Origin of the sequence: Microbacterium sp. ZW T5_45, from assembly GCF_044987415.1 — a bacterium.
Lineage (GTDB): Bacteria > Actinomycetota > Actinomycetes > Actinomycetales > Microbacteriaceae > Microbacterium.
The window spans coordinates 114,729-229,133 of sequence record NZ_JBJDRJ010000001.1; the positions used below are offsets into that span (position 1 = coordinate 114,729).

At 69.3% G+C, this 114,405-nt stretch carries 95 protein-coding genes (2 of these 95 running past the window's edge); 45 read left to right on the forward strand and 50 right to left on the reverse strand.

The genetic code is table 11. The annotated features are described in order from the left end of the window. The 4 genes from ACI3KS_RS00545 to ACI3KS_RS00560 form a co-directional block, all read left to right on the forward strand. Window positions 1-2,188, forward strand: the 3' portion of a protein-coding gene (locus tag ACI3KS_RS00545; RefSeq protein WP_404914094.1) for a hypothetical protein. It extends 875 nt beyond the left edge of the window; the window shows 2,188 of its 3,063 coding nt (coding positions 876-3,063); the start codon falls outside the window, past its left edge; its stop codon occupies window positions 2,186-2,188. A gap of 12 nt (window positions 2,189-2,200) precedes the next feature. After that, window positions 2,201-4,639: an ATP-dependent helicase gene (locus ACI3KS_RS00550; RefSeq protein WP_404914096.1), complete on the forward strand. Its 2,439-nt coding sequence runs from the start codon at window positions 2,201-2,203 to the stop codon at window positions 4,637-4,639. 104 nt (window positions 4,640-4,743) lie between these two features. Further along, the gene (locus tag ACI3KS_RS00555) at window positions 4,744-5,895 is read left to right on the forward strand and encodes an SseB family protein (protein WP_404914098.1); all 1,152 of its coding nucleotides are present in this window, start codon (window positions 4,744-4,746) and stop codon (window positions 5,893-5,895) included. A 41-nt stretch (window positions 5,896-5,936) separates the two neighbouring features. After that, on the forward strand, window positions 5,937-7,022 hold the full coding sequence (locus tag ACI3KS_RS00560; protein ID WP_404914100.1) for a DNA polymerase domain-containing protein: 1,086 nt from the start codon (window positions 5,937-5,939) through the stop codon (window positions 7,020-7,022). 3 nt (window positions 7,023-7,025) lie between these two features. On the opposite strand, the gene ACI3KS_RS00565 is transcribed toward ACI3KS_RS00560, so the two are convergent. Both ACI3KS_RS00565 and ACI3KS_RS00570 read right to left on the reverse strand, forming a co-directional pair. After that, window positions 7,026-8,069 (reverse strand): ATP-dependent DNA ligase, encoded by a 1,044-nt coding sequence (locus ACI3KS_RS00565; protein WP_404914102.1) that lies wholly within the window; start codon window positions 8,067-8,069, stop codon window positions 7,026-7,028. Window positions 8,070-8,134: 65 nt separating this feature from the next. Further along, the gene (locus tag ACI3KS_RS00570) at window positions 8,135-9,586 is read right to left on the reverse strand and encodes a phytoene desaturase family protein (RefSeq protein ID WP_404914104.1); all 1,452 of its coding nucleotides are present in this window, start codon (window positions 9,584-9,586) and stop codon (window positions 8,135-8,137) included. 68 nt (window positions 9,587-9,654) lie between these two features. Between ACI3KS_RS00570 and ACI3KS_RS00575 the strand changes: the two genes are divergently transcribed. Further along, complete coding sequence (locus ACI3KS_RS00575) at window positions 9,655-10,185, forward strand: hypothetical protein (protein WP_404914106.1); 531 nt, start codon at window positions 9,655-9,657, stop codon at window positions 10,183-10,185. 12 nt (window positions 10,186-10,197) lie between these two features. Here ACI3KS_RS00575 and ACI3KS_RS00580 read toward each other — a convergent pair whose 3' ends face one another. Continuing rightward, the gene (locus ACI3KS_RS00580; protein WP_404914108.1) at window positions 10,198-11,433 is read right to left on the reverse strand and encodes an acyl-CoA dehydrogenase family protein; all 1,236 of its coding nucleotides are present in this window, start codon (window positions 11,431-11,433) and stop codon (window positions 10,198-10,200) included. 245 nt (window positions 11,434-11,678) lie between these two features. Next, window positions 11,679-12,341: a TetR/AcrR family transcriptional regulator gene (locus ACI3KS_RS00585; RefSeq protein ID WP_404914110.1), complete on the reverse strand. Its 663-nt coding sequence runs from the start codon at window positions 12,339-12,341 to the stop codon at window positions 11,679-11,681. A gap of 155 nt (window positions 12,342-12,496) precedes the next feature. On the opposite strand from ACI3KS_RS00585, the gene sucC reads away from it, so the two are divergent. After that, window positions 12,497-13,663, forward strand: coding sequence for an ADP-forming succinate--CoA ligase subunit beta (gene sucC / locus ACI3KS_RS00590; RefSeq protein ID WP_404914112.1), 1,167 nt, complete (start codon window positions 12,497-12,499; stop codon window positions 13,661-13,663). 31 nt (window positions 13,664-13,694) lie between these two features. Beyond that, window positions 13,695-14,597 carry a succinate--CoA ligase subunit alpha gene (sucD, locus tag ACI3KS_RS00595; protein ID WP_404914114.1) on the forward strand — a complete coding sequence of 301 codons (903 nt, stop codon included), beginning with the start codon at window positions 13,695-13,697 and terminating at the stop codon, window positions 14,595-14,597. 257 nt (window positions 14,598-14,854) lie between these two features. Here the strand turns inward: sucD and ACI3KS_RS00600 are convergent, their stop codons facing one another. Further along, window positions 14,855-16,273, reverse strand: coding sequence for an NCS2 family permease (locus ACI3KS_RS00600; protein WP_404914116.1), 1,419 nt, complete (start codon window positions 16,271-16,273; stop codon window positions 14,855-14,857). A gap of 90 nt (window positions 16,274-16,363) precedes the next feature. Here ACI3KS_RS00600 and ACI3KS_RS00605 point away from each other — a divergent pair, with 90 nt between their 5' ends. The 3 genes from ACI3KS_RS00605 to purH all read left to right on the forward strand — a co-directional run bounded on the left by ACI3KS_RS00605 (window position 16,364) and on the right by purH (window position 20,111). Further along, window positions 16,364-17,797: a DUF6350 family protein gene (locus tag ACI3KS_RS00605; RefSeq protein WP_404914118.1), complete on the forward strand. Its 1,434-nt coding sequence runs from the start codon at window positions 16,364-16,366 to the stop codon at window positions 17,795-17,797. A 95-nt stretch (window positions 17,798-17,892) separates the two neighbouring features. Beyond that, window positions 17,893-18,477, forward strand: coding sequence for a phosphoribosylglycinamide formyltransferase (gene purN / locus ACI3KS_RS00610; RefSeq protein ID WP_404914120.1), 585 nt, complete (start codon window positions 17,893-17,895; stop codon window positions 18,475-18,477). Between the two features lie 26 nt (window positions 18,478-18,503). Beyond that, entirely contained in the window at window positions 18,504-20,111 is a 1,608-nt protein-coding gene (gene purH / locus ACI3KS_RS00615) for a bifunctional phosphoribosylaminoimidazolecarboxamide formyltransferase/IMP cyclohydrolase (protein ID WP_404914122.1), read from the forward strand. A gap of 110 nt (window positions 20,112-20,221) precedes the next feature. On the opposite strand, the gene ACI3KS_RS00620 is transcribed toward purH, so the two are convergent. Genes ACI3KS_RS00620 through ACI3KS_RS00665 form a run of 10 tightly spaced genes read right to left on the reverse strand, consistent with a single transcriptional unit; the run spans window position 20,222 to window position 30,812 of the window. Continuing rightward, entirely contained in the window at window positions 20,222-20,758 is a 537-nt protein-coding gene (locus ACI3KS_RS00620) for a hypothetical protein (protein ID WP_404914124.1), read from the reverse strand. Further along, window positions 20,755-21,855 carry a C45 family autoproteolytic acyltransferase/hydolase gene (locus ACI3KS_RS00625; protein WP_404914126.1) on the reverse strand — a complete coding sequence of 367 codons (1,101 nt, stop codon included), beginning with the start codon at window positions 21,853-21,855 and terminating at the stop codon, window positions 20,755-20,757. The genes ACI3KS_RS00620 and ACI3KS_RS00625 overlap by 4 nt, the downstream gene beginning before the upstream one ends. Then, complete coding sequence (locus ACI3KS_RS00630; RefSeq protein WP_404914128.1) at window positions 21,852-22,496, reverse strand: FMN-binding negative transcriptional regulator; 645 nt, start codon at window positions 22,494-22,496, stop codon at window positions 21,852-21,854. The genes ACI3KS_RS00625 and ACI3KS_RS00630 overlap by 4 nt, the downstream gene beginning before the upstream one ends. 2 nt (window positions 22,497-22,498) lie before the next feature. Continuing rightward, entirely contained in the window at window positions 22,499-23,518 is a 1,020-nt protein-coding gene (locus tag ACI3KS_RS00635; RefSeq protein ID WP_404914130.1) for a P1 family peptidase, read from the reverse strand. Next, window positions 23,515-24,300, reverse strand: a complete 786-nt coding sequence (locus ACI3KS_RS00640; protein ID WP_404914132.1) for an ATP-binding cassette domain-containing protein — start codon at window positions 24,298-24,300, stop codon at window positions 23,515-23,517. The genes ACI3KS_RS00635 and ACI3KS_RS00640 overlap by 4 nt, the downstream gene beginning before the upstream one ends. Next, entirely contained in the window at window positions 24,297-25,292 is a 996-nt protein-coding gene (locus ACI3KS_RS00645) for an ABC transporter ATP-binding protein (protein ID WP_404914135.1), read from the reverse strand. Before ACI3KS_RS00645 ends, ACI3KS_RS00640 begins: the two co-directional genes overlap by 4 nt. Continuing rightward, window positions 25,289-26,173 carry an ABC transporter permease gene (locus tag ACI3KS_RS00650; protein WP_404914137.1) on the reverse strand — a complete coding sequence of 295 codons (885 nt, stop codon included), beginning with the start codon at window positions 26,171-26,173 and terminating at the stop codon, window positions 25,289-25,291. The genes ACI3KS_RS00645 and ACI3KS_RS00650 overlap by 4 nt, the downstream gene beginning before the upstream one ends. Further along, window positions 26,170-27,135, reverse strand: a complete 966-nt coding sequence (locus ACI3KS_RS00655; RefSeq protein ID WP_404914140.1) for an ABC transporter permease — start codon at window positions 27,133-27,135, stop codon at window positions 26,170-26,172. The genes ACI3KS_RS00650 and ACI3KS_RS00655 overlap by 4 nt, the downstream gene beginning before the upstream one ends. A gap of 1 nt (window position 27,136) precedes the next feature. Continuing rightward, window positions 27,137-28,747 (reverse strand): ABC transporter substrate-binding protein, encoded by a 1,611-nt coding sequence (locus tag ACI3KS_RS00660; protein WP_404914142.1) that lies wholly within the window; start codon window positions 28,745-28,747, stop codon window positions 27,137-27,139. 37 nt (window positions 28,748-28,784) lie between these two features. Beyond that, the gene (locus tag ACI3KS_RS00665; RefSeq protein ID WP_404914145.1) at window positions 28,785-30,812 is read right to left on the reverse strand and encodes a primary-amine oxidase; all 2,028 of its coding nucleotides are present in this window, start codon (window positions 30,810-30,812) and stop codon (window positions 28,785-28,787) included. Between the two features lie 142 nt (window positions 30,813-30,954). Between ACI3KS_RS00665 and ACI3KS_RS00670 the strand changes: the two genes are divergently transcribed. Next, window positions 30,955-31,974 carry a LacI family DNA-binding transcriptional regulator gene (locus tag ACI3KS_RS00670; RefSeq protein WP_404914147.1) on the forward strand — a complete coding sequence of 340 codons (1,020 nt, stop codon included), beginning with the start codon at window positions 30,955-30,957 and terminating at the stop codon, window positions 31,972-31,974. After that, on the forward strand, window positions 31,971-33,122 hold the full coding sequence (locus tag ACI3KS_RS00675; RefSeq protein WP_404914149.1) for a CaiB/BaiF CoA transferase family protein: 1,152 nt from the start codon (window positions 31,971-31,973) through the stop codon (window positions 33,120-33,122). The genes ACI3KS_RS00670 and ACI3KS_RS00675 overlap by 4 nt, the downstream gene beginning before the upstream one ends. A gap of 3 nt (window positions 33,123-33,125) precedes the next feature. Here ACI3KS_RS00675 and ACI3KS_RS00680 read toward each other — a convergent pair whose 3' ends face one another. Continuing rightward, a complete protein-coding gene (locus ACI3KS_RS00680) occupies window positions 33,126-34,475 on the reverse strand; it encodes a PucR family transcriptional regulator (RefSeq protein ID WP_404914151.1) in 1,350 nt (449 codons plus the stop codon). A gap of 89 nt (window positions 34,476-34,564) precedes the next feature. Between ACI3KS_RS00680 and gabT the strand changes: the two genes are divergently transcribed. From gabT to ACI3KS_RS00715, 7 genes are all read left to right on the forward strand, one after another. Continuing rightward, complete coding sequence (gabT, locus tag ACI3KS_RS00685) at window positions 34,565-35,890, forward strand: 4-aminobutyrate--2-oxoglutarate transaminase (RefSeq protein ID WP_404914153.1); 1,326 nt, start codon at window positions 34,565-34,567, stop codon at window positions 35,888-35,890. Further along, window positions 35,887-37,071: an acyl-CoA dehydrogenase family protein gene (locus ACI3KS_RS00690; protein WP_404914155.1), complete on the forward strand. Its 1,185-nt coding sequence runs from the start codon at window positions 35,887-35,889 to the stop codon at window positions 37,069-37,071. Before gabT ends, ACI3KS_RS00690 begins: the two co-directional genes overlap by 4 nt. After that, on the forward strand, window positions 37,068-38,516 hold the full coding sequence (locus tag ACI3KS_RS00695) for an aldehyde dehydrogenase family protein (RefSeq protein ID WP_404914157.1): 1,449 nt from the start codon (window positions 37,068-37,070) through the stop codon (window positions 38,514-38,516). Before ACI3KS_RS00690 ends, ACI3KS_RS00695 begins: the two co-directional genes overlap by 4 nt. 78 nt (window positions 38,517-38,594) lie before the next feature. Continuing rightward, window positions 38,595-40,109, forward strand: coding sequence for a DNA-3-methyladenine glycosylase 2 family protein (locus tag ACI3KS_RS00700; protein WP_404914159.1), 1,515 nt, complete (start codon window positions 38,595-38,597; stop codon window positions 40,107-40,109). Continuing rightward, window positions 40,106-40,657: a methylated-DNA--[protein]-cysteine S-methyltransferase gene (locus ACI3KS_RS00705; protein ID WP_404914161.1), complete on the forward strand. Its 552-nt coding sequence runs from the start codon at window positions 40,106-40,108 to the stop codon at window positions 40,655-40,657. Before ACI3KS_RS00700 ends, ACI3KS_RS00705 begins: the two co-directional genes overlap by 4 nt. Before the next feature lie 300 nt (window positions 40,658-40,957). Then, on the forward strand, window positions 40,958-42,886 hold the full coding sequence (locus tag ACI3KS_RS00710; protein ID WP_404914163.1) for an ABC transporter ATP-binding protein: 1,929 nt from the start codon (window positions 40,958-40,960) through the stop codon (window positions 42,884-42,886). Then, a complete protein-coding gene (locus ACI3KS_RS00715) occupies window positions 42,883-44,697 on the forward strand; it encodes an ABC transporter ATP-binding protein (protein ID WP_404914165.1) in 1,815 nt (604 codons plus the stop codon). The genes ACI3KS_RS00710 and ACI3KS_RS00715 overlap by 4 nt, the downstream gene beginning before the upstream one ends. 104 nt (window positions 44,698-44,801) lie before the next feature. Here ACI3KS_RS00715 and ACI3KS_RS00720 read toward each other — a convergent pair whose 3' ends face one another. Then, window positions 44,802-45,641 (reverse strand): endonuclease domain-containing protein, encoded by an 840-nt coding sequence (locus ACI3KS_RS00720; RefSeq protein WP_404914167.1) that lies wholly within the window; start codon window positions 45,639-45,641, stop codon window positions 44,802-44,804. A gap of 220 nt (window positions 45,642-45,861) precedes the next feature. On the opposite strand from ACI3KS_RS00720, the gene ACI3KS_RS00725 reads away from it, so the two are divergent. Next, window positions 45,862-46,665 (forward strand): hypothetical protein, encoded by an 804-nt coding sequence (locus ACI3KS_RS00725; protein ID WP_404914169.1) that lies wholly within the window; start codon window positions 45,862-45,864, stop codon window positions 46,663-46,665. Window positions 46,666-46,745: 80 nt separating this feature from the next. Here ACI3KS_RS00725 and ACI3KS_RS00730 read toward each other — a convergent pair whose 3' ends face one another. From ACI3KS_RS00730 to ACI3KS_RS00760, 7 genes are all read right to left on the reverse strand, one after another. Further along, window positions 46,746-48,167: a GH1 family beta-glucosidase gene (locus ACI3KS_RS00730; RefSeq protein WP_404914171.1), complete on the reverse strand. Its 1,422-nt coding sequence runs from the start codon at window positions 48,165-48,167 to the stop codon at window positions 46,746-46,748. Then, the gene (yicI, locus tag ACI3KS_RS00735; RefSeq protein WP_404914173.1) at window positions 48,164-50,398 is read right to left on the reverse strand and encodes an alpha-xylosidase; all 2,235 of its coding nucleotides are present in this window, start codon (window positions 50,396-50,398) and stop codon (window positions 48,164-48,166) included. Before yicI ends, ACI3KS_RS00730 begins: the two co-directional genes overlap by 4 nt. Next, window positions 50,398-51,285 (reverse strand): carbohydrate ABC transporter permease, encoded by an 888-nt coding sequence (locus tag ACI3KS_RS00740; RefSeq protein WP_404914175.1) that lies wholly within the window; start codon window positions 51,283-51,285, stop codon window positions 50,398-50,400. The genes yicI and ACI3KS_RS00740 overlap by 1 nt, the downstream gene beginning before the upstream one ends. After that, complete coding sequence (locus ACI3KS_RS00745) at window positions 51,285-52,250, reverse strand: carbohydrate ABC transporter permease (RefSeq protein WP_404914177.1); 966 nt, start codon at window positions 52,248-52,250, stop codon at window positions 51,285-51,287. The genes ACI3KS_RS00740 and ACI3KS_RS00745 overlap by 1 nt, the downstream gene beginning before the upstream one ends. A gap of 58 nt (window positions 52,251-52,308) precedes the next feature. After that, window positions 52,309-53,616 (reverse strand): ABC transporter substrate-binding protein, encoded by a 1,308-nt coding sequence (locus tag ACI3KS_RS00750; RefSeq protein ID WP_404914179.1) that lies wholly within the window; start codon window positions 53,614-53,616, stop codon window positions 52,309-52,311. A gap of 123 nt (window positions 53,617-53,739) precedes the next feature. Further along, entirely contained in the window at window positions 53,740-54,753 is a 1,014-nt protein-coding gene (locus ACI3KS_RS00755) for a LacI family DNA-binding transcriptional regulator (protein WP_404914181.1), read from the reverse strand. 217 nt (window positions 54,754-54,970) lie between these two features. Continuing rightward, window positions 54,971-55,429 (reverse strand): GNAT family N-acetyltransferase, encoded by a 459-nt coding sequence (locus tag ACI3KS_RS00760; RefSeq protein ID WP_404914183.1) that lies wholly within the window; start codon window positions 55,427-55,429, stop codon window positions 54,971-54,973. Window positions 55,430-55,623: 194 nt separating this feature from the next. Between ACI3KS_RS00760 and ACI3KS_RS00765 the strand changes: the two genes are divergently transcribed. Further along, window positions 55,624-57,843: an NADP-dependent isocitrate dehydrogenase gene (locus ACI3KS_RS00765; protein ID WP_404914185.1), complete on the forward strand. Its 2,220-nt coding sequence runs from the start codon at window positions 55,624-55,626 to the stop codon at window positions 57,841-57,843. A gap of 364 nt (window positions 57,844-58,207) precedes the next feature. Here the strand turns inward: ACI3KS_RS00765 and ACI3KS_RS00770 are convergent, their stop codons facing one another. Then, window positions 58,208-59,704 (reverse strand): L,D-transpeptidase family protein, encoded by a 1,497-nt coding sequence (locus ACI3KS_RS00770; protein ID WP_404914187.1) that lies wholly within the window; start codon window positions 59,702-59,704, stop codon window positions 58,208-58,210. A 186-nt stretch (window positions 59,705-59,890) separates the two neighbouring features. Between ACI3KS_RS00770 and ACI3KS_RS00775 the strand changes: the two genes are divergently transcribed. The 3 genes from ACI3KS_RS00775 to ACI3KS_RS00785 are packed head-to-tail and all read left to right on the forward strand — an operon-like array spanning window position 59,891 to window position 62,788. Beyond that, window positions 59,891-61,078: an ROK family protein gene (locus ACI3KS_RS00775; protein WP_404914189.1), complete on the forward strand. Its 1,188-nt coding sequence runs from the start codon at window positions 59,891-59,893 to the stop codon at window positions 61,076-61,078. Further along, window positions 61,075-62,016 carry an ROK family protein gene (locus ACI3KS_RS00780; protein ID WP_404914191.1) on the forward strand — a complete coding sequence of 314 codons (942 nt, stop codon included), beginning with the start codon at window positions 61,075-61,077 and terminating at the stop codon, window positions 62,014-62,016. Before ACI3KS_RS00775 ends, ACI3KS_RS00780 begins: the two co-directional genes overlap by 4 nt. Beyond that, window positions 62,009-62,788 (forward strand): glucosamine-6-phosphate deaminase, encoded by a 780-nt coding sequence (locus ACI3KS_RS00785; RefSeq protein ID WP_404914193.1) that lies wholly within the window; start codon window positions 62,009-62,011, stop codon window positions 62,786-62,788. The genes ACI3KS_RS00780 and ACI3KS_RS00785 overlap by 8 nt, the downstream gene beginning before the upstream one ends. Window positions 62,789-62,800: 12 nt before the next feature. On the opposite strand, the gene ACI3KS_RS00790 is transcribed toward ACI3KS_RS00785, so the two are convergent. The 6 genes from ACI3KS_RS00790 to ACI3KS_RS00815 all read right to left on the reverse strand — a co-directional run bounded on the left by ACI3KS_RS00790 (window position 62,801) and on the right by ACI3KS_RS00815 (window position 70,475). Next, a complete protein-coding gene (locus ACI3KS_RS00790) occupies window positions 62,801-63,208 on the reverse strand; it encodes an NUDIX domain-containing protein (RefSeq protein WP_404914195.1) in 408 nt (135 codons plus the stop codon). Further along, window positions 63,201-64,559 (reverse strand): FAD-binding oxidoreductase, encoded by a 1,359-nt coding sequence (locus ACI3KS_RS00795; protein WP_404914197.1) that lies wholly within the window; start codon window positions 64,557-64,559, stop codon window positions 63,201-63,203. The genes ACI3KS_RS00790 and ACI3KS_RS00795 overlap by 8 nt, the downstream gene beginning before the upstream one ends. Next, on the reverse strand, window positions 64,556-64,927 hold the full coding sequence (locus ACI3KS_RS00800) for a YrdB family protein (RefSeq protein WP_404914199.1): 372 nt from the start codon (window positions 64,925-64,927) through the stop codon (window positions 64,556-64,558). Before ACI3KS_RS00800 ends, ACI3KS_RS00795 begins: the two co-directional genes overlap by 4 nt. A gap of 9 nt (window positions 64,928-64,936) precedes the next feature. Beyond that, complete coding sequence (locus tag ACI3KS_RS00805) at window positions 64,937-67,336, reverse strand: sigma-70 family RNA polymerase sigma factor (RefSeq protein WP_404914200.1); 2,400 nt, start codon at window positions 67,334-67,336, stop codon at window positions 64,937-64,939. 479 nt (window positions 67,337-67,815) lie between these two features. Continuing rightward, on the reverse strand, window positions 67,816-68,973 hold the full coding sequence (gene nagA / locus ACI3KS_RS00810; protein ID WP_404914202.1) for an N-acetylglucosamine-6-phosphate deacetylase: 1,158 nt from the start codon (window positions 68,971-68,973) through the stop codon (window positions 67,816-67,818). After that, window positions 68,970-70,475 (reverse strand): family 20 glycosylhydrolase, encoded by a 1,506-nt coding sequence (locus tag ACI3KS_RS00815; RefSeq protein ID WP_404914204.1) that lies wholly within the window; start codon window positions 70,473-70,475, stop codon window positions 68,970-68,972. Before ACI3KS_RS00815 ends, nagA begins: the two co-directional genes overlap by 4 nt. A gap of 176 nt (window positions 70,476-70,651) precedes the next feature. On the opposite strand from ACI3KS_RS00815, the gene glyA reads away from it, so the two are divergent. Next, a complete protein-coding gene (glyA, locus tag ACI3KS_RS00820; protein ID WP_404914206.1) occupies window positions 70,652-71,926 on the forward strand; it encodes a serine hydroxymethyltransferase in 1,275 nt (424 codons plus the stop codon). A 156-nt stretch (window positions 71,927-72,082) separates the two neighbouring features. Next, window positions 72,083-72,961 (forward strand): bifunctional methylenetetrahydrofolate dehydrogenase/methenyltetrahydrofolate cyclohydrolase, encoded by an 879-nt coding sequence (locus ACI3KS_RS00825; protein WP_404914208.1) that lies wholly within the window; start codon window positions 72,083-72,085, stop codon window positions 72,959-72,961. Window positions 72,962-73,014: 53 nt separating this feature from the next. On the opposite strand, the gene ACI3KS_RS00830 is transcribed toward ACI3KS_RS00825, so the two are convergent. Genes ACI3KS_RS00830 through ACI3KS_RS00840 form a run of 3 tightly spaced genes read right to left on the reverse strand, consistent with a single transcriptional unit; the run spans window position 73,015 to window position 75,364 of the window. After that, window positions 73,015-73,572 carry a hypothetical protein gene (locus ACI3KS_RS00830; RefSeq protein ID WP_404914210.1) on the reverse strand — a complete coding sequence of 186 codons (558 nt, stop codon included), beginning with the start codon at window positions 73,570-73,572 and terminating at the stop codon, window positions 73,015-73,017. Between the two features lie 36 nt (window positions 73,573-73,608). After that, the gene (locus tag ACI3KS_RS00835; RefSeq protein ID WP_404914212.1) at window positions 73,609-74,328 is read right to left on the reverse strand and encodes a DUF6882 domain-containing protein; all 720 of its coding nucleotides are present in this window, start codon (window positions 74,326-74,328) and stop codon (window positions 73,609-73,611) included. Window positions 74,329-74,350: 22 nt separating this feature from the next. Further along, window positions 74,351-75,364, reverse strand: coding sequence for a LacI family DNA-binding transcriptional regulator (locus tag ACI3KS_RS00840; RefSeq protein ID WP_404914214.1), 1,014 nt, complete (start codon window positions 75,362-75,364; stop codon window positions 74,351-74,353). Window positions 75,365-75,512: 148 nt separating this feature from the next. On the opposite strand from ACI3KS_RS00840, the gene ACI3KS_RS00845 reads away from it, so the two are divergent. The 4 genes from ACI3KS_RS00845 to ACI3KS_RS00860 are packed head-to-tail and all read left to right on the forward strand — an operon-like array spanning window position 75,513 to window position 81,129. Beyond that, window positions 75,513-76,805 carry an ABC transporter substrate-binding protein gene (locus ACI3KS_RS00845; RefSeq protein WP_404914216.1) on the forward strand — a complete coding sequence of 431 codons (1,293 nt, stop codon included), beginning with the start codon at window positions 75,513-75,515 and terminating at the stop codon, window positions 76,803-76,805. A gap of 8 nt (window positions 76,806-76,813) precedes the next feature. Next, the gene (locus tag ACI3KS_RS00850; RefSeq protein WP_404914218.1) at window positions 76,814-77,827 is read left to right on the forward strand and encodes a carbohydrate ABC transporter permease; all 1,014 of its coding nucleotides are present in this window, start codon (window positions 76,814-76,816) and stop codon (window positions 77,825-77,827) included. Beyond that, a complete protein-coding gene (locus ACI3KS_RS00855; RefSeq protein WP_404914220.1) occupies window positions 77,824-78,711 on the forward strand; it encodes a carbohydrate ABC transporter permease in 888 nt (295 codons plus the stop codon). The genes ACI3KS_RS00850 and ACI3KS_RS00855 overlap by 4 nt, the downstream gene beginning before the upstream one ends. A 24-nt stretch (window positions 78,712-78,735) precedes the next feature. Beyond that, window positions 78,736-81,129 carry a glycoside hydrolase family 3 N-terminal domain-containing protein gene (locus ACI3KS_RS00860; RefSeq protein ID WP_404914222.1) on the forward strand — a complete coding sequence of 798 codons (2,394 nt, stop codon included), beginning with the start codon at window positions 78,736-78,738 and terminating at the stop codon, window positions 81,127-81,129. A gap of 85 nt (window positions 81,130-81,214) precedes the next feature. Here the strand turns inward: ACI3KS_RS00860 and ACI3KS_RS00865 are convergent, their stop codons facing one another. The 6 genes from ACI3KS_RS00865 to ACI3KS_RS00890 form a co-directional block, all read right to left on the reverse strand. After that, window positions 81,215-82,015, reverse strand: a complete 801-nt coding sequence (locus ACI3KS_RS00865) for an HpcH/HpaI aldolase/citrate lyase family protein (RefSeq protein WP_404914224.1) — start codon at window positions 82,013-82,015, stop codon at window positions 81,215-81,217. Continuing rightward, window positions 82,000-82,785: a fumarylacetoacetate hydrolase family protein gene (locus ACI3KS_RS00870; RefSeq protein ID WP_404914226.1), complete on the reverse strand. Its 786-nt coding sequence runs from the start codon at window positions 82,783-82,785 to the stop codon at window positions 82,000-82,002. Before ACI3KS_RS00870 ends, ACI3KS_RS00865 begins: the two co-directional genes overlap by 16 nt. Window positions 82,786-82,951: 166 nt before the next feature. Continuing rightward, the gene (hpaD, locus tag ACI3KS_RS00875; protein ID WP_404914228.1) at window positions 82,952-84,088 is read right to left on the reverse strand and encodes a 3,4-dihydroxyphenylacetate 2,3-dioxygenase; all 1,137 of its coding nucleotides are present in this window, start codon (window positions 84,086-84,088) and stop codon (window positions 82,952-82,954) included. Window positions 84,089-84,219: 131 nt separating this feature from the next. After that, window positions 84,220-85,713 carry a 5-carboxymethyl-2-hydroxymuconate semialdehyde dehydrogenase gene (gene hpaE, locus ACI3KS_RS00880; protein WP_404914230.1) on the reverse strand — a complete coding sequence of 498 codons (1,494 nt, stop codon included), beginning with the start codon at window positions 85,711-85,713 and terminating at the stop codon, window positions 84,220-84,222. Beyond that, the gene (locus ACI3KS_RS00885; RefSeq protein ID WP_404914232.1) at window positions 85,710-86,396 is read right to left on the reverse strand and encodes a GntR family transcriptional regulator; all 687 of its coding nucleotides are present in this window, start codon (window positions 86,394-86,396) and stop codon (window positions 85,710-85,712) included. Before ACI3KS_RS00885 ends, hpaE begins: the two co-directional genes overlap by 4 nt. After that, entirely contained in the window at window positions 86,393-87,985 is a 1,593-nt protein-coding gene (locus ACI3KS_RS00890) for a fumarylacetoacetate hydrolase family protein (RefSeq protein WP_404914234.1), read from the reverse strand. Before ACI3KS_RS00890 ends, ACI3KS_RS00885 begins: the two co-directional genes overlap by 4 nt. A gap of 158 nt (window positions 87,986-88,143) precedes the next feature. Here ACI3KS_RS00890 and ACI3KS_RS00895 point away from each other — a divergent pair, with 158 nt between their 5' ends. The 10 genes from ACI3KS_RS00895 (at window position 88,144) to ACI3KS_RS00940 (ending at window position 98,306) form a co-directional block, all read left to right on the forward strand. Further along, on the forward strand, window positions 88,144-89,523 hold the full coding sequence (locus ACI3KS_RS00895; protein ID WP_404914236.1) for an MFS transporter: 1,380 nt from the start codon (window positions 88,144-88,146) through the stop codon (window positions 89,521-89,523). A gap of 51 nt (window positions 89,524-89,574) precedes the next feature. Then, entirely contained in the window at window positions 89,575-91,413 is a 1,839-nt protein-coding gene (locus ACI3KS_RS00900) for an FAD-dependent monooxygenase (RefSeq protein ID WP_404914238.1), read from the forward strand. 81 nt (window positions 91,414-91,494) lie between these two features. Beyond that, entirely contained in the window at window positions 91,495-92,463 is a 969-nt protein-coding gene (locus ACI3KS_RS00905; protein WP_404914240.1) for a methionine ABC transporter ATP-binding protein, read from the forward strand. Beyond that, entirely contained in the window at window positions 92,460-93,152 is a 693-nt protein-coding gene (locus ACI3KS_RS00910; RefSeq protein ID WP_404914242.1) for a methionine ABC transporter permease, read from the forward strand. The genes ACI3KS_RS00905 and ACI3KS_RS00910 overlap by 4 nt, the downstream gene beginning before the upstream one ends. Window positions 93,153-93,201: 49 nt before the next feature. Further along, on the forward strand, window positions 93,202-94,107 hold the full coding sequence (locus tag ACI3KS_RS00915; RefSeq protein ID WP_404914244.1) for a MetQ/NlpA family ABC transporter substrate-binding protein: 906 nt from the start codon (window positions 93,202-93,204) through the stop codon (window positions 94,105-94,107). A gap of 229 nt (window positions 94,108-94,336) precedes the next feature. Next, window positions 94,337-95,260 (forward strand): ABC transporter ATP-binding protein, encoded by a 924-nt coding sequence (locus tag ACI3KS_RS00920; protein WP_404914246.1) that lies wholly within the window; start codon window positions 94,337-94,339, stop codon window positions 95,258-95,260. Window positions 95,261-95,263: 3 nt separating this feature from the next. Further along, entirely contained in the window at window positions 95,264-96,019 is a 756-nt protein-coding gene (locus ACI3KS_RS00925; RefSeq protein WP_404914248.1) for an ABC transporter permease, read from the forward strand. A 9-nt stretch (window positions 96,020-96,028) separates the two neighbouring features. Continuing rightward, on the forward strand, window positions 96,029-97,192 hold the full coding sequence (locus ACI3KS_RS00930; protein ID WP_404914250.1) for a histidine kinase: 1,164 nt from the start codon (window positions 96,029-96,031) through the stop codon (window positions 97,190-97,192). After that, entirely contained in the window at window positions 97,189-97,803 is a 615-nt protein-coding gene (locus tag ACI3KS_RS00935; RefSeq protein WP_404914252.1) for a response regulator, read from the forward strand. Before ACI3KS_RS00930 ends, ACI3KS_RS00935 begins: the two co-directional genes overlap by 4 nt. A 116-nt stretch (window positions 97,804-97,919) precedes the next feature. Then, the gene (locus tag ACI3KS_RS00940; protein ID WP_404914254.1) at window positions 97,920-98,306 is read left to right on the forward strand and encodes a VOC family protein; all 387 of its coding nucleotides are present in this window, start codon (window positions 97,920-97,922) and stop codon (window positions 98,304-98,306) included. Window positions 98,307-98,337: 31 nt separating this feature from the next. Here the strand turns inward: ACI3KS_RS00940 and ACI3KS_RS00945 are convergent, their stop codons facing one another. Beyond that, entirely contained in the window at window positions 98,338-99,183 is an 846-nt protein-coding gene (locus ACI3KS_RS00945; RefSeq protein WP_404914256.1) for a PhzF family phenazine biosynthesis protein, read from the reverse strand. 67 nt (window positions 99,184-99,250) lie between these two features. Further along, window positions 99,251-100,978 carry a thiamine pyrophosphate-binding protein gene (locus ACI3KS_RS00950; protein WP_404914258.1) on the reverse strand — a complete coding sequence of 576 codons (1,728 nt, stop codon included), beginning with the start codon at window positions 100,976-100,978 and terminating at the stop codon, window positions 99,251-99,253. 180 nt (window positions 100,979-101,158) lie between these two features. Here ACI3KS_RS00950 and ACI3KS_RS00955 point away from each other — a divergent pair, with 180 nt between their 5' ends. Genes ACI3KS_RS00955 through ACI3KS_RS00970 form a run of 4 tightly spaced genes read left to right on the forward strand, consistent with a single transcriptional unit; the run spans window position 101,159 to window position 105,154 of the window. Further along, complete coding sequence (locus ACI3KS_RS00955) at window positions 101,159-102,856, forward strand: circularly permuted type 2 ATP-grasp protein (RefSeq protein ID WP_404914260.1); 1,698 nt, start codon at window positions 101,159-101,161, stop codon at window positions 102,854-102,856. Continuing rightward, window positions 102,850-103,776, forward strand: a complete 927-nt coding sequence (locus ACI3KS_RS00960; RefSeq protein WP_404914262.1) for an alpha-E domain-containing protein — start codon at window positions 102,850-102,852, stop codon at window positions 103,774-103,776. The genes ACI3KS_RS00955 and ACI3KS_RS00960 overlap by 7 nt, the downstream gene beginning before the upstream one ends. Beyond that, window positions 103,773-104,624, forward strand: coding sequence for a transglutaminase N-terminal domain-containing protein (locus ACI3KS_RS00965; RefSeq protein WP_404914264.1), 852 nt, complete (start codon window positions 103,773-103,775; stop codon window positions 104,622-104,624). Before ACI3KS_RS00960 ends, ACI3KS_RS00965 begins: the two co-directional genes overlap by 4 nt. 20 nt (window positions 104,625-104,644) lie before the next feature. Continuing rightward, window positions 104,645-105,154, forward strand: a complete 510-nt coding sequence (locus ACI3KS_RS00970) for a phosphoribosyltransferase (RefSeq protein ID WP_404914266.1) — start codon at window positions 104,645-104,647, stop codon at window positions 105,152-105,154. Between the two features lie 66 nt (window positions 105,155-105,220). On the opposite strand, the gene ACI3KS_RS00975 is transcribed toward ACI3KS_RS00970, so the two are convergent. The 7 genes from ACI3KS_RS00975 to paaA all read right to left on the reverse strand — a co-directional run bounded on the left by ACI3KS_RS00975 (window position 105,221) and on the right by paaA (window position 111,425). Next, window positions 105,221-106,744 carry an ATP-dependent DNA ligase gene (locus ACI3KS_RS00975; RefSeq protein ID WP_404914268.1) on the reverse strand — a complete coding sequence of 508 codons (1,524 nt, stop codon included), beginning with the start codon at window positions 106,742-106,744 and terminating at the stop codon, window positions 105,221-105,223. A gap of 89 nt (window positions 106,745-106,833) precedes the next feature. Next, window positions 106,834-107,604, reverse strand: a complete 771-nt coding sequence (locus ACI3KS_RS00980) for an enoyl-CoA hydratase/isomerase family protein (RefSeq protein WP_404914270.1) — start codon at window positions 107,602-107,604, stop codon at window positions 106,834-106,836. Between the two features lie 18 nt (window positions 107,605-107,622). Continuing rightward, a complete protein-coding gene (gene paaE / locus ACI3KS_RS00985) occupies window positions 107,623-108,792 on the reverse strand; it encodes a 1,2-phenylacetyl-CoA epoxidase subunit PaaE (protein ID WP_404914272.1) in 1,170 nt (389 codons plus the stop codon). Next, the gene (gene paaD, locus ACI3KS_RS00990; RefSeq protein WP_404914274.1) at window positions 108,792-109,271 is read right to left on the reverse strand and encodes a 1,2-phenylacetyl-CoA epoxidase subunit PaaD; all 480 of its coding nucleotides are present in this window, start codon (window positions 109,269-109,271) and stop codon (window positions 108,792-108,794) included. Before paaD ends, paaE begins: the two co-directional genes overlap by 1 nt. Before the next feature lie 23 nt (window positions 109,272-109,294). Then, window positions 109,295-110,158, reverse strand: a complete 864-nt coding sequence (gene paaC, locus ACI3KS_RS00995; protein ID WP_404914276.1) for a 1,2-phenylacetyl-CoA epoxidase subunit PaaC — start codon at window positions 110,156-110,158, stop codon at window positions 109,295-109,297. Continuing rightward, window positions 110,155-110,460, reverse strand: coding sequence for a 1,2-phenylacetyl-CoA epoxidase subunit PaaB (gene paaB / locus ACI3KS_RS01000; protein WP_404914278.1), 306 nt, complete (start codon window positions 110,458-110,460; stop codon window positions 110,155-110,157). Before paaB ends, paaC begins: the two co-directional genes overlap by 4 nt. Continuing rightward, on the reverse strand, window positions 110,460-111,425 hold the full coding sequence (gene paaA / locus ACI3KS_RS01005) for a 1,2-phenylacetyl-CoA epoxidase subunit PaaA (RefSeq protein ID WP_404914280.1): 966 nt from the start codon (window positions 111,423-111,425) through the stop codon (window positions 110,460-110,462). Before paaA ends, paaB begins: the two co-directional genes overlap by 1 nt. Before the next feature lie 118 nt (window positions 111,426-111,543). Between paaA and ACI3KS_RS01010 the strand changes: the two genes are divergently transcribed. Beyond that, a complete protein-coding gene (locus ACI3KS_RS01010) occupies window positions 111,544-113,652 on the forward strand; it encodes a RecQ family ATP-dependent DNA helicase (RefSeq protein WP_404914282.1) in 2,109 nt (702 codons plus the stop codon). 10 nt (window positions 113,653-113,662) lie between these two features. On the opposite strand, the gene paaZ is transcribed toward ACI3KS_RS01010, so the two are convergent. Then, window positions 113,663-114,405 carry the end of a phenylacetic acid degradation bifunctional protein PaaZ gene (paaZ, locus tag ACI3KS_RS01015; protein ID WP_404914284.1) on the reverse strand. The gene runs 1,333 nt beyond the window's last position, so 743 of the gene's 2,076 nt are visible here — the last part of the coding sequence; its start codon lies off the right edge, out of view; it ends in the stop codon at window positions 113,663-113,665.

Below are 114,405 nucleotides of genomic sequence, written 5' to 3' on the forward strand. Positions count from 1 at the left end.
CGAGCCGCTGGAGGCCTACCTCACCGAGCGCTTCGGGTCGCTCGACACCGAGAACCCCGAGCTGTGGGACGTGTACGCCGCCGCGATCGATGAGCTGTACGCCGCAGCGCCCGCGCTCGACGGCGTGCTCATCCGCATCGGCGAGGCCGGGCGCGTCTACGACGTCGAGGGCTGGGACTATTACTCCTCGCTGGCGGTGACCACACCGGACGCCGTGCGGTCGATGCTCACCACACTGAGCGACCAGGCCGAGCGCGCCGATCGCGAGCTGATCTTCCGCACCTGGAGCGTCGGGGTGGGAGCCGTCGGCGACATGCACACCAATTCCGCGTCCTACGAGGCGGTGCTCTCCGGCATCGATTCCCCGGCGCTGATCGTCTCGACGAAGTACACGCTCGGCGACTTCTACAGCTGGCTGCCGCTCAACGACACCCTGCTGCAGGGGGAGCAGCGGCGCATCGTCGAGTTCCAGAGCAGGCGCGAGTTCGAGAACAACGGAGCGTTCCCGAACGACCTCGGTGCCGAGTACGCCTGGGCGCTGCAGACGCTGCTGGCGGGCAACGATCGCATCGAGGGGATCTGGTCGTGGGCGCAGGACGGCGGGCCCTGGCGTGCGGGGCCCATGATCCTCTACGGCAAGGCCGGCTTCTGGCAGCTCGCCGACCTCAACTCGCAACTGGCCGTGCGTCTCGCGATGACGCCGGACGCCGACCCCGCGGTGATCACCGAGGACTGGATCCGCGAGTGGTTCTCCGACGACCCCGCGACCGTCGAGGGGATCGCGGCGGCCATGTCGCTGTCGCGCACGGCGATCGAACAGGGCCTCTACATCGCCCCGTACGCGGAGCAGCGGGTCGCGGCGATCGGCCTGGAGCCGCCGCCCATGATGTGGATCTTCGAGTGGGACATCCTCACCGGCGACTCGGCGGCGCTCGATGTGATCTACGCGATCGTGAAGGACGATCTCGATGCCGCTGTGGACGGCGGGGCTGCGGCGATCGCCGCCGTCGACGAGATGCAGACCCTGGTCGAGGCGACGGATGCCGGGACCTGGCGCGACCCTGAGCTCCGAGACATGATGCTCGGAGCGCTCGCCTACGAGCACGACGTGCTGAGGCTGCTGGGCGACTACCGTGCGATGGTGCTCGCTCAGGCGCAGTGGCACGACACCCTGTCTGCGGAGTCCTACGCCGCGTGGCAGACCGCGAGGACCGCGTTCAGCGGGAGCGCCGCCGGACATCTGCGCACGTACCAGGGAGACGTCGACCACCCGGCCTTCAACCTCACCGCGGCCCAACTCGGAGTCGAGCGTGCGGATCGCGACCTCGCGATGTCCTGGTGGGCACGTGCATTGCTCCTCGGCGTCGTCGGCTGGCTCGCCCTCGGTGCGCTCGGGTCGAGAGCCGTCCGGACCCGTACGCGGGTGCCTCTTGCGTTGCGGTCGCTCGGCCGCGCGGCCGCTGCGACGTGGACGGCAGCCACCAGGCCGTGGCGAGCGGGGGAGGGCCTCGCCGATCCGGCCGCGCGAGCGCTCGTGGTCGCCGTGCCTGCGGCGATGCTCGTGGCGACGCGGTTCGTGCAGACGTCGGCCCTCTCCTGGACGCATCCCCTCCTCACGCTCGGCGCCTGGGGACTGTTCGTAACTCTGGTGCTGCTGCTCGCGCGCCGCCTGTCGCCGTGGCCGTTCCTCGCCGCCGTCGGCGGGGTCGTCGTGCTCCGATGCGCCCTCGCGCTGTTCGCGCTCTCGTTCAGCGGCCCCGGCGGATATTGGTTCGCGTTCTGGACCGACCCGGTTCGGCGCTCCGTCTACGTGACGGTGGCGGTGGCCCTGTTCCTCTGGCTGTTCGTCGCGGCGGGCTGGGCGCTCGCGATCAGTCTCGGCCGGCGCCGGGCGACGGGCTTCGTGATCGCGGGAATCGGCGCCGCGCTCGCCGCGCCCGCGGCGTTCATCGCTGTCGTGGGGCTGGAGTCGGCGCTGACGCTGTGGAACGACGAACTCGGTCTGCTGCCCTGGGGGCTGTCCCGGATCCTCGGGATCACCGTCTACCTCGACATCCCCGCCGACACGGCCGCCGTCGCCGCCGGGGCCGGGGTGGCGCTCCTCGCGATCGGACTCGTCCTCGCGATACCCGGACGTCGCCGCGGGGCCGGGCTGCCTCCGGCATCCGGTGTCGGTGCCGCCGCCTAGACTCGTAAGGCCATGACCGAAGCCCCTCTCATCGTTCCCCCGACCGCCGGCCCCCAGGGGCAGGACGACCTTCTCGCGGGTCTCAACCCCCAGCAGCTCGAAGCCGTCACGTACCGCGGCCCGGCGCTGCTCATCGTCGCGGGCGCGGGGTCGGGCAAGACGAGCGTGCTCACCCGGCGCATCGCCTCGCTGCTGCGGGCGCGCGAGGCGTGGCCGAGCCAGATCCTCGCGATCACGTTCACGAACAAGGCCGCGGGCGAGATGCGTGAACGCGTCGAGGCGATCGTCGGCGATGCGGCGCGCGGTATGTGGATATCGACGTTCCATTCCGCGTGCGTGCGCATCCTCCGACGCGAGGCGGAGCAGTTCGGCTTCACGAAGTCGTTCACCATCTACGACTCCGGTGACTCGCGAGCGCTCATCAAGCGGCTGGTGAAGGAGCACGAGGCCGACGCCTACGGTCTCACGCCGGCATCCGTCCAGTCCCGGATCTCGAAGCTCAAGAACGAGCTGTCGGATGCCGAGGGCTATGCCCGTCAGGCCAACATGACGGACCCCGCCGAGCGCATCTTCGTCGAGCTCTTCGCCGACTACCAGCGGCAGCTGCAGAAGGCGAACGCCTTCGACTTCGACGACCTCATCGGCCAGACCGTCTACCTCTTCCGGGCGTTCCCGCAGGTCGCCGACACGTACCGCCGCCGATTCCGGCACATCCTCGTCGACGAGTACCAGGACACCAACCACGCGCAGTACGCGCTCATCCACGAGCTCACACGACCCGTGTCCGGCGACACGCCGGATCCGTATGCCTCGAACGGCATGATGATCTTCGAGCCGGAGACGACGCCCGAGCTCGACGGCGCCTCGCTCACCGTCGTCGGCGACTCCGATCAGTCGATCTACGCCTTCCGCGGCGCGGACATCCGCAACATCAGCGAGTTCGAGCGCGACTTTCCCGGGGCCCGTGTGGTGCTCCTCGAGCAGAACTATCGGTCGACGCAGAACATCCTGTCCGCGGCCAACTCCGTCATCGGCAACAACTTCGACCGCAAGGACAAGAAGCTCTGGAGCGACAAGGGCGACGGCGACAAGATCATCGGCTTCACGGGGTACTCGCAGCACGACGAGGCCCAGTTCGTGGCGGACGAGGTCGAGTCGCTCCGTCGTGCGGGCTACCCGTACTCCGAGATGGCCGTGTTCTACCGCACCAACTCGCAGTCGCGCGCGCTCGAAGAGATCTTCATCCGCTCGGCCGTGCCCTACAAGATCATGGGCGGCACGAAGTTCTACGAGCGCGCCGAGATCAAGGACGCTCTGGCGTACCTCGTCGCCGTCGCCAACCCCGCCGACGAGATGGCCCTGCGCCGCATCCTGAACAAGCCTCGTCGAGGCATCGGCGACGTCACGGAGACGGCCATCGCCCGCTTCGCCGAGGAGCACGGCATCACCTTCCGTCAGGCGCTGATGGTGCCGGGGCAGCTCGGTGTCGGGCCGAAGATCCAAGCGGCCATCGCGCAGCTCGATGCGGTCCTCGTGCAGGCGACCGAGATCATGCTCCCCGCCTCCGGCGAGGTACCGGCGCCGACCAGCGTCGCCGAGGGGCTGAGCACTCTGCTCTCCGGCAGCGGATACCTCGACGCGCTGCGCGCGAGCCGTGATCCGCAGGACGAGGCGCGGGTCGAGAACCTCGACGAGTTCGTCGCCGTCGCCCGCGACTTCGCCCGCAACAACCCGGAGGGAACGATCGTCGACTTCCTCACCGAGGTCGCCCTGGTCTCCGATGCCGACGACCTCGACGACGAGTCCGGCTCGGTCTCGATGATGACGATGCACACCGCCAAGGGCCTCGAGTACGACGCCGTGTTCGTGACCGGTGTCGAGGAGGATCTGATCCCGCACCGGATCTCGGCGAACGAGCCCGGTGGCCCGCAGGAGGAGCGACGACTCTTCTACGTCGGCATCACCCGCGCGCGCAAGCGTCTCCATCTCTCTCTGGCGATGACCCGAGCACAGTTCGGCGAGGTCTCGGTCGCGATGCCCAGCCGGTTCCTGCAGGAGATCCCCGCCGGTCTCATCGACTGGCGGCAGTCGCCCGGCGATGTCAACTCGCGCGGTGGAATGCAGTCGCGAGCGCTCAACGCGCGTCGCGCAGGCGGCTCCGGGAGCTCGGGGTCGAACGACCGTTTCGCGGTGAAGGCGCTTCCCGGTCGCGATTCGCTCAAGCCCCTCTCCACCGCGATGGACAAGTTCCCGAACCGCGTCACGGCCAAGATGCGCGACAACGGTGACCTCGAACTGGCCGCGGGCGACCGTATCCGTCATTCCGATTTCGGTGAGGGGCGCGTCGACGCGATCACCGGTGAAGGGGCCAAGCGCATCGCGCACGTCCGATTCGACTCGGCCGGTCAGAAGAAGCTGCTCATCAAGGTCGCCCCGATCGAGAAGATCTGAGCATCGCGAGGGTCGAGCCTCGTGAGTGACGGACCCTGAGAAGTTCCGACACAAGCGGTCGGATGCCGCGGGTCCGGGCATCCCAGACGGTTAGGCTGGCTGATATGGCCCTGTTCTCCCGCCGCAAGAAGTCCGAAGACGACGTCGTCGAGTCGGCGACCGAGTCCCTCGCATCCGCTGATACCGAGGGCACCGAGACCGCTGCGGGGACCGACGCCGACCCGACCACGATCGAGGAGCCGACGCCGACCATCGGCATCTCGGTGCAGGCGTTCCGCGGTGTCGGGGCGCAGGCCGGCCCCGAGGTGTCGCTCGACCCCGAGGCGAGCGCGGCTCCCGCGAGCGCCGCGGCGCCGCCGCAGTCCGCGCCTTCTGCGGCCCCTGCCGCGCCGGCGGCTGCTCCGGCACCTCAGGAACGCAAGCTCCCCCTGGCTCCGGCGACCCCGCCCGAGCAGACCGAGACCATCGCGGGGATGAAGGACAACGTCCTGCTCCGCGAGTCGCTCGTGCAGATCGAGCAGGGCGCCACCAACGAACAGATCCTCGGCGTGCTCCGCCAGGCGCTGCAGGGGCATCTGTACATCCGGGTCAACGGCGACGCCCGCACGCAGATCAGCGAGGGCAAGCCCTTGTCGGTCGCGGTGGTGCGCGACGGCGAGCGGCAGTTCATGCTCGCCTTCAGCTCGGCCGCCGCCGTTCGTGACTCCGTCCAGCTCGAGAAGGATCCCTCGGCGACCTCGGCCGTGGCGCAGCCCGTCACCTCGGTGCTGCAGCAGGTCGTCGCCGGCGACTTCGCCGGCCTCATCGTCGACAACGCCTCGGCTCCGCACCGCGTCGTGTTCCCGACCGAGCTGCTGCAGAAGGCGCTCGAACAGGCCGACGTCGACATGACCGTGAAGACGATCCTCGCCGCTCCTCGGCAGCAGGACTCCGCCTCCCGGCTGGGCGACGCGCTGGTCGGCACCCGCATGTGGGTCGCGGTCAACGACGGCGGCGGCGAGGGCGCTCCGGTCGGCATCGCCGAGGCGCAGACGCCAGACGGCAAGCGGTTCCTCCAGCTCTTCTCGCACCCGCTCGAGGTGATCGCGCTCGGACGCGGCGACAAGCCGCTCCCGTTCGAGCCGCTGCAACTGGCCAAGGTGCTCGCCGGCCACCCCGAGATGGCCGGTGTGATCGTGGACCCCGCCGGTCCCACGCTGGTGATCGAGCGCGACGCGCTCGCGCCCGTGCTCGCTCTCGCGACGGACGACGCCTGATCGGGGTTCCCCGGACCGACACGGCGCTCTAGGGTCGAGGCATGGCCTCAGAGCGCGTGACCCTGACTGTCGTCGACCCCGATGGAGAGCGCGAGGTCGTGCTCTCCAGCCCGAACAAAGCGGTCTGGCCGTCGCCCTCGGGGTCGGACTCGCCGATCACCAAGGCCGAGCTCGCCGAGTACTTCCAGATCGTCGCGGAGCCGTTCCTCGAGGCGAACGGCAACAGGCCGGTGTCGCTCGAGCGCTTCCGTGACGGCGTGGGCTCTGCGGACGGCGCCCGTCCCCAGGGCTTCTTCTCGAAGAATCCGCCCAAGGGAACGCCCGACTACGTCGATGCCGTGATGGTGACGTACAACAGCGGGCGACAGCATCCGCAGATCGTCCTGAACCGGCCGAGCGCGATCGTCTGGGCGGCGCAGATGAACACCATCGTGTTCCATCCGTGGGCGTCGCTCGCGACCGATGCGGACAACCCGGTCGAGCTGCGCATCGACCTCGATCCGCAGCCGGGCACGGTATTCGCGGATGCCGTCGTCGCCGCGCACGCGCTGCGCGAGGTGCTCGACGAGGTCGGGCTCACCGCCTTCGTGAAGACCAGTGGGAATCGCGGCCTGCATGTCTTCGCGCCGATCGCGCCCCTCCACGAGTTCCTCGACGTCCGTCACGCCGTGATCGCGGCTGGGAGGGAACTCGAGCGACGCATGCCCCGGCAGGTCACGATGAACTGGTGGAAGGAGGAGCGCGGTCAGCGCATCTTCATCGACTTCAACCAGGCGAATCGCGACCGGACCATGGCCGGTGCCTACAGCCCGCGCGCCCTTCCCGGCGCCACGGTGTCGACACCCGTGCACTGGGACGAACTCGACGGCGTCGACCCGGCGGCCTTCACCGTCCGCAGCATCCCTGGCCGGTTGGCCGACGCGGGCGACCCGTGGGCGGGAAAGCAGGCCGCACCCGGGCGCATCGACACGCTCCTGGAGTGGTGGGAGCGCGACAAGGCGAGCGGCCTCGGCGAGCTGCCGTTCCCCCCGGAGTTCCCGAAGATGCCGGGGGAGCCGCCTCGGGTGCAGCCCAGCAAGAAGGTGGCGGCGAACTGGACCGACGAGGGCGAGCCCGCGGAGGGCTGATCCTCAGTCGAGCACGTCGGCGAGGTCGTACCCGGCGACGGTCTCCAGCTGTTCGTAGGTGCACGAGCGCGCATCGCGATCGGGGCGCCACCGGTCGAACTGCACGGTGTGCCGGAACCGCGCGCCCTCGAGCTGGTCGTAGCGGACCTCGAGCACGCGTTCGGGGCGCAGGCGCACGAACGACACGTCCTTGGAACCGCTGAAGCGCGAACGCTCGCCCTCGGCAGTGACGGCCGCGCCGTCGTCGTCGCGCTCGACGAGGGGAGCGAGCTCCTCGACCAGCTCCCGCCGGCGCGCGTCGCTCCACGCCGCGACCCCGCCGACCTGGCGGAGCACGCCGTCCGCGTCGTAGAGGCCGACGAGCAGCGATCCGACTCCGGAGCCCGACTTGTGCACGCGATATCCCAGCGCGACGACGTCGGCGGTGCGGGCATGCTTGATCTTGATCAGCGTGCGCTTGCCGGGTGCGTACGGCTGATCGAGCGGCTTCGCGACGACCCCGTCGAGGCCGGCGCCCTCGAACTCGGCCAGCCAGCGCACCGCGGCATCCCGATTCCGCGTCGTGCGGGTGAGGTGGATCGGATCCGGCACGCCGTCGAGGAGGGACTCGAGTCGCGCGCGGCGCTCCGCGAACGGCAGCTGCTGCAGATCGTCGTCGCCCTCGGCGAGCAGATCGAAGGCGACGAACATGGCCGGCGTCTCCGTGGAGAGCCGGATGATTCGGGAGGCCGCGGGGTGGATGCGCTGGCTGAGTGCTTCCCAGTCGAGCCGCTGCGCCCCCGCCGGTCCGGTCGCCACGACGATCTCCCCGTCGAGCAGACAGGGTCGAGGAAGCAACCGGGAAACGGCCTCGACCAGCTCGGGGAAGTAGCGGGTGAGAGGCTTCGCGCCGCGGGATCCGATCTCGACGGACTCGCCGTCCCATGCGATCAGGCCGCGGAAGCCGTCCCATTTCGGTTCGAACAGCAGGCCGCCGGCGGTCTTCGCCGGGTCGGGGACGGCCGCAGCGGCCTTCGCCAGCATCGGTGCGGGGATGACGTAGCTCATGACTCCCATCCTGGGGTCGCGGATGCGAGTACGCCAGGGGCTGGGCGAGGAGGGGGGCTCTTGGCTCAGCCGAACAGCTCGTCGAGGGTCGCCGGGGTACCGGCGTCCGCCAGCACGGTGCGCGCGGCGTACCACCCGGCCATGCCGTTGACGCCGGGGCCGGGGGGAGTGGCTGCCGAGGAGAGATACACACCGGGCATCGGTGTGCGCCACGGCACCGGGCTCAGCACAGGGCGGCGGATCGCCTGGCGGATCATGAACGCCCCGCCGATCACGTCGCCACCGATCTCCGAGGGGTTGACGGCCTCTCGGGAGGACGCCGGGACCGAGTGGTGGGCGAGGATCAGATCGCGGAACCCGGGGGCGAACCTCTCGATCTGCGCGGTCACCAGCTCGGTGGCGTCGATGCCCGATCCGTGCGGCACATGGATGTACGACCACAGTACGGCCTTGCCCTCAGGTGCCCGGCTCGGGTCGAAGACCGACGGCTGCACCGCGAGGACGTAGGGGCGCTCGCTCACGGTCCCGTGGGCGACCGCGTTCTCGCTCGCCCAGACCTCTGCTTGCGTCCCACCGACGTGCACGGTCGGGGCCTGCGCGACCTCGGCGTTCGTCCACGGGATCGGGCCGTCGAGGGCGAAGTCGACCTTTGCGACGCCCGCACCGTAGCGGTAGCCGCGGATCGCCGCCGCGTACCGCGGCGGGATCCCCGGGTGCGTGAGCGTGAGCCTCGGCGAGGAGTTCAGCAGCACGACATCGCCGCGCGCCGGGTCTCCCCAGTCGAGCGATCCGAGATCGTCGACGCGATGCCCGGCCTCGACCGTGCCTCCGTGCGCTCGCAGGTCGTCGACGAGGGCGTCGGCGATGCGCTGCGCGCCGCCGCGGGGATACATCCATCCGCCCGCATGACCGTGGGCGGCGATGAGCAGTCCCGCGGCGGCTCCCGCCAGCGAGGGGAGGGGTGTCGTGCCGTGTGCCAGGACTCCCGCGAGCAGTGCAGCTGCCTCGTCCGTTCGGAACGTCCGACGGGCGAGAGGCGTGCCCTGCTCCAGCATCCGGATCGCGTACCGGAACGCGGTGATCGGTTCTCGTGGGATGCGCAGCATCTGGCTGCCGGTGAAGTCCACGACGCCGTCGATGTGCGAGCTGAGCGGTCGCAGGAGTGCCCGCCAGGCCTGCGCGTCCTCACCGAGACCGGATGCCGTGCGCTCGATGTCGCGCCAGGCGATGCCGGCGCGGCCGCCGTCGAGCGGATGCGCGTACGAGATCTCCGGATGGATCCAGTCGATGCGCTCGGCCAAGCCGAAGGCCCGGAACACGGGAGAGGTGAGGGCCGCGGGGTGCACCGCCGAGCAGACGTCGTGGAGGAATCCGGGGAGCGTCGCCTCGGTGGTGCGGATGCCGCCGCCGATCGTGTCCGCGGCCTCGAGCACGGTGACCTCGTACCCGGCGCGGGCCAGGGAGACTGCGGCCACGAGGCCGTTCGGGCCGGATCCGATCACTGTCGCACGTGCCATGCCGCCAGTCTCCCACGGTGCGCGCGTCAGACGAGACCCGGTGCGCGCATCCGCCGCGAGGTGCGAAAATGGAGATGATGAATGAGATCCAGGGTCCCACCCCCACCGGCACCTCCCGTCCGTACCGATCCCTCACCGAAGCGCTGCGTGCGCATCGCATCGCGCAGGAGAACTACGAGTTCATCACCGCGATCACGGATGCCGTCGGAATCTCCTCGTTCATCGACCGCGGACGCTACATCGAGGCGATCCGCCGGGGCGAGGGTGCCGCGCTGCACATCGGCCGCACCTACACCAACGGCTTCACCGAGGACGAGGTCATCGTGATCGGCTCCACGCCGTTGCGACTCCAGCCGAGTGAGGGCCGTGCACCGTACTTCTACGTCGTGCACCCGAGCGAGTATCCCCAGGTGAGTGCGCCAGGGGTCCGCTCGAAGCGCCCCGCGGTCGCCCGCACGTCGACGCCCCGCGCATCGGCTCCCCGCACGCCCGCGGCTCCCCGAGCCGAGCGCACCCCGAAGCCGGTCGAGCGCGACTACGGCGTGTGCGATGTGTGCTTCATGGTCAAGACGCCCGCCGGCGGCTGCGGCTGCGACTGACCCCGGCCAGGGTCAGGCGAAGGCGCTCATCCCGGTGATGTCGCGGCCGAGCAGCAGCGCCTGCACGCTCTCCGTGCCCTCGTAGGTGTGGATGGCCTCGATGTCGGCCATGTGCTGCATGACGCCGTTCTCGAGCAGGATGCCGTTGCCGCCGAGCAGATCCCGGGCTGTCGCGGCGACACGGCGGGCGGCGCGGGTGTTGTGGAACTTCGCCAGGGATGCCTGCGTCGGGCGCAGCTCGCCGGCCGTCTCGAGATCGGCGAGCCGACGGCAGTACAACTGCATCGCGGTGAGGTCCTCGAGCATGTGCGTCAGGCGCTCCTGCACCATCTGGAACTTCGCCAGCGGCTTGCCGAACTGCACTCGGGTCGTGGCGTAGGCGAGTGCGGCCTCGTAGCATGCGGTGGCGTGGCCGAGGGCCGACCAGGCGACTCCTGAGCGCGTCGCGTACAGCACGGTGGAGGCGTCCTTGAAGCTCTTCGCGCCCGGGAGGACCGCACCGAGGGGCAGGCGCACGTCGTCGAGGCGGATGTGTGCCTGGTGGATCGCACGCAGTGACGCTTTGCCGCGGATGACGGTGCCCGTGTATCCGGGCATGCTCTGCTCGACCAGGAAGCACCGCACGGCGCCGTGCTCTGCGGCATCCGGATCGTCGACCCGCGCCCAGACGAAAGTGATGCCGCCGGATGCTCCGTTGCCGATCCACTTCTTCGTGCCGCGCAGCACCCACTCATCGCCGTCGCGGCGCGCGACGGTCTCGAGTGACACCGAGTCGGAGCCGTGGTCGGGCTCGGTGAGGGCGAAGGAACCGAGCACCGAGGCGTCGGCGAGGCCGGTGAGCCACCGCTGCTGCTGCTCGGGGGAGCCGAAGAGGGCGAGCGTGCGGAGCGCGAGGCCTCCCTGCACGGCGAGGATCGTGCCCAGGGAACCGTCGCCGCGGGAGATCTCCATGTTCACGAGTCCTGCCGCGAGTGGGGAGAAGCGGGTCAGGGCAGGATGCTCGATCCCGTCGACCACGAGGTCGAGCTCCCCCATGCGCCGTGCGGCGTCGAGCGGATACTCGGCACGATCCCACGCGTCCGCCATCTGCGGTGCCACCTCGTCGACGTAGGCCCTGGCGCGATCCCAGGCCTCGCGATCGGCATCCGGGATGTCGGCGAAGACGGCGTAGTAGTCGGTGTCCTGACGGGAGGAGACGTCGTACGACGACACGCTCTCGCCGGGGAACGACGCGGTATCAGTGCTCATGGAGACTCCTTCGTGACACTAGGTATCGTACTCCTCGACACTGGGTGTCACTGTCGGATCCGTTCGTGCCGCCCGGCATCCGACCTGCCGGGTCCGCGCGTGCGGCGGCGTCCGACTCGTCTGGTGTGAAAGGTCGGAGATTCGCGGCGACACGCCGGAGGCCCGGGCCGGAACGCGGCGTGTCGCGCCGTCGCTCCGACTTTTCGCACGCGGCGGGGGAGCGGATGCCGCGTCTCGCGCGTGTGTCAGTCGAGCTGCGCGCGCAGGCGTCGGGTGACCTCGGCCATCGGCATCGTGCGGGGGAACACCGCCACGACCACATCATCCGCCGAGTCGGACGGCGCATCCGCGGCCACCCCGAAGCGGCGGCGGACGTCGACGAGTGCGTCGTGCAGCGTCGACAGCGGCACCTTCTTCGTTCCGCGCAGCAGTTGGCGCAGCACGTGGTTGTGCACGGCGGTGACGAGGGCGGCGAACCCGACGGCATCCAGCGGGTCGATGCCGGGGAGGGATCGCCGGAGGTACTCGTCGAACAGGCGCTCGTAGCGGAACACGGTGATGATCTCGCGTTCGCGCAGCACGGGCACCTCGCGGACGATCTGGTAGCGGCGTCTGGCGAGTTCCGGGTCGCGGGCGAAGTGCGAGAAGACGTATTCGGATGCCGCGCACACGGCTTCCCACGGATCGTCGTGGCCCTCGGCGAGGAACAGCCGCAGGTGCTCGATGAGCGCCTCGTGGTCGGTGAAGACCACATCCTCTTTGCCGCCGAACTGGCGGAAGAAGGTGGAGCGGGAGACGCCGGCCGCCTTCGCGATCTGCTCGACGGAGGTCTGCTCGAACCCCTGGTTCTGGAACAGCTCGAGCGCAGCGGCGACGACGGCGGAGCGCGGTTCGGAGATGTCTCGCATGACGAAAGCCTAGAACGTCGGTGCTCGCCGCACCGCTGCCCTCCACAGGGGGCCCGCGGCGCGGGAGCGTCCAGGGTGAGGTAGTAGGCTGGGGGACTGGTCGATGTCTCGACATCGAGAGAAAAACCAGGCCGCAATCCAGTGAAGGAAACACAGTGGATCTGTACGAGTACCAGGCACGAGACGTTTTCGAGAAGTACGGAGTGCCGGTCCTCGCCGGCATCGTCGCCGACACCCCCGAGGAGGTGAAGGCAGCCGCGGAGAAGATCGGCGGTGTGGTCGTCGTCAAGGCCCAGGTCAAGACCGGTGGTCGCGGCAAGGCCGGCGGTGTCAAGGTCGCCAAGACTCCCGACGAGGCGTACGAGGCCGCGAAGGCCATTCTCGGCCTCGACATCAAGGGCCACATCGTCAAGCGCGTCATGGTCGCGCAGGGTGCCCGCATCGCGCAGGAGTTCTACTTCTCGGTGCTGCTCGACCGTGCCAACCGCTCGTACCTCTCGCTCTGCAGCGTCGAGGGCGGCATGGAGATCGAGGAGCTCGCGGTCGAGCGCCCCGAGGCTCTCGCCCGCGTCGAGGTCAACCCGCTCACGGGCATCGACAAGGACAAGGCCGTCGAGATCGCTCGCGCCGCGAACTTCCCCGAGGACCTCGTCGAGAAGGTCTCCGACGTCTTCGTGAAGCTCTTCGACGTCTACAAGGGCGAGGACGCGACGCTCGTCGAGGTCAACCCGCTCGTCCGCACAGAGGAGGGCGACATCATCGCCCTCGACGGCAAGGTCACGCTCGACGACAACGCGAGCGAGATCCGTCACCCCGAGCACGAGGAGCTCGAGGACAAGGACGCGGCAGACCCGCTCGAGGCGAAGGCCAAGGCGAACGGCCTCAACTACGTCAAGCTCGACGGCGAGGTCGGCATCATCGGCAACGGCGCGGGTCTCGTCATGTCGACCCTCGACGTCGTCGCCTACGCGGGCGAGAACCACGGCGGCGTGAAGCCCGCCAACTTCCTCGACATCGGCGGCGGCGCCTCGGCGGAGGTCATGGCCAACGGCCTCGACGTCATCCTCGGCGACCCGCAGGTCAAAAGCGTGTTCGTGAACGTCTTCGGCGGCATCACGGCGTGCGACGCCGTCGCCAACGGCATCAAGGGCGCTCTCGAGACCCTGGGCAGCACGGCATCCAAGCCGCTCGTCGTCCGTCTCGACGGCAACCGCGTCGAGGAGGGTCGCGCGATCCTCGCCGAGTACGCGCACCCGCTCGTCACCCTGGCCGCCACCATGGACGAGGGCGCCGACAAGGCCGCCGAGCTCGCCAACGCCTGATCGCCGACGCTGAGACATAAGGACTAGAAGAATGTCGATCTACCTCAACAAGGACTCCAAGGTCATCGTCCAGGGCATCACCGGCGGCGAGGGGACCAAGCACACCGCGCTCATGCTGAAGGCCGGCACCCAGGTCGTCGGAGGCGTGAACGCCCGCAAGGCCGGCACCACGGTCGAGCACACCGATAAGGACGGCAACGCCGTCTCGCTGCCCGTCTTCGGTTCGGTCGAAGAGGCCATCAAGGAGACCGGCGCCGACGTGTCGATCGCCTTCGTGCCCGGAGCCTTCACCAAGGCCGCGATGATCGAGGCCATCGACGCCGAGATCCCGCTGCTCGTCGTCATCACCGAGGGTGTGCCGGTCGGCGACTCGGCCGAGGCCTGGGCCTACGCGCAGAGCAAGGGCAACAAGACCCGCATCATCGGCCCGAACTGCCCTGGCATCATCACCCCCGGTGAGGCGCTCGTCGGCATCACGCCGGCCAACATCACCGGCAAGGGCCCGATCGGCCTCGTGTCGAAGTCGGGAACCCTGACGTACCAGATGATGTTCGAGCTCCGCGACCTCGGCTTCTCGACCGCCATCGGCATCGGCGGCGACCCGGTCATCGGCACCACGCACATCGACGCGCTCGCCGCGTTCGAGGCCGACCCCGAGACCAAGGCGATCGTCATGATCGGCGAGATCGGCGGCGACGCCGAGGAGCGCGCGGCCGACTACATCAAGGCGCACGTCACCAAGCCGGTCGTCGGCTACGTCGCGGGCTTCACGGCTCCCGAGGGCAAGACCATGGGCCACGCCGGCGCCATCGTGTCGGGCTCGGCCGGTACCGCGCAGGCGAAGAAGGAGGCCCTCGAGGCCGCTGGCGTCAAGGTCGGCAAGACGCCCTCCGAGACCGCCGACCTGATGCGCGCGATCGTAGAGGCGCTCTGACGCGGTAGACTGTTCGACGAAGGCCCCGGGCTCCACCCCGGGGCCTTCGTTCGTCTTCCGGCGGATGTGCCCGGGGCGTCGCGCGTCGTTCTGCGTCGGTTTTGTCGGCGCGGATGCCGTTCTGCAGGCGCGATGCATTGGAGTTGAGCCTGCAAAGTGAACACAGCGCCTACAAAGCGCACCGGACGAGGGAGCAGCACCCGGAGACGACGAACGGGGCGGATGCCGCAGCAGCCGCCCCGTTCGTCCGAGAGCCGTCAGGCGCCGAGCAATGCTTCGATCGGACCGCGGGCGAAGAACAGCACGAAGCCGGCGCCGACCACCCACAGCAACGGGTGGATGCTCTTCGCACGACCCGAGAACGCGTTCACGACGATCCAGCTCACGAAGCCGGCCCCGATGCCGTTCGCGATCGAGTAGGTCATCGGCATCACGGTGACTGTGAGGAACACCGGAAGGAGGACACGGAAGTCGCTGAGATCGATGTTCTTGATCTGCGAGAGCATCATCGCGCCGACCAGCACGAGGGCGGCAGCGGCGACGCCGCTCGGGACCAGCGAGGTGAGCGGAGTGAAGAACATCGCCAGCAGGAACAGGATGCCGGTGATGGTGGTGGCGAAACCGGTGCGCGCACCCTCGCCGATGCCGGAGCCGGACTCGACGAAGACCGTCGCCGACGACGACGACGTGCCTCCACCGACGATCGCTCCGACGCCCTCGACCACGAGTGCCGACTTGATGCGCGGGAAGTCGCCCTTCTCGTCGGCGAGCCCGGATTCCTTCGCGAGACCGGTCATGGTGCCCATCGCATCGAAGAAGTTCGAGAACAGCAGGGTGAACACGAACATCACCAGAGCGACGACACTGACCTTGCCCAGGTCGAACCCGAAGTCGACCTGACCGATGAGGCTGAGATCGGGGAGTCCCACGAGGCTGCCTGAGAACGCGAAGCCGAGACCCTCCGTGGGCCAGATGAGGTTCGCGAGCGCGGCGATGAGCGTGCCGCCGACGAGGGCGATGAGGATCGCGCCCTTGACCCGCAGCGCGATCAGGACGCCGCCGATCAGGAGGGTGATGACGAACAGAACCGTCGGCAGCCTGGCGACGGAACCGCCGATGCCGAGGTCGACGGGCGGCGACGCGTTGTTCGTCGCCGTGACGAACCCGGCGTTCACGAAGCCGATGAACGCGATGAAGAGGCCGATGCCGACGGTGATCGCGAGCTTGAGCTGCACGGGGACGGCGTCGAAGATCAGCTTCCGCAGGCCGGTCGCGGCGAGCAGCACGATGATGACGCCGTTGATCATGACCAGCGCCATGGCCTCCGGCCAGGTCACGGAGCCGACGACGGTGAACGCGAGGAACGCGTTGATGCCGAGGCCGGCGGCGAACGCGAACGGCAGGCGGGTGACCACACCGAACAGGATCGTCATGACGCCCGCGGTCAGAGCGGTCGCCGCGGCGACCGCGGGGCCCTCGAGCCTTATCCCATTGATGTCGGGGGTCGACAGGATCAGCGGGTTGAGGATCACGATGTAGGCCATCGTGACGAATGTCACCAGACCCCCTCGCACCTCGGTGCCGATCGTGGAACCGCGCTTGCTGATCTCGAAGAAGCGGTCGAGCGCGTTCGTGGGCTCGGTGCCGTTCTGGGTGGGGGACGGGGCAGTTGTCATCGGGAACCTCCGCTGGAGACGATATCGCGTCGCCCACGACGCGCGCGCCCCGAGGGCACTCCTGGCATCTCGTCGTAGTCTCGAAGGGCTATGCAACGCCTCCTCGTCGCGCTCCTCGCGGCCTTCGACGCCGCGATCGCCGCGGCCATCGGTCTGGCCGTGCTGCTCGCACCCCTGACGCTCCTGTGGACCCTCGCGTTCGGCGCCGACGCGGACTGGGGGACACTCTGGCCCCTGACCGGCACGCTGTGGCAGTTCGGGCACGGGGCGGCCATCGACATCTCCCTGCCCACCGAGGTCGTCACCGCCGTCGGCATCGCACCAGAGGCAGCGGAATTCGTCCTCTCGGTGACTCCGCTGGCATTCCTCGTCTTCACGCTGCTGTTCGCGGCGCGGTCGGGCGCGCGCGCCGCGAAGGCCGGTGCCTGGGCGCTGGGAGCGCTCGGCGGCAGTATCGCCTTCGCGGCTATCGCGGCCGTCGTCGCTGTGACCTCGGCGCTCGAGATCGCGCGCACCTCCACCGTCGCGGCCATCCTCCTGCCGAGCGCCGTCTATCTGATCGGCGCCTTCTGCGGGGCGATCCGCGTGGCCTGGGAAGACGGTGATTCCGGAGTCGTCGACCGTCTGCACGACCTGGTGGACTCCTGGGGTGACTGGGGCCCGGTCACCGGGTCGGTCGTGCGGGGCACCGCGGTCGCGGTCGTCGGAGTGGTGGGCACGTCGGCCCTCGCCGTCGGCCTCATGGCCCTGCTGCGCGCTGGCGAAGCCGTCACGCTGTTCGAGACGGTGCGCACCGATCTGCTCGGCCTGATCGTGATGTCGCTCGGGAACCTCGCCTACCTGCCGACGCTCATCGTCTGGGCGGCGTCCTGGCTCGCCGGCCCCGGCTTCGCCGTCGGCGTCGGCACGGCCGTGTCGCCCGCGGGCACGAACCTCGGCGTCGTGCCCGGCATTCCCGTGCTGGGACTGCTGCCCGAGAATGGATCGATCTGGATGCTCGTGGTCGTGCTCGTCCCGATCGCAGTCGGCGCCTTCGCCGGATGGGTCGTGCGCTCACGGCTGGTCTGGGAGGGCACGCCGCTCCGCCTTCCGCAGCGGGGCGTCATCGCCCTCGGCATCGCCGTGCTGACCGGAGGCGTCGCGGCGCTCGCCGCGCTGCTCGCGAGCGGATCGATCGGACCGCAGCGGCTCGCCGTGGTCGGTCCCGACGCGCTGATGTTCGCCCTCGCGCTCGGTGGCGAGGTGCTGGTGGGCGCGGCCATCCTGCTGCTGGCTCCCCGCCATCGCGATGAGCTCGCCGAGGAGCGCACCGACCGCTGGATCGCCGAGATGACGGCATCCGATCTGCTGCGCGAGACGACGCGGTCGGGAACCGACCGGTCCGATGCCCGCGACGACGGACGACCGGATGCCGCATCGCCGAGTGATGTGCCGGTCGAGGCGACACCGACCGGCGCAGGCATGACGGATGCCGATGAGACGGCGCCTCTCGACGATCTGCCGCCGCGCGGATCCAGCCGCTGAGGCTCCCGGTCACTGCATCGGGAGATCGTCGCACGCCCGCTCCGGTGGCGGACACACGGCACGGCGTGGCGAGCGCGCGCCGGTAGACTGGGCGCGTGCTCACGGTCGCCGTTCTCATCTCGGGCACTGGCTCGAACCTCCGCGCTCTCCTCGAAGCCGCTCGTCACCCCGACTTCCCCGCGCGGATCGTCGTCGTCGGTGCCGACCGCGAGGCCGACGGCCTCGCGCACGCCGAGGAATTCGGCATCCCCAGCTTCACCGTGCCGTGGCGCCAGCACGAGAGCCGCGAGGCCTGGGGCGAGGAGGTGCGCCGTCAGCTCGACGTGTGGGCGCCCGATCTCGTGGTGCTCAGCGGTCTCATGCGGCTTCTACCGCCGGACCTGGTCGCCGCGTACTCGCCGCGCCTGATCAACACTCATCCCGCGTACCTGCCCGAGTTCCCCGGAGCGCACGGCGTCCGTGACGCCCTCGCCTCCGGCGCGACGCAGACCGGTGCCAGTGTGATCGTGGTCGACGACGGCGTCGACACGGGCCCTATCCTCGCGCAGGAGCGCGTGCCGATCGTCGAGGGCGACACCGAGCACAGCCTCCACGAGCGCATCAAGCCCGTCGAACGCCGACTGCTCATCGACGTGGTGCGCCGCATCGCGAGCGGCGACCTCCTGCTGAACGCATCCTGACCACCCCTCCCACGAAGGAGCCCTCCATGGCCGGCCCCCGCCACGACCACTCGCTGTACCGCGACCGCGATTCCGTCCCGATCCGCCGTGCGCTCGTCTCGGTGAGCGACAAGACCGACCTGCTGACGCTCGCCGCGGCCCTCTCCGAAGCCGGTGTGGAGATCGTGTCGACGGGCTCCACCGCGGGGACGATCCGGGATGCGGGCTTCGAGGTCACCGACGTCGCCGCCGTGACCGGTGTCGCCGAGATGCTCGACGGTCGTGTGAAGACGTTGCACCCGAAGATCCACGGCGGACTGCTCGCCGATCTGCGCCTCGAGGACCACGAGCGTCAGCTCGCGGACCTCGAGATCGCGCCGTTCGAGCTCGTGGTCGTCAACCTCTACCCGTTCGTCGAGAGCGTCGCCTCCGGCGCCGAGGGAGACGACGTCGTCGAGCAGATCGACATCGGCGGCCCCGCGATGGTGCGCGCCTCGGCGAAGAACCACGCGAACGTCGCGATCGTCGTCTCGCCAGAGTCGTACCCGTCGATCATCGAGGCGGTCCGCGCCGGCGGCACCACGCTGGTGCAGCGCCGCGAGCTCGCCGCGCGGGCGTTCGCGCACACCGCGGCCTACGACACCGCCGTCGCGTCGTGGTTCGCCGAGGGCACACTGAGCGCTGGCGACGACCTTCCCGCGCACCTCACGATCCAGGCCGAGCGACTCGCGACGCTCCGCTACGGCGAGAACTCGCACCAGCGCGGTGCGATCTACACCCGATCCGGCGGCCACGGCATCGCCCAGGCGACGCAGCTGCAGGGCAAGGAGATGTCGTACAACAACTACGTCGATGCGGATGCGGCCCTGCGCGCCGCCTACGACATGATTAAGCCGGCTGTCGCGATCATCAAGCACGCGAACCCCTGTGGCATCGCAACCACGGCACCGAACGCGCTCGACCCGATCGCCAGCGCCCACCTGCGCGCGCACGAGTGCGACCCGGTCTCGGCCTACGGCGGCGTGATCGCGGCCAACGGCACCGTGACGCTGAAGATGGCCGAGAACCTCAAGGACATCTTCACCGAGGTCATCGTCGCGCCGTCGTTCGAGCCCGCAGCCCTCGAGGTCTTCAAGGCGAAGAAGAACCTGCGTCTGCTGCAGTTGCCCGAGGACTGGCAGCAGGAGCGCATGGACGTGCGCCTCGTCTCGGGCGGCCTGCTGCTGCAGGACGCCGACCGCTTCCCCGACGACATCGTCTCGGTCGCGAAGAACTGGGAGCTCGTCTCGGGCGAGCGCCCCAGCGACGAGGAGATGGAGAACCTCATCTTCGCCTGGAAGGCCTGCCGTGCGGTGAAGTCGAACGCGATCGTCCTCGCGAAGGACAATGCGACGGTCGGCGTCGGCATGGGGCAGGTCAACCGTGTCGACTCGTGCCGCCTCGCGGTCGAGCGTGCGGGTGAGCGCGCGGCCGGCTCGGTCGCGGCATCCGATGCCTTCTTCCCGTTCGCCGACGGCGCTCAGGTGCTCATCGACGCCGGCATCACGGCGATCGTGCAGCCGGGCGGATCGGTGCGCGACGAGGAAGTGGTGGATGCCGCCCGCAAGGCCGGCGTGACCATGTTCTTCACGGGAGAGCGCCACTTCTTCCACTGAGACAGCCCCCGGCTGTCGCCGAGACCCCCGTGTGTTCGCGTGAATACACGGGGGTCTCGGCATTCGGCGGGGGTCGGCGGGTCGCGGACTCGTCGTTGGCGGGGGAGGACTCAGAGGATCACGATCGCGGACATCGCGACGGTGGACGCCGTCATGGTGACATGGTGCAGTCGATGCGTCCACGCGCGTTCCCCGTGCAGCGCTACCGCCCCGAGGACGATCGCCCCGAGGCCGAGGGCACCGGCCATCAGCTGCGGCATGTCCGCACCCCCACCGTGCCTGTGACCGTGCGCACCCGTCACCGCCTCGCCGCCCGGCCCCATCGCCGTCATGAGGAGGATGAGGGCGGCCGTCGAGACGAGCCCGAGGGCGAGATGAGCGGTGAGCAGGCTCGATCCGGCGCCCGCGTTCGGCCTACCCGCGCGCGGCGATCGGCAGCCCGCGGCGAGAGCGAGCGCGGCGGGGAGCATCACGGCGAACCACACGATCGGCGGCAGCAGCGCCACCGTCATCGCATCGGTCATGCCGACGACCATCAGAGCTCCGGCGGCGAGTTCGGGGCGTCCGATCGTGCGCCGCATCAGGCCGAGGGAGCCTGCACCGACCAGCGCCGCTGCCAGCGCCACGACGTGCAGGACCTCGCTCATCGGGGCGTGTCGGCTGCGGCCGGGTCGTGCACCGACACCCGACGCCATGCGGTCGCGGCGACATCGGCGGGCGCCGCCGCCGCGAAGGCGATCGCTCCCGCTGCCACGTCGATCGCGACCGTGAGCTTGGTCTCCCACCGCAGGTGCTCGGGCTGGTCCGCGCGCGCTCGCACCGAGATGGGCGCATCCGGGATCGCCCCGAACGCGAGGGCCCGCTCCCGATCGTCGATGACGGCGGCGAGCTCCGCGGCGTCGGTCAGACACCGATAGCGGGGCACGCTCGTCGTCTCGTACGGCGAGTACTCGCCGGCCGCGAGCGTCTCGTCGAGGAAGTGGTTCGTGTGCACCATCGCCCGTCCTCGTGGGGCGGGCAGCACCGCGACTCCGGCAGGGGAGACCTCCACGGCCGCCGCCGACGGGATGGTGCCGTCGAATGCGACGACCGTGAGCACGCTCGACGCGGCGAGGGGGACCGACCGCGCCAGGTCGACGGCCTCGTCCACCGTGCTCGCGCGGTCCAGGATCATGCGGGCGAGCACGTGCACGGGGACTCCCGCCTGCGAGCCGTCCGTCCGGTGATGCAGGATGTTGAAGTGCAGGCCGAGGCCGCGATCGTTCACGCCGATCTTCGCCGGCTGGCCGAACTCGCAGAATGTCACGACACGCGCCCCCGACGACGACCGAAGTCGCCGCACCACCGTCTCGTTCGAGAGTGTCTCGTGCCAGTCCCAGGTCTGCAGGGTGCGCGGAGGCGTCGCATCGTCGGGCACATGCACGACGGTCGAGCACTCCATCGAGGGCGTCATGCGCGCGAGGATCTCGGTGCGCGCCGTGAGCAGGTGCACGTCGGGGAGCGACAGCCCGCTTCCATCGGCGACGCCGGCGAATTCGGCGGCGATCTCGGGCGCGACCTCCTCGATCACCGCGCGGCAGTCGTCGGCGACCGCTCGTGCGCTCTCCGGGCTGACACCCGACTGCACGAACAGTCGAAGGTAGGAGTCCCGGGCGGCGTGCAGCTGCGCGGACCAGTGCGCGCCGAAACGCGCACCCTCGTCGTACGGAGCATCCGCGTGCGATGACCACTCGTGCACGATCATTCGTCGCCTCCGATGCGGTCGACGAGCTCGGCGACATCGCCGTAGGGGCATCCGCGATCGCGCGCGGCGGCGGCCACCCTCCGCCGCACCTCGCGCGGCTTGTCCTGGCTGACCTTGAACACCGCGCGCTGCTCGAGGACCTCGAAGCGGAACGACACGATCCCGCCGACGATCCGCTCGAAGGTGGGCAGGGAGCTCGTCATGTCCCATGACGTCGGCTCCAGCGCTTCGAGTTCTGCGACCGTCCGCGTGACGACGTGCATGCCGTCGGCCGCCTCCTCGAGCACGGTCACCCTGGCCGTGAGATGCACGGCCGCGTAGTCCCAAGTGGGCACGTTCGGGTCGTCGGCGTACGTGGTGGGGGAGACGTAGCCGTGGGGGCCCGAGAACACCAGGAGCACCGAGTCGCCATCGGAGATCTGCTGCCACTGCGGGTTCTTGCCGGCGATGTGACCGAGCAGCTCGGCGCCGACGAACCCGCCGTCCGGTGCCATCCGCTCGATGATGACGGGCGTGTGGGTGACCGTGGGGGCGCCATCCGCCCCGCCGCCGTTGGAGACGATGAGGGCGAACGGATGCCGACGCACCAACTCGTTCACCTCCTGCTGCGAGGGGGCGAGGTACTTCTCGAACTCGTACACGATCAGCCCGCCGCGCAGAGGATCGCGTCCCAGGCGGTCTCGCCGGCGAGCGTGGCCACTGCGGTGGAGTTCAACGACAGCCTGCCGCGGGAGGTGCCGGGGTCCGCGGGCAGCGCGACCTCGTCGGTCGTGAGAGCGAACAGCGTGTCCCCGTCGAGCGGGGTGTGGAAGGGTTGGATGCCGCGGTGCATGGAGCTGTGCACCTGCAGGCCGAACTGCTTCAACTCGACATCGGACAGCTGCACGTTCGTGATCACGGCGGTGATCGTGGTGTTGCCCGACATCGATTCGACCAGCCGGGACTCGCCGATCGCCTCCTCGTAGTCGAGAGCGGGATGACGGCGCTCGCCCGTGCTCGCGTCGAAGTTGCCGCGGACGATCCTGCCCGCGCGATCGAGGATCACGCCATAGGGGTTGAGCACGGTGACGACGAGCACCTTCACGTCGCCCACCTGACGGAAGGCGACACCCTGCCCGGTGAACTCGACGCGTGCGGGATCGACCTTGCCGGAGGACGCCGAGGCACCGCCGCCGACGCGTCCGACCTCGACGACGCCCTCGCGGGCGGCCCGCAGTGCGGCCTTGCCCAGCGCGGTGTCGGGGAAGACGGAGTTGTCGCGCACCGAATAGTCGTAGATGATCGCGCCGGAGACGAGCTGGAGCTGATCGAAGCCGGAGCGGTTCTCGGCCCGCTCGAACAGCGCCTCGGACACCCCGGCGACGGCGGAGAGCCCGTACACCGAGCCGCCGGCCAGGCAGATCGCATGGTTGTAGCCGTAGAGTCCGCTCGCGCCGACCGCGCCACCTCGGCGGTCGGTGAACGTCCGAGCGCCGGCCGGGATCGACAGCACCGTGGCCCCTGTCGGGCCCTCGGCGTACTCGGCGGTGCCCAGGAGCACACCCGGGAAGTCGTACTCGACCTGCCCGCGGTCCGTGCCGTGCACGGGGGAGAGGACGTAGTCGGCGTTGGAACGCCGGGGACCCGCCGGCAGGACGGGGGCGAGGCGGTGGATGTCGGTCACGATGAGAGCTCCTGGAACAGTTGACGCGAATAGGGATGGCTGGGCAGGTCGTAGAACACCTCGGCCGGTGCGTGCTCGACGATCTCGCCGGCGCGCATCACCGCCAGGTGATGGGAGATGTACCGCACGGCCGCGAGGTCGTGGGAGATGAACAGGGCGGCGAAGCGGTGTTCCGCCTGCAGATCCTGGATGAGATTGAGGATCTGCGCCTGCACCGAGACGTCGAGAGCGCTCACCGCCTCGTCGAAGACGATGAACGCCGGATGCGTGACCAGCGCGCGGGCGACGCTCACGCGCTGGAGCTGCCCACCCGACAACTGGTGCGGTCGGCGGGCGGCGAAAGAGGCGGTGAGCCCGACCCGCTCCAGCATCGCGACCGCGCGCTCCTCGATCGCCGCGCTGCGGCGCTCGTGCACGAGCAGCGGCTCCAGGACCGACGACAGCACGGTCGCGCGCGGGTCGAGCGCCCAGCGCGGATGCTGCAATACGGCCTGCATGCGGCCCGCGCGCGACCTCAGGCTCCGCGCGAGCGGAGCGCCCTGGAATCGCACCGAACCGGAATCGGGACGCTGCAGTCCGAGCACCACCGAGCCCGTCGTGGTCTTGCCGGAGCCGGACTCGCCGACCAGACCGAGCGTCTCGCCCGGGGCCACCGCGAACGACACGTGCGACAGGGCCCTGACCTCGCGTCGGCGCGTGCCGACACCGGAAGCGAAGGCGACGCAGACGTCGTCGAGCTCGATGGCGGGTGTGGCGGTCGACGCCGATGTGGAGGCGCTCATGCGGACATCTCCTCTCCGGGGCGGAACCCCGATCGCTGATCGGCGGCGACGAGGTCCGCCGTGCGGATGCAGAGGCTGTGGCGCGGGCCGACCGGCTCTGGCCGGACGAAGTCGCACGAGGCGATGCGGTGGGCGCAGCGGTCGGCGAAGGCGCACCCCTCCGACTCGCCATGCAGCACAGGCGGTGCCCCGGGGATGCTCGAGAGCCGCTCGCCGCGCCTCGCCCTGGACGGATCGGTCGCCGCGAGCGCCCGCGCATAGGGGTGCGCAGGGCTGCCGAGCACGGCGGACGCGGGACCGCGCTCGACCACGCGTCCCGCGTACATCACCGCGACCTCGTCGCACCAGCGTGCGACGGCGGGCAGATCGTGGCTGAGCCAGACGACCGTGGTGCCCTGCTCTCGGGCCTGGGCGAAGAGCAGCCGCATGACCTCCTCGCGCACCTGACTGTCGAGTGCCGCGGTCGGCTCGTCGGCGATGAGGAGCGCGGGGCGACGGCACATCGCCATCGCGATCGCGACGCGCTGGGCCATGCCCCCGGAGATCTGATGCGGGAAGAGACGCGCGACGCGGGTGGGATCCGCGATCAGCATCGACTCGAGCAGCTCCACCTGACGTCGGGGCGACGGGTCGTCGCCGACGGCGCGGAGCACGAGCTTCAGCTGGGCGCCGATGCGCATGGTCGGGTCGAGCGAGCCGATCGGGTCCTGTGCGATGTAGGCCAGGGTGTCGCGACGGTAGGCGCGCAGCGCGGCGTCGTCGAGCGCGAGCACGTCGATGCCGTTCACGTGCAGTGCACCTCGGACGATGCGCGCCGACCTCGGCTGCAGTCGGCCGATGACGGCCGCGAGCGTGGACTTGCCCGAGCCGGACTCCCCGACGATCGCGACCGAGCTCCCGTCGGCCACATCGAGGTCCACGCCGTCGAGTGCGCGGACCGTCGCGGCGCCCGTGAAGTCCAGGGCCAGATCGCTGATGTGCACGGCGGTCATCGGAGGGACCTCGTCTCTCGTGGGTCGAATCGGTCGCGGAGGCCGTCGCCGATGAGGTTGATGCACAGGATCGAGATCACGAGCACGACGCCGGGGATGATGACGAGCTGCGGCGCCTGGGTCATGTAGAGCATCCCCTGCTGGATGAGGAGCCCGAGTGAGGCCTCCGGAACCTGCACCCCGAACCCGAGGAAGCTCAGGCCGCCCTCGACGAGGATCGCGACGGAGAGCGCGTAGCTGGCCTGGACGGCGATGGTGCCCGAGATGTTCGGCAGCAGCCGGCGAGCGAAGATCACCGGGGTGCGCACCCCGCTGATGCGGGCGGAGACGATGAAGTCGCGCTCGGCGACCGCGCGGGTGGCGATGCGCACGACCCTCGTCATGAGGGGGATCGTGATCACGACGATGCTGATGATCGCCGCGGGGCGGCCCGGTCCGAGCAGCGCGGAGACGAGGATCGCCAGCACCAGGGCGGGGAACGCGTAGAGGACGTCGGCGATGCGCATGACCGTCTCGTTCACCGCACCGCCGTAGTAACCGGCGAGCATCCCCAGCAGCGTGCTGACGACGGCGGAGCACAGTACGGCGACGATAGAGACCACCAGTGTCGTCGCCGTGCCCTGGAACAGCCGGGGCAGGAGCGAGCGACCCAGGTTGTCCGTCCCCAGTGGGGCCAAGGCGGACGGGCCGTCGAGCCGCCCGCCGACTGTGGCGCTGGTCGATCCGGTGACGCCGGTCAGCACTGCGACCACCGTCACGAGCACGATCACCGCGAGCACGATGGTCGCGGTGCGCAGCACGGCATCGCTGCGTCGCCAGGCGCCGCGGGTCGCCTGACTCGCCGCGCGGATGCGGTACGTGGCTGTGGGTGCGACGCTCATCGGCGGCTCCCTCCGGTCAGGCGCAGACGTGGGTCCAGCGCATTGGCGATGAGGTCCACGAGCAGACTCGCGACGATGAAGACGATGGCGGCGAGCAGCACAGCGCTCTGCACGATCGCGTAGTCGCGGCGTCCGAGCGCCGTCTGCAGGTACGACCCCATGCCGGGGATGTCGAAGACGAACTCCACGATCACGGTGCCGCCCAGCAGCACGGCCACCAGGGCGCCGACGATCGTGAGGATCGGGGCGGCGGCGTTGCGCAGGACGTGGTGCCGCACGATGAACCACGGGGTCTCGCCGCGTGCCACGGCGGCGTGCACGTGCGGCTCCACGAGCACGTTCATCACGGCATCCCTCGTGTTCCTGGCGACCACCGCGATGCAGCCCACGGCCAGGACCGTCACCGGCAGCACGAGAGAGCCGAAGAACCGGGCGGGGTCGGCGGAGAACGGAGCGAACCGCCCCACCGAGACCCCGAGCCCGAGCGTGGAGACCGTGAAGACCACGACGCCGGCGAGGAGGAACTCCGGGATGCTGATCCCGAGGGCGCTAACGATGCGTCCGACGGCACCGGCGGACCCCTCCGAACGGAGCGCGGCGACGAACCCGAGCGGGATCCCGATGAGGAGGGTCACGACGATCGTGAGCAGGGCGATCGTCGCCGTGACCGGCAGTCGCGCGGCGAACTCCTCCGACACCGACACGTTCGAGACGAACGAGTATCCGAGGTCGCCGGTGAGCACGCCGAAGAGCCAATGGAAGTACTGGGTGACCACGGGGTCGTCGAGTCCTGACTCGGCCACCGCCTGGGCCCGCTGCGCCTCGGTGGCGAGCGGACCCAGGACGAGGTCGATGTAGTCACCCGGCATGAGACGCACGGACGTGAAGATCAGCACCGAGACGACGACGAGCGTCAACAGGGCGGCGCCGATGCGCCGGAGCGACCACAGAGCGACGTTCATGTCAGCCGGCGCGGAACTGGGTGATGTACCGGAGGAAGTTGCCGTAGCCCTCGTCGCTGCTCAGCGTCGGCGACAGCGAGGCGGTGTTCCACCCGATGGTGGAAGGCCGCAGCACCAGCGGCACCATCTCGCTCTGCTCGTCGGCGACAGCGCAGAGGTTCTCGAACACCGCGGCCCGGTCGGCGCCGGGCTCGGTCGCGTAGCCCTCGGCGATGAGCCCGTCGAGCTCGTCCGACCCCTTCATGAAGACGGCCGAGAAGCCGGCCACATCGGGGTTCCACCACGTGGTGACCATCGCAGGGTCCGCGTAGCCGGCGAACCAGCTGAGCGCCAGATCGAAGTCCGCTGGGCTGCCGTAGACGGCTGCGGAGTAGGTGGCGTAGTCGACCTGCTGGATCTCGACGGTCACCCCGATCTCAGCGAGGTTCTGCTGCATGACCTGAGCGATCTGCGCGAGCACCGGCTCGTCGGTGTACACGACGAGGTCGAGCTCCAGGCCGCCGATCTCATCGATCACGGCCTTCGCCGCGGCCACGTCGCGAGCCGCCGAAGGCAGGTCTGCGGCGACGCAGGCGTCGGGCAGCCCCGCGGGCGTGACACCGGTCGCGGCCGTGGCGCCGCCGAAGGCCAGTTCGTTGATCGCATCCCGGTCGATCGCGCTGTTGATCGCGAATCGCACGTCCTGATCCTGCAGCGCCTCGTCGCCCGTGAGCGAGTTGATCATGAGGTAGTGGAAGTCGGTGTTGCGCTGGCCGACGACCGTCACGTCCTTCGCGTTCGCGAGGAGCTCGGCGGAGTCGATCGAGTTGAGCACCGCGAAATCCGCGGTGCCGTCCCTGAGCGCGGCCGCCCTGGTGGCCTCGTCGCCGACGATGTCGATCGTCAGCGTCGAGAATCCGAGGGATGCCGCGTCGGGGTGGTGCTCGTTCGGCACGAAGGTCCACTCCTCGTCCTGCCGATGGGCCGTCGCGACGAGCGGGCCCGTGCCTACCATCTCGGTCGTGATGTCGACCTCGCCGGACTCGATCTCGGCCATCGGCAGCACGGCTGCCGGGGTGTTGGCGAGCGCTGCGAGGAAGGGCGCGTAGGGCTCGGAGAGCGTGACGGTGACCTGGAGGTCGCCCGTCTCCTCGACCGATGCGATGGGGCCGAGTTGTCCGGTCCAGGTGGTCGGGGTGTCGAGAAGCCGCTGGAGGCTGCCGACCACGTCGGCTGCGACCATCGGGCGTCCGTTCGAGAACACCGCGTCATCGGCGAGGGTGAAGACGTACTCGGTGTCGCTCGGCGTCTCCCACGAGGTGGCGAGCGAGGGGGCGACGTCGAGGTTCTCGTCGATCGTGGTGAGGGTCTCGTAGGAGAGCCCCTCCAGCATCCAGGAGCGGGCAGTCGCCGCCCCCTGGGGGTCGAGGCCGCTCGCCTCGGCGGTGTCGTAGTCCACCTGGACGACGAGCTCGCCGCCGGTGTCGAAGGACTCGTCGGACACGGCGAGGAAGCCGGGCGCGACCTCGTCCTGGGTGGGTTCAGTGTCGGGTGAGGCGCCGGCGGCGCACCCGGTCAGTAGGAGGACGGTGACGGCGGCGAATGCCGTCCCCGCGCGAGCTGCAGCGTGCATGTCGGTGTTTCCCTTCGGGATGCCGGACGACGGCGGGTCAGCCGTGGTGCGACGACGGGCGGACGGAGAGGTGATGCAGGTGGTGCTCGGTGCGTGCAGCGTCGGCATCCTCGTGAGCGCAGACGCATGCGGTGGCGGAGGCCGGAACGTCGAGGGTCGGGTTCCGGTCGAAGAAGTCGTGGGGCTTAAGGGTGAACCCGCACGTGTCGACGGGCATGATGGGCCAGTCCTCGGTGCGGGGGAAGTGCGTGAGTCCGAAGGTGTGCCACAGCACCAGATCGGCGCCCTCGAGCGGGGCGTCGTCGGCGATGAACGCGGGCAGGCCCTGCTCGGGGGCGCTCTGGTTGACGACATCGCCCGCGGGATAGCGCTCGGCGGGATCGTAGGCGGTGACCCAGAGGTCGGAGGTCGCGAAGCGGGCCCGCGATGCGATCACGGACTCGGGGTGCGCGAGGAGCACGGGCTTGCCCTCGGGGGTGAGGACGTAGGAGGTGGGCCGCCCGAGGCGGTTCGTCGCGGTCGCACTGCTGATGCGCCACGTGCGATCGACGGTGGGGTTCGCCCGGCGCCGCCCCTCCTGTTCGCTGCGTAGACGGGTCTTCGTGAAGCCGATCGCCGTGCCGTGGAGGTTGTCGTCGTCGATAGCGAGCGCCGCGACGTCGACCTCGTCGATGACGGCGGGGCCGTCGTCGACGGCCATGTCCAGCCGGGCGCAGAACAGGTGCTGGTGGTACGGCGCGGCGAGCCCCGGTGCGAGCTCGCTGGCGAACCTGCTGGTGCGCTCGTCGTACGCGGCGGTGAACACGAGTCCCGTGGCCTTGGCCTCGAACTCGATCTTCCCGTCGAGGTAGAGGTACCAGTAGAACCCGTAGTCGTAGTTGCCGACCGTGACGAAGAACGAGATCACGAGTCGACGCTGACGACGCACGTCGCTCGTCCCGGTGAACTGCTCGGTGTGCTTCCAGAGCACGCCGGCATCCTCCTCATGGATGCAGATCGCGTTCGGCAGCACCTTCACCTCACCGCGGGCGTCGGCGATCGGGACGTCGAGGTACGTGATGTCGCCTACGCAGTCGCAGCCCAGTTCGAGGGAGTTGACGAGGCGACCGAGCAGATACTCGCCGGTGTCGAAGTAGTTCTGCCAGAAGCGCACCGGACCGGGGTCGCCGTAGGGGACGAGCATCTCGGCGATGGAGGCGCGGTGCACGATCGGACGCACCCGGTCGTCGTCCTCGAAGCCGATGCCGTGCAGGATGAGTCCTTCGCGCATGTCGTAGCCGATGCGCAGCGACCACTTCTCCCAGGAGATCACGTCGCCGTCGAACGAGAAGCTCGGCCCCTCGGGCTGCCGGATGACGATCGGCTTCTGCGTCGTGCGCTCGGGGCCGAAGGTGCCCGGCACGTGATAGTCGCCGGTCTCCTGCGGGATCGGCATCACGCCGGTGTCGATCACATCGAGCACGGAGCGGCTCGCGAGGTCCACGTAGGCGACGAGGCCGTCGATCGGATGCGCCCACGGCATGGTCTGCGGGGTCGGCTGGTGGTGGCCGAGCACCCGCGCCAGACGGCGCCCCTGTTCGCCCTCGATCGGGTAGCGGCCCGCGCTGAGGCCGGCGAGAGCGACCGTGCTCGGATCGTCGATGCCGCGCGCGGCCAGCGCAGCCGCCCAGCGCTGATCGGCACCGATGAGTTCGCGGATGATCCCGTGCTCCTCCTGCAGCAGCGGAACCTGGCCATCGAGGTCGGGATCGATGTCGACGTCGCTCGCGAGCGTTCCGGTGCCCAGGTCGACCGACAGCGCCCGCGCACGTCCGCTGCCGACGTCGAGGAGCTGCACGCGTGCCCGGCGCGGCACGTCGCGGCCCGCCGCGACCTCTGCGCGATCGGGCTCGTCGAGTCCGATGTACGCGATGCGGTGCGCCTCGTCGAGTGCGTCGTTCGCCCGCAGGATCTCGGCGACGCGCTGCAGTTCGTCCGCGGAGAGCGTCGCGTAGGGCGCGCCGGATTCGTCGCCGAGTCGACGCGAGCGCTGGACGTGGTCGGACGGGGAACAGCTGCAGTTCATGGATTCTCCATCGGAAGGTGAGTGCCGGAACGTCTGCGTGCCGGAACGTTCCGGCAAAAGTATGCGAAAAGCGTGTTACAGCGCAAGACCCGATCTGTTTCGGGTGGATTACGAGTGCTCCCGTGTGGTTAGACTCGGCCGCATGCAAGAGCCACGGCGCGCCCGATTGATCGATGTCGCTCGGCGCGCAGGGGTCGGGAAGACCACGGCGTCCGATGCGCTCAGCGGCGGTGGACGCGTCTCCTCGGCCACCCGCGAGGCCGTCCTCGCCGCCGCGGCGGACCTCGGCTACTCCGTGAACACCGCGGCTCGGCATCTCCGCGGAGGTGCGATCGGCACGATCGGCATCGTGCTGCCCGAGGTCGTGTCGCGCTCGTCGTACTACATGGCCTTCACGTTCGGCATCGTCACGAGCGCCGCTGCGCACGACATCGACGTGACGATCGTCAGCCCATCCGTCTCGTCCGGCCGTTCGCGCCCGATCCGCGCCGACGGGCTCATCATCGGCGACCCGCTCTCGGGGGACGCGGCGCTGCCGGCGCTGATGTCGTCGGGGATCCCGATCGTCACCCAGGAGCATCTGCCGGACGACATCGCCGGCACGCCGGACGGCGTCGTGTGGTCGTCCCACGAGGCGGCGATGCTCCGGCTGTTCGAGGAGATCGACGTGACGCAGGCGCGGCATCCCGCCCTCCTGGTGGCGCCGGACGCGACGGACTGGTCGCGTCAGCTGGTTTCCGGATACCGCCGGGGGTGTGCGGCGCGCGACCTCGACCCGGTGATCGCGCCGATCTCGTTCGATGCGCCGTGGCCGGCGGTGCGCGAGTCGACAGAGCGACTGCTGCAGGAGCATCCCGAGACCGACGTGATCATCTGCGGCCCCGACTCCAGCGCCATCGAGGTCGTGGCGGTGCTCGGACGGCTCGGGCGCACGATCGGCGAGGACATCACCGTCGTCTCGTGCGTCGATCACCCGTCCCTGCCGTTCCTGACCCCCTCGATCACCTCGATCGATCTGCGACCCCGCGACTCGGGCGTCGCCTGCGCCGAGCTGCTCATCGATCTGCTCGACGGCCGGGCGGCGCGCGGTGCCGATGTGGAGTTCCCGATCTCCGTGGTGGCGCGGGACTCCACCGCGCAGGCGCTGAGGGTGCGCGGATGACCGCTCCTCTCGACGGCATCCTCGTCGCCGACTTCTCGCGTGTGCTCGCCGGCCCGCTGGCGACGATGACTCTCGCCGACCTCGGCGCCAGGGTGATCAAGGTCGAACGGCCGGGCGCCGGGGACGACACCCGCGCCTGGGGTCCGCCGTACGCCGCGTCCGGCGTCACGACGTACTTCGAGTCCGCGAACCGGGGCAAGGAGTCGGTGACCCTGGATCTCACCGATCCGGCCGATGCCGCGAGAGCGCACGAGCTCATCGCCCGCAGCGATGTCGTCATCGAGAACTTCCGACCGGGCCTGTTCGCGAAGCTCGGTTTCGACGTGGAGGCGCTCTCGGCCGCTCATCCGCGACTCATCTCCGTGTCGGTCAGCGGTTTCGGTCTCGGACCCGGTGCCGAGCTGCCCGGCTACGATTTCGTCGCGCAGGCGGTCGGGGGTCTGATGCACATCACCGGCGACGCCGACGGCGACGCGATGAAGGCCGGTGTCGCGCTCGTCGATGTGCTCACGGGCAAGGATGCGGTGATCGGCATCCTCGCCGCGCTGCGGCGGCGCGAGCGCACCGGACGCGGCTCCCGGATCGAGGTCAACCTGTTGTCGAGCCTGCAGGCCGCGCTCGTGAATCAGGTGTCGGCCCATCTGGGGGCCGGCACGGAGCCGGGCCGACTCGGCAATCGACACCCCTCCATCGCGCCCTACGAGTCGCTGCGCTGCTCCGACGCCCCCATCGCCGTGGCCTGCGGCAACGATGCGCAGTTCGCTCGCATGGCCCGCGAGCTCGGACGCCCGGAGCTCGCCGACGACCCCCGATTCCTGCGCAACCCCGACCGCGTGGAGCATCGTGCGGCTCTGGTCGTCGAACTCGAGTCGGCGCTCGCGCACGACACCGCCGCGGCCTGGGCGGATCGCCTGAACCGGATCGGAGTCGCGGCCGGTGTCGTGAACACGATCGGAGACGGCATCGCGCTCGCCGACAGGCTCGGACTCGACCCCGTGTGGGAGGCCGTGGGCGCCGATGGGCGACGCTCCCGGCAGATCCGCCCGCCGATCGCGTGGACCCCGGAGATTCCCGTGGCCGCGACGGCGCCGCCGCTGCTGGGCGAGCACGACGAGGCGATCCGCGCCTGGCTCGACGCCGAGGCCTAGGGCCTAGCGAGCGAGGTCGCGGAGTGCGATCCAGAGCTCGGCGGCCACGTCCGGATCGTCGAATGAGACGGCGAGCAGTCTCTCCGCGGCCAGGATGCGCGGACGGATGGTGTTCCGATGCACGCCCAGTGCACGTGCCGTGCGCTCCGCCTGCTGCCGATTGCGCAGGTAGGCGGTCACTGTCGGACGCAGATCCGGATCGGCGGTGGCGAGAGCGGCCACCCAGGTCCGGGCGCGATCGCCCGCATCGATCCGGAGACCGTCGGCCGCCGTGGAGCGGTGCATCGCGGTGACGCGCGCGGCGGTGGCGGCGACATCTTCGAGGCCGATCTCGCCGCTGAGCACGCCGGGGCCCTCGGTCGGCGCGGAATCGGCGGGCCACAGCGTGAGGTGCGCACCGTCGATGTCGATGGCGCGTCCGAGGCCGCCTCCTGCCGATGCCCCTCCGGCGAGCACACGGAAGAGCATCGGCAACTCCACGCCGGATGCCGCGGCCAGCGCTCGCGCGGCCGCGGCCTCGCCTCGGAAGGCGAGCGCGGTGATCCAGTCCTCGGGCGGAGTCGATCCGCCGACGTCTTCCGCGGTCAGCAGACGCAGCAGAGCGGTGGCGGTGAGCGCGAGTCGGCGATCGGAGCCGCCGAACGGCCGCCCCGCACCCAGAGCGAGAGCGCCACGCGTGCGCTCGCCGTCGGTGACCGCATGAGCCACCACGGTCGAGCCGTGCGAGACGAAGGAGGCGACCTCGACTCCTGAGCGCAACAGCGACCTCTCGACGTCGGCTCGCACCGAGGGCAGCATGCCCTCCAGCGACCGCGGATGCAGCAGTGCCGGAGCCGTGCCGTGCCCCAGCGGCAGCCATGCCACCCACCCCCCGATCGCCTGCGCCATCACGCGGACGACCGCCGCGATCGGATCGGGTCCCGCTGCCGCCTGCACCATTCGCGTGTGGGCGTGCGCCGTGCGGATCGCCTCCTCCTGACCTCCGCGGCCGGCGATCGACCAGAACGCGCGTGAGACGTCGAGGAAGGGTGCGCCGTCGGGGACCTCGAAGACCGGGATACCCGCCGCGCGACAGCGGTCGACGACCGCGCGAGGTGCGTGCTCCCATCCCTCGCCGAGGCCGATGCCGATCGCGCCGATGTCCTGTGCGGCGAGGCGGTCGACGTAGGCGTCCGCCGCCGTGGCCCGTAACGGGATGCCCGTGGTGAGCAGGAGCTCGCCGCCCTCGAGGTAACGTCCTGGATCGTCGAGCTCCGAGACGTGGACGCCGGTGATCGACCGCGCGGCGTCGAACGGGGCCAGCGGCCGCAGAGAGCTGCCGGCCAGAGCGACGAGTTCGCCGAGGGACACCATGGGTTCATTGTGCGTGATGCACAGCAATAGCGCAAAGGATGGGCGAGATGTACATGCGAGCACGGGCGCGGCGCTCTAGCGTCGACCTCATGACCTCCGTGCCCCATCTGATCACCGAGATCCCCGGCCCCCGATCGCGTGAGCTCCACGCGCAGCGGACTGCGGCCGTCGCCTCCGGATTCGGCGTCACCCTGCCCGTCTTCATCGCGAGCGCCGGAACCTCCACGCTCCAGGACGTCGACGGCAATACGCTCATCGACCTCGCCTCCGGCATCGCGGTCACGAGTGTCGGCGCCGCCAACCCCCGGGTGCGCGAGAACGTGGCGGCGCAGCTCGATCTCTTCACCCACACGTGCTTCATGGTCACCGAGTACGAGGGCTTCGTCCGTGTCGCCGAGTGGCTCAACCAGCATGTGCCGGGTGACTTCGAGAAGAAGACCGCGCTGTTCAGCACCGGCGCCGAGGCGGTCGAGAACGCGGTGAAGATCGCCCGTGCCCATACGGGTCGTCCAGGAGTGCTCGTCATCGACGAGGCCTACCACGGCCGTTCGCTGCTGACGATGGCCATGACGGCGAAGGAGCACCCCTACAAGACCTCGTTCGGTCCGTTCCCCGGCGACGTCGTCCGCGGCCCGAACGCGAACCCGCTGCGCGGCACCGGAGCGGAGGACGCTCTCGCAGAGATCGAGCGCATCGTCCTCGCGCACGGTCCCGCGCACTTCGCTGCGCTCGTCGTCGAACCGATCCAGGGCGAGGGCGGCTTCGTCGTCCCCGCCGAGGGTTTCCTCGCCGGCCTCCGCCGCCTCGCGGACGCCCACGGCATCGTCCTCGTGGTCGACGAGATCCAGACCGGTCTCGGCCGCACCGGGCGATTGTTCGCGAGCGAGCACGAGCAGGTCGCCGGCGACATCACACTGACCGCGAAGGCGCTCGGCGGCGGCCTTCCGCTCAGCGCCGTCACCGGTCGCGCCGACATCATGGATGCCGCGCATCCTGGCGGCCTCGGGGGCACCTATGCGGGCAACCCGCTGGCATGCGCCGCCGCGCTCGCGGTGTTCGAGGTGCTCGACGACCCGGGCCTGCTCCCGCAGGTCGCGGGCATCGAACAGCGCATCCGTCGCCACCTCGAACTGCTTCTCGTCGAGCTCGACGTCGTCGCCGATGTGCGCGGCCGCGGTGCCATGATGGCGATCGAGTTCGCCGACCCCGGGACTCTCGCGCCACGGGCCGACCTCGCGCAGCGCGTCTCGGCCGCGTGCCATGCGGCGGGCGTGATCTCGCTCACCTGCGGCACCTTCGGCAACGTCATCCGACTGCTCCCTCCGCTGGTCATAGACGACGACGTGCTCGACGCCGGGCTCGAGATCCTCACCGCATCCATCCGCTCCGTCGTCGCCGAGGAGGCAGCCGCATGACCACCGTTCCCGACCTGCTCGACTTCGACGAGATGCTCTCCGCTGACGAACGCACGACACGTGACCGCGTGCGGAGCTTCGTCGACGCCCGCATCCGCCCGCACATCGCCGACTGGTACGACCGTGCCGTCTTCCCCACGGAGCTCGTGCCCGAGCTCGCCGAGCTGGGCCTGCTCGGCATGCACCTCAGCGGCTACGGCTGCGCCGGCCGCAGCGCCGTGGAGTACGGCCTCGCGGCGATGGAGCTCGAGGCCGGTGACTCGGGGCTGCGCACCTTCGTGTCGGTGCAGGGATCTCTCGCGATGAGCGCCATCCACAAGCACGGCAGTGAGGAGCAGAAGCAGGAATGGCTCCCGCGGATGGCGCGGGGGGAGGTCATCGGCTGCTTCGGACTCACCGAGCCGAACTCCGGATCGGACCCGTCGAGCATGACGACGTTCGCGCGTCGGGAGGGTGACGAGTGGGTGCTCAACGGCGCCAAGCGCTGGATCGGGCTCGCCTCCATCGCGCAGGTCGCGATCATCTGGGCACAGACCGACGACGGCATCCGGGGCTTCATCGTGCCGACGGATGCCGAGGGATTCGTCGCGACGCCGATCGCCCCGAAGCTGTCCATGCGCGCCTCGATCCAGTGCGACATCACCCTCACCGACGTGCGGCTGCCCGCCGACGCGCAGCTGCCGGACGCGCGAGGACTGCGCGCTCCGTTCTCCTGCCTGAACGAGGCCCGTTACGGCATCGGGTGGGGAGTGATCGGCGCAGCCAGGGACAGTTACGCGACGGCCCTGTCGTACTCGCGCTCGCGCATGCAATTCAATCAGCCCATCGCGTCGTTCCAGCTCACCCAGCAGAAGCTCGTCGACATGGCCGTCGAGATCGAGAAGGCGCAGCTGCTCGCCCTGCGACTCGGCCGTCTGAAGGATGCCGGTGCGCTTGCTCCCCACCAGATCTCGGTCGCGAAGCTCAGCAACACGCGGGCCGCGATCTCGATAGCCCGGGAGGCGAGGACGATCCTCGGCGGCAACGGCGTCTCCGGCGACTATCCGCCCCTCCGCCATGCGGCGAACCTGGAGTCCGTGCGCACCTACGAGGGCACGGATGAGATCCACACGCTCGTGCTCGGCGCGCACATCACCGGCATCCCCGCCTTCCGGACCACCACCATCGAGGGAGCATCATGACCGCCATCACCCTGCGTCACTTCATCGACGGCGCCTGGATCGAGGGGCGTGGCGAGCCGCTCGTCGACGTGAATCCGAGCCGTCCGAGCGACATCGTCGCCGAGGGACCCGGAGCCTCGGACGCGGACGTCGACCGCGCCTACCTCGCCGCCAGGGCTGCGTTCGACGGGTGGCGCCGGACCCCGGCACGTGCACGCGCGTCCATCCTGCTGCGTGCGGCCGACATCATCGACGCGCATCGTGACGAATGGGGGCGGGAACTCGCCCGCGAGGAGGGCAAGACGGTCGCCGAGGCCGTGGCCGAGACCGGACACTCCGCGAACATCCTCCGCTTCCATGCGCAGGAGGTCGAGCGGCAGAGCGGCGGCGTCTTCGAATCCCCGACCCCGGGGGAGCGGATCCTCGTGATCCGCCGTCCCGTCGGGGTGATCGGGGCGATCACCCCGTTCAACTTCCCGATCTCGATCCCGGCATGGAAGCTCGCGCCCGCGCTCGTGTGGGGCAACACGGTGGTCTGGAAGCCGGCCACGTTCGTCCCCGTGCTCGCGATGCGCTTCGCCGAGGCGCTCGAACAGGCGGGCCTGCCGCGGGGCGTCCTGAACCTCGTCAACGGCACCGCCGCCGTGGGCGAGGCGATCGTGGCGCACCCCGAGGCGGATGCCGTGACCTTCACGGGCTCCACGAAGGTCGGGCGGCTCATCGCATCGCAGCTCGCGGCGCGCGGCATCCCGTTCCAGGGCGAGATGGGCGGCAAGAACGCCGCCCTCGTGCTCGCGGACGCCGACCTCGACGTCGCGGTGGAACAGGTGGCGGTCGGCGCGTTCCGCGCGGCAGGGCAGAAGTGCACCGCGACCTCGCGCGTGATCGTGCACGAGGCCGTGGCCGACGAGTTCCTGCGCCGTCTCGCGGCCCGCACCGAGCGGATGGTCGTCGGCGACGCGCGGGACGAGGGTGTCGAGGTCGGACCCGTCGTCGACATCGCGGCCCGCGACCGTGTCGCGGCGGCGCTGGTTCGCGCTCGGTCGACGGCGACAGCGATCGTCGCGCCGGAGCCCTACGCGACCGGCGACCTCGCGGAGGGGTACTTCGTCCCGCCGTCCGTGTTCGAGCTGCACGAGGACGCCCCCGGTGAACTCTGGACGGAGGAGCTCTTCGGTCCGGTCGTCGGCGTGCGCCGGGTGCCCAGCACCGAGGCGGGCATCGCGCTCGTGAACGACAGCGAGTACGGTCTGTCCACCGCCGTGTTCACGAGGGATCTCGCCGACGCGCTGCGTGCGATCGAGGACATCAGGGTCGGGGTCGTGCACATCAACTCGGCATCGGCCGGCGCCGATCTGCATGTGCCGTTCGGTGGCAGCGGGGCGAGCGCGCTCGGTCCGAAGGAGCAGGGGGCTGCGGCCAGGGACTTCTTCACGGAGACGGCGACGGTGTACCTGCGAGGCTGAGTCGACGGGCGGAGACGGGTCTACCGTCGTGTCCGATTTCCGCCAGCCGATGCCAGCGACCGGTGGCAGAGTGGAGGCATGAGCCTTCCCCTGACGGACTTCGACGAGCGGTACCGCGCGATCAGCGCTCGCGATACGCGCTTCGACGGCCAGTTCGTCACCGCGGTGCGCTCGACCGGCATCTACTGTCGCCCCAGCTGCCCCGCCCGAACGCCCAAACCCGAGAACGTCACCTTCTACCCGACGAGCGCGGCGGCCCATGAGGCCGGGTTCCGCGCGTGCAAGCGCTGCCTCCCCGAGGCCGCTCCCGGCTCTCCTGCCTGGGACATCCGCAGCGACACCGCCGCGCGTGCGATGCGGCTGATCGCCTCCGGTGTCGTCGAGCGCGAGGGTGTGCCGGGGCTCGCGGCGCGGCTCGGATACTCGAGTCGCCATCTCACGAGGCTGCTCGCAGCCGAGCTCGGCGCAGGGCCCCTCGCCCTCGCGCGTGCGCACCGGGCCCACACGGCTCGGATGCTGCTGGTCGGCACCGACATGCCGATCGCCGACGTCGCGTTCTCGGCCGGGTTCTCCAGCATCCGCCAGTGCAACGAGACGATCCGCGAGGTCTTCGATCTCACCCCCACCGCTCTGCGCGCCCGGCGCCCCGCGGGGGAGCATGCGGTTCCCGGCAGCATCGATCTCGTGCTGCCCCACCGGGGTCCTCTCGACGCCGCCGGTGTCTTCGCCTGGATGGCCGCGCGGGCGGTCGACGGCGTCGAAGAGGCGACGACGACGTCGTTCTCCCGTCACCTGCGCATGCCCGGCGGCCCCGCCTGGTTCGAGGTGCGTCAAGATGCCGGCGAGCGCGTGCACCTGCGCGCACAGGTCGCGAAGCTGGCTGATCTCGCGCCCCTCGTCGCCGTCGTGCGTCGACTGTTCGACCTCGACGCCGACCCGATCGCGATCGAGGAGGCGCTGAGCGCGCACCCCGAACTCGCTCCGCTGGTCGCGCGCACGCCCGGCATGCGTGTGCCCGGAGCCGCGGATCCGCACGAGATGCTGATCCGCGCGATGATCGGGCAGCAGATCACGGTCGTCGCGGCGCGCACGGCGCTGACGGCGCTCACCGCCGCGCTGGGGGAGCGGACCGAGAACGGCCTGCTGTTCCCGACCATGGCAGCGATCGCCGAGCGCGGCGCGGACGTCCTCCGCGGGCCCGTGGCACGCATCCGCGCGATCACCGGAGCCGCGACCGCGCTCGCCGAGGGCTCACTCGCTCTCACGGTCGGCGACGACGGCGTCGAGCAGCGCGCGGCGCTGCTCGCGATGCCGGGCATCGGGCCCTGGACCGCCGACTACGTCCGCATGCGGGTGCTCGGTGATCCGGACGTGCTGCTGCCCGGCGACGTCGCCCTGCGGGCGGGCGCGGCGGCATCCGGTCTCCCCGGCGATCCGGCGGGGATCACCGCGTGGGCGGCGCGCACCGCGCCCTGGCGCAGCTATCTCAGCGCCCACCTCTGGCGCGCGGCGCCGGTTCGCGCGCCCCGCCGACGCGCCGCGGCGCCGCGCACGAGCACGGCACCGCGCATCATCACGAAGGAGACATCATGACCGCGATCATCCAGACCGTCGACACCCCGGACGGGCCGTTCACGATCCTGGCGGATGCCGAGCAGCGCGTGCTCGCCTCCGGCTGGACGGAGTCTGTCGAGGCGATTCGCGCACGCCTCGGGTCCCGGCATCCGCTCGCCCTCATCGAGGGCAGAGGCGTCGTGGGCCGGGGCGTCGAGGAGCAGGGCATCGCGGGACGGATCGTCGAGGGGGAGACGGATGCCGCCTCGGCGGTGCGCGCGTACTACGGCGGCGACCTCTCTGCGATCGACGACGTCGCCGTCGCGCAGACGGGCACCGAGCTGCAGCTCGCCGGCTGGGCCATGCTGCGCCGCATCCGCCCCGGGGAGCCACTGACGTACACGCAGTTCGCCGACCGTCTCGGCAATCCGCGGGCGGTGCGAGCCGCGGCCTCGATCTGCGCGCGGAACGCGCCGGCCCTCTTCGTCCCCTGTCACCGGGTGCTGCGCACCGACGGCACACTCGGGGGATTCGCCTGGGGAGTGCCGGTCAAACGGGGACTTCTCGCGCGGGAGGCCGCCGCCTGACAACCCCTGTCCGGCTGAATTCGCCGACGAGGGAATGACTCTTGCGTCCAGCCGGTTCACAGGAATAGGCTGGAGGGCTGTCGCGTCGACCGAGCGGCATCGCCGAGCCCTGAGGAGGACACCATGACAACGATCGTCACCACGCGCTCCGCAATCCTCGGCTCGATCCCGGTGCGCGGGTATCGCGGCTAGCGCCGCGTACCCCGTCTCCGTCTTCCTCCGCTCCGGACCAGCGGCGGCTTCCGCCGCGCCGCGTCCGTCGTCACGCATCCTTTCGCATACGAAACTCGTCTGAGAGTCATGTCCTCGTCGCCATCGCAGAATCCGTCCCCGTCCTCCTCGCTCTCCACTCCGGCGGCGCTCTGGCGCCTCAAGCCGTTCGTCCGTCCCGTCATCTGGCGTCTGTTCGGTGGGGCGTGCAGCGCACTCGCCGCCGCGATCATCGCGCTGATGATCCCGATCGTCCTCGAGCAGATCATCCGCGGCCCCGTCATGTCCGGGGCGATCGACGCCATCGTCTGGGGTGCCGTCGCCGTGTTCGGGCTCGCGCTCGGCGAGGCGCTCATGGTGTGGCTGCGCCGCCAGTTCGTGCTCAACCCCTCGACCGAGGTCGAGTACCGGATGCGCACGGATCTCTATGCGCGCCTGCAGACCCTGCCCGTCGCGTTCCATGACCGGTGGCAGTCGGGGCAGCTGCTGAGCCGCATGATGCAGGACATCGGTCTCATCCGTCGCTGGCTCGCTTTCGGGCTCGTGCTGCTCGTCGTCAACGTGCTCACGATCGTGATCGGCGCGGTGCTGCTCTTCCGGTGGCACTGGCTGCTCGGCGCGATCTTCATCGTGACGGCGATCCCGCTGTGGATCCGCGGCTACCTGTTCGAGAAGCGCTACGGCGCTCTGACCCGGCGCAGCCAGGACCAGGCCGGAGACCTCGCCACCAGCGTGGAGGAGAGCGTGCACGGCATCCGGGTGCTCAAAGCGTTCGGTCGCGGAAAGCATGCCCTCACCCGATTCAGCCGTCAGGCCGAGACGCTGCGCGAGACCGAGATGAGCAAGGCCGGCGCCATCGCGTCGATCTGGTTCTGGCTCGACCTCATGCCGCAGATCGCCTTCGGGCTGAGTCTGATGTCGGGCATCTGGCTCATCTCGCAGGGAGCCATCGAGCTGCCGGAGCTGTTCGCGTTCTTCGCGATGGCGACCGTGCTGCGGTGGCCGATCGAGTCGATCGGATTCCTGTTCTCGTTCATGCTCGATGCCCGCACGGCGACCGATCGCGTGTTCGACATCTTCTCGGAGATCAACACGATCACCGATCCGGAGAAGCCGGTCAGCATCGAGGAGCCTCGGGGCGAACTGGCCTTCGAGGGCGCCCGGTTCCGCTATCAGGACGCGGGCGCTCACGAACGCGATCTGCTCGACGGCATCGACCTCGTGCTGCGCCCCGGTGAGACCATGGCTCTCGTCGGCCTCACCGGCAGCGGCAAGACCACGCTGACGACCCTTCCCGCGCGGCTGTACGACGTGACGGGCGGTCGGGTCACGCTCGACGGCGTCGATGTGCGCGACCTCGGCCTGGCCGAACTCCGCCGGCACATCGCCATGGCGTTCGAGGACGCGACCCTGTTCTCGGCATCCGTTCGCGAGAACGTGCTGCTGGGGCGTGCCGATCTCGACGTCCACTCCGACGAGGCGGAGCGGGTGCTCCGCGAGGCGCTCGACGTCGCGCAGGCGGCGTTCGTCGACTCGCTGCCCGAGGGCGTCGAGACGATCATCGGCGAGGAGGGGCTGAGCCTCTCCGGTGGCCAGCGCCAGAGGCTCGCGCTCGCGCGAGCGGTCGCCGCGAACCCCAAGGTGCTCGTGCTCGACGACCCGCTGTCGGCACTCGACGTCGACACCGAGGCTCTCGTCGAGGAGGCGCTGCGCCACGTGCTCGCCGACACGACGGCCCTCATCGTCGCGCACCGTCCGTCGACGGTCGCTCTCGCCGATCGGGTCGCGCTGCTCGAGCGCGGGCGCATCACCGCTGTCGGAACGCACTCCGAACTGCTGAAGACGAGCAGCCACTACCGGCATGTCATCTCCAGCCTCGAAGCAGAGGAGGCGGCGCGCACCGGGGCGATCCCCGTCGTGCGTGACACCGCCGACGAGGTCGAGGAGGCCGTGCACGAGGGGATCCGCGAGGACGCCGCCACCGAAGACCCGATCGCAGAGAAGGAGGTGCAGCGATGAGCTCCGCCATCACCGGGACCCAGGACGAGGATCGCTCCCGCTACACACGGGAGGAGAGCAGGGCGATCCGTCAGCGCTCGCTGCGTCTGCTCGGTTCGCTCGTGCGCCCGCTGCGACCCCAGATCGTGCTCGCCGCCCTCGTGCTCGTGGTGTCGACCGCCCTGCAGGTCGCGGGACCGATCCTCATCAGCATCGGTCTCGACCGTGCCCTGCCGGCCGTTCTCGACGGCGCCGACTGGATGCCGACCTTCCTCATCGGCGGCGTCTACCTGCTCGCGGGCGCCGTGGCCGCCGTGCTGATCGCCTGGTATGTGATGATCGCCGCTCGCCTCACCCAAGCGGTGCTGCTCGATCTGCGCAAGCGCATCTTCCTGCACACGCAGAAGCTCAGTCTGGAGTTCCACGAGTCGTACACGTCGGGCCGCATCATCTCGCGTCAGACGAGCGATCTCGACTCGATCAAGGAGCTGCTCGACGGAGGCCTCAACGAGTTGGTCTCCGGGGTGCTGTTCGGTGTCTTCACCTTCATTGCGCTGTGCGTGTGGGACTGGCAGTCCGGAGTGATCCTCGCGATCGCCGGCATCCCGCTGTTCCTGCTCATGCGCTGGTTCTACTCGCGCTCGCAGCTCGTGTACCGCGAGTCCCGCGTGATCAGCGCGAAGGTGATCGTGCAGTTCGTCGAGACGATGACCGGCATCCGCGCCGTCAAGGCGTTCCGCAAGGAGCCGCGCAACGACGACGCCTTCCAGAAGGTCGCCGGCGACTACCGCGACGTGAACCGGCGCTCGATGCTGCTGTTCGGCACGTTCGAGCCGGGGCTGATGGGCGTCGCGGCGCTCACCCTCGGACTCGTCGTGTTGTGGGGCGGCATCCGGGTCTCCGATGGCGCGCTGACGGTCGGCGTCCTGCTGTCCGCGGTGTTGTACGTGCGGAACTTCTTCGCGCCGATGCAGGAGATCGCGATGTTCCTGAACTCGTACCAGTCCGCCACAGCCGCACTCGAGAAGGTGTCCGGTGTGCTGGAGGAGGTGCCGACGGTTCCCGATCCCGAGAAGCCGATCGACCTCTGGGAGTCCCGAGGGCACATCGAGTTCGACGAGGTGACCTTCGGGTACAACGGCGACAAGACGATCCTGCCCAACTTCTCGCTCGACATCCCGGCGGGTCAGACGATCGCACTGGTCGGGACGACCGGTGCGGGCAAGTCGACCCTCGCGAAGCTCATCTCGCGCTTCTACGATCCTTCGGAGGGGCGCGTGACGCTCGACGGAGTCGACCTGCGCACCCTGCATCCGAAGGATCTGCGCCGGGCGATCGTGATGGTGACGCAGGAGGCCTACCTCTTCAGCGGCACCGTCGCCGACAACATCGCGCTCGGCAAGCCGGATGCGACGCTCGACGAGATCCGCGCGGCCGCCCGAGCCGTGGGCGCGGACGAGTTCATCTCGTCGCTGCCCGACGGCTACGGCACCGATGTGAACAAGCGCGGCGGTCGGGTGTCGGCCGGGCAGCGGCAGCTGATCTCGTTCGCGCGGGCCTTCCTCGCCGATCCGTCGGTGCTGATCCTCGACGAGGCGACCGCGTCGCTGGACATCCCGTCGGAACGCCTGATCCAGGATGCTCTGCAGACGCTGCTCAAGGACCGCACGGCGATCATCATCGCGCACCGTCTGTCGACGGTCGCGATCGCGGATCGGGTGCTGGTGATGGAGCACGGCCGGATCATCGAGGACGACAGCCCCGACGCCCTGATCGGCGGCACGGGCAGGTTCGCGCAGCTGCATGCGGCGTGGCAAGAGACCCTCGTCTGACGCCCGGGCTCGGACGCGGGTTTAGCGGCCGAGATCGGAGGACCGCACCCAGATCGGATGATCTTTACTGAATCGTCCGAACAGGGTGTGATCCTCCGATCTCGCTATGCGGCCCGCAGATGAAGTCCTCGCGCGATCGCCTGGGAGAGCGCGTTCTCGACCTCGGGCCACCGATGGATGACCTGGGCATACGAGAAGCGGAGAACTGTGTAGCCGCGCATCCGGAGCATCGCATCGTGAGCGATGTCGCGCGTCCGATCCGCTGAAGAGGAGTGAAAGCTCCATCCGTCGATCTGCACGATGAGGTGGGTTCCTATGAGGAAGTCGATCGTGCGCCCCGCCAGGAAGACCTGCATGCGCACGGGTACGCCCCAAGAACTCAGCCGAACACGGAAGATCGTCTCGAGCGATGAATCCGTGCCAGGACGGAGTTGTTCGGCACATCGTCGGGCGATCGCGTCACGCCAGCGGACCTGCCGGAGGGAGTCGATCGAGATCTGTTCGACGCGTGCCGCGCTCTCCCACATCGCGACCGCATGCTCGAGCGCGAGACAGCGCGCCGCATGCGCGAGCGCGTCCTCTACGGACGCCTCGAGCATTCGAGGACGCGCCGGTCCGAGCGGCTTCGACCAGTGGGCGACGACGTCGCTTCGGGGCACAGCGGCGCCCGGGGAGAGATGCACGTGCAGGGCCCCGGAGTCCTCGGGCGGCACCCACCACCCCCGTCGGCGTGCCGAAGAGACGCAGGTGAGCGCCCCTCCGGCTGCCGCAGCGCGGCGAAGATCCGTCGGAGCATCCGATCGTGCGAGCCATCGTCGCCCGATGGGCTCTACACTGGCGTCCGCGATCGCTCGACGAATGGCGTGAGGCGAGTATCCGGCATCCCGTGCGTCCGAGCGGTGGGCGATCCCGCCCTGTGCGTGCAGCCATTGTGTCAGTTCCATAGGCGTCACTCTGCCGTGCGCGAGGTCGGAGTCGCGCGATGCATGGATAAGACCACGTGTTCCGCCTCTGTGGACGAACGACCTTGATCGGACGGATGCATCGAAATCGGACGATGAGCTCGGGAACGTCCGAGAAAGTCGAGGTTCTCCGAATTCACTGCACGGGCACGACCCGGGCCGCAGCGCGGGCCCCGGGCCGATGCGTCGGTAGCATCGAGGCATGGACCCATTGATGCTCCTCGGTGAGTGGTGGTGGACCGCGGCCGTCGGAATCGGCGGCGTGACAGCCGGCACCATCGCGCTGCGCCGACGCGGATCCACGAACGGACGGCGCATCGCGTACGACGCCGCCCGCCACGAGCTCAGGGAAGCCAGGGCCGCGCTCGTCGAGAAGCGGGCAGCGGTCAAGATCGCACGAGCCGACCACCAGCACGTGAGCGCCGAACGGTCGGCGCGTCGGGCGGGTCCCGAGCAGGTCGCCAGCGCCAAGCGGATGCTGCGCGACGCCGAACGCGACCTCAAGGCGGGCTTCGCCGATGTCCGCGCGAAGCGCGCGAGGCTCAGCGTCGCCAGGGCCGCGATCCCCGCGGCATCCGGTCCTCGTCCGCTCGACCGGCTCCGTGCCGAGCACGACCACATCGTCGGCCGCTGGATCCTGTACGAGACGGACCCCGGCCTGCAGATCTCCTACCCGGCGATGACCGACGTCAAGCAGCCCGCGACCGCCGCGTATCTCCGCGCCTCGGGCGAGGCCGTCGAAGCGCGTCGCATCGCGGGGGACTCGCCGACCCCCGCGCAGTACGCGGCCTACCGCGACGCGGTCGCGGCCCTCGCTCGGGCTCTCGACGTCGCCGAGCACGCCGCCCGCGCCCAAGCGGGGGAGTCGCCGTCGGCAGCGGCTTGGCAGGATGCCGCGCAGGACGTCATCACCCGCTCCGCCGAGGCGCTCGACAGGGCGGCGGGCGCCGCGGCATCCGCGATCGAGGCGTGGACGACCCGCAAGCGTCGCGGCGACGGCCGCTGACCCGACGACCAGGCCGTGAGACCCCGCTCACGGCGAGGCCCCGTCCGCGCATGCGCGGACGGGGCCTCGAACAGCCGGGATCAGCCGTTGACGGTGCGTGAGCCGATGAGCTCGCGGTACCAGTGCCCGGAGTCCTTCACCGTGCGCTCGAGAGTGTCGAAGTCGACCCGCACGATGCCGAACCGCTTGGCGTAGCCGTAGCCCCACTCGAAGTTGTCCAGCAGCGACCACACGAAGTAGCCGCGCAGGTCCACGCCGCGCTCGAGAGCCCGGTGCGCCGCTGTGAAGTGCCGACGGAGGTAGTCGGTGCGCTCGGGGTCGGGGATCGACCCGTCCTCGGCGACCTCGTCCTCGAATGCGGCCCCGTTCTCGGTGACCATGAGCGGCTGCTCGGGGAACTGCTCCGAGAGCGACACGAGCAGCTCCTCCAGTCCCTCCGGCGCGATGTTCCAGCCCATGGCGGTGTACGGACCCGGCTGCTCGACGAACTCGACGATCCGGTCGCTGCCCGGCCAGGCGGTGCCACCCGCGGCGCCCTTGTGCCCGTCGTTCTGCTGCTGCGGCGAGACGCCGTCCCACAGCCGAACGGTCGCCGTGGAGTAGTAGTTCACCCCGAGCACGTCGATCGGCTGGTTGATGGTCGCGAGATCGCCGTCCTGCACGAACGCCCAGTCGGTGACCGCGGCGGTGTCCTCGAGCAGATCCGCCGGGTACTCGCCGCGCAGCATCGGATGCGTGAACGCGCGGTTCGCGAGAGCGTCGATGCGCCGCATCGCCTCCGCGGCCCCGTCGCCCTGCCCACGCAGAACGTGGAAGTTCAGCGTGACCGAGTAGTCCGGATCGCCGCTCGAGGTCGATCGCAGCGCCTGCACCGCCCGCCCATGGGCGAGGTTCAGATGGTGCACGGCCGACAGGGCGGATGCCGGCTCGTGGCGACCGGGGGCGTGACCGCCCTGGCCGTAACCGAGGTAGGCCGAGCACCACGGCTCGTTCAGCGTCGTCCAGGTGTGCACCCGGTCGCCGAGCGCCGTGCCCATGATCTCGGCGTAGCGCTCGAACGCGTCGGTGGTCGCACGCGAGGTCCAGCCTCCGGCGTCCTCGAGATACTGCGGAAGGTCCCAGTGGTACAGGGTCGCCACCGGTCGGATGCCGCGCTCGAGGAGCCCGTCGACCAGACGGGAGTAGAAGTCGAGTCCTGCCTGGTTCACCTCTCCTGACGCGGTCGGCACGATGCGGGGCCAGGCGATCGAGAAGCGGTACGCCTGCAGCTCGAGCTTCGACATGAGGTCGAGGTCCTGATCGACCCGGTGATAGTGGTCGCAGGCCACATCACCGGTGTCGCCGTTCCACACGCGGCCGGGTGTCTTGCTGAACGTGTCCCAGATCGACGGGGTGCGGCCGTCCTCCGAGGCCGCCCCCTCGATCTGGTACGACGCCGTGGCAGAGCCGAACGTGAAGCCCTCGGGGAAGACGAGCCCAGCGCCGCGGTAGCCGTCGGTCACGCGGTGACCTCCGACAGGTCGACAGGGTAGGTCTCCACGCGGCCGTCCGGGTTCGTCACCGTGACGGATGCCGTGCCGCTGCCGCCAGGGAACACACGGAACGTGAGCCCCTCGTGGTAGTCGTAGTCCGGCCGGTCCACGCGCGCACCCCAGGGGAGTGCTGTCCCTGGGCGGACGTAGAGCGGGAGCGAGTCGAAGCCGTGCGTCTCGCGGCGCCAGCCGCCCCCGGTCACCGTCTCACCGGTGAGCAGCGACGTCCACTCGCCGGTCGGCAGGTAGAACTCCACCTCGCCGTCGGGCGAGAACACCGGCGCGACGAGCAGATCGGAACCCAGCATGTACTGCCGGTCGAGATAGGCGCTCGAGGGGTCCTCCGGGAACTCGAGCACCATCGGGCGCATCAGCGGCACACCCGTCGTCGCGGCTTCCAGCCCCTGCTGGTAGAGGTACGGCATCAGGCGCAGTTTGAGGTGCGTGAAGATCCGGGTGACGTCGACGGCCTCGTCGTCGAACGCCCACGGCACTCGGTACGAGCTCGACCCGTGGAAGCGCGAGTGCGACCCCAACAGGCCGAAGGCCGTCCAGCGCTTGAACACGCCGGCATCCGGCGTCCCCTCGAAGCCGCCGATGTCGTGGCTCCAGAACGCGAAGCCCGAGAGTGCGAGCGACAGGCCTCCGCGCAGCGTCTCGGCCATCGAGGTGAACGTCGACGTCGAATCGCCGCCCCAGTGCACGGGCATGCTCTGCCCGCCGGCGGTCGCGGAGCGCGCGAACAGCACTGCCTCTCCCTCGCCGCGGGTCTCGGTGAGCACGTCGTACACCGCGCGGTTGTAGAGGTCCGTGTAGAGGTTGTGCATGCGCTCGGGATCCGCGCCGTCGGACCAGACGACATCGGTGGGGATGCGCTCGCCGAAATCGGTCTTGAAGCAGTCGACGCCCTGGGCGACGAGCGCCCGCAGCTTGCCCTGGTACCACGCCGTCGCCTCGGGGTTCGTGAAGTCGACGAGCCCCATGCCGGCCTGCCAGAGATCCCATTGCCAGACGGTGCCGTCGGCGCGCTTCACGAGGAAGCCCTGGTCGGCGGCTTCGCGGAAGAGCGGGGAGCGCTGAGCGATGTACGGGTTGATCCACACGCACACGCGCAGATCCTTGTCGTGCAGTCGTTCGAGCATGCCCTCGGGGTCGGGGAACACCCGCGGATCCCACTCGAAGTCGCACCAGTTGAACTCGCGCATCCAGAAGCAGTCGAAGTGGAACACCGACACGGGCAGCTCCCGCGCGGTCATCTCGTCGAGGAACGAGTTCACGGTCGCCTCGTCGTAGTCGGTCGTGAAGCTCGTCGAGAGCCACAGGCCGTACGACCACGCGGGCACCACGGGCGGGCGGCCGGTGAGCGCGGTGTACCGACCCAGCACCGCCTTGGGCGTGGGACCGGCGAACACGAAGTACTCCAGCGCCTCGCCCGACACCGAGAACTGCACGCGTTCGACGGCCTCGGAGCCGATCTCGTAGGAGACGTGGCCCGCATCGTTCACGAGGATGCCGTAGCCGCGGCTCGACAGGTGGAACGGCACGTTCTTGTAGGCCTGCTCGCTGGAGGTACCGCCGTCGGCGTTCCAGATGTCGACGCTCTGACCGTTTTTCACCAGGGGGCCGAACCGCTCGCCGAGACCGTAGATCTGCTCACCCACGCCGAGTTCGAGCTGCTCGTGCACGAACGACGCGGGGCGGGGAACGCCGCCGCCCTGGCGGGCGTTGCTCACGATGCCGGGATCGACCTGCGCTCCGGGGGCGAGCTGGACGTAGCCCTGGGCTTTGAGTCCGCTCCCCGTGACCCGCCGTCCGTCGACCTCGAACGAGAGGTTCCACGGCGCGCCGGGAGCGATGCGGGCGACCAGGGCGCCGGCATCCAGCACGCCGCCGTCGGCCGTGACGGAGACGGATGCCGAACCCGCGCCGGCCCCAGGGAGTACGAAGCCGTCGTGTGTCCGGGAGCCCGCGTGGTGCTCTATCCGCACGCGGATGACGCCCTCGGCGGGGGAGGAGAGGGTCGTGGTGAGCACCGGCCGGTTGAGTGTGTCGCCGCGCTTGGCGATCACCATGGTGGGGGCGGTGACGACGATGCCGGGTCCGTCGGGGGTGTCGGTGGTCTCTGCGATGTCGTACGCCTCCTGCGCATAGAGCGCGGTGACGCCGGGGCGAAGCTGCCAGAACCCGTCGGTGAACTTCATTACTTGACTGCTCCTGCCGTGATGCCCCGGGTGAGGGTGCGCTGGAAGATGAGGAAGAAGATGAGCGTGGGGATGATGCCGAGAAGGGCCGATGCGCTCGTGGTGGTGACGTCCATGAGCCGGTCGCCCTGCAGCACGCTGATCGCGACGGGAACCGTCTGGTTCGAGTTCGAGGCGAGGAACGTCAGCGGGATGAGGAACTCGTTCCACGTCCAGATGAAGAAGAAGATGAGCAGCACCGACAGTGTCGGGCGGCTGATCGGGAAGACGACGCGCCACAGGATCTGCCAGCGGTTGGCTCCGTCGAGGGATGCCGCTTCGAGCACCTCCTTCGGGAAGGTGCCGTACACCGACGACAGCAGGTAGGTGCCGAACGCGGCCTGGATCACCGTGAAGACGATGATGACCGACCAGATGTTGTCGTAGAGACCCACCGACTTGAACATGTAGTACAGCGGGTAGAGCAGGGCCTCCTGCGGCAGCAGGTTCGCCAGCAGGAAGAGCAGCACGATCCAGCTGCGGCCGCGCACGCGGCCGATGCCGATGGCGAAGGCGTTGAGCATCGAGATTCCGACCGCGAGCACCGAGACGACTCCGGCGATGAAGATCGAGTTCCAGACCTTCTCGGGGAAGTTCACCCGTTCCCAGAACTTGATGATGCCGCCGAAGTCCAAGGACTCGGGGAAGGCGAGCGGACCGGAGGTCGCGTAGTCGACCGGCGACTTGAACGAGTTCACCAGCACCAGGTAGAACGGCGCGATGACGAGCAGCGCGCCCACGATCACGAGGGCGAGCAGCAGCCAGTCGATGGGCCGCTTCTTGGTCATGCCGCCGCGTGCGCGGCTCTTCGTGGACTTCCCGGTCACGATGGCAGTGGTCGCGTGCATCACAGCCCCGCCCTTTCCTTGCGCTCGAGCGAGTTCTGCACGCGGATGAAGACGATCGACACGATCACGACGACGATCGTGAGGACGGTCGCGATCGTGGCGCCGTAGCCGACGTTCCGCTTGGTGAAGAACTCCTGGTAGGCGTAGTACGCCGGCACGAGCGTCGAGCCCGCGGGGCCGCCACGCGTGATGATGTAGACCGGCCCGAACACCTTGAGAGCGGCGATCGTGCAGGTGAGGGTGACGACGAAGATCTCCGGACGGATGATGCTCATCGTGATCGCGGAGAAGCGCTGGAACCAGTTGGCGCCGTCGAGTTCCGCCGCTTCGTAGAGTTCGGGATCGACGCGCTGGAGGGCCGCCATGAACACGACGACGGGGTAGCCCAGCTGCACCCAGACCATGACGACCATCAGGACGATGAGCGCCGAGGGCATCTGCCCCAGCCAGTCGTACGGCGGTGCGCCGAACCAGCTGAGGATCTGGTTCAGTGCGCCGTCCTCTCCGGGGCGGACGATCCATCCGATCACGATGCCGGCGACGGCGATGGGGAGGATCTGGGGGAGGTAGTAGGTGGCACGGAGGAAGCTGCCGACCTTGCCGCCGAATTTGCGGCCGACGACGTCGAACAGCAGTGCGGCGACGATGAGACCGACGATCGTCGGCACGACGACCATGGCGAGGATCATCCACACCGAGTTGGTGAAGGAGGTCCAGAAGTCGCTGTCGGTGAGGATCTTCTGCCAGTTCTCCAGGCCGATGAACTCCGGCGTCCGCACACCCTTCCACTTCGTGAACGTGAGATACACGTTCCAGATGAGGGGCACGATGACGACGACGAGCAGCAGCACGAAGCCGGGGAGCAGGTACAACCAGTAGGCGCCGGTTCCGCCGCTGCGCTGCGGGATCGACGGCTGTTCGGGCGGCAGCTTGGCGCGGCGGCCCTCGCGTGTGGCGAGTGACATGTTCATCTCCAGGAGGGGTGCGGGGGCGGCACCGACGTGGCGCCGCCCCCGCGGTCGATCAACGGAATTCGGCGGTGCCCTCGTCGTACTGCTCGCCGAGGTTGGCGTTCGTGGTCTCCACGTCCTGAACACCGGTCACGAGACCCTGCAGCTCCTGCACGATCACGTCGTAGAAGCCGGGCGCGGGCCAGTCGGGGTAGAAGGACAGGCCGTCGGCATCGAGGATGCCGTTGAACGTCTCGATCAGCGCAGCGCTCTTCTCATCCGTGATGTCCGCAGTGTCGGCTGCGACGGGCAGTCCGCCGTTGTTGCCGATGATCGCCTGGATCTCCGGACGCATCGTGATGTCGATGAACTTGTAGGCGAGCTCCTTGTTGGCCGCGTTCTCGGGGACGACCCAGAGGTTGCCCGACGATCCGAGCGAGAGGTCGGCGCCGGGGAAGGCGTCGAGGGTCCAGTCGAAGCCCGTGGCCTCGGCGACGAAGCGTCCGAACCACCAGGAGCCCGAGACGAAGATCGGCGAGGTGCCGTTGATGAACGAGACACCAGCGTCCTCCGCCTTGACCGAGGAGACGTCCGAGGCGATGTAGCCCTTGTCGACGTACTCTTGCAGGGTTTCGGTGGCCGAGGTGATCTCGGGGCCCTGCCAGTCGACCTCGCCCTTGTAGAGCTGGTATGCGTCGACGAAGTCCCGGTCGCCCTCAAGCAGTGCGAGCTGGTACCAGAGCTGACCGAGCGGGTACTCCGCTCCTGCTTCGGCCAGGGGAGTGATGCCCTGCGCGACGAACGCATCGAGAACGTTCACGAACTCCTCGTACGTGGTCGGGATCTCGAGGCCTGCCGCCGCGAACGCGTCCTTGTTGTAGTAGACGCCCACGAACTCGCCGTAGTTCGGCACCCCGTACCAGGTGTCGCCGCCCATGACCCCGTCCTCGGAGTACTTCGCGGTGGTCTGCAGTGACGGGGCGAGCTTGTCGGCCCAGCCGTACTCGTCTACCGCGTCGGAGATGTCGGCGATCAGACCGGTGGATGCCAGGAAGCCGGCGGTCGCGTTGCCCTTGTTGAACTCCATGAGGTCGGGGGCGGCGTCGGTGTCGAGCACCTGGCTCGCGGTCTTCTGGATCTGCTCGAAGGACTTCTCCTCGAACTCGACCTTCGCGCCGGTCTCCTCTTCGAAGATCGAGATGGCCTCGGCCCAGGCCTTGCCCATGGCGCTGTCGGCACCCTCGTAGTGCCAGAGCTTGAGGGTGTCGCCGTCGCCGCTGTCGCCCCCGGAAGAGGGGGTGCAGCCGGCCAGGGCGATGCCCGTCGCGGTCAAGGCGGCGAGGGCCGCCAGCGTCTTCTTCCTACGGATGTTGCGTGCCATCGTCGGCACTCCTTTCGTGATGGCCTGATCGGCCGGGACACTTCGGTGGGTCGGATCTTCAGTTGTGGACGCGCAATCGAAGCGTTTCGACAACGATCATGCGTGAGTGGAAGTGGGCTCGCATCACTCCCTGGCGGGCGCGATCGAACCGGCGGGGTGGTACTCCGGCGGGATGAGGTAGATCTCCGCGGGTACCGAGCGATCCTCGAGGCGGGCCACGGCGAGATCGACGGCCAACTCGCAGGACTGCATCGGCACGAGCGGGATCGTGTCGATCGGTGCCGACAGGGCGCCGGTGTCGAACGACGCCGCGGCCGAGATGATCGACACGTCCTGGCCGACCCGCAGGCCGTGTTCCGAGAGCACGGCGAGCAGGGTCTCGTGCACGTCGCCGACCGCGTGGACGACGAATGCTCGATCGCCGCGGGCGAGGGCGCGCTCGGTCGCTTCGCGGACCGCGTCGGGTTCGGTGGTCGTGGCGCCGGTGGTCGCCCATTCGAGGGACACGCCGCGCTGAAGTGCGCCGTCCTGCACGCCGTGCAGCAGACGGCGGGGGAAGTTCGATTTGCGGTACGAGACCTCGGTCTGCCCGAGCAGTGTGATGCGGCGATGCCCGGCATCCGCCAGTCGATCGATCGCCAGACGCCCCGCGGATTCGAAGTCGAGATCGACGCAGGTGAGTCCCGCGCTGTCATCGGGGATGCCGATGAACACCGTCGGTGTGCGCACGGTGCGGGCGATCTGCGCGCGCTCGTCGTCGGGGGCGACGTCGAGGACGAGGATGGCGTCGACGAGCCTGCTCGCTGCCACGCGGTTCATGCCCTCCGATGTCTGCTCATCGGTGAGGAGCAGGATGTCGTAGCCTCGACGGCGAGCCGCGACCGCCGTCGCCAGCACGAAGGACATGTGCGTGGGGGCGTGGGTGTCGGCTCGCAGGGGTTCGGTGAGGGCGAAGATGTTCGTGCGCCGCCCGGCCAGCATGCGGGCTCCGGCGTCGGGCTCGTAGCCGAGATCTCGGGCGGCGTCCTCGATGCGTCGTCGCGTCTTCTCAGAGACGGGTCGCTTGCCGCTGAGCGCGTACGAGACGGTGCTGATCGATACACCGGCGGCCTTCGCCACCTCGTGGATCGTCGTCATCGGGACTCCGTCGTCGTTTCGGATTCATCGAAGCGCTTCGCTACCGCTTCCTGAGCGATGATACGCACGACCCGACGCGGAGCGCAACCCTTTTGTGGTTGCAACCAACAAAAAGCGGCGAATGGCGTGAGAGCGCTCCCGCGCTCGACGACGCGGAATACGCGAAGAGGGCGACGAGGTCTCGATGGGGGAGGGGATTCGAGACCCCGCCGCCGGTCTAGGAGGCGACCTTGATCTCGCCGAGGACCTCGCCGTACGCGGTCTCGCCGACCGGGGTGAACCCCACCCGCAGGAAGAAGGCCTCAGGGCCGTCGTCACCGGCTTCGTAGATCACGTTGACGTGGTCGAATCCGCGTGCGCGTGCCTCTTCGACGAGGTTCTCGACCGCGAAGCGGCCGACGCCCTTGCCCTGTCCCTCGGCGTCGACGTTGATGCGCCACAGCACCGAGCGGAAGTGCTCCTCGGGAGCGTCCTCATCGAAGTTGGCGCTCACGAAGCCGACGACGGTGTCCTCGTCGAGGATCACCCGCTGCCAGGAGGTCTGCGGGTTCAAGACGGTCGCTGCGATGCCGTAGGACACGGGCGCGAGGAACTGCTCCTGTCCAGGCTTGAGCGACAGGTTGTTCACGGCGACGATCGTCGCGGCGGAGAGTTCGACCATGCGCAGTTCGGACATGCCCCCAGGCTAGCCCCTTTGCGGCCGAGCGCCTACGCGGCCCCGGCATATTGCGGACCGCGTCGCCGATGGAGGTCGGCCGGAACGCGCGGGCGGGGTCGAGGCCGCACAGAATGAGGGAACGGCGGATTCCCCTGAGTCGCTCAGGTATCTTGGTATCGAGACAAATCGCCCCGTGAACGGAGAATTTCCCGGTGACCGACGACGCCATCATCTACACCTACACCGACGAGGCTCCGGCGCTCGCGACCGCATCCCTCCTCCCGATCATCCAGGCCTACACCGGCCAGGCGGACATCGAGGTCGACATCCGCGACATCTCGCTCGCCGGTCGCATCCTCGCCGCCTTCCCGCAGAAGCTCACGCCCGAGCAGCAGGTCGGCGACGCTCTCGCCGAGCTCGGAGGGCTGGCCACCCAGCCGGAGGCGAACATCATCAAGCTGCCGAACATCTCGGCATCCATCCCGCAGCTCAAGGGCGCGATCGCGGAGCTGCAGGCCGCCGGTTACGACATTCCCGACTTCCCCGACGAGCCGAGCTCGCTCGAGGAGAAGGACGTCCGTGCGCGCTACGACCGGATCAAGGGCTCTGCGGTCAACCCGGTGCTGCGCGAGGGCAACAGCGATCGTCGTGCTCCGCTTGCCGTGAAGAACTACGCCAAGAAGCACCCGCACCGCAACAAGGCGTTCGCCGAGGGGTCGAAGACCCGGGTCGCGACGCTGGGGCACGACGACTTCAAGAGCAACGAGCGCTCATGGGTCGCCGCCCACGACGACGTGCTCAGCTTCCGCCACATCGCCGAGGACGGCACCGTCACGGTGCTGAAGGAGGGCCTCAAGGTCCTGCCGCGCGAGATCATCGACGCGACGTTCCTCTCGGCATCCGCGCTGGACGCGTTCCTCGCGGAGACACTCGAGACCGCCAAGAAGGACGACGTCCTCTACTCCGTGCACCTCAAGGCCACGATGATGAAGGTCAGCGACCCGATCATCTTCGGCCACGTGGTGAAGGCCTTCTTCGCGGACGTCTTCGGCCAGTACGGCGACCAGCTGGCCGAGGCCGGCCTCAACGCGAACGACGGTCTCGGCTCGATCCTCGCCGGGCTCTCGAACGTCGCCGGTGGAGAAGAGATCGCCGCATCGTTCGACAAGGCCATCGCCGCGGGTCCGCGCCTGTCGTACGTCAACTCCGACAAGGGCATCACGAACCTGCATGTGCCGAGCGATGTGATCGTCGACGCCTCGATGCCCGCGCTCGTCCGCAACGGCGGCAAGCTCTGGGGCAAGGAGGGCGAGGAAGCAGACACCCTGGCCGTCATCCCCGACTCGTCCTACGCCGGTGTCTACCAGGCGGTCATCGACGACGTCATCGCCAACGGTCCCCTGGACCCCGCGACGATCGGCACCGTCCCCAACGTGGGATTGATGGCTCAGGCCGCGGAGGAGTACGGCAGCCACGACAAGACGTTCGAGATCGCCGCGGCCGGCACCGTCCAGGTGCTCGACAGCGAGGGCACCGTGCTCATCGAGCACGAGGTCGGTGCCGGCGACATCTGGCGTGCGACGCAGACCAAGCACATCCCCGTGATGGACTGGGTCAAGCTCGCGGTCGGCCGCGCCCGTGCGACTGGCGTTCCCGCCGTGTTCTGGCTCGACGCCAACCGCTCGCACGACGCGCAGATCATCGCCAAGGTGCACCAGGGCCTCGCGACCCTCGACACCAAGGGCCTCACGATCACGATCCTCGCGCCGGAGGAGGCTACGCGCTACACGCTCGCGCGCATGCGCCACGGCCTCGACACCATCTCGGTGACGGGCAACGTGCTGCGCGACTACCTCACCGACCTGTTCCCGATCCTCGAGGTCGGCACGTCGGCCAAGATGCTGTCGATCGTCCCGCTGCTCGCCGGCGGCGGCCTGTTCGAGACCGGTGCGGGCGGCTCCGCCCCGAAGCACGTGCAGCAGCTCGTCGAGGAGAACTACCTTCGATGGGACTCGCTGGGCGAGTTCTTCGCACTCGCGGCCTCGCTCGAGCACTTCGCCGACCGTACAGGGAACGAGAAGGCGCGCATCCTCGCCGAGACCCTCGACGCTGCGACCGGCACCTTCCTCGAGGAGGACCGTTCGCCCGGCCGTGCCCTCGGCACGATCGACAACCGCGGCAGCCACTTCTACCTCGGTCTGTACTGGGCGCAGGAGCTCGCGAAGCAGACGAAGGATGCCGAGCTGGCAGCCGCGTTCGCGCCGATCGCCGCAGCGCTCACCGCGGACGAGGAGAAGATCGTCTCCGAGCTGAACGCGGTGCAGGGCCAGAAGGTCGAGATCGGCGGCTACTACCGCCCCGACGCAGCCCTGGTCGCCGCAGTGATGCGACCGTCCGCGACGCTGAACGGGATCATCGACGCCCTGGTCTGATGAACACGGCGGAAGGCGGATGCTTCGGCATCCGCCTTCTTCCGTCTCCGGGCGGGCTTCTCATGCGGCATCCGTCCGTGCGTTCTGTCGGGTGGATTCACGAATGTCGGGTGAGAAAGCGTGTTCTGGATCGACATGCGTCGATCGACCCGACATTCTGCACCGGGAGCGCCCTTCGCGGCGGCGTGCGGCTCCGGAGCGGGGAAGTGGGGTGACGAGGTGAAGGATGCCGCAGCGCTCACCCCCGTCGCGTCTCGAGGAACGCGCTGTCGGGTGGACGCCGAGACGCCCCTTCTCCTCGCAGCGAGGACAAGGGGCGTCCGTGTTCCGAAGCGGCGCGCTCATCAGGCGCCGCCGGAAACGATCAGTTGTGGACGGAGACCTCGAGGCCGAGAGGTGCGAACTCGTACACGTACTTCGCGACATCGATCGGCATGTTGACGCAGCCGTGGCTCATGGGCGTGCCGTAGTTGCTGTGCCAGTACGTGCCGTGGAAGGCCTGATCGCCGTTGAAGTAGGTGACCCAGGGGACATCCTTGGTGACGTAATCGGCACCCACCATGTCCTGGATGCGCACGTGGGCGCGGACCGTGAAGTTGCCGGTCTGCGTAGGCGTCGCCGACTTGCCGGAGGAGATCCGGTACGACTGCACGACGACGTCGTTCTCGTACAGCGTCGTGGTCTGGGTGCTGAGGTTCACGTCGATGCGACGGAAGAGGGAGGTCGTCTCGAAGGGAGCCTCGACCACGGTCAGCGGGAAGACGCCGTTGCCGGCCTCGAGCTGCGTGGCGAAGTCGGCTGCGAAGTTCGAGGTGTCGCCGATGGTGCGCCCGACGACGCCCTCGGTCTCGGCCTTGAGCACCTCGCCCTTGGAGTTGACGATGTTGACCGCGTTGACCGGAGCCCGGTCGACGATGCCGGGCAGAGTGTCCACGGTCGCCTGGATCGCGGCCTGGTCGGCCTCGATGCGCAGCTCGCCGCCCTCATCCACGACGCTGAGCCACGTGGCAGCGGTCGCGGGGTCGACCGGGACGGTGCGCTCCTCGCCGACGTAGAAGCCGATGGATCCGATCATGTTGTTGAGGGAGGCGGCGACCGCGTTCGCGCTGTCATCCGTGACCGGTGCGAGTGCGGCGGTCGGGTCTCCCGAGAACTCCACTGACCGCGATCCGTCTGCGACGGCGTCCGAGATCGCGGTGGTCAGCGCGTCGACGTCGATCGCTGTGCCGGCCTCGGACGGCGTGACGACGTAGGTGCTGCTGGCGGCGTCGAACGAGACGGCCGCATCGACCGGGTCGACGAAGCTCGTCGGCACCGCGTCGCGCAGGGCGGTCTCGGCCGTCGTGGCGTCGAGCGTGATCGTGCCGGGCACGGTGGTTCCCCAGGCAGTGACGTTCCACATCGGGTGCGCGGCGAAAGCCTCGTCGGCCAGTGCCGTGGCGTCGATCGTCGCGCCGAGATCGGCACCGGTGAGCACCGCGTCGTCGCCCGCTCCGGTCAGTGTGACCTCGGTCTGCGCGAGGTGGCTGCTGACCGCGTCTGCAGCGGCGCCGGGGGTCATGAACCCGACCGGGACTCCGGCGATCGTCGTGCCGGGGGCGATGAGGAACATCGACGCGGCACCGGCTCCGAGCACCACGGCGCCGACACCGAGGCCGATCCACAGGCCGAGCCGCTTCTTCTTCGGAGCCGGCTCGATCGGAGCCCATTCGAGCGGAGGCTCGCCACTCACGGGAGGCAGGACCTCCGTGGGGGCCGACCCTTCGGGGGCGAGCACGGATGTGACGGAATCATCGGTCGAGCGAGGCGTCTCGGCCTGCTTCTCCGTCGTGGCGCTCGGTGCGGAAATGAGGTCGGTCACGAGCTTCACCCCCCGGTTGTCAACGTGGCAATTGAGTCAATCGTACGGTATGGCAGGTAACGGAGGCGCAACGGAAAATCCCAGGTCGTCGGACATCCGCGAGGAGGGTAACGTTTCGGTAACCGAGGGGGGTGCCGCGGGGGTCCGACTTGCGGAGATCGGCGTTCGTAAGGTCTACTAACAAACATGTCCGCATCGGATGATCCCCGCCCCGCGCCCTCCACAGAGCACGCAGGGCTCAGCGCGCACGCCTTCGGACCAGGGCGGCATCTTCGCTCGCGCGCCAAGGTCCTCCCCGAGCACGCCCGAGGGCACAACCGCGCTCTCGTGCTGCAGACGCTGTACCACTCCGGGGCGATGAGCCGAGCGGACCTCTCGCGAGAGACAGGGCTCACCAGGGTCACCATCTCGGATCTCGTCTCCGAGTTCATCGCCGACGGGATCGTCGTGGAGATGGGCGTCCGCGAGACCGTGGGACCAGGCAAGCCGCCGATCCTCGTCGACCTCGACCGTGCCGGTCATCAGATCGTGGGACTCGACCTGTCGGGCCCGTCGGCTTTCATCGGCGCCGTGCTCAGCCTCGACGGCGAGGTGCTCGAACGCCGCGAGGTTCCCCGCCCCGTCCAGGCCGACGGAGACGCCGCCTATGCCGCGACCCTCGCCCTGGCTCGTGCTCTCGTCGCCGCAGCCACCCAGCCGGTGCTGGGCGTGGGAATCGGCAGTCCCGGCGTCGTGCGTCCCGACGGCGTGGTGCTGAGCTCGCCGAACCTCGGCTGGAAGGACCTGCCGCTGGAGGCCAAGCTCGGAGTCGACCTCGACCTCCCCGTGCTCGTGCGCAACGACGCCAATGCCGCGGTTCTCGCCGAGTACACCTTCGGTGAGGCGAAGGCCGACTTCATGCTCATCAAGATCGGGCGCGGTGTCGGCGCCGGCCTGATCACCGGCAGCCAGCCACTCGTCGGCAGCCGCTTCGCGGCCGGAGAGATCGGGCACGTCGTCGTCGGCACCGACGGAGGACCCCGTTGCGCCTGCGGAAAGGACGGATGCCTGGAGGCGTGGCTGAGCGTCACGCGCCTGGACGCCGCTATCGAGGCCGAACCCGCACAGCGTGAGGCGATCCTGCGGGACGCGGGGACTCGGATGGGGATCGGGATCGCACCGATCGTCGCGGCGTTGGACTTGTCGGAGGTGGTGCTGTCCGGTCCGGCGGAGCTGCTGGACGGTATCCTCATCGACGCCGCGATCGACACTCTGCATGCGCGCACGCTCGAGGGCGTGTTCGAGGATGTACGGATCCGGCTCACCGCTCAGGAGGACATCGTCCTCCGCGGTGCCGCCGTCATGGTGCTGTCCAGCCAACTGGGAGTCTCGTGACCGGTCTCCCGGTCCGCGCAGGCCTCGACATCGGCGGGACCAAGATCGATGCGGTTCTGATCGACCCCGACGGGGAGATCGTGGCGCGTGACCGCCGGGCGAGCAGCATCGGAGAGGAGGCGGTGATCGGCGACATCGCCGACGCCCTCCACGCTCTTGCCGCCGCTGCCGGGATCGGCGTCGACGAGATCGCCTCGGCCGGCGTCGGCATCCCGGGGCTCATCGACGCCGACTCCGGTCGGGTTCTGCACGCCGTGAATCTCGGGATCGAGTCCTCCGACCTCGCCGCGCGGGCGTCTGCGGTGCTCGGCATCCGGTTCCGGATCGAGAACGACGTGAAGGCCGCGGCCCTCGGCGCCTCGCGGCTGCACCGCCACGACGGTGCGACCGCGTACCTCAATCTCGGCACCGGCGTCGCCGCCGGAATCGTCGTGGACGGCGGGATCTGGCGCGGCGGACGCGGGGTGGCCGGGGAGATCGGGCATCTCTCCGTGGACCCGGCCGGACGCCGCTGCGGCTGCGGACAGCAGGGCTGCATCGAGACGCTGTGCGGCGGCGGCGCCCTCGCACGGGCGTGGGGTCGCGGCGGTGCCTTTCCGATCCGAGACATCTTCGACGCCGCGGATCTCGGCGACCCCGACGCGCTGCTGCTGCGTGGCGACCTCTTCCGAGGCGCGGCCGCCGCGGTCCGCGCTCTGATCCTCGCGGTCGACGTCGACCGGGTGATCATCGGCGGCGGTCTGACCGCACTCGGCGACCGTCTCGACGCCGGCATCCGCGACTCGCTCCGATCGGATGCCGCATCGTCGCCGTTCCTCGAATCCCTGCGTCTCGACGAACGGATCGAACTGCTCCCGTCCGGATCGCCGGTGGCCGCCATCGGGGCGGCCATGGTCGGCGCCGGAACCCCTGCGAAGGAGATCATGTCCCATGGCTGAAGTCGTCATCGTCGAGAACCCTGCTGCGGCCGGTGAGCTCGTCGCCGCGGAGATCGAACGTCTCGTGCGCGAGCGGCCGGATGCCGTACTGGGGCTGGCGACGGGCTCGACCCCGCTGCCCGTCTATGAGGCGTTGCGCCGTCGCGTCGGCGCTCTTGAGCTCGGCCGGGTGCGCGGGTTCGCTCTCGATGAGTACGTCGGGCTCGACCCGGCGCATCCGGAGAGCTACCGATCCGTGATCACCCGGGAGGTCGTCGAGCCGCTCGGCCTCGATCCCCGCCTCGTGCGCGTGCCCGACGGAGGCGCGGCGACGATCCGGCATGCGGGAGACGACTACGAAGCGGCGATCGCAGAGGCCGGGGGAGTTGACCTGCAGATCCTCGGCATCGGCACCGACGGCCACATCGGATTCAACGAGCCGGGATCATCCTTCGCCTCGCGCACCAGGGTGAAGACGCTCACCGAGCAGACGAGATCCGACAACGCCCGCTTCTTCGCCTCGATCGACGATGTGCCGCGGCACTGCATCACCCAAGGGCTCGGCACGATCCTGGAAGCCCGGCATCTCGTGCTCCTCGCGTTCGGCGAGCAGAAGGCGCAGGCCATCGCCGCGGCGGTCGAAGGACCGCTCTCGGCGATGCTGCCGGGGTCGGCGATCCAGCTCCACCCGCACACCACCGTCGTCGTCGACGAGGCCGCTGCGTCTCTGCTGGCCCAGGCCGACTACTATCGCTACACCTTCGCGCACAAGCCCGACTGGCAGGGGCTCTGACGCGAGGTCCGCTCAGGCCGGGGACATCGGCCAGGCGAGCGGGAGCAGGTGCTCCAGGCTCAGGGGAGCGAGAGCGAGACCGGGGACCTCGTCGCGGGTGATCCAGCGGAGCTCTTCCAGCTCGGCCCGCACCGACACCTCACGAGGGTCGATCGTCGTCGCGAAGGCGTCGGCGATCACCCGGTGACCCGGCTCATTGGCCGCGGCCGAGACGAATGTTCCGAGCGGGCGGAGCCGGGACTCGTCGATCCGCACTCCGAGCTCCTCCTCGAGCTCCCTGATCAGCGTCTGCGCCGGTGTCTCGCCGGCCTCGGGCTTGCCTCCGGGCTGCATGAAGCGGGTCGTGCCCTTCTTGCGGACGACGAGCACGCGCTCTGCGTCGTCCAGGATCACGGCCGCGCTCACTCGGATGTCAGGCATGGAAGACCTTTCCAGGGTTGAGGATGCCGAGCGGGTCGAACACCCGGGTGATCTCGCGCTGCAGCTGCCACTGGTCGTCACCGATCTCGGCGGCGAGCCATCGACTCTTCAGTGTGCCGATGCCGTGCTCGCCCGTGAGCGTGCCTCCGAGCGCGATCGCCGCGCGGAACAGCGCATCGGCGGCAGCCCAGACGTGGTCGGGCGTCTCGGGGCCTTCGAAGACGAAGTTGGGGTGCAGATTGCCGTCGCCGGCGTGCGCGATGGTCGGGATGGTGAGGCCGAACTCGCGTTCGATGCGCGCGATCTCGTCGAACATCGCCGGCATCGCGCTGCGTGGCACCGACACGTCCTCGATGAGGGTCGTGCCCAGCGCTGCCATCGCGGGGTGCATCGACCGCCGGATGGAAAGCAGCCGCTCGCCCTCCTCGTGGTCGGTCGTCACCTGGACGTCGCCGGCGTGCGCGCGCAGCACCGCGGCGACGGCCTCGGCCTCGGCTCGCGCCGCCGGACCGTCGGTCTGGACCGTCAGCTGCGCCGCGCCGGGCGCCGGGGCGGGGAGTGCGAGCAGCTCGGCGACCGCGGCGAGGCTCGCGGCATCCATGAGCTCCATGATCGCCGGCTGCACGCCGCTCGCGGTGACGGCGGCGGATGCGGCGGCCGCGGAGCGGACGTCGGGGAATGTCGCGGCCAGAGTGCAGACATCGCCCGTGACCAGGCGGCGCAGCTTGAGGGTCGCGCCGACGATCACCCCGAGCGTGCCCTCCGATCCGATCACGAGCGAGGCGAGATCGAGCCCCGTGACGCCCTTCACGCTGCGGTGTCCCAAGTGCATCAGGCGGCCGTCCGCGAGCACGAGGTCGACGGCGAGTACGGCGTCGCGAACGACGCCGTACTTCGCGCACAGCAGTCCTCCCGCGCCCGTGGCGATGTTCCCTCCCACGGTGGAGATCGCGCGACTGGCGGGATCGGGCGCCCACCACACGCCATGCTCGGCGAGGGCGGCGTTGAGATCCGCGTTGAGGATGCCGGGCTCGACGACCGCGAGCAGATCCTCGGAGCGCACCTCGAGGATCGCCGTCATCCGCGCGGTCGAGAGCACGATCTCGCCCTCCCCGGCGTTCGCGGCTCCCGCGAGGCCGGTGCCGGCGCCGCGCACGACGACGGGAGTGCGCGTCGCCGTGGCGATGCGCATGACCTGCTGCACGTGAGCCACGGTCTCGGCGTGCACGATCGCGATCGGCGTGCCCGCAGCCGCGTGGCCGGATCTGTCGGCGCGAGCTGCGTCGAGGGACACCGGGTCGATGTCGACGAGCGAGCCCAGAGCAGCCTGGAGCTGCGCCAGAACGGTCATGACAATCGACGGCGTCCGCTGACGAGGCCGGCGCCGACGGCGACGATCGCGAAGGCGATACCGACGACCGGCTGATCCATGAGCCACCAGGCGATCGTCACTCCGACGTAGATCAGCAGCTCGACGGCGGCCCGGAGGAACGGATGCAGCGGAAGAACCGCGCGGGGCGACAGGAAGAGCGCCCACACGAGAAGGACGACGACGGGGGCGCCGATGCCGAGGACGAGATTCCACGGGAAGTCCCAGGTCGCGAAGCCCCACAGGGCGAGCGTGCCGATCGAGATGACCAGGACGATGGCGCGGACGACGTCGAGAGCGGAGATGTTCCGAGGCTCGACGCCGGGAACGGGAGCAGAGTCCTGGGGCATGGCTCCAGTCTATTCGCCGCCTACGGGCCCCTCGGTCGGGGTCGTGCCGGTGCCGGGCTCCTCGACGCGGGCCTCGTCGGTGAGCGGAGCGGCCTGGTCCTCGAGGAACGCGGATGCCGTCGCCGCGGGTTCCACCGTCTCGGGCTGTGTGGTCTCGGGCTCGGTCGGAACGGGTTCCTCGACCACGGGCTCCTCGGGCACGGCCTGCTCGACGGCGGGCGGGTTCTCCGGAACGACCGGCTCCGTCGGCGGAGCCACAGGCTGCGGATCGTCCGAGACCGCTTCGGTCGCGGCATCCGAGGGCGGAGCCGGATCGCTCGTCGTGGGCTCGCTCGTGGTCGGCTCTGCACCGTCCGACGTCGAGGATGCCGGTGCCGGGGCGCCGGCATCCGTCAGGGCGGCTGTCGGCGTCGAGAGCTGACCCAGATCCGACAGCCTCACGGTCGCCGCGGGGCTGCGCACGCCGTCGAGCACGTAGAAGAACTCCACCCTCGCGTTGAAGAGGATCTGCCAGCCGCTCGGACGCAGGTCGATCGTTCCGTAGCCGATGGTCGGGTCGGCCACATCGGCGACCAGCTCCGTGGTTCCGGTGCCACCCGTGCTCCCGCTGATGAGCGACTCGACCGTCATACCCGGCACTCCGCTCACGAGCACTGTGTAGTGCGTGACGAAGTTCTCGTCCAGCCATACCGTCGCCGCGGAGATCGTGGGGGCGGTGTCCGGCAGCGAGGGGGTCTCCGGGTCCGTGCCGCCGTTGCCACCGTCGGCGTCCGCATCCGCGTTCCCGCCGTCTGCGTCGGCGTTTCCTCCATCGGCGTCGGCGTTGCCGCCGCCTGCGTTGGCGTTGCCGCCGTCTGCGTTGGCGTTGCCGCCGCCTGCGTTGGCGTTGCCGCCGTCCGCGTCGGCGTTCCCGCCGTCTGCGCCGGCATCGGCATCGGCGTTGCCGCCGTCGGCGTCGGCATCGGCATCGGCGTTGCCGCCGTCGGCATCGGCGTTGCCGCCGTCGGCGTCGCTGCTCGCATCGTCGGGGTCGACGACCGGCGGCTTCGGATCCGACACGGGCGGCCGCGGGGCGGCGGACGGAACCGTCACGGGGACGGAATCCGTCTTCAGATCGATCGGCAGGATCTCGTCGGCAGGATCCGTCGGCTCGACCGGGGACTCCGGTTCGGTCTTCTCATCGTCGGTGTCGTCGATCTCGTCTGCCGGGGTCGACTCGTCCTCCGAGAGCGAGTCATCGGGGGCGATGTCGGTCGTGATCGACGAGGAGTCGCCAGCGCCCGCGTTCGGCAGAGATGCGGCCGGATTCGCCCCGGCGAGCCCTGGCAGGATGGTGGCCGCAGCGACCACGCCGGCGACGACCAGGGCAGCGGAACCCGCGCCGACGAGGGCGCCGATCCCGCTCAGAGCGCCACCGGATGCTCCGGCTCCACCGCCCGCTCCACCTGCGGCTCCGGCACCGGAGGATGTCCCGCCGGTGCCTCCTCCCGCGCCACCGGCGCTCGAGCCGGTGAGCCCAGTGGCGATCCCGCCGGCAGCGGTACCGCCGACCACGACGCCGCCCTCGACGACGCTCGAGGGCATCGCCGCGAGCGCGACGAGGGGAGTGCCGCCACCCTGCAGGGTCGCGAGGTAGCCGGTCGATCCGGCGATGCCCAGGACCAACGGCAGGAGAACGAGGGCCAGCCTCGTCGAGACGTCTTTGGCCTCTGCGGCGACGATCATGCATCGCGCGCAGCTGTCGAGGTGCTCTTCGAGACGCTTGTGGTCGCGGGTGCTGAGGTTGCCGCGCGAGTAGGCGCCGAGGTGCTCGATCGCCCACTGGCAGTCGGAGCCCTCGGTCGTGCTGCGCAGGTGCGCCTGAATCCACGCCTCACGCAGACCTTCACGGGCGCGGAAGGCGAGCTGTGACACCGCACCGGCCTTCATGCCGAGCAGGGGCGCCACCTCGTTCGGCTTCATCTGCTCGATCTCGGTGTACCAGAGGACCTCCTGCCACCGGGAGGGCAGACTGCGGAACGCCTGGGCGGTGAGGCTGCGATCGAGTGCTTCGTTCGACGCTTGCTCGGTGCTGTCGGGGTCCGCGACAGTGTCGAGTTCGTCGATCGCGGATTCCTTGCGTGACCGCCCCCATGCGGCCGCCGTGTTGCGGATACTGGTGAAGAGGTAGGCGCGGAACGAGCCGTTGGGACCGCCGCCCTTGATGATGGCCTGATAGATGCGGGTGTACGACTCCTGAACGAGGTCGTCGGGGTCGATGGACGAGGTCACGGAACGGGCCACCGCCATGCCGGACGGGTAGTGCCGTCGCCAGAGTTCACCGAACGCCTGGGCGTCACCCGAGCGGGTGCGCAGGACCAGGTCGGCGTCGGCGATCGTCTCGTCGTGCGGGGTGTTCTCGTCGTCCACATTCATCCATCGGTCATGAAGGGCGAGTGCACCTTCATAAGAAGAGATGCGCGAGGGGCTCGTTCATCACGCGCATCTTCCATTCTCACCCGGATGACGCGTCCAGGCCACCGGAATCCGAAAATAATCTGAATCGCCTTTGCGCGAGCGAATCCCAGGTGGAAAGGCATTTCTCGGGCTTCGACCGGTCATCGTCAGAAGTTTCCCGAAGTTTTTCTGCGAACTCGCGTAATGATCCGGGGTCTTGGTCGTCTCATCACGTAGAGACAGCCGGAAGGCTCCACCGGGGGGCGGAGCCGAAGGCGCTGGCGCGGGGGTATGGCGTCAGTCGGGTCGGTCGGGATCCTCGGGGGAGGAGCTCCCGGCCACCCGGCTCTGACAAGGGGACGAGGCCGCCGGCTGGGGAGCGGTGGCCTCCCCTCCCTTGGATTTCCGACCGGAGCATGCAGAGCTGCGCGTCGTTGCGCGATGCCGCGGCACTATCGGGGGATGTGCTCGCCCGTCCATACGCGAACGACGCGCAGTTCTGCGTCCAGCAGCACGGCATCGGCCGCGAAGCCCGGAACGAGACGCCCCAGACGGTCTGCGAATCCGATTGCTGCGGCCGGAGTGGCCGTCAGCGCGTTCACGGCGTCGGGGAGAGCGATACCCGCGTCGACCGCCTGCCGCAGCGCGGCATCCTGGGTGAGGGTGGATCCGGCGATCGCGCCCGTGGCGTCGGCGCGGGCGACGCCGTCGCGCACGGTCACGCGCACCGCACCGAGATCGTAGGCGCCGTCGCCGCGACCCGCGGCAGCCATCGCATCGGTGATCAGCGCGATCCGTGCCGGCGCGGCGTCGAACAGGAGCTTCAGGACGTGCGGATGCAGATGCACGCCGTCCGCGATCGCCTCGAGCACGACCCGTCGGTCGTGCGCGGCGGCGAGCACCGGCCCCGGATCGCGGTGATGGATGCCGGGCATCGCGTTGAACGCGTGCGTGAGGATCGACGCGCCGGCATCGAACGCGGATGCCGCCACCGCGGCATCCGCCCCAGTGTGGCCGACTGCCGCGACCGCGCCGGCGTCGACCACGAGTCGGATCGCGTCGAGGCCACCCGGGAGGTCGGGCGCGATCGTGACCTGCCGCACCGTGCCGCCTCCGGCCCTCAGCACGCGCTCCAGATCCGCAGGCGCAGGCGCCCGCAGCAGGGCGGGGTCGTGGGCGCCGTGGTGCGCGGGATCGAGGAACGGTCCCTCGAGGTGGGAGCCGAGGACGTCGGCATCCGTCGTCGTCAGCGCAGCCACCTCCGCGACTCGTCGCTCCAGATCGTCGAGGGGGGCGGTGACCAGCGAGATCACGGCGCGGGTGGTCCCGTGCTCGCGATGCAGCGCTCGAGCCGCGCGGATCGCATCGGGGCCGTCGTCGAAGGAGAACCCGCCGCCGCCGTGGCCGTGGAGATCGATGAAACCCGGGGTCAGCACGGCCCCCGGCCCCGCGAGCTCGGCCGCGTCGACCACCTGGCCGGCCGGCGACCAGGTGTCGCCGAGGCCGCGCGAGACCACGCGGCCCGCCTCGAAACGTACCCAGCCGTGCTCGGCGATCCGTCCGTCGTCGACCACGCGGGCCGAGTGGATGACCAGCGTCGACGAGGTCATCGCTCGGTCCAGGGCACGTCGTCGGTCGGGTGATACGAGATCCCGGCCGCGGTCCACAGAGGAGCGAGGGATCCCAGCCGAACCCGGAACGACTCCCAGTCGCGCCCGGCGGCAGTGGACCACGCGATCTCGGCCACGGCCGCGATGCGGGGGAACGCCAGGAGCTGGACGTGCTCGAAGGTGCGCGCGGTCTCGCTCCACAGGGGCGCCTCGACGCCCAGGATGGCCAGCGCGTCGATGTCGAGCACGCTCGTCGGGTCCCATTCGTACGCCTTTCGCACGTCGATGGTTCCGGCCCAGTCGAGCCCGAGCGGGAAGTCCGGCGTGTACTTCATGTCGAGATACGCGACGTCCGACGGCGACAGGATCACCGCGCCCTCGCGCTCGACGAATCGCGCCGTCTCCGCCCGCGCCACATCCTTCGCCGTGACCGAGCCCCAGTACTGGCCGATCGTCCCCCGAGCCAAGTCGGCTGCGGCTCCCGCCTCGTGCCAGGCGATGGGGGTCTTGCCGGCATCGACCACGGCGCGGGTGGCCCGCGAGATGAACAGGGCGTAATCCTCGGCGGTGGTGCCCAGGGCTTCGTCGCCCCCGATGTGGAGATACGGGCCCGGGGTGAGGGCGGCGAGTTCCGCGATGACCTCGCCGATGAATTCGTAGGTGCGCTCATCGTGGATGCGCAGGCTGGAGTGGCCGACGCCCCAGCCGGTATAGGGGACCCCCGCGACGGGGAGTGCCTGCCCGAGAGAAGCGGCCTGCGCGCGGAAGGCCTCGTCGATCACCGGCTCCTCGACGAGATCCGGGTAGGCCACGCCCACCGCGTGGGTGTGGCCGGGCAGGTCGATCTCGGGGATCACGACCATGTGGTGTGCCGCCGCGTACTCGACGATCTCCCGATAGTCGGAGGCGCTGTAGAAGCCCCCGGGCTCGCCGCCGGCCGCGCTGTCGGAGGCCAGCTCGGTCAGGAGGTGCCGCGAGCCGATTGCGATCCGCCAGCCCTGGTCGTCGCTGAGATGCAGATGCAGTCGGTTGAGCTTGAGCGCGCTCGCCGCATCGATCAGCCGTCTCACCTCGCTCACGGTGAAGAAGTGGCGTGCCACGTCGAGCATGACTCCGCGATGCGTGAAACGCGGGGCATCGGCGATCGACGCCCGGTGCACGGACCAGGCGCCCTCGGCGTCCTGGCGGATCAGCTGCAGCAGCGACTGGATGCCGTAGAACAGGCCGGCGTCGTCGGCGCCGACGACGCGGATGCCGTCGACGACGTCGAGCGTGTACCCCTCCGGTGCCGCGACCGCGGGGTCGATGCGGAGTTCGACGTGCGCGCCGTCGTGCGCACTCATGCCGCCGATGCCCGTACGCTGCTCGACCTCGAGGAGCAGGCGGTGTGCGGCGTCGGCGGGTCCGTCGACGACGAGGTGCTCCGGCAGCGGCATCCGTCCCTCTCCGACGCTGGCGGAGGCCGGAGCGGGCACGAGCGGGAGCTCAAGTGTAAAGACCATGAACAAAACCTATCCTGCCGGACGCGGATCGCGACAGGGGCGGATCCGGTATGCTCGTACGCGTCGCGACTGGCGTCTGGGTGGACTACCACCGGGGAGCGACTGACCACGGAATTCGACCGCGCGCCTGGGCCGATGGAAGCACCCTTTCGAATCCGTTGTCAGAGGAGCACGTCATGACCGACCGTTACTTCAACGCCCCGCTCGCCGAGGTCGATCCCGAGATCGCCGAGGTGCTCGACCGCGAGCTGAAGCGTCAGCAGACCTTCCTCGAGATGATCGCATCCGAGAACTTCGTGCCCGTCTCGGTGCTGCAGTCGCAGGGCTCCGTGCTCACCAACAAGTACGCCGAGGGTTACCCCGGACGCCGCTACTACGGTGGCTGCGAAGAGGTCGACGTCGCCGAGGAGCTCGCGATCCAGCGCGCGAAAGACCTGTTCGGCGCCGAGTTCGCCAACGTCCAGCCGCACTCGGGAGCCTCGGCGAACGCCGCGGTGCTGCACGCGATCGCTCGCCCCGGCGACACGCTGCTCGGCCTCTCGCTCGACCAGGGCGGCCACCTCACGCACGGCATGAAGATCAACTTCTCGGGCCGTCTCTACGACATCGTCGCCTACGGCGTGAACCCCGAGACCTCGGTCATCGACATGGACGAGGTTCGTCGTCTCGCGATCGAGCACAAGCCGAAGGTCATCATCGCCGGCTGGTCGGCCTACCCCCGCACCCTCGACTTCGCCGCGTTCCGCGCGATCGCCGACGAGGTCGGCGCGCTGCTCTGGGTCGACATGGCCCACTTCGCCGGGCTCGTCGCCGCGGGTCTGCACCCGAACCCCGTGCCGCACGCGCACGTCGTCTCGTCGACGGTGCACAAGACGATCGGCGGCCCCCGCTCCGGCTTCATCCTCACGAACGACGCCGAGATCGCGAAGAAGATCAACACCGCGGTGTTCCCCGGTCAGCAGGGCGGCCCGCTCATGCACGTGATCGCCGCCAAGGCCACCGCGTTCAAGCTCGCCGCGACGCCCGAGTTCGCCGAGCGCCAGGGCCGTGTCCTGCGCGGTGCGGCGATCATCGCCGAGCGCTTCTCGCAGCAGGACGTCAAGGACGCCGGCGTCGGTGTGCGCTCCGGCGGGACCGACGTGCACCTCGTGCTCGTCGACCTGCGCGACGCCGCGATCGACGGCAAGCAGGCGGAGGACCTCCTGCACGACATCCACATCACGGTGAACCGCAACGCCGTTCCGAACGACCCGCGCCCGCCGATGGTCACCTCGGGTCTGCGGATCGGCACCCCGGCGCTCGCGACCCGCGGCTTCGGCGACGCCGAGTTCACCGAGGTCGCCGACGTGATCGCCCTCGCGCTGCAGCCCGACGCCGACGTCGACGCCCTGCGCGCTCGTGTCGACGCGCTCGCCGCGGCCTTCCCGCTGTACCCCGACCTGCAGCAGTAAGCACTTCGGACGCGTTTCGTCTCTGCGTTTCGTCTCGCTTCGCTCGCTCGACGACCATCGCTCGCTCAAGGACCGGTCGTTGAGCGAGGAGCGGAGCGACGAGACGAAACGCGTCCGGCATCCGACTTCGTCTCGTTCGTTCCGAAAGGACGCATCATGACCGCACAGATCCTCGATGGCAAGGCAGCTGCCGCGTCCATCAAGGCAGAACTCACCGAGCGGGTCGCTGCCCTGAAGGAGAAGGGCATCGTCCCCGGCATCGCCACGGTGCTTGTGGGCGCCGACCCGGCGTCGCAGCTGTACGTCGGCATGAAGCACCGGCAGTCCGAGGCGATCGGCATGAACTCGATCCAGCGCGAGCTGCCGGCCGACGCCACGCAGGCCGAGGTCGAAGCGCTGATCGACGAGCTCAACGCCGACTCCGCCTGCCACGGCTACATCGTGCAGTTGCCCCTGCCGAAGCACATCGACACCGACGCCATCCTCGAGCGCATCGATCCGGCGAAGGATGCCGATGGCCTGCACCCGACCAACCTCGGCCGGCTCGTGCTGAATGTGAACAGCCCCATCCGCACGCCTCTGCCGTGCACGCCGCGCGGGGTGATCGAGCTGCTGCTGCGAAACGACTACGACCTGAAGGGCAAGCATGTCGTCGTCGTGGGCCGCGGTGTCACGATCGGGCGCCCCATGGGGCTGTTGCTCACGCGTCGTGACATCAACGCCACCGTGACGCAGGTGCACACCGGGACCCCTGACATGTCGCCCTACCTGCGGGAGGCCGACGTGATCGTCGCCGGCGCGGGTGTCAAGCACCTCATCCGTGCCGAGGACGTCAAGCCCGGAGCCGCCGTGCTCGATGTGGGCGTGACGCGGGAGACGGATGCCGAGACCGGCAAGAACCGCGTCTTCGGCGATGTGCACCCCGACGTCGCGGAGGTCGCCGGGTGGATCTCCCCGAACCCCGGCGGCGTCGGCCCGATGACCGTCGCCCTGCTCCTGACGAACGTCGTCGAGGCCGCGGAGCGCCTGGCCTGACCGGCATCCGCGTCACGATCCGCTGACGGCGTCCGACGACGGAAGCTGCGGCGTCAGAGCTCGTCGAGCAGGCGCCGTTGCTCGGGCGTGAGGCCGTCGTCCTTCAGCTCGCGTCGGCCCTCCGCGGCGGCGGGGGAGTCCGCGGGCCGCTCAGCACCCGGTGCGGCGGCATCCGTCCGTCCCGAGACCCTCGCGCGCACGGTGTCGTACACCTCGCCGGTCTTCGCGCGGATGACATCGTCGACCTGGTCGTAGATCACCCATCCCACGAGCAGCAGCAGTGGCGGCAGGGCGAAGCCCCAGAATCCGTGGGCGCGCACGCCGCTGAACACCACGGTCGCGATCCAGATGATGAGTTCGACGACGTAGACGAGCGCGTACTGCACGGTCTTCTCGCCGAGCCTGGTGCGCTCGGACTCCGATCTCGCCGCCGCCTTCCGGAACGCCCCCCGGAGCAGAGGCTTGAGGAACAGGGCGGCGAGCGTGAGGATCACCCCGGCCCACAGGGCGTGGATGCCGACCGAGACACCGGGCAGCAGAATGCCGATGAGCAGCAGCATCGCGGCGTTGAAGACGTACAGCGCGACGAAACGGACGATGGCGTTCTTCATACCCTCAGACTCGCATATCCGTGCAGGGTCGGGGAGTCAGGCCTGCTGCAGGCTGCTCTGGATGCGCGAGATCCGTGCCTGCTCGTCGAAGCCGAAGGTCACCGAACCGGTCTGGTCGACGATCGTGGCTCCGGAGAACGCCTCATCGGTCCAGGTCAGGTTCCATCCCGCGAGACGCGCGAGATCCCACACCGCGGTGCGGGCGTCGGGAAGGGAGAGTCCGGAGAGGATGCGCGGGAGCACGATCACGGTCGACGCCACGGTCGGGGCCGGGAGGGGCGCCTCGAGCAGGAAGACGGCCCGAGTGCCACCGCCGAGCGGTGCGGAGTAGTACGGGGAGAGCCCGGTGATCTCCACCGCGGCGCCGGCCACCGTGTGCGCGGCCTCGGTGATCCAATCCTCGTCGCCCGCAGCGTCGGCGGGGAACGGCACCTCGGGTTCGGCGAGCTCGCGGATGCCGCGTTCCTCGCCGAAAGCCCGGAGCCGACCGGCGATGCCCTGCGCCTCACCCTGCGGGTGAGCCCATCCCCAGAGGAGCGACCGCGGTCCGGGGGCGATCGACGCGATCAGGTGCGCCGTGGTGGTGAGGCTCCGCGAGGGGTCGGTGTTCGACGTGAAGGTGAGGGTCTTCGCCGATACCACGACGTCCCAGCGATGATCGCCGAGCTCCTCGGTCGCGACGCGGAGCGCGTCCTGACGGAGGGCTGTGAACAGTGCGGAGCGGTCGGCGAGGGGCTGAAGCGCGGCGAAGGTCATGCGCCCAGTCTTGTCGCGGTTGCTATGAATCCGCCAGCGATCGCGGGAACACCGCTGTCGATCCCCGGACGATCAGCTCGGCTCGCATGCGGATGTGCTCAGGCTCGCCGCCGCTCAGCATCGATAGCAGTACGCGCACCGCAGCGCCACCCATGTCGGTGAGCGGCTGACGCACGGTCGTCAGCGCGGGGGCGCCCGCAGCCGCATCGGGGATGTCGTCGAAGCCGACGACGGAGAGGTCGCGGGGGGTCGACAGGCCGTGCTCTGCCGCGACGCGGATCATCTCCAGGGCCGTGAGGTCGTTGGCGGCGAACACCGCGGTCGGCCGGTCGGTCAGCTCCAGCAGCGCGCGGGCGCCGACGGTGGCCGAGGCGGCCCGGTATCCGCCCTCGAGGATCAGGGCCGGGTCGACCGGGATGCCGGCCTCCTCGAGCGCCGCGCGATAGCCCGCCTCGCGCTGATGGGCCGATTCGAGGTCGCTGCGGCCTCGAAGGTGAGCGATCCGACGATGGCCGAGCCCGATGAGGTGCTCGGTCGCGGCGCGCGCCCCGTCGACGTTGTGCACGGCGACGCTCGCCGGGCCGTCGGGACCGGTATGCGGGTCGACCGCCACGATCGGCACCGAGGCGTTCTGCGGCATCGTCGACGGTGTCACGAGGATCGCCCCGTCGATCAGTGTCCCGCCCAGCCGGGAGAGCGAGCGGCGCTCCCATCCGAGGTGGTCGCCGGCGGAGACGGTGCCCGCGTAGGCGAGGACATCGTAGGGAGTGTCCTGCAGAGCGGACGACACGCCCTGCAGGAGCTGCAGGGCGAATGGCTCGAACTCCGCCACGAGGACGCCGATGACGTTCGTGCGCCCGCGCCTCATGGACGTCGCGACAAGTGAGCTCTCGTAGCCGAGCTCGGCGACCACACGCAGCACGTGCGCGTGCGTGGTCGCCGAGACCCCGTCGCGGTCGTTGATCGCCTTCGATACGGTCGCGACCGAGACCCCCGCTGCACGAGCGACGTCGGTGATGGTGGGCCTGCGGTTCATGGATCTATCCTAGAGGAGAGAAAACGTTATCGATATCGATTGACATGCTCACGATGCAGATGCCAGAGTGGGCACATCACATTTGGTGCGGGCGGCAACAAATCAGAGTGGATGCCGCACGGGAACTCGACGAAGAGGAGATCACAGCATGGAGATGCGCAGAACGTGGGCGGCCGGGATCGGCATCATCGCCGTGGGAGCGCTCGGCCTGACCGGGTGCTCCGGCGGCGGAACGGATGCCGCGGACGACGGCAGCGTCACATTGACGATGTGGCACAACTCCACGACCGGAGACGGCAAGCAGTACTGGGCGGACGCGGCTGCCGCGTTCCACGAGGCGAACCCCGACGTCACCATCGAGGTCACGTCGATCCAGAACGAGGACATGGACGGCAAGCTGCAGACCGCCGTCAACTCCGGTGACATGCCGGACATCTTCCTCGCCCGTGGCGGCGGCAAGCTCGCCGACGTCGTCAGCGCTGGCAAGGTGAAGGACCTCACCGGACTCATCGACGACGACGTGAAGACCGCGTTCGGCGACGCTCCGTTCAGCGCCTTCACGATCGACGACAAGATCTACGGCATGCCGAGCTCGGTGCTGCCCGGTGGCATCTTCTACAGCAAGGACCTGTTCGCCGAGGCGGGGATCACCGAGGAGCCGACCACCCTCGACGAGCTCGAGGCCGCCGTCACGAAGCTGAAGGACGCGGGTATCGCGCCGATCGCCCTTGGCGCGAAGGATGCATGGCCCGCTGCGCACTGGTTCTACTTCTTCGCCCTGCGTGCGTGCGATCAGGGCATCGTCCAGAGCCTGGCCACCGACCCCGACTTCTCGGATCCCTGCTGGCTGGATGCAGCAGAGAACCTCGCCGACTTCACGGCCACCGAGCCGTTCAACGACGGATTCCTCACCACGACGGCGCAGCAGGGCGCCAACTCCTCCGCCGGTCTGCTGGCGAACCACCAGGCGGCCATGGAGCTGATGGGTGCGTGGGACGTCGGCGTCATCGCGAGCCTGACCCCCGACCAGAAGCCGCTCGCCGATCTCGGCTGGTTCCCGTTCCCCGAGGTCGACGGTGGTGAGGGCGGCGCCGGCGCCATGATGGGCGGCGTCGACGGCTTCTCATGCGCGGTGGACTCGCCCTCGGCCTGCGAGGACTTCCTGAACTTCGTCTCGTCGAAGGAATGGCAGGAGAAGTACGCCACCGCCTTCCAGACGATCCCGGCGAACCAGGATGCGACGGGCGCCGTGACGGATCCCTCGCTGCTCCCGCTGATGGACGCCTACAGCGCCGCACCGTACGCCAGCCTCTGGCTGGACACCGCCCTCGGCCAGAACGTGGGCAACGCGCTGAACACCGGTGTCGTCGAGATGCTCGCGGGTCAGGGCGACCCGCAGAAGCTCGTCGACAGCATCGCCAACGCGGCAGCCCGAGGCTGACGCGGATCATGACAGACACGCAGGTGCAGACCTCTTCCGCACCTGAGACGAGCACCCGTACCGGAGCCGACGCCTCGTCAGCTCCGGTACGGAGGCCGCGGCGGGCCGATTGGCGCAAACGCGGCGAGATCGCGCTCCTCTCGGGTCCCGCATTGCTGGTATTCGTCGGCTTCGTCATCTTCCCGGTGCTGATGGCCGCGTTCTACGGATTCTTCAAGTGGAACGGCTTCGGCTGGCCCACCGAGTTCGTCGGAATCGACAACTACGTCCTCATGCTGCAGGACCAGACCTTCCGCGACGCGGTCGCGCACAACTTCGCCATCGTGGTGCTCTCCCTGGTCATGCAGGGGCCGATCGCGATCCTCTTCGCGCTTCTCCTGAACCAGAAGATCCGGGGTCGATCGGTCATCCGCGTGCTGATCTTCGCCCCGTACGTGATCGCCGAGGTCGTGGTCGGCACCGGCTGGAGCCTGATGCTCCAGGACGCCGGTGCGCTGAACTCCCTTCTCGAGAAGGTGGGGCTCGGCTTCCTGCAGAGCTCATGGATCGCGGACCCTGCGATCGCGATGTGGTCGCTCATGATCATCATCACGTGGAAGTACATCGGCTTCGCGGTCATCCTCATGCTGGCCGGGATGCAGTCGATCCCGGAGGAGCTCTATGAGGCGGCCGCGATCGACGGCGCGGGATTCTGGAAGACGCAGTGGAGCATCACGCTGCCACTGCTCGGCCCGACCATCCGGATCTGGGCGTTCCTCTCGATCATCGGCTCGCTGCAGCTGTTCGACCTCGTCAACATCATCTGGGGTCAGTACATCGCCGCTACGGCGGGGACCTCGACGATGGCGACCTACATGTACCAGAACGGTCACCTGGCCGGGAACTACGGATTCGGCAACGCTGTCGCGGTGATGCTCTTCGTCATCTCGCTCGTCGTGGCCCTGCTCTACCAGCGATTCGTGCTGCGGCGCGACACCGAAGGAGCACTGACCGGCGACAGCGGAAAGGCGCGCAAGCGATGACCGACACGCTCAAGACCTCCGTGGCCATTCCGGTGGCCTCCATCCGCGGACGGCGCAACGCCGCCGGCATCCGATGGGGGAGTCCCGGCGTCTACCTGCTGGCGCTCGTGCTGATCACGATCTGCATCACACCCGTGCTGTACATCATCATCGGCGGCTTCCGCACGAACTCCCAGATCACCGCTGATCCGTCGGCGTGGCCGTCGCCGTGGGTGTTCGCGAACTACACCGACGTGCTGGCGAGCGACGTCTTCTGGACGGCGATGCGCAACTCCGGCATATCCGCGATCGGCACCACCCTCGGCGCCGTCGTACTGGGAGTGATGGCGAGTTACGTCATCGCGCGCTACGAGTTCAGCGGCAAGGCGGTCATGTACTCGCTGTTCGCGGCGGGACTCATGTTCCCCGTGACCGTCGCGATCACGCCGCTCTATCTGCTGATCCGCAACCTGGGCCTCGTGAACAACCTCGCGGGCATCATCCTGCCGCAGATCGCCTTCGCACTTCCGACGACGATCATCATCCTGGTGCCGTTCCTGAAGGCGATCCCGAAGGAGCTCGAGGAGGCGGCATCGATCGACGGTGCTTCGCGACTCGGATTCTTCTGGCGCATGGTGATCCCGCTGAGCCTGCCCGGTGTCATCACCGTCGGCATCCTCGCCTTCATCGGCGCATGGAACGGCTACATGCTGCCGCTGTTCATCCTCAACGATCAGAGCCTGCTCACGCTGCCGCTGGGCGTGCAGAACTTCGCATCGCAGTATTCGGTCGACACCGCCAGGGTGCTCGCCTACACCTCGCTGTCGATGCTTCCGGCCCTGATCTTCTTCAGCCTCTTCGAACGCCGCATCGTCGGCGGCCTGACCGGCGCCGTGAAGGGCTGACGGGCTCGCACGATGGAGACGACAATGATCGCGGACATCCCCGCGTACCCGACCGCGGCGTCGGAGCACGTCCACGCGCTGCTCGCGCAGATGACCCTTCAGGAGAAGGCGGCGCAGATGGTCGGCTACTGGCTCGACCAGGGCGGTGAGCTCGTCGCGCCGATGGCGGACGAGATGGCCTCGTCCGCGGCCTCCGGCGCCCTCGCAGAGATCACCCGGGACGGCATCGGCCACTACACCCGTGTGTACGGCACGCGGCCCGTCGAACCGGTGGAGCGGGCGGCCTGGCTGTGGAGCGAACAGCGTCGGCTGAAGCGCGAGACGCGCCTCGGCATCCCCGCGCTCGTGCACGAGGAGTGTTTGACGGGGCTGGCTGCGTGGAAGGCGGCGACCTTCCCCACTCCTCTCGCATGGGGGGCATCGTTCGATGCCGAGCTCGTCGGCGAGATGGCGGCGCTGATCGGCGGCTCCATGCGCGAGCTGGGCATCCATCAGGGTCTTGCGCCCGTTCTCGATGTCGTGCGCGATCCGCGGTGGGGAAGGGTCGACGAATGCATCGGCGAGGATCCGTACCTCGTCGGCACGATCGGCACGTCGTTCGTCCGCGGACTGCAGTCGGCGGGCGTGCATGCCACGTTGAAGCACTTCCTCGGATACTCGGGGTCGCGGGCCGGGCGCAATCACGCCCCGGTGTCCGCGGGGCCGCGCGAGGTCGCCGACGTGTTCTTGCCGCCGTTCGAGATGGCGATCCGCGACGGGGGAGCGCGCGGTGTGATGAACAGCTACACCGAGATCGACGGCGTTCCCGTGGCGTCCGATCCCGAGCTGCTCACCGGACTGCTGCGCGAGCAGCTCGGCTTCGACGGCGTGGTGGTCGCCGACTACTTCGCCGTCGCCTTCCTCGAGGTCATGCACGCCGTCGCCGCGGACCGGGGCGACGCAGCGGCGCTCGCCCTGACCGCAGGGATCGACGTCGAGCTTCCGTCCGGGGACGCGTACCTCGCTCCTCTCGTCGACAGGGTGGCTTCCGGCGCGCTCGACGAGCGCTATCTCGACCGCGCCGTGCTGCGCATCCTCACGCAGAAGGAGGAGCTGGGACTGCTCGCCCCCGACGCCTTCGAGGGGGAGCCCCCGTCGGTCGTCGATCTCGACACCTGGCGCCATCGCGACGTCGCGAGACGACTGGCGGCCGAATCGCTCGTGCTGCTCGCGAACGACGGTGCCCTCCCGCTCGCGGCGGAGGCGCGGCGCATCGCGCTCATCGGGCCGAACGCGGACAGTGCCGAGGCGCTGCAGGGGTGCTACTCCTTCGCGAACCACGTGCTCGCCCACCACCCCGACCACGAGCTCGGCATCGAGATCCCCACGGTGCGCGCGGCGCTCGCCGCGGCTCTGCCCGAGGCGGAGATCGTGCACGTGCGCGGCGCCGAGGTCGAGGGCGACGATCGCTCAGGCTTCGAGGACGCGGCTCAGGCCGCGGCATCCGCCGACGTCGCGATCGTCGTCGTCGGCGACCGCGCGGGGCTCTTCGGTCGCGGCACGGTCGGTGAGGGCAATGACGTCGACGTGCTCGATCTGCCCGGCGTGCAGCGCGAACTCGTCGCGCATGTGGCCGCGACCGGCACCCCGGTCGTGCTCGTGCTGCTCACCGGGCGTCCCTACGCCATCGAGTGGGCGCTGGAGGGCACGCACCCCCGACCGGCCGCCGTGCTGCAGGCGTTCTTCCCTGGAGAGGCGGGCGCGACCGCGCTCGCCGAGGTGCTCACCGGCTCGACGGCGCCGTCCGGTCGGCTGCCCGTGAGCCTGCCGCGCTCCGCCGGTGCGCAGCCCTACAGCTATCTGCGTCCGATCCTCGGCGGAGCCAGCGATGTCACGTCAGCGGATCCGACGCCGCTGCGCCCGTTCGGGTTCGGGCTCTCGTACACGACCTTCGACTACGCCGACCTCGCGGCGGACGGCTCGGCGTCGACCGACGGCCGGTTCACGGCATCCGTCACGGTGACCAACACCGGCGCCCGGGATGCCGCCGAGGTCGTGCAGCTGTACGGACGGGATCCCGTCGCCTCGGTGACGCGGCCGGTCGTGCAGCTCATCGGCTACGCGCGGGTCGAGATCCCGGCGGGCGGCAGCCGCCGGGTGCGCTTCGACGTGCCGGCGACGCGCTTCGCCTTCACCGACCGCAGGATGCGGCGCGTCGTCGAGCCCGGCGAGATCCAGGTCTGGGCGGCCTCCCACTCGGAGGCGCTCGCGTCATCCGCCGCCTCCGACGCGACCGGCGGGGCGATCTCCAACCGCAAACGGGGTGCGCGCCGCTCGCTGCCGGGCACCGCGACCGCGGTGGGCGTCGTCTCGCTGGTCGGGCCCGTGCACGAGGTGACGCCGGAGGACGGGCGCATCGTCGCAGTGACGGTCGACTGAGGCGGCGCATACGACAGGGGGGTCCGCCGCAGCATCACTGTTCCGGCGGACGCCCTCTGGTCTATATCGGGCCGGCGTCCGTTCCTCAGTAGCTCGCGCGTTCCTCGCCGGTGTCGGTGCCGAACCGGGCGGCGAGAGCCTCGGATGCTCGAGCGAGCAGCGCGACGTCGGCGCCGACCGCGACGAAGTCGGCGCCGTCGGCGATGTACGCATCCGCCGCTGCCGGATCGAACGCGTTCACGCCGACCGGGGTGCCGGCCGCCGTGGCAGCGGCGAACACCGCACCGACGGCCGCGACCACATCGGGATGGGTCTGCTGTCCGAGCAGGCCCATCGACGCGGACAGATCCGATGGTCCGACGAAGATCGCGTCGACGCCGTCGACTGCCGCGATCTCTGCGGCGGCGTCGACGCCGGCAGCGGTCTCGATCTGCACGGTCAGCGAGGTGTGCAGCGCCGAGTCGCGAAGGTACCCGTCGACGCGGTTCCATCGTGCGCTGCGGGCCAGCGCGCTGCCGACGCCGCGCACGCCCTCCGGCGGGTACCGGGTGGCCGCGACCGCCGCCCGTGCCTCCTCCACCGACGACACCATCGGCACGATGATGTTCTGCGCTCCGAGATCGAGCACCTGCTTGATCGCCACGGGGTCGTTCACGGGCACGCGGACCACGGGGGTGATGGGGTACGCCGCCACGACCTGGAGCTGCACGAGCACGGTGTCGAGAGTGTTCGCCGAGTGCTCCATGTCGACCAGGAGCCAGTCCAGCCCCGACCCGGCGGCGACCTCGGTCACGAGCGGGCTCCCGGAGCACGCCCACATGCCGATCAGCGCGCGGTCGGCCGCGGTGAGCCTCTCACGGAACGAGGGAGTCAGATGAAGCGGCATGTGATGGTTCCCATCGGTCCGTAGTCGCACAGCACGTCATCGCCGCGCGACACCCACATCGGGCGTGTGAACGATCCTGCCAGGATGATCTCGCCCGCCTCCAATCGCGCGCCGTGCTGGTGGAACTTGTTCGCCAGCCACGCCACGCCCGTCGCCGGGTGATTCAGCACTCCGGCGGCGACCCCGGTCTCCTCGATCTCGCCGTTCTTGAAGAGCAGACCGGGGATCCAGCGCAGGTCGATCTCGTCCGGGCGCTTGCGGACGTCGCCGAGCACCATGGCTCCGTAGGCGGCGTTGTCGCTGATCGTGTCGACGATCGTGCGGCCCTCGAGCTCGATGTGCGAGTTCAGGACCTCGAGCGCGGGCACGGCGTAGTCGATCGCCGCGAGCGCGTCGTCGAGCGTGCAGTCGGGCCCCTCGAGCGGATGCTTCAGCACGAAGGCGAGTTCGACCTCGATGCGCACATTCGAGAAGTGGTCGGCGGGGATCTCGGCGCCGGACTCGTACACGGTGTCGTCGAACATCACGCCGTAGTCGGGCTCGGTGATGCCGGTCGCGTGCTGCATGGCCTTCGAGGTGAGCCCGATCTTGCGGCCGACGAGCCGACGCCCGGCGGCGATCTGCGCGTCGCGCCAGACCCCTTGGATCGCGTAGGAATCCTCGATCGTCGCGGCCGGGTACCGCGCGGTGATCCGCGGGATCACTCCGTGCGTGCGATCGGCCTCGGCGAGCTCGGCCGCGATGGTCGCGATGTCTTCGTGCGAGAGCATCCGCTCCTCCTTCGATAGTGCGTTCCGTATGTTCGTTTCGTCTCGCTTCGCTCGCTCAACGACCGGGGTGTGCGTTCCCGGTCGCTTCGCTCGCTCAACGACCGGGGTGTGAGTTCCCGGTCGTTGAGCGAGGGAGCTTGCGACCGAGACGAAACGCGGTGACCGCTCAGAGCTGGTTGCCGAGCTTCTTCTCGCCGTCTTCGGTGCGGGTGTAGCTGAAGCCGTCGGCACCGATCGTGACCGCCATCTCCGACGAGTCGGTGCGGGCGACGACGGGCTGCGGGTTGCCGTCGAGGTCGAGCACGAGGGAACCGTCGGTGTACCAGGAGGGGACGACGGGGTTGCCCCACCAGTCACGGCGCTGGTTGTCGTGCACGTCCCAGGTGATGACGGGGTTGTCGGGGTCTCCCGTGTAGTAGTCCTGCGTGTAGACCTCGACGCGGTGGCCGTCGGGGTCGCGCAGGTAGAGGTAGAACGCGTTGGAGACTCCGTGGCGTCCGGGGCCGCGCTCGATCGAGTCCGAGCGGCGAAGCGCCCCGAGCTTGTCGCAGATCGCGAGGATGTTGTGCTTCTCGTGCGTGGCGAAGCACACGTGGTGCATGCGAGGTCCGTCGCCCCCGGTCATGGCCGTGTCGTGCACGGTGGGCTTGCGGCGCATCCACGCGGCGTAGACCGTGCCCTCCTCGTCCTGGATGTCCTCGGTGACGCGGAAGCCGAGGTCCTGCATGTAGCGCACGGCGCGGGGGACGTCGGGGGTGATCTGGTTGAAGTGGTCGAGACGCACGAGCTCGCCGGGGATGTGCAGGTCGTAGCGCCACGACATCCGCTCGACGTGCTCGGACGCGTGGAAGAACTCGTAGGGGAAGCCGAGCGGATCGACCACGCGCACGGAGTCCCCGACGCCCTTCACGAATCCTTCCGGTTCGCGGCGCACGTCGCAGCCGAGCTCGGTGTAGAACTCGACGGCTCGGTCGAGGTCTTCGGCAGAGCGCACACGGTAGGAGAACGCGGCGACCGCGGCGATCGGACCCTTGCGCAGCACGAGGTTGTGGTGGATGAACTCCTCGGTGGAGCGCAGGTAGATGACCTCGTCATCCTCCGCGGTGACGTAGAGCCCGAGGATGTCGACGTAGAACTGGCGGGATGCTGCCAGATCCGTGACGATCAGCTCCATGTAGGCGCAGCGCAGGACGTCCGGCGGCGTGCTCTTCGGCGTCGGGAGCGGGTTCTCCGGGTGGATCGGCGCCTCCTGGCTCACGTAGTAGCCGGCGGAGGTCAGGGTCATGTCGTCGCGGTTGGTCATCTCAGCGTCCTTGCTCTTGTCGTGCGTTTCGTCTCGCTGCGCTCGCTCAACGACCGCGGGTTGTGCGTTTCGTCTCGCTGCGCTCGCTCAACGACCGGGAGTCGTCGTGCGTTTCGTCTCGCTGCGCTCGCTCAACGACCGAAGGTGGGGTTGTGCGCGCCGCCGAGCGTGATGTGCACGCTCTGCTGGTCGGTGTAGAAATCGATCGAGCGATAGCCGCCCTCGTGACCGAGACCCGAGGCCTTCACGCCGCCGAACGGCGTGCGCAGGTCCCGCACGTTGTTGCTGTTCAGCCACACCATGCCGGCCTCGACCGACTGCGCGAAGTTGTGCGCACGGGTGAGATCGTTCGTCCAGATGTACGCCGCCAGGCCGTACTTCGTGTTGTTCGCGAGCGACAGCGCCTCCTCATCGGAGTCGAACGGCGTGATCGCCACCACGGGCCCGAAGATCTCCTCCTGGAAGATGCGCGCGTCGGGGGAGACGTCGGCGAAGACCGTCGGGGCGACGAAGTTGCCCTCGTCGAAGCCCTCGGGGCGCCCGCCGCCGGCGACGAGACGCCCCTCGGTCTTGCCGATCTCGACGTACGACATCACCTTGTCGTAATGCTCGGGGTGCACGAGCGCGCCGACCTCGGTGGTGGGGTCGTGCGGGTAGCCGACCTTCACCCGCTGAGCCTGCGCGGCGTATCGCTCGACGAACTCGTCGTAGATCGAGCGCTCGACGATGATGCGCGAACCGGCGGTACAGCGTTCGCCGTTGAGGGAGAACACGCCGAAGATGGTCGCATCGACGGCCGCCTCGAGGTCGGCATCCGCGAAGACGACGGCCGGGGACTTGCCGCCCAGCTCCATCGAGAGACCCTTGAGGAAAGGCGCAGCGTTGCCGAAGATGATCTGCCCGGTGCGGCTCTCACCGGTGAACGAGATGAGCGGGACGTCAGGATGCTTCACCAGCGCGTCGCCGGCGTCCTCGCCGAGCCCGTTCACGAGGTTGAACACCCCCTGCGGGAGTCCAGCCTCTTCGAAGATGCCGGCCCACAGGGATGCCGACAGCGGGGTGAACTCGGCCGGCTTCAGCACCACCGTGTTGCCGGTCGCGAGCGCGGGACCGAGCTTCCACGACTCGAGCATGAACGGTGTGTTCCACGGCGTGATGAGCCCTGCGACGCCGATCGGCTTGCGGTTGACGTAGTTCATCTGCTTGCCGGGCACCTTGAAGGCGTCATCCGACTGCGCGACGATCAGATCGGCGAAGAAGCGGAAGTTCTCCGCGGCGCGACGGGCCTGCCCCAGTGCCTGCGTGATCGGCAGACCCGAGTCGTAGGACTCGAGCTCCGCCAGGCGCGCATCGCGGGATTCGACGATGTCGGCGATGCGGTGCAGTACACGGCTGCGCTCGCGCGGCAGCATGCGCGGCCACGGACCCTCGTCGAATGCCCGCTTCGCGGCGGCGACCGCGAGCTCGATGTCGGCCTTCTTGCCGGCCGCCGCGGTCGTGTACGTCTGGTTGGTCACCGGGTCGAGCACGTCGAACGCGTCGCCATCGACCGAGTCGACGAACGCCCCGTCGATGTAGTGCTGGATGTGGTCGGGAAGATCTGCGGGAACGCGGGACTCGGTCATGATTCGTCTCCAGAGGGGTGGGCGGAACGGGTGTGCAGCGCATCGAGGAACGCGTCCCTCGTGCGCCAGCGGTGATCGCGGGCTGCGAGTTCGATCTCGAGCGGGTCGGCGCCGGCACGGATGAGCTCGAGGATCCGGGTGTGCTCCTCGACCGAGTGGTGGGCGCGCCCCGGCACATAGGCGAAGGTGGTGTCGCGGATGCCGGAGAGGCGGGACCATCCGCGGTGCACGAGTTCGAGCAGCTGCGGATTCGGGCACGGCTCGAAGAGCAGCGAATGGAAGCGGCGGTTCAGCTCGGTGAAGGCGTGCGCGTCGAAGTGGTCGAGCAGGCGCGTCATGCGCTCGTTGACCTCGGCGGCGGCATCCAGAGCCGCGCCGTCGAGCAGGGGAGCGGACAGCGCGGTCGCCGCACCCTCGACGAGGCCGAGGGTCTGCATGGTGTCCGCGTACTCGTCCTCGTCGACCAGCGTGACGCGCGCGCCGACGTTGCGTTCGAAAGTCACCAGGCCCTCCGCCTCGAGGCGGCGGATCGCCTCGCGCACGGGAACGACGCTCATTCCGAGCTCGTCCGCGATCGACCCGAGCACCAGCCGGTACCCGGGGCCGAACGCATGGGAGGAGATCCGTGCGCGGATCCAGAGATAGGCCTGCTCGGACTTTCCGGTACCGACGAGCGCGGTCACAGCTCGGCTCCCTTCGTCGCGCTGTGCTCGCTCAGCGAGCGGGAGGAGTCTCCCTTGCTCCGTGACTCGGCGTCCTTGCTCCGTGACTCGGCGTCGTAGATCGCGCGCCACTCGGCGTTCAAGGGGAACAGCCCGTCCACGGGGTGGCCTTCGGCCACCTTCTCGGCGATCCAGGCATCCTCGGTCTCCTGGGCGAGAGCGGCATCCGCGACCTCCTCGGCGAGCGACGGCGGGATGACGATCACGCCGTCGGAGTCGCCGACGATGATGTCGCCCGGCTGCACGGTCGCGCCTCCGCAGGCGATCGTCACGTCGACCTCCCAGGGCACGTGGCGCCGTCCGAGCACCGAGGGGTGAGCGCCCTGCGAGAAGACGGGCAGTATTCCGGCCACGGCGTCGAAATCGCGCACGCCGCCGTCGGTCACGACTCCTGCGGCGCCGCGCGCGCGGGCGCGGAGGGCGAGGATGTCGCCGAGCGTGCCGGAGGATGAGTCGCCTCGGGCCTCGATCACGATGACCTCGCCGCTCTCGACCGCGTCGAAGGCGCGCTTCTGGGCGTTGTAGCCGCCACCGCGGCTCGCGAAGAGATCTTCGCGGAACGGCACGAAGCGCAGCGTCTTCGCGGTGCCGACGATCTTGACGCCCGGCGCGTTCGCGGCGACGCCGTCGATGAAGCAGGAGTGGTGTCCGCGCTTGCGCAGCTGTGCGGACAGGCCGGCAGTGGGAGCCTCGAGCAGCTTCGCGCGCAGCGCGGGGGAGAGGGACGGGCGTTTGGTCTCGTCGCTGCGCTCCTCGCTCGACGACCGGGACTCGGACCCGGTCGTCGAGCGAGCGGAGCGAGACGAAACGTCGTCGGATGCGGGGGTGCCCCAGGCCTCGGAGCGCTGCAGGTCGTCGACCGCGGGGAGGGAACCGAGGGTCGCGTCGAAGGGCGTCTCGCCCTGCGTCACGGTCGTGACGAGTCGGCCGGACGTCGGTGCGCCGGGAGCGCTCGGGGCATCGACCTCCACCTCGACGACGTCGCCCGGCACGATCACCGAGGAACCGGCGGGTGTGCCGGTGAGGATCACGTCACCCGGTTCGAGCGTGAAGTGCTGCGAGAGATCAGCGATGAGCTGGGGGAGGGAGAAGATCATCCCCGCCGTCGTGTCGTCCTGGCGGAGTTCGCCGTTGACCCATGTGCGCACGCGCAGCGCACCGGGATCGACGCTGCGGGCGTCGATCAGTTCGGGGCCGAGCGGGGTGTACCCGTCGCCACCCTTGGAGCGCACGTTCGAGCCCTTGTCGTTCGCCCGCAGGTCGTAGAGGCCCAGGTCGTTCGACGCGGTGACCGCGGCGACATGCGACCAGGCGTCCGCGATCGACACTCGCCGAGCCGCGGTGCCCATCACGACGGCGATCTCCCCCTCGAAGGCGAGGAGTTCGGTGCCGTCCGGGCGTTCGACCGTTCCTCCGGATGCCGCCACCGAACTCGCGGGCTTGAAGAAGTACGAGGGGTGCTCGGGGCGCCTTCCACGCTGCTCGGCTCGTGAGGCATAGCTCAGATGGATCGCGATGATCTTGCCGGGGCGGGGGATGGATGCCGTCACGGATGCGTCTCCTCTGGCTCGTCGTCGATGCCTTGTTCGTCGAACGCATTGTGCGTCGTATTCGAAATCATATATCATCGGTCTCACCCCCGGCAAGCATCTCGATCCGATCGGGTCGCACGCCGTGACAATGCCGTCACAACCAAAGGAGACACCCCATGAGCGGGCAGTCGCAGGGCGGATTCACGCCCACTGGAACCATCGCCACCGCCGCAGACCGTCGACGCGTCGTCTTCGCGACCGTCGTCGGAACCACGGTCGAGTGGTACGACTTCTTCATCTACGCCACCGCCGTCGGCCTGGTCTTCGGGCAGCTGTTCTTCGAGCCGCTCGGCGCGAACAGCGCCCTCATCGCCTTCGCCACGGTGGGTGTGAGCTTCCTGTTCCGCCCGCTCGGCGCCTTCCTCGCCGGTCACTACGGCGACAAGCTCGGGCGCAAGGCCGTGCTGATGTGGACGCTGATCCTCATGGGCGCGGCGACCGCGCTCATCGGCATCCTCCCCACCTATGACGCGATCGGACTCGCGGCACCGATCCTGCTCGTGCTGCTGCGCATCATCCAGGGCATCTCCGCGGGCGGGGAGTGGGGCGGCGCGGTGCTGATGGCCGTGGAGCACGCGCCCAGGACGAAGCGCGGGCTGTTCGGCGCCTCCCCGCAGATCGGCGTCCCGCTCGGACTGCTGCTCGCCTCGGGCGTCATGGCGCTGATGACCGCGCTCGCACCCGGCGACCAGTTCGTGGCCTGGGGGTGGCGCATCCCGTTCCTGCTCAGCGTCGTGCTGATCCTCGTGGGCTACTACGTGCGGCGCAAGGTCGAGGAGAGCCCGGTGTTCACCGAGCTCGCCGAGCGCAAGGAGAAGGCACGGATGCCGATCGTGCAGCTCTTCCGCAAGCACCTGCTGCTCGTGATCATCGCGGCCCTCGTGTTCGCCGGCAACAACGCCGTCGGCTACATGACGACCGGCGGCTACATCCAGGGCTACGCGACGAACCCGGAGGGACCGATCGGACTCGACCGGGGTCCGGTGCTGTGGGCCGTCGCCGGTTCCGCCGTCACCTGGCTGCTCACCACGCTGCTCGCGGGGTGGATCTCCGATCGCATCGGCCGACGCACGACCTACATCCTCGGATGGGTCATGCAGCTCGTCGGCGTGTTCACGCTCTTCCCGCTCGTGAACACCGGCCAGATCGGGATGCTGTTCGCGGGCCTCGCGATCCTCACGATCGGCCTCGGCTTCACCTACGGCCCGCAGGCCGCGCTGTACACCGAGCTCTTCCCCGCGAGCATCCGGTTCTCCGGCGTCTCGATCTCCTATGCCATCGGTGCGATCGCCGGAGGGGCCTTCGCTCCCACCATCGCCACGGCCATCGTGCAGGCGACGGGGTCGACCCAGGCCGTGACCTGGTACCTGGCGGGCATGACCGTGCTGGGGCTGATCGCCACGCTGCTGCTCCGCGACCGCTCGGGCATCCCGCTCGGCCCGGATCACGAAGCAGAACAGGCAGTGAGCCCGATCCACGGGCTCGCGAGGGCCTGAGCGCCGCCCGGCGCGCGAGAATAGTCCCACCTCCGGAAGGAATCGACGACGATGCAGTTCCATCACCACGGGTACGTCTCAGGGGACCCGAGGGTCCTCCCCGCCGGTGTCGGCGAGAGACCGGCCGAGCTCCCCGACGAGGTCGACGTGCTGATCGTCGGCTCGGGGCCCGCGGGCATGCTGCTCGCGGCGCAGATGTCGCAGTATCCGGGCATCACGACGCGCATCATCGAGAAGCGCAGTGGACGCCTCGAACTCGGTCAGGCCGACGGCATCCAGCCGCGCAGCGTCGAGACCTTCCAGGCGTTCGGGTTCGCGGAGCGCATCATCGCCGAGGCATACAACATCGGGTGGATGAACTTCTGGGGCCCGAACCCCGAGAAGCCCGACGAGATCGTCCGCACCACGCGCACCGCCGACTACGCCTACGACATCTGCGAGTTCCCGCACCTGATCGTGAATCAGGCACGCGTGCTCGACTACTTCGCCGAGGCCGCGCTGCACGGTCCCGCCCGCATCGCGCCCGACTACGGCGTCGAGTTCATCGGGCTCGAGGTCGGCGAGGACGCGGTCGAGGTGTCCGTGCGCACCGCCGGCGGGGATCGGCGCATCCGAGCGAAGTACGTCGTCGGCTGCGACGGTGCCCGCAGCGGCGTGCGGGAGGCGATCGGCCGCACGCACGTCGGCGGTGTCTCCGCGCACGCCTGGGGCGTCATGGACGTCCTGGTGAACACCGATTTCCCGGATTGGCGCACCAAGTGCGCGATCAACTCCGAGGCGGGCAACATCCTGCACATCCCCCGCGAGGGCGGGTACCTCAGCAGGATGTACATCGACCTCGGCGAGGTCGCGGCCGATGACGATCACAGGGTGCGGCAGACGCCGCTCGAGGAGATCATCCGCAAGGCCAACGCGATCCTGCATCCGTACTCGATCGACGTCAAGGAGGTCGCCTGGCACAGCGTCTACGAGGTCGGCCACCGCGTCACCGACGGGTTCGATGACGTGATCGACGACTCCGGGCGCACGCCGCGGGTCTTCCTCACGGGCGACGCCTGCCACACGCACAGCGCCAAGGCGGGGCAGGGGATGAACGTGTCGATGCAGGACGGGTTCAACCTCGGCTGGAAGCTGGGGTCGGTGCTCACCGGGCGCGCACCGGAGACGCTGCTGTCCACCTACGGTGCCGAGCGTCGGCCCGTCGCCCAGCAGCTCATCGACTTCGACAAGGAGTGGTCCAGCCTCATGGCGCGCAAGCCGGAGGAGATCTCCGACCCCACGGAGCTGGCGACCTTCTATCTCGGCACCGCCGAGTTCCCATCCGGGTTCATGACGCAGTACACCTCGTCGATGATCACCGGGACCGACGCGCACCAGGAGCTCGCCACGGGCTTCCCTCTTGGTAAGCGCTTCAAGTCGGCCGAGGTCGTGCGGGTGAGCGACGGCAACGTCATCCACCTCGGTCATCACGCGAAGGCGGACGGGCGCTGGCGCGTCTACGCCTTCGGAGATCGGGACGGCACGCGGCTGGCGTCGTGGGCGGATGCCGCGACCCCGGTTTTCGCGCGCTTCACGCCGACGGATGCCGATGCCGATGCGGTCTTCGACGTCAAGGCGATCGACCAGCGGCCGTATGAGGAACTCGAGGTCACGACGGCCCCCGAACTGTTCCGACCACAGACAGGGCCTCTCGGCCTCATCGACTGGGAGAAGCTCTACGCGTCGGGGCCGTCGAAGTGGACGGACACCGACATCTTCGAGGCGCGGGGGCTCTCGCGCGACGGCGTGATCGTGGTCGTGCGTCCGGACCAGTACGTCGCCGCGATCCTCCCTCTCGACGACGTCGACGAGCTCTCCGGCTTCTTCGAGGGAGCATTCCTTCCCGCATGATCCCTGGGGTGCGCGGGGGATTGTTTCCTCGTGTTGACCCGGGATTCGGAGTTGGCCGTCGGTCTGCCCGAAGATCGGCAGATGCTCGAAGTGCTCTCCGTCACCAAGACGTACCGTCAGCGGGGGCGGACCATCACCGCCCTCGACGACGTGTCGTTGACCATCCCCGACGGCGCGCTGTACGGGATCGCCGGACGCAGCGGCGCCGGCAAGTCCACGCTGTTCCGCATCCTCACCGCGTTGCAGCGCCCGGACAGCGGAAAGGTCGTGATCGACGGAGACGACCTGTTCTCGCTCTCGCGCAGGGCGCTGCGTGAGCGGCGGAGGAAGATCGGGATCGTGTTCCAGCAGTTCAATCTGCTGCACGGCCGCACGGCGGCGCAGAACATCGAGTTCCCGCTCGAACTCGCGGGCGTCCCCGCCGAGCAGCGTCGTCAGCGGGTCGGCGACCTGCTCGACCTGGTCGGTCTCGCCGATCGGGCCGACAACTATCCGTCCCAGCTCTCCGGCGGACAGAAGCAGCGGGTCGGGATCGCCAGGGCTCTCGCCTCCGAGCCGAGCGTGCTGCTCTCCGATGAGGCGACGAGCGCCCTCGACGGTGAGACCACCAAGCAGATCCTCGACCTTCTCTCGCAGGTGAATCGCGAGCTCGGGGTCTCGGTGGTCATCATCACCCACGAACTCGACATCCTCCGCCGCCACGCGTCGCACGTCGCGGCGTTCGACGGCGGGCGTCTCGTCGAGGACGGACCGGTCCTCTCGTTGATCACAGACCCCGCCTCGCGCATCGGGCACGACCTGCTGCCGCGGTTCACGAGCGCGCCGAGCCACGGCATCCGCCGGGCCCTCGTGACCCTGCGCGGTGAGGAGCACGCGGCCGGATTCCTCGCCGACTACGGCAAGGATGCCGACTATCGCGTCCTCTCCGGAGCCGTCTACGATGTCGTCGGCGAGCACCTCGCCCGCTATGAGCTCGATCTCCCCGACGAGGCGGCGGTCGCAGCTCTCGACTCCCGTTCGTCCGATGCGATCACGGTGGAGTACGCATGACCGCCCGCACGCCCTGGGACCTCCTGTGGGAGGCGACCCTCGAGACGCTGTACATGACGGTGGCGACCTTCGTGCTCAGCCTGATCCTCGGCACGCTGCTCGGGCTCATCCTGTTCCTCACGACTCCGGGGTCGCCCTCGGTCGAGCGCCTTCGCACCGAGGGGCAGCGCCGAGCGGTCGTGGTCTTCCACCACATCCTCGGAACCTTCGTGAACATCGTCCGTTCGCTGCCGTTCGTGGTGCTGATCATCGCGATCATCCCGCTCACCCGGGCGATCGCCGGCACCACGCTCGGCGTGAACGCCGCACTCGTGCCGCTCGTGATCAGCATCGCGCCGTACTTCGCGCGTGTGATCGACAACGCGTTGCACGAGATCGACGAAGGTCGCCTCGAGGCGGTCGAGGCCATGGGCGTCAACACCTGGCAGCTCATCTGGAAGGTGCTGCTGCCCGAGGCCCGCTCCGGTCTCATCGCAGGCTCCACGCTCGTGCTCATCTCGATCGTCGGAAACGTCGCGCTCGCCGGAACGGTCGGCGCCGGCGGTCTCGGCGACTTCGCCATCAAATACGGCTATCAGCGCTACGACGAGGTGCTCATGTGGATCACGGTCCTCGTGATCACCGTGATCGTGCAGATCGTGCAGATCGGCGGCGACATCTGGCTCCGCCGCCGCACGCACAAGCGCTGACCCTCCTCTCTCATCCACTCGCACCATCCACAGCAAAGGAACCTCCACCATGCCCAGGAAGCACTCCCGTCTCATCGGAATCGCCGCGTTCGCGGCCGTCGCCGCACTCGGTCTCGCCGGCTGCGCAGGCGGCGGCAGCACCTCCTCCGGGGGCGCCGCGGCCTCGGACGACCGCTACTCGTCCGAGGACCAGCCGCTGCACATCTGGTCGGACAACCGTCCGCACTCCGAGATCCTGCAGTTCATCATCGACAACGACCTCCTGCCCGACGACGTCGAGCTCGAGATCACCCTCGCCGACTACAGCATCAACGAGAACCAGACCCTCGAGGACGGCGACGTCGACGCCACCTACATCGACCACATCCCGTTCTTCGAAGCCGACACCGAGCAGCGCGGAATCACGGATCTCGAGGTCGCCGCCGAGGTGCACATCGAGCCTCAGGGCATCTACTCCAGCAAGTACGACAGCATCGACGAGATCCCGGACGGCGCCACGATCGGCACGCCTGACAACGTCACGAACTTCGCCCGCGCGCTCTTCCTGCTGCAGAGCGCCGGTCTGATCGAGCTCGACCGCACGTACGACGGCGGCAAGCTCACGGGAGACGACCTGCTCATCACCGAGGACAACATCGTCTCGAACCCGAAGAACATCCAACTGCTCAAGGTCGCCGACAACGCGCAGCTCGCGCTGCAGTTGCAGGACGTCGATGCGGCCGTGCTGCAGGGCAACTCGGCGCTCGGTGTCGACCTGAGTCCCGCGAAGGACGCGCTGAAGCTGGAGAGCTCGACCAACGGCAACCCGTACGTGAACGTGCTGATCATCCCGACCGCCCTGAAGGACGACAAGCGCGTCAAGGCCCTCAGCGAGGCGCTCGAGAGCCAGGAGGTCGCCGACTTCATCACCGAGACCTACGACGGCAGCGTCATCCCGGTGAACCACGTCGACTGACGCTCACGCATCGCTAGGAGGGGCTTCCGATCCCGCGGATCGGAAGCCCCTTCGCGTGTCTTGGGCGCGATCGTCGGAGTGAGGAGTCGGAGGTGATGCGCGCACGGAGTCCCCGTCGGCGGATCCGGGCGGGCGGGTGCTCGGACGTCCGGGGATCATGACACGTGTCATGTCGAAGGCGTGACACCGCCCTCCGGCCGGCTCCGGTGCGGCTCGGGATGCTGGATGCATGAACACTTCAGCTGCAGCATCCGCGGTCGTCGAGCTCGTCGACGTCACGCGTCACTTCGGCATCGGCGATCGCCGCGTGCGGGCCGTCGACGGTGTGAGTCTCCGCATCGCGCGGGGCGAGATCGTCGCGCTTCTCGGCCCCAACGGCGCCGGAAAGACGACCACTCTCGACATGCTCCTCGGCCTCACCGAGCCGAGCTCCGGCACCGTGCAGGTCTTCGGCGGGCATCCCGCTGCCGCCGCCCGCGCCGGGTCCATCGCCGCCGTGCTCCAGAGCGGAGGCCTGCTCGGGGACCTCACGGTGGGCGAGACCGTGCGACTCATCGCGTCACTGCACGGGTCGCAGGCCCTCAGCCGGGTCGGCGAGGTCATGCAGCGAGCCGACCTCGCGCGGCTCGCGAAGCGCAAGGTCTCCAAGTGCTCCGGCGGCGAGCAGCAGCGCGTGAAGTTCGCGATCGCGATGGTCGCGGACCCCGATGTCATCGTGCTCGACGAGCCCACCGCGGGGATGGACGTCACCGCGCGGCGCCATTTCTGGGACGTCATGCGCGCCGACGCGGATGCCGGGCGCACGATCATCTTCGCCACGCACTACCTCGAAGAGGCTGAGCAGTTCGCGCGGCGCACCATCGTCATGCACCGCGGCACGATCGTCGCTGACGGCCCGACCGCGCGGCTGCGGGCGAGTCTGGGGGAGCGCACCGTATCCGCGACGCTCCCGGATGCTGCGCCGACGACCGTGCTCGACGTGCTCAGGGCCGTCGAGGGCGTCGTCGAGGTGCGCATCGACGCCGGACGGGTCGGGGTCAGAGCATCCGATTCCGACGCTGTGGCCCGCGTGCTGCTCGACGTCGGCGCGCACGATCTCGAGATCGCCGCCCCCACCCTCGAAACCGCCTTCACCGCACTCACGGAGGACTGATCCATGCTGCTCTCACCCACCATGCTGCGCATCGAGCTGATCCGGCAGATCCGCAACCCGTACACGCTGGCCTTCACCCTGGTGATGCCGGTGGCGATGTACCTCCTGTTCGGCGCGAGCATGGGCTACGGCTCCCTGTCCGCAGGCAAGGGCAACGTGTCCTTCTACATCATGACCTCCATGGCCGCCTACGGCACCGCAGTCGCGATGAGCTCGCTCACCTCGCTCGCGGCGACCGAGGCGAAGCAGGGCTGGGGCCGCCAGCTCGCGATGTCACCGCTGAGCACCGTCGGCTACGCGTTGACCAAACTGCTCACCGCGCTGTCGTACGCCGCTCTCGCCCTCGTGCTCGTGTTCGTCGCCGGGATGATGACCGGGGCGAAAGCCGATGACGCCTGGCGGTGGGCGGCCGCGGCCGGCATCGTCCTGGGGCTAGGCCTCATCTACGGCCTCTACGGGCTGGGTGTCGGGCTGTTCTTCAGCGGCGACTCCGCCACCGCGCTCGCATCGATCTCGATGACCTTCTTCGCCTTCTTCGGCAACGTGTTCATGCCGCTCGACGGCGTCATGCTCGACATCGCACGGTTCACGCCGCTCTACGGCTTCGTGGCGCTCAGCCGATGGCCCGTCACCGAGGGCCGGCTCACGACCGGACAGACGGATTCGATCTGGATGCTGATCCTCAACGTCGTCGTCTGGGTGGTGCTGTTCGGCCTGCTCGTCATGGCGGGTGCCCGCCGCTCCCGTGCGCGTCAGTAGGTTGGACTCATGACCGATCAGCCCGGTGGCGCCGCCTCGTCGTTCGCGGCGACCGGGGCTCCGCCCGCGGCCTGGGCGGTGACGGGTGCGCGAACGGATAAGCCCAAGGACCCGTGGGAGCGGTTCGGCTGGCTCATGGCCGTCATCTGGCTGGTCTTCCTGCTGTATCCGCTCTTCGCACTGCTCGGCTCCGACGCGCCTCTGGCATGGGTCGTCGTGGGGTGGATCGCCCTCGTGGCGTTCATCGTCGTCTATGTCGCGGGTTTCGTGATGGGGATGCGCTCCGGGGGCGGGCTCGGACGCCCGGTCGCGAGGCGCCAATGGGTCGCTTTCGGGTTGCTGATCCTCTTCACCCTGCTCGCGATCCCTTCGGTGGGCGGCAACGCACTGAGCTTCCTGCCGTTCGTCATGTCGTTCGCGTCATATGGGCTCACCCGGATCTGGCACTGGATCACCTTCGCCGGGGCCGTGAGCGCGACGGTGCTGACCGTGTTCCTGGCACCCGACGGCATGCGATTCATCTCGATCCTCGCCATCGTCGGACTGCTCGGAGTCGTGAACACGGTGTCGACCATGTTGATCCTGCGCTCCGTCGACGCAGATCGCCTCAGTCTCGAGCTCGCCACCAGCGAGGGCCGCGAGGCGGTCGCACGTGATGTGCATGACCTCATCGGGCACTCCCTGACAGTCGTGGGTCTGAAGGCGCAGCTCGTTCGTCGTCTCATGGACACCGATCCCGAGAAGGCGAAGGCCGAGCTCGCAGACATCGAAGCGCTCACGGCCGAAGCGATCGCCGGCGTGCGTGCCACCGTCGCGGGTGCGCGGGCGACGACGCTGGTGGAGCAGCTCGCCTCCAGCCGTGACGTGCTGGAAGCCGCGGACGTGCGCGTCGTCGTCGAGGGCGAGCCGGCGGCGCTCTCGGCGGCTCAGGCGCTGACGGCGGCGTGGATCCTCCGTGAGGCGACGACCAACACCCTCCGCCACGCCGCAGCGACGACCGTCGAGGTGCGGATCGGCCCCGGAACGTTCACCGTCACGGACGACGGCCCTGGTCCTGGTACGCGTGAGGGCAATGGTGTGCGGGGGATGCGGGAACGCGCAGCCGCATCGGGGGCAGCGTTCGTCTTCGGAACGGCCGAGAGCGGGGGAACCCGCGTGGAGGTGACGTGGTGAGCGACAGCATCCGACTGGTGATCGCCGACGATCAGGCGCTGGTGCGCGGCGCGCTGGGGGCGCTGCTCGACCTGGAGCCCGATCTCGAGGTGGTGGGTCTGGCAGCCGATGGCGCCGAGGCGCTGCGGATGGTCGGCGACCTCGCTCCGGACATCTGCCTGATGGACATCCAGATGCCCGACCTCGACGGTATCGAGGCGACGAGGATGCTGCGGGAGACCAGCGCCGCGACGCGCGTACTCATCGTGACGACGTTCGCCCGACCCGGCTACCTCCGCTCGGCGCTCGATGCGGGGGCCAGCGGATTCGTCGTGAAGGACAGCCCGGCCGAGAAGCTGGCGGATGCCGTGCGGCGGGTTCACGCCGGGATGCGGGTGCTCGACCCCGCGCTCGCCGAGGAGAGTCTGTTCGAGGGGGCGAACCCGCTCAGCGAAAGGGAACGTCAGGTTCTGCGACTCGCGGCCGACGGTGCCTCGGCGGCGTCGATCGCTGCGGAGGTGTTCCTCTCGGCGGGCACCGTGCGCAACCACCTGTCGGCCGCGATCGGGAAGACAGGAGCGGCGAACCGCGCGCAGGCGGTGCGCATCGCGCTCGACAAGGGGTGGATTTGAGCGCGCCCTTATCGACGGGATCGGCCCGTCCGTGGTCTGAAGTGGTCTGTTGCGATGTCTGTGGTCGGTCGTAGCGTGTTCTCAGGCGGGAGACGCCCGCCATGGAGGTGTGTGCGATGACCTGGAAGATCGAGCTCATCTTCGTGCCGGTGACGGATGTCGACCGCGCGAAGGAGTTCTACGAGAAGATCGGCTTCAACCCCGACCACGATCAGGTGCCCTACGAGGGGCTGCGCTTCGTGCAGATGACCCCGCCGGGTTCGGCGTGCTCGATCGCGTTCGGGACGGGACTCGACATCCCGCTCGAGCCAGGGCAGCAGAAGACCATTCAGGTGGTGGTGCCGAACGCCGAGGAGGCGAAGTCGCAGCTCGAGGCGGTCGGCGTCGCGACGAAGGGCGTCGACGACCTGGGCTGGGGCCGATTCGTGTGGTTCGACGATCCCGACGGCAACACATGGACGCTGCAGGAGCTGCCGGACTATGCGGCGGGCGCTCAAGGCTGACGCGCCGCGGAGCGTCGCTTGGGCTCCGTCGTCAGCGCAGTCGGGTCGCGCCGCCCGTGACGTCGATGCCACCGGCGAGCGGGACTGACACGAGGAGTTCGCTAGGGCGCCCGACGTGGGCGCCCTGGCGGATGCGGATCGTCGCCGGAACCGTCAGCCCCGCCGCGCGCAGATAGGCACCGGTCGAGGCCGCCGCCGAGCCCGTCGCGGGATCTTCGGTGATGCGCCCGACCGGGAAGAGATTCCGGGCGAGGTACTCGTCGTCGGAATCGGCGTGCAGCACGGTCACGGTGCCCAGCCAGCCCTGCTCGCGCATGAGCGCGGCGACGTCGGCCGGGGCGAAACGGAACTGGTGGAAGAGCTCGCGGTCGGCGAGGACGACGATCGGATGCCAGTTCCCGGCGAAGGACTCCCGCACCGGGTATCGGGGATCGAGGTCGGCGGCGGTGAGTCCGAGCAGCGTCAGCAGTTGATCGCGCACCTCGTCGTCGAGGTCGCGCACCTGCGGCTCGACGCTCGTGAACGACACGCTCACCGTGCCCTCGGCATCCGTCGTCGATCGGAGGGCGACGGCACCCGCCTGGGTGTCGAAGACGACCTCGCCGGTGCCGTCGCGCTCGGCGAGCGCCACAGCGGTCGCGACCGTCGCGTGCCCGCAGAACGGCACCTCTGCGGCGGGAGACCAATAGCGCACGCGATATCGGGAGGCGTCGTGCGAGGTCACGAATGCGGTCTCCGAGTAGCCGACGTCCGCGGCGATCCGCTGCATGTCGGCGTCATCCAGCGTGCTCGCGTCGAGCACGACCCCCGCCGGATTGCCACCGTCGGGGGTCGCGGCGAATGCGCTGAAGCGCAGGATCTCAGGTGCAGCGGGCATGGCGAGGAGCCTAACGGATGCGGCGGTCATGAGGTCGCGATCGAGCACCCGTCGGGTGATCGATCGTTCAGGAGTTCACGCGGATGATCTCCTGCTGGTACGGCGCGATGACATCGCCCGAGATGCGCAGATCCAGCAGCAGGAAGCGGCGTTCGGCTGGTTCCTCACGGGTCCACGCGGCGAGTCGGTCGAGATCGGAGAGCGCTCGGACGACGACACCCTCCGCGCCGACGGCCGCAGCGAACGCGGCGAAGTCGACCTCGGGGATGCGCATCGGCGCCTCGGCGAGACCCTTGAGTCCATAGAGGTTGACCTCGGCACCGTAGGCGGCGTCGTTCCAGATCACGGCGATGCCGCGTCCGCCGGCGGCGCGCACCGCCGACTCGAGATCGGCGATCGCCATGAGGCCGCCGCCGTCGCCCGAGGTGAGCACGATGGTCGCATCGCGGCGAGCGAGGGCGGCACCCACGACGCTGGGCCAGCCGAGGCCGATCGACTGGAACGCCGTGCCGACCATCATCATCCGGTCGGGTGACGCCACGGGCCAGTACATGTTCGCCCAACCGATGAAGTGCCCGCCGTCGGAGACCACGACGCGATCCTCGGGCAGCAGCTCGCCGATGCGACGCGCCGCGGAGCGTGGATCGAGGCGACCGTCGGGGGCGAGCTCCTCGCCGCGTTCGTAGGCGCGGGCCGCCGGCACATCCACGGTCTCCCGCCACGGCGCTCCCGTGCCCGCGTGCGAGAAGTCGGATTTTCCGGTCGACACGCCGTCCTCAGCCCCCTCGGCACCGGCGTGTCGGGCCGTGGCTCCGACCTTTCGCACGCGCGAGACGAGCGCCTCGGCGGCGAGCCGGGCGTCGGCGCGTACGAAGCCGCCGACGTGCGGATGCGTCGCCGCCGCGGCCGTGTCGATCTGGAAGACGCGGGTGCCGGGGGCGAACAGGTCGCCGAAGCGCATCGTGAACTGGTTGAGCGATGCGCCGAACACGACGGCGACGTCGGCGGAGTGGATCAGCTCCATGGCCCCGTCGGCTCCGAACCCTCCGGTCACACCGAGGTCGAATCTATCGTCGGGGAAGACGCCTCGCCCCAGCGCCGAGGTCGCGGTCAGAGCGCCGGTGAGCGCGGCCAACTCTCCGAGCGGATCGCCGGCGTTCGCGAGCCACGCCCCGCGACCCGCGAGCAGAACCGGACGGGCGGCCTCGGCGAGGGCGCGCGCGATCTCGTCGAGCATGCCCTCGGCGAACGCCCCACGGGGTGCGAGCGGTGCCGGGATGCGGGGCTGCGGCGCCGCGGCGACGGGCCCGGCCTCGAGAGCAGCGACGTCATAGGGGATGGCGAGCACGACGGGCACGCGATAGGTGAGGGCGTGCTCGATCGCGATGATCGTGGTGGCGGCGGCATCCGCGTGTCCGACGGTGTATGTGCGCGCTCCGACGGCCGAGGCGAGGGCGATCTGGTCGACGTCCCAGGGGCGGGGGCCCGACGTCGGCTCATCGCCGACCACGAGTACCAGCGGCACGTGAGCCTGCACCGACTCGGCGAGCGCGGTGAGCGTATTGGTGAAACCGGCTCCGTAGGTCGCCGTGCCCGCGGCGATGCGACCGGATGCGCGATAGTGTGCATCCGCGGCGACCACTCCGCCCTGCTCGTGGCGGACGGCCGTGAAGACGGCATCCGTCTGCGTCTCGAGGGCGTCGAGGAAGTAGGCGTTCCCGTTGCCCATCACGCCGAAGACGGCGTCGATGTGCTGGGCGAGGGTGAGTGCGACGTGAGCGGAGACGGAGGGCATGCGAAAGCCTTTCGAGACAGGGACGGAGAGTGCGGAATCCGTATGTGTCTCGCCCGCGCTGCGATGCGCGGAGCTTCGTGCCTCTTTTTCAGGCACCGGTCGCGTCAGGACCGGACGTGGCGAGTCTAGTCGTCTCGTCGGCGTAACGTGCTCGAAACGGACGCCGGGAATCATGCCCACATGGGATCGCTGTTCATGGGGTATTCGAGTCGAAGGCGTTCGGGGAGCGGCGCGGGACCGTGGGATGAGATGTTCCCGGCCGACGATTCTCAGGTCCGCGCTCCGTACCGCGAGATGTTCCCGGCTCTCGATCGCATGGACGACACCGAGTTGCGGGCGCGCACGGACGCACTGGCGAGCTCGTACCTTGCGCAGGGGGTGACGTTCGACTTCGCGGGGGAGGAGCGCCCGTTCCCCCTGGACGTGGTGCCGCGGGTTATCGCCTCGGATGACTGGTCGTATGTCGAGCGCGGGGTGCGTCAGCGGGTGAGGGCGTTGGAGGCCTTCCTCGCCGACGTGTACGGCCCGCAGCGCGCCGTGCGCGACGGGGTGATCCCCGCCGCGCTCATCAGCTCCTCGAGCCATTTCCACCGGCAGGCGGCGGGCATCGTCGGTGCGAACGGGGTGCGGATCCACGTCGCGGGCATCGACGTCATCCGCGACGAGGTCGGAGCCTGGCGGGTGCTGGAGGACAACGTCCGCGTGCCCAGCGGTGTGAGCTACGTGCTCGCCAACCGGCGGGTCATGGCGCAGACCCTGCCCGAGCTGTTCACCCGGCTCCGGGTGCGCCCCGTGGTCGACTATCCGAGCCGCCTGCTGCAGGCGCTCCGGGCCGCAGCGCCCCGCGGAGTCGACGACCCGAACGTCGTCGTGCTCACCCCGGGCGTCTACAACTCCGCGTACTACGAGCACACGCTGCTCGCCCGGATGATGGGGGTGGAGCTCGTCGAGGGACGCGATCTCTTCTGCTCTGCGGGGCGGGTGTGGATGCACACGACCTCGGGACCGACCCGGATCGACGTGATCTACCGTCGCGTCGACGACGAGTTCCTCGATCCCCAGCACTTCCGACCGGACTCGGTGCTCGGCGCTCCCGGTCTGCTGCTCGCCGCCCGACTCGGCAATGTGACGATCGCGAACGGCATCGGCAACGGCGTCGCCGACGACAAGCTCGTCTACACGTACGTCCCCGACCTGATCCGGTACTACCTCGGCGAGGAGCCGGTCCTCCCCAACGTCGATACCTGGCGCCTCGAGGAGCCGGAAGCGCTCGCCGAGGTGCTCGACCGACTCGACGAACTGGTGGTGAAGCCTGTCGACGGTTCCGGGGGCAAGGGCATCGTGATCGGCCCGGACGCCTCGAAGAAAGAGCTCGACGAATTGCGCACCACGCTGCTCACCGACCCGCGCGGATGGATCGCGCAGCCGGTGGTCCAGCTGTCGACGATCCCCACGCTCGTGGACGACGGGTTCCGTCCGCGTCACGCCGACCTCCGGCCGTTCGCCGTCAACGACGGTCACGACGTCTGGGTGCTGCCGGGCGGGCTGACCAGGGTGGCGCTCCCCGAGGGACAACTCGTCGTGAACTCCAGCCAGGGCGGCGGATCCAAGGACACCTGGGTCGTGGATCCTTATCTGCCCGCGATGTCGACAGTGCACGGATCGGATGCCGCTGCGCACGCGGATGCCGCGCAGGGATCGGACGCGGCGAGCGATGAGGTGTCGATCGCCGCCGGGGCTCTGCCGACTGCGCCGTCCGCGCGGGAGGAGTCGCACACGCCGTTCCGATCCTCACCGGCTGATGAGGATCTGGTCGCGAGGCATCACCAGCAGCAGCAACAACAACAACAGCAGCGCGGAGAGGCGACGTCATGCTGAGCCGGATCGCCGAGGCGCTGTTCTGGATCGGCCGCTACGTGGAGCGGGGAGACGGAACGGCCCGGATCCTCGACGTGCATCTGCAGCTCCTGCTCGAGGATCCCTGGGTCGAGGAGGACACCGCCTGCCGGTCGCTGCTGGCGGTGATGGGCACCGGTGTCGACGCGGAGCAGACGCTCGGCCGCGACGACGTGGTCCGTATCCTCGCGCTCGACCGCGACCACGCTGCATCCATCGCGCACTCGATCGCCGCTGCACGCGAGAACGCCCGGCGGGCGCGGGAGATCATCTCCACCGATCTCTGGGAGACGCTGAACGAGACGAACGCGCGGATGCCGAGACGTATCGCATCCGACAAGACCCACCAGTACTTCCGCTGGGTGCGTGATCGGGCCGCGCTCGCGTTCGGGGTGGTCGACTCGTCGACGAGCCGGGACGAGGCCTGGCACTTCTTCTCGCTCGGTCGGGCGATCGAGCGCGCCGACATGACCGCGCGGCTGCTCGCGACCCGCTCGCTGACCGAGGCGGGCGGTCCGAGCTGGACGACGCTGCTGCGCAGTTGCGGTGCGTACGAGGCGCACCTGCGCAGTCACCGGGCGGTGCCGACGGCGGCATCAGCTGTCGAGTTCCTGCTCGTGGATCGGCTGTTCCCGCGATCGGTCCTCGCCAGCGTGCTGCACGCCGAGGACTGCCTGCGGGGTATCGAGCCCGGCGGCGCCTTCAGTGCGCCGTCGCGGGCGCATCAGGTGCTCGGACGCGTGCGCGCCGAGCTCGAGTACCGGCCTATCGGGGACATCGTGCATGCATTGTCGGAGAGCATGGAAGAGGTGCAGGAGGGGGTCTCGCTCGCGAGCGACGCGATCCGCGAGCGCTACTTCCCGTCGATCGCGATGCCGGTGTGGATCGGAGAGGCACTGTGAGCAGACTGAGGGTCGTCCATCGCACGGGCATCCACTACGCGGAGCCTGCGACCGCCTCCTACAACGAGGTGCGGATGCTGCCGCACTCCCGCGACGGTCAGTTCGTGCTGCACGCCGCGCTCGACATCAGTCCGAGCGCGGCGCAGGAGTCGTACGTGGACTACTGGGACACCCGGGTGTCGACGTTCGAGGTGCTCGTCCCGCACACGGAGCTGTCGGTGACAGCGACGAGCGTGGTCGACGTGCGTCCGACGCCGAGCCTGCGTGAAGGGGAGTCGATCGACTGGGAAGAGCTGGCCGAGCGCATTCCGCTGTCGCTGGCGCTCGCCGAGTGCGTCGCGCAGACCGAGGCGACGACTCCTGACGAGGGCATGCGCGATCTCGCGCTGCGCATCGAGGCCGCGGGAGGCGGCATCGACGAGACGGCATCCGAGATCTGTCGGACCGTCGGCTCCGAGATGGAGTATCGACGGGGCGTCACGGGCGTGAACTCGACCGCGAAAGAGGCCTGGGCGGCGCGTTCCGGGGTGTGTCAGGACATCGCGCACGTCGCGCTGGGCGTGCTTCGGGCGGCCGGCATTCCGGCTCGCTACGTGTCCGGATACCTGCACCCGGATCCCACGGCCGGCATCGGCCAGCCGGTCGTGGGGGAGTCTCATGCCTGGGTCGAGTGGTACTCGGGAAGCTGGCGCGGCTTCGACCCGACCAACCTCGTGGAGATCGGCGAGTCCCACGTGTACATCGGCCACGGTCGCGACTACGCCGATGTCGCTCCGCTGCGCGGCGTGTACGCGGGTCCGAGCGGATCGGAGCTGTTCGTCGAGGTCGAGGTCACGCGGCTGGAGTGACGGTGGAGGAGAATGAGTCGGTGACTGATGCAACGATCGAGCGCGAGACGCTCACCTGGGACGGTTTCGGCTCCGCGACGCGGGATCTCGCGCGGAAGATCCTCGACAGCGGCTTCGAGCCCGAGGTGGTCGTCGCGATCGCCCGCGGTGGATTGCTGCCGGCGGGCGCGATCGCCTACGGTCTGGGCGCGAAGAACTGCGGCGCGATCAACGTGGAGTTCTACACCGGCATCGGCACCGTGCTCGACGCGCCGGAGGTTCTTCCTCCCGAGCTCGACATGGCCTATCTCGGCGGGCGCCGCGTGCTGCTCGTCGACGACGTCGCAGACTCCGGCCGCACTCTGGCGCTCGCGGTGCAGCTGTTGACGGACAAGGGCGCCGATGTGCGCTCGGTGACGATCTACACCAAGCCGTCGACGATCATCCAGCCCGACTACGCGTGGAAGGACACCGACCTGTGGATCAACTTCCCGTGGTCGTTCCAGGGCACCGTCCGCGAAGAGGACCTCGGGCTGCCGCCGACCGCCTGACGCGCTGAGGTCGTTCCGGCCGAGCTCGCGTCGGGCGCGCGGGGCCGGGCCCGCGGGCGCCGCGCGTCAGCCGCGCAGGAGGGTGCGGAGCGTCTGGATCGTGTCGGCGCCCTCGGCCGTCTTGTCGTCTCGGTAGCCCTTGACCCGCGCGAAGCGCAGGGCGATGCCACCGGGGTAGCGGGGCGAGCGCTGCACACCGTCGATCGCGATCTCGACGACGATCTCGGGTCGCAGGAAGACCGTGGATGCCGTCCGGCGCGTCTCGAACCCGGGGAAGGTCTCGGTCTGCCAGCGCAGCAGAGCGTCGGTGAGTCCCTTGAAGGTCTTGCCGACCATCACGAATCCGCCCGGCTCGCCGAACTCGCCTTCCGGATCGCGCGCGCCGAGATGGAGGTTCGAGAGCCATCCTTCCCGGCGGCCGGAGCCCCATTCGGCCCCGAGCACGACCAGGTCGTAGGTGAGCACCGGCTTCACCTTCACCCAGGACGCACCGCGCCGCCCGGCCGAGTACACCGAGTCGATGGCCTTCACGACGACACCTTCGTGGCCGGCGGCGAGAGCGTCGCGGGAAAGCTGCTCGGCGGCATCCGGATCATCGGTCACGATTCCCGGCATCCGCCACTCGCCGGCGACCCGCTCGAGAACCGCGAGGCGCTCCGACAGCGGTTCGTCGAGCAGATCCCTGCCGTCGACATGCAACACGTCGAAGAACCACGGACGCAGCGCGATCTCGCGGGCGACCTCGGCACCGAACCGCGACATCGTCTCCTGGAACGGACGCGGGCCGCCCTCCTCGTCGAGGGCGAGAGTCTCGCCGTCGAGGATGAGGTCGTGCGCCGGGAGCCCGCGGACCACGTCGACCAGCTCAGGGACGCGGTGGGTGATGTCCGCGAGGCTGCGGGTGAACACCGCGACGTCGCCGCCGTGTCGGTGCACCTGGATGCGCGCACCGTCGAGCTTGTACTCGACCGAGGCGCGACCCGTCGACTCCAGCGCGGCGGTGGGCGTCGCGGCGGTCGACGCCAGCATCGGGAGCACCGGACGCCCGACGAGCAGGCCGACCGCGTCGAGCTCATCCGGGGTCCCGGTGATCGCGAGGCGCGCGGTCTCGCCGAGGTCGCCGGACAGCATCGCCGCGCGACGGACAGCGGATGCCGGGCGGTCGGAGGCCTTCGCGATCGCGTCGAGGAGCACACCGGAGAGCGCGCCGGTGCGCAGCTCACCCAGGATCGACCGTGCGAGGAAATCCCATTCGGTGACGGTCGCGCGCGAGGCGAGCGCGGTGAGGAGCTCGCCGCGCTCGAGGACCGAGCCGGAACCCGACGTCGTCGAGAGCGTGTCGAGAGCTCGGTCGACATCCGTGATCGTCAGGCCGGGGTCGGCGGCGTGGGCGACATCGAGTGCGCTGAGCGTGCGCCATCCGACGCCGAGCCTGCCCTGGCGCGGAGCGGCGAGCAGGAGTGCGACGGTCGCCTCGATGTCGTCAGGTTCCGTGCGACGCAGCAGATCGGCGAGGACCTCGATCTTGCGCAGGCGCGAGGAGGTCGCGCCGACCTCGGAAGCGGCGGTGACGACGTCGACGAGCATCATGGGGGCATTCTCGCACCGAGGTCGGACATCGGGGCAGTCGGTCCCTGAGCGAGCGAAGCGAGACGAATGGCGCACCGGCGCCCCGGCGTTCAGCGCCCGTGGAATTCCGGCCGACGCTTCTCCTGGAAAGCCGCGAAGCCCTCTCGATAGTCCTCGGTGTCGCGCAGCGACGTCTGCGCTGCGGTCTCGGCACCCATGACGTCCCACAGAGAGAGGCGCTGATCCCGGATGCGCGCCACCAGGCGCTTGCTCGCGAGGAACGCCCCCGTGGCTCCCCGAGCGGCCGTGGCCGCGGCATCCGTCGCCTGCATGAGCACGTCGTCATCCGGGAAGACGCGCGAGAACAGGCCGCCCGCCACGGCCTCCGCTCCGCTCATCAACCTTCCGGTGTAGATCAGGTCGAGCGCGCGGTGCGCCCCGAGCCGCTCGACGAAGAGTGCGTGCCCTCCCGAGTCGAGGGTCGCGCCGAGCGCCGCGAACGGCGATCCGATCTTCGCGGACTCCGCCACGTAGACGACGTCCGTCGCGATCAGCAGCCCGAGTCCGACGCCGAGGCAGGCGCCGTGCGCGGCGGCGAAGGTGGGAGCGGGGAACCGCGACATCCGCTGCAGCAGCGGTGTGACCAGACCGCCGAGATAGCCGAGCACGTCGTCCTCGCGCGGGTCGACCCCTGAGATGTCACGACCCGCGCAGAACGCTCGGCCCTCGCCGCGCAGCACCAGGGCCCGCACGCCCTCCGCCTCGGCATCCTCGTACGCGCCATCGAGATCACGCAGCGCCTGCTCATCGAGGGCGTTCAGCTTCGACGGGGCGTTCAGCACGATCCTGGCCACGTCGTCCCGGATCTCCAGATCGATCATCGGATGCTCCTCACTCGATCACACGTCGTAGTCGACGACGACCCGGTCGCTCGTCGGATGGGACTGGCAGGTGAGCACATAGCCGCGCTCGAGCTCGTCGGGTTCGAGCGCGTAGTTCTCGGTCATCGTCACGCTTCCGGAGACCAGGCGAGCCCGACACGTGCCGCACACGCCTCCCGCGCACGCGAACGGGGCATCGGGCCGCACGCGCAGCGCGGCGTTGAGCACCGACTCGTGCGCATCCACCGGGCTCTCGACGGTCGATGACACCCCGTCGAGGGTCACCTCGATGCGCACGGTCCGCTGGCCATCGCGCATCTCGACGGGCCGAGCCGTGCGCAGCGGCTCCTCACCGGTGGTGAACAGCTCGAAGCGGATGCGTGCGCGGCTCACTCCGATGTCGGCGAGCACTTCGCGGCACAGGTCCACCAGCGACAGCGGCCCGCACAGGAACCACTCGTCGACGTCGGCCGGGTCGATGAGCACGCGGAGGATCGTGCGCAGCTTCTCCTCGTCGATGCGGCCCGACAGCACCGGTGCGGTGCGCTGCTCGCGGGAGAGCACATGATGAAGGGCGAGTCGGGTCGGATAGCGGTCCTTGAGGTCGGCGAGGTCTTCCAGGAACATCACGTCGAGAGTGGAGCGGTTCGTGTAGAGCAGGGTGAACCGCGACGTCTCGGAGCGTGCGAGCACGGTGTGCGCGAGAGCCATGAGGGGAGTGATGCCCGAGCCCGCGGCGATGCCGACCACGTGGCGCTGATCGAGGTCGGGGAGGGCCGAGGTGAACGTCCCCTGCGGGCTCATCACGTCGATCTCGAAGCCCGGATGCAGCCCGGTCTGGGCCCAGGTCGAGAACAGGCCGCCCTCATCCCGCTTCACGGCGACGCTCAACCGCGTCGACTGTCCGTCCGTGCTGTGCTCCGGTGCGCGGCACAGCGAATAGGAACGGCGCACTTCCACGCCGTCCAGCGTCGTGCGCAGCGCGACGTGCTGGCCCGGCAGGTGGTCGTACTCGTCGGCGAGCTCTGCGGGCACCGTGAAGGTGACCTCGACCGCGTCCTCGGTGAGTGGGCGCACGTCTTCGACGGCGAGCGTGTGGAAGCGCGCGCGTCTCCGGGGCGTCGCGTCGGGTGACGGAGGTGGGACGGATGCTGCGGACCGGTGCTCGGCGGGGGCGAAGAGCGACATCAGTGCACCTTGAAATGGTCGAAGGGTTCGAGGCAGGCGTGGCACTCGTACAGCGCCTTGCACGATGTGGAGCCGAAGCGCGAGACCTCGCGGGTGTCGAGCGATCCGCAGCGGGGGCAGCGGACGCTGATCGCGAGCCTGATCGGTCCCTGACCGACCGCGGCGCGTCCGGACGGCGGGGCGATGCCGTATGCGGCGAGCTTGCCCTTGCCGGCATCCGTCATCCAGTCCGTCGTCCAGGCGGGCGACAGCACGAGCCGCACGTCCACCCGGGCGAAGCCGGCGGCGGTGAGTGCGAGGATGACGTCGTCGCGGATCGCGTCCATCGCCGGGCATCCGCTGTAGGTCGGTGTGATGTCCACGTGCACGGCGTCGCCGTCGACCTCGACGTCGCGCAGCACTCCGAGGTCCTCGATCGTGAGCACGGGTACCTCGGGATCGGCGACGGCCGCGGCGATCCGCCAGGCTTCCTCAGCCATCGCTCCCTGAGCTCGCCGAAGGGTCACCACGTCGCCCCCGGATGCCGTCGCGCGAGCACCTGCATCTCGGCGAGCAGGTGCCCGAAGGGGGCGGAGTGGATGCCGCGCCGCCCGCCGGCCGACGAAGAGGAGGCCGTCGGGCGTTCGAGTTCGGCCTCGGTGAACACGGTCTCGACCACCGCGTCGAACCCCGCGCGCAGCGACGAGGGCCGCACGGCGGTGTCGCCCAGCCGGTCGATGAGGGGTTCGTCACGGAACAGCTCGGCCACGTAGGGGTGCACATCGCCGACGGCCCTGACGATCCGGCGCCGTGACTCGTCGGTGCCTCCTGCCAGGCGCAGCATCCACTGCACCGCGTGGTCGCGGTGGTAGTCGACCTCTTTGAGGGCCTTCTCCGCGACCGCGGCGAGGGTCGCGTCGCTGCTCGACCGCAGCGCGGAATGCAGCTCGAACATGTACGTCGAGGCGAAGAACTGGCGCGCGATCGTCTGCGCGAAGTCGCCGTTGGGCTGCTCGACGAGCCAGCAGCTGCGGAACTGCGGCTCGTCGCGGAAGTAGGCGAGATCGTCCTCGCTGCGGCCGTCGAAGGAGCCGGCGTAGTGCAGCAGAGAGCGGGCGTGGCCGAGCAGGTCGAGGGCGATGTTGCCGAGCGCGACGTCCTCTTCCAGTTCGGGGGCTCGCGAGATCCAGGCGCCGAGCTGCTGCGAGAGGATCAGTGCGTCGTCTCCCAGCCACAGTGCGTACTCCGCGACGTCGGCGGATGCCGCGACCGCACCGGCTCCGGCGAGCTCTTCGCTCAGCACGAGCTCGTCGACCGAGACGTCGCCGTGGACGTCGTCCGGTCCCTGAGGCCGACGATGGGGTCCCTGAGCTTGTCGAAGGGTCACAGGTGCGGCACCCCCTCGGATGCCGTGTAGTACACGGCGTGCCGGTAGTTCTTGCCCGCGGGGCTCTCGAAGTAGGCGCCCTTGGCGTCGGGATCGCTCGTGGTGATCGCGTCGGCGGGAACGGCCCAGATCGACACGCCCTCGCCGCGGCGCGTGTACAGGTCGCGAGCGTTGCGGATCGCCATCTCGGCGTCCGGGGCGTGCAGGGATCCTGCGTGCACATGGCTGAGCCCGCGATTCGCGCGCACGAAGATCTCCCAGAGCGGCCAGGGCTCGCGTTCGTCGGCACCAGGGGTGGTCATCACGCCACCGCCTTCTTCGTCGGCTGCTTGCGCGCGTACTCGGCCGCCGCCTCGCGCACCCATGCGCCCTCCTCGTGAGCGGTGCGGCGGCGCTCGAGGCGCTCGGCATTGCAGGGGCCGTCGCCGCGCAGCACCTGGAAGAACTCGTCCCAGTCGATCTCGCCCATGTCGTACCGCCCTGTCTCCTCGTTCCACCGGAGGTCGGGATCGGGCAGGGCGACGCCGAGGATCTCGGCCTGCGGCACGAGCATCCCGACGAAGCGCTGGCGCAGGTCATCGTTCGAGAAGCGCTTGATCTTCCACGTCATCGACTGCGCCGAGTTCGGGGACTGGTCGTCGGGCGGCCCGAACATCGCAAGGCTCGGCCAGTACCAGCGGTTCACGGCATCCTGCGCCATCGCACGCTGCTCCTCAGTGCCCTTCATCAGCGTGAGCAGGGTCTCGAAGCCCTGCCGCTGGTGGAAGGACTCCTCCTTGCAGACCCGGATCATCGCCCGCGCGTACGGCCCGTAGGAGGCACGGCACAGCGGCACCTGATTGCAGATCGCGGCGCCGTCGACGAGCCAGCCGATCGCTCCCATGTCGGCCCAGGTGGGGGTGGGGTAGTTGAAGATCGACGAGTACTTCGCCGTGCCGCCGATGAGCTGGTCCATCATCTCGTCGCGCGTGATGCCCAGGGTCTGCGCCGCGGAGTAGAGGTAGAGTCCGTGGCCCGCCTCGTCCTGCACCTTGGCCATCAGGATGGCCTTGCGCTTGAGGCTCGGGGCACGGGTGATCCAGTTGCCCTCGGGCTGCATGCCGATGATCTCGGAGTGCGCGTGCTGAGAGATCTGCCGGATCAGCGTCTTGCGGTAGGCGTCGGGCATCCAGTCGCGCGGCTCGATGCGCTGCTCGTTGGCGATGAGCTCGTCGAAGAGGTGTCGATCCTCGTCGTTCGCGGGAGAGAGATCTGCGGGGCTGGTCATCATCGACGCTTCCGATCCGTATTACTGACCGTTCGTGCGGTAATTCTGGCACGGGCGGATGCTGTGCACAAGAAGGCCCCGCGACCGCGATGTCGGTGACGTGCGGCAGAGTGGAACAATGAGCGCCACCGACCTCCGCCGCGACGCCCTCGCCGCCCTGCGCGAGTTGGTCGGACGCCCCGACGCGGATTTCCACGACGGGCAGTACGAGGCGATCGAGGCGCTGGTCCAGCAGCGGCGGCGCGCGCTGGTCGTGCAGCGCACCGGCTGGGGCAAGTCGGCCGTCTACTTCGTGGCCACCCTGCTGCTGCGCCGCCAGGGCGCGGGCCCCACAGTGCTGGTCTCGCCGCTCCTCGCCCTGATGCGGGATCAGATCGCCGCCGCCGAACGTGCGGGGGTCCGCGCGGTCGCGATCAACTCCACGAACGCGCATGAATGGTCGGACGTGCTCGCGCAGCTCGACTGTGACGAGGTCGACGTGCTGCTGGTCTCACCCGAGCGGTTGAACAACCCCTCGTTCCGCGAGGAGCAGCTGCCGACGCTCGTCCGGCGGATCGGCATGCTCGTCGTCGACGAGGCCCACTGCATCAGTGACTGGGGTCACGACTTCCGCCCCGACTATCGGCGCCTGCGCGACCTCATCGCGCAGATGCCCGCATCGGTTCCGGTGCTCGCGACCACTGCGACAGCCAACAGCCGCGTCGTCGCTGACGTCGCCGAACAGCTCGACAGCGGTGACGGACGGGCCGACGGGAGCGGAGTTCTCACGATCCGCGGCCCGCTGGCGCGCACCTCGCTCCGCCTGGGGGTGCTGCGACTGCCGGATTCCGCGAGCCGACTCGCGTGGCTGCTGAGCCATCTCGACGACCTGCCGGGATCGGGGATCATCTACACGCTGACGGTCGCCGCGGCGGTCGACACCGCGCGCCTGCTGCGTGAGCACGGTCACGACGTGCGGGCGTACACGGGACAGACGGACGCCGACGAGCGCGAGGAGTCCGAGGGGATGCTCAAGCGCAACGAGGTCAAGGCGCTCATCGCCACGAGCGCGCTCGGCATGGGCTTCGACAAACCCGACCTCGGCTTCGTCCTGCATCTGGGCGCGCCTTCTTCGCCCGTCGCCTACTACCAGCAGGTGGGTCGCGCTGGGCGCGCGAGCGAGAGCGCCGACGTGCTCCTCCTTCCGGGCGTCGAGGATCGCGACATCTGGCACTACTTCGCGACCGCGTCGATGCCCGACCGCGATCGTGCGGAGCGGGTGATCGCCGCGCTCGGCGATCGACCGGTGTCGACGCCGGCGCTCGAAGCGATGGTCGACATCCGGCGCACCCCGCTCGAGCTCCTGCTCAAGGTCCTCGACGTCGACGGCGCCGTCCGTCGCGTGCAGGGCGGCTGGGTGGCGACGGGGGAGCCGTGGGTCTACGACGCCGAGCGCTACCAGCGCATCGCCGCAGAGCGAGTCGCCGAGCAGCAGAGCATGCTCGACTACGAGACGACGACCGGGTGCCGGATGGAGTTCCTGCAGCGCGCCCTCGACGATGCGACCGCCGTGCCGTGCGGTCGCTGCGATGTGTGCGCGGGAGCCTGGTTCACCCGTGACATCGAGAAGGAGCAGACGTCCGCGGCGGCGCAGTCCCTGGATCGCGTCGGCGTGCCGATCGAACCCCGCAAGGCGTGGCCGACGGGTGCAGACCGGCTGGGCGCGCCGGTGAAGGGCCGCATCGCTCCGGGCGAGCAGGCCGCGGAGGGACGTGCGCTGGCACGGCTCACCGACCTCGGCTGGGGCGGCGCGCTGCGCGGGCTGTTCGCGACGGGTGCATCGGATGCTCCGATCTCTCCGCAGCTCGTGGCCGGATGCGTGCGCGTCCTCGCCGACTGGGGCTGGGCGGAGCGCCCCGTCGCGGTCGTCGCGGTGCCCTCGCGCACACGCCCGCAACTCGTCGACTCCCTGGCGCGAAGCCTCTCCGAGGTGGGGAGGCTTCCATATCTCGGCAGCCTCGCTCCCGTCGGCGGCGGTCCGACCGGTCAGTCCGGGGGCAACAGCGCCTTCCGCGTCGCCGGACTCTGGGACCGGTTCAGCGCCGAGGGGCTCGCCGTCCCGGAGGGACCCGTGCTGCTCGTCGACGACCACGCCGACAGTCGATGGACGCTGACGATCGCCGCGCGCGAGCTGCGTCTCGCGGGTGCGACCGCCGTGCTCCCCTTCGTTCTCGCGCTGCGCGGCTGAGTTCAGCTCCTCACGGAGCTATCGCCGGATCGCTCTTCGCGACGAGTGTGAGCACGTCGTATGCGGCGACGACCTCATCGTCCTGATTCCGGATCACCGCGTCCCACCGCACTTCGCCGTAGTCGTCGGTCTCACGAGGAGTGATCTGCTTCGCGGTTAGCTGCACGTGGATCTCGTCTCCCGGCGACACCGGCGTGACGAAGCGCAGGTTCTCGAGTCCGTAGTTCGCGAGCATCGGCCCCGGCTCGGGATCGACGAAGAGGCCGGCGGCCCACGAGATGAGCAGGTAGCCGTGCGCCACGCGGCCGGGGAAGAACGGGTTGGCGGCAGCCGCGACCTCGTCCATATGCGCGTAGAACGTGTCGCCGGTGAAGTGCGCGAACGTCTCGATGTCGTCGAGCGTCACGGTGCGCGATGCGGAGACGATCTGCTCGCCGATCCGCAGCTCGGCGAGCGACTGGCGGAACGGATGCCGTCCGCCGGTGAACGTCGTCGCACCCGAGTGCCATACGCCCGTCAACCGGGTGAGCATCTCCGGAGAGCCCTGAACAGCGGTGCGCTGCATGTGGTGCAGCACGGCACGGATGCCGCCGAGCTCCTCGCCGCCCCCGGCGCGACCGGGACCGCCGTGCACGAGGGTCGGCAGGGGAGAGCCGTGCCCGGTCGACGAACGGGCGTCGTCCCGATCGAGCATCAGAAGCCGCCCGTTGAACGGGGCGATCCGTCGCGCGATCCCGATCGCCTGCGTCGGGT

What these genes read in the sequence shown, in the direction of transcription:
- ACI3KS_RS00670 (WP_404914147.1), top strand. Translation starts at nt 30,955, where the DNA reads ATGCAAGAGCCACGGCGCGCCCGATTGATCGATGTCGCTCGGCGCGCA.
- glyA (WP_404914206.1), top strand. Translation starts at nt 70,652, where the DNA reads ATGACCGACCGTTACTTCAACGCCCCGCTCGCCGAGGTCGATCCCGAG.
- ACI3KS_RS00955 (WP_404914260.1), top strand. Translation starts at nt 101,159, where the DNA reads ATGGGATCGCTGTTCATGGGGTATTCGAGTCGAAGGCGTTCGGGGAGC.
- ACI3KS_RS00550 (WP_404914096.1), top strand. Translation starts at nt 2,201, where the DNA reads ATGACCGAAGCCCCTCTCATCGTTCCCCCGACCGCCGGCCCCCAGGGG.
- ACI3KS_RS00745 (WP_404914177.1), bottom strand. Translation starts at nt 52,250, where the DNA reads ATGTCACTCGCCACACGCGAGGGCCGCCGCGCCAAGCTGCCGCCCGAA.
- ACI3KS_RS00660 (WP_404914142.1), bottom strand. Translation starts at nt 28,747, where the DNA reads ATGCACGCTGCAGCTCGCGCGGGGACGGCATTCGCCGCCGTCACCGTC.
- ACI3KS_RS01010 (WP_404914282.1), top strand. Translation starts at nt 111,544, where the DNA reads ATGAGCGCCACCGACCTCCGCCGCGACGCCCTCGCCGCCCTGCGCGAG.
- ACI3KS_RS00755 (WP_404914181.1), bottom strand. Translation starts at nt 54,753, where the DNA reads ATGACGACGATCCACGAGGTGGCGAAGGCCGCCGGTGTATCGATCAGC.
- ACI3KS_RS00790 (WP_404914195.1), bottom strand. Translation starts at nt 63,208, where the DNA reads ATGCCTGACATCCGAGTGAGCGCGGCCGTGATCCTGGACGACGCAGAG.
- ACI3KS_RS00680 (WP_404914151.1), bottom strand. Translation starts at nt 34,475, where the DNA reads ATGGTGTCCCTCGGCGAACTCGTCGCTCTGGCCGGCAGCTCTCTGCGG.
- ACI3KS_RS00925 (WP_404914248.1), top strand. Translation starts at nt 95,264, where the DNA reads ATGCTGCTCTCACCCACCATGCTGCGCATCGAGCTGATCCGGCAGATC.
- ACI3KS_RS00870 (WP_404914226.1), bottom strand. Translation starts at nt 82,785, where the DNA reads ATGCTCTCGCACGAAGACATCGCGACCATCGCGGCCGAGCTCGCCGAG.
- ACI3KS_RS00750 (WP_404914179.1), bottom strand. Translation starts at nt 53,616, where the DNA reads ATGGCACGCAACATCCGTAGGAAGAAGACGCTGGCGGCCCTCGCCGCC.
- ACI3KS_RS00675 (WP_404914149.1), top strand. Translation starts at nt 31,971, where the DNA reads ATGACCGCTCCTCTCGACGGCATCCTCGTCGCCGACTTCTCGCGTGTG.
- ACI3KS_RS00565 (WP_404914102.1), bottom strand. Translation starts at nt 8,069, where the DNA reads ATGAGCTACGTCATCCCCGCACCGATGCTGGCGAAGGCCGCTGCGGCC.
- paaD (WP_404914274.1), bottom strand. Translation starts at nt 109,271, where the DNA reads ATGGCTGAGGAAGCCTGGCGGATCGCCGCGGCCGTCGCCGATCCCGAG.
- ACI3KS_RS00555 (WP_404914098.1), top strand. Translation starts at nt 4,744, where the DNA reads ATGGCCCTGTTCTCCCGCCGCAAGAAGTCCGAAGACGACGTCGTCGAG.
- ACI3KS_RS00975 (WP_404914268.1), bottom strand. Translation starts at nt 106,744, where the DNA reads ATGATGCTCGTCGACGTCGTCACCGCCGCTTCCGAGGTCGGCGCGACC.
- ACI3KS_RS00920 (WP_404914246.1), top strand. Translation starts at nt 94,337, where the DNA reads ATGAACACTTCAGCTGCAGCATCCGCGGTCGTCGAGCTCGTCGACGTC.
- purH (WP_404914122.1), top strand. Translation starts at nt 18,504, where the DNA reads ATGGCCGGCCCCCGCCACGACCACTCGCTGTACCGCGACCGCGATTCC.
- ACI3KS_RS00960 (WP_404914262.1), top strand. Translation starts at nt 102,850, where the DNA reads ATGCTGAGCCGGATCGCCGAGGCGCTGTTCTGGATCGGCCGCTACGTG.
- ACI3KS_RS00930 (WP_404914250.1), top strand. Translation starts at nt 96,029, where the DNA reads ATGACCGATCAGCCCGGTGGCGCCGCCTCGTCGTTCGCGGCGACCGGG.
- ACI3KS_RS00900 (WP_404914238.1), top strand. Translation starts at nt 89,575, where the DNA reads ATGCAGTTCCATCACCACGGGTACGTCTCAGGGGACCCGAGGGTCCTC.
- ACI3KS_RS00690 (WP_404914155.1), top strand. Translation starts at nt 35,887, where the DNA reads ATGACCACCGTTCCCGACCTGCTCGACTTCGACGAGATGCTCTCCGCT.
- hpaE (WP_404914230.1), bottom strand. Translation starts at nt 85,713, where the DNA reads ATGACCGAGTCCCGCGTTCCCGCAGATCTTCCCGACCACATCCAGCAC.
- ACI3KS_RS00795 (WP_404914197.1), bottom strand. Translation starts at nt 64,559, where the DNA reads ATGACCGTTCTGGCGCAGCTCCAGGCTGCTCTGGGCTCGCTCGTCGAC.
- ACI3KS_RS00560 (WP_404914100.1), top strand. Translation starts at nt 5,937, where the DNA reads ATGGCCTCAGAGCGCGTGACCCTGACTGTCGTCGACCCCGATGGAGAG.
- sucD (WP_404914114.1), top strand. Translation starts at nt 13,695, where the DNA reads ATGTCGATCTACCTCAACAAGGACTCCAAGGTCATCGTCCAGGGCATC.
- ACI3KS_RS00895 (WP_404914236.1), top strand. Translation starts at nt 88,144, where the DNA reads ATGAGCGGGCAGTCGCAGGGCGGATTCACGCCCACTGGAACCATCGCC.
- ACI3KS_RS00950 (WP_404914258.1), bottom strand. Translation starts at nt 100,978, where the DNA reads ATGCCCTCCGTCTCCGCTCACGTCGCACTCACCCTCGCCCAGCACATC.
- ACI3KS_RS00575 (WP_404914106.1), top strand. Translation starts at nt 9,655, where the DNA reads ATGGAGATGATGAATGAGATCCAGGGTCCCACCCCCACCGGCACCTCC.
- paaA (WP_404914280.1), bottom strand. Translation starts at nt 111,425, where the DNA reads ATGACCAGCCCCGCAGATCTCTCTCCCGCGAACGACGAGGATCGACAC.
- ACI3KS_RS00720 (WP_404914167.1), bottom strand. Translation starts at nt 45,641, where the DNA reads ATGGAACTGACACAATGGCTGCACGCACAGGGCGGGATCGCCCACCGC.
- paaE (WP_404914272.1), bottom strand. Translation starts at nt 108,792, where the DNA reads ATGTCGCTCTTCGCCCCCGCCGAGCACCGGTCCGCAGCATCCGTCCCA.
- ACI3KS_RS00835 (WP_404914212.1), bottom strand. Translation starts at nt 74,328, where the DNA reads ATGACCTTCGCCGCGCTTCAGCCCCTCGCCGACCGCTCCGCACTGTTC.
- ACI3KS_RS00585 (WP_404914110.1), bottom strand. Translation starts at nt 12,341, where the DNA reads ATGCGAGACATCTCCGAACCGCGCTCCGCCGTCGTCGCCGCTGCGCTC.
- ACI3KS_RS00910 (WP_404914242.1), top strand. Translation starts at nt 92,460, where the DNA reads ATGACCGCCCGCACGCCCTGGGACCTCCTGTGGGAGGCGACCCTCGAG.
- ACI3KS_RS00785 (WP_404914193.1), top strand. Translation starts at nt 62,009, where the DNA reads ATGGCTGAAGTCGTCATCGTCGAGAACCCTGCTGCGGCCGGTGAGCTC.
- ACI3KS_RS00710 (WP_404914163.1), top strand. Translation starts at nt 40,958, where the DNA reads ATGTCCTCGTCGCCATCGCAGAATCCGTCCCCGTCCTCCTCGCTCTCC.
- ACI3KS_RS00695 (WP_404914157.1), top strand. Translation starts at nt 37,068, where the DNA reads ATGACCGCCATCACCCTGCGTCACTTCATCGACGGCGCCTGGATCGAG.
- ACI3KS_RS00705 (WP_404914161.1), top strand. Translation starts at nt 40,106, where the DNA reads ATGACCGCGATCATCCAGACCGTCGACACCCCGGACGGGCCGTTCACG.
- ACI3KS_RS00825 (WP_404914208.1), top strand. Translation starts at nt 72,083, where the DNA reads ATGACCGCACAGATCCTCGATGGCAAGGCAGCTGCCGCGTCCATCAAG.
- ACI3KS_RS00850 (WP_404914218.1), top strand. Translation starts at nt 76,814, where the DNA reads ATGACAGACACGCAGGTGCAGACCTCTTCCGCACCTGAGACGAGCACC.
- ACI3KS_RS00625 (WP_404914126.1), bottom strand. Translation starts at nt 21,855, where the DNA reads ATGATCGTGCACGAGTGGTCATCGCACGCGGATGCTCCGTACGACGAG.
- ACI3KS_RS00640 (WP_404914132.1), bottom strand. Translation starts at nt 24,300, where the DNA reads ATGAGCGCCTCCACATCGGCGTCGACCGCCACACCCGCCATCGAGCTC.
- yicI (WP_404914173.1), bottom strand. Translation starts at nt 50,398, where the DNA reads ATGAAGTTCACCGACGGGTTCTGGCAGCTTCGCCCCGGCGTCACCGCG.
- gabT (WP_404914153.1), top strand. Translation starts at nt 34,565, where the DNA reads ATGACCTCCGTGCCCCATCTGATCACCGAGATCCCCGGCCCCCGATCG.
- ACI3KS_RS00855 (WP_404914220.1), top strand. Translation starts at nt 77,824, where the DNA reads ATGACCGACACGCTCAAGACCTCCGTGGCCATTCCGGTGGCCTCCATC.
- ACI3KS_RS00915 (WP_404914244.1), top strand. Translation starts at nt 93,202, where the DNA reads ATGCCCAGGAAGCACTCCCGTCTCATCGGAATCGCCGCGTTCGCGGCC.
- ACI3KS_RS00945 (WP_404914256.1), bottom strand. Translation starts at nt 99,183, where the DNA reads ATGCCCGCTGCACCTGAGATCCTGCGCTTCAGCGCATTCGCCGCGACC.
- hpaD (WP_404914228.1), bottom strand. Translation starts at nt 84,088, where the DNA reads ATGACCAACCGCGACGACATGACCCTGACCTCCGCCGGCTACTACGTG.
- ACI3KS_RS00600 (WP_404914116.1), bottom strand. Translation starts at nt 16,273, where the DNA reads ATGACAACTGCCCCGTCCCCCACCCAGAACGGCACCGAGCCCACGAAC.
- ACI3KS_RS00940 (WP_404914254.1), top strand. Translation starts at nt 97,920, where the DNA reads ATGACCTGGAAGATCGAGCTCATCTTCGTGCCGGTGACGGATGTCGAC.
- ACI3KS_RS00905 (WP_404914240.1), top strand. Translation starts at nt 91,495, where the DNA reads ATGCTCGAAGTGCTCTCCGTCACCAAGACGTACCGTCAGCGGGGGCGG.
- ACI3KS_RS00655 (WP_404914140.1), bottom strand. Translation starts at nt 27,135, where the DNA reads ATGAACGTCGCTCTGTGGTCGCTCCGGCGCATCGGCGCCGCCCTGTTG.
- ACI3KS_RS00700 (WP_404914159.1), top strand. Translation starts at nt 38,595, where the DNA reads ATGAGCCTTCCCCTGACGGACTTCGACGAGCGGTACCGCGCGATCAGC.
- ACI3KS_RS00865 (WP_404914224.1), bottom strand. Translation starts at nt 82,015, where the DNA reads ATGCCGCTTCATCTGACTCCCTCGTTCCGTGAGAGGCTCACCGCGGCC.
- ACI3KS_RS00860 (WP_404914222.1), top strand. Translation starts at nt 78,736, where the DNA reads ATGATCGCGGACATCCCCGCGTACCCGACCGCGGCGTCGGAGCACGTC.
- ACI3KS_RS00775 (WP_404914189.1), top strand. Translation starts at nt 59,891, where the DNA reads ATGTCCGCATCGGATGATCCCCGCCCCGCGCCCTCCACAGAGCACGCA.
- ACI3KS_RS00840 (WP_404914214.1), bottom strand. Translation starts at nt 75,364, where the DNA reads ATGAACCGCAGGCCCACCATCACCGACGTCGCTCGTGCAGCGGGGGTC.
- ACI3KS_RS00620 (WP_404914124.1), bottom strand. Translation starts at nt 20,758, where the DNA reads ATGAGCGAGGTCCTGCACGTCGTGGCGCTGGCAGCGGCGCTGGTCGGT.
- ACI3KS_RS00815 (WP_404914204.1), bottom strand. Translation starts at nt 70,475, where the DNA reads ATGGTCTTTACACTTGAGCTCCCGCTCGTGCCCGCTCCGGCCTCCGCC.
- ACI3KS_RS00715 (WP_404914165.1), top strand. Translation starts at nt 42,883, where the DNA reads ATGAGCTCCGCCATCACCGGGACCCAGGACGAGGATCGCTCCCGCTAC.
- ACI3KS_RS00725 (WP_404914169.1), top strand. Translation starts at nt 45,862, where the DNA reads ATGGACCCATTGATGCTCCTCGGTGAGTGGTGGTGGACCGCGGCCGTC.
- ACI3KS_RS00845 (WP_404914216.1), top strand. Translation starts at nt 75,513, where the DNA reads ATGGAGATGCGCAGAACGTGGGCGGCCGGGATCGGCATCATCGCCGTG.
- ACI3KS_RS00830 (WP_404914210.1), bottom strand. Translation starts at nt 73,572, where the DNA reads ATGAAGAACGCCATCGTCCGTTTCGTCGCGCTGTACGTCTTCAACGCC.
- ACI3KS_RS00580 (WP_404914108.1), bottom strand. Translation starts at nt 11,433, where the DNA reads ATGAGCACTGATACCGCGTCGTTCCCCGGCGAGAGCGTGTCGTCGTAC.
- ACI3KS_RS00650 (WP_404914137.1), bottom strand. Translation starts at nt 26,173, where the DNA reads ATGAGCGTCGCACCCACAGCCACGTACCGCATCCGCGCGGCGAGTCAG.
- paaB (WP_404914278.1), bottom strand. Translation starts at nt 110,460, where the DNA reads ATGACCACCCCTGGTGCCGACGAACGCGAGCCCTGGCCGCTCTGGGAG.
- nagA (WP_404914202.1), bottom strand. Translation starts at nt 68,973, where the DNA reads ATGACCTCGTCGACGCTGGTCATCCACTCGGCCCGCGTGGTCGACGAC.
- ACI3KS_RS00605 (WP_404914118.1), top strand. Translation starts at nt 16,364, where the DNA reads ATGCAACGCCTCCTCGTCGCGCTCCTCGCGGCCTTCGACGCCGCGATC.
- ACI3KS_RS00980 (WP_404914270.1), bottom strand. Translation starts at nt 107,604, where the DNA reads ATGATCGATCTGGAGATCCGGGACGACGTGGCCAGGATCGTGCTGAAC.
- ACI3KS_RS00800 (WP_404914199.1), bottom strand. Translation starts at nt 64,927, where the DNA reads ATGCCCCAGGACTCTGCTCCCGTTCCCGGCGTCGAGCCTCGGAACATC.
- ACI3KS_RS00645 (WP_404914135.1), bottom strand. Translation starts at nt 25,292, where the DNA reads ATGACCGCCGTGCACATCAGCGATCTGGCCCTGGACTTCACGGGCGCC.
- ACI3KS_RS00570 (WP_404914104.1), bottom strand. Translation starts at nt 9,586, where the DNA reads ATGGCACGTGCGACAGTGATCGGATCCGGCCCGAACGGCCTCGTGGCC.
- ACI3KS_RS00760 (WP_404914183.1), bottom strand. Translation starts at nt 55,429, where the DNA reads ATGTCCGAACTGCGCATGGTCGAACTCTCCGCCGCGACGATCGTCGCC.
- ACI3KS_RS00740 (WP_404914175.1), bottom strand. Translation starts at nt 51,285, where the DNA reads ATGCACGCGACCACTGCCATCGTGACCGGGAAGTCCACGAAGAGCCGC.
- ACI3KS_RS00665 (WP_404914145.1), bottom strand. Translation starts at nt 30,812, where the DNA reads ATGAACTGCAGCTGTTCCCCGTCCGACCACGTCCAGCGCTCGCGTCGA.